Genomic DNA, 112,449 nt, shown 5'->3' with positions numbered 1-112,449 from the left:
GGATTTCCGTCATTATTGCCACCTCAGCCGGCCGCAGCCCGGCGATGTCTGGGCGTGGAGCGGGGTCGGGGCGGATGGCGGGCCGGTGCGCATCGTCAGCCTGCTGACCCAGGAACCGGCCGAGCATGCCAGCGGCCATCCCGGGCGGGCGACCCTCGAATATGTCAACCGGGCGCTGCGCGCGCTCGCCCACCATATCCGCGACGAGAAGATCGAGAGCATCGCCCTGCCCCGGCTCGCCACCGGCGTCGGTGGGCTGGACTGGGCGGACGTGAAGCCGCTGATCGCGCGCCACCTCGGCGATCTCGGCATCCCCGTCTATGTCTATGTCGTCTATCACCAGGGTCAGGCCGCCCGGGAGCCGGCCTGAGCGGGTATCGCCCGGGCCTGCCCCTCAACAGGCCCGGGCGTCCCCTTCCCCCACGGAAAAGCCGGTCAATGTCCGAAGGCGGGGCCGCGCTGGGCTCCCTTGGGATCGGCGCCGAAGCGGTTGGCGCCACGATCGCCGCGCGCGGTCAGCCAGCCGAGCAGCCACAGCCAGCCGATCACGGGCACCAGCGCCACCGTCAGCGCCACCGCCGGCCTTCCGACGTCGTGCAGCCGCCGCACCGTCACCGCCGCCAGCGGCAGGCTGAGCGAGAGGGCCACGATCACCGTCAGCGGCCCGGCGAGCCCGGCAATGGCGTGTCCCCGCCCGAGATGGGCGTCCCACGCCACCGACACCGACACCGCTGCCGCCGCGATCCACGCCAGCGACCACATCTCCCGGCGACGCGAGCGGCCTTCGAAATCGAAGAGCCTGACCAGCGGCAACAGCGGATGGGTCATGATGCGCACCTCCAACCTTGTCTGGACGACGATGCGCGCGAGCCGGGGTGGGATCATCTGCACCGCGACAAAATCGACATGCCCCGCGACGGAGCGGCGAGGCCGCGTGATCGAGCGCCGCGGCGAGCCTCACCCGCCTTCCCGCAGCAGAAGGCCTGGGCGGCGGCATGGATGCCGGAACGGGCCCAGCATGACGAGCTCTGTGGGCGGGGCGACCGGGCGCCAAACCCACCCGTCATCCTGAACTCGATTCAGGGTCCACGCCTCCCCACACCCGCGCGCTAGTGGTCAAGTGGATGCTGAACCAAGTTCAGCATGACGAGGATTGTGGGGGAGGCGAGCGGCCGCCCAAACCCCACCCGTCACCCTGAACTCGATTCAGGGTCCACGCCTCCCCTCACCCCGCGCTAGCCGCCAGCTGGATGCTGAACCGAGTTCAGCAGGACGAGGTTCGTGGCGGGAGCGACCGGGCGGCCTAACCCGTCCGTCGCCCTGAACCCGGTACGGGGTCCGCGCCTCCCCACACCCGCGCGCCAGCGGCCAGGTGGATGCTGAACCGAATTCAGCATGACGAGGATTGTAGGGGAGGCGAGCGACCGCCCAAACCCCTACCCGTCACCCTGAACTCGATTCAGGGTCCATGCTTCCCTGCGTCCAGGCGCCGGTGCCGGGTGGCGACCGCAACGTGCCCAGCCTGGGGGCGCGGGTGTGTCGGGTCGTTCAGTTCACCGGGGCACGGCGCCGGTAGCTCAGCGCCTCCGCGACATGCGTCCGGCCGACACTTTCCACTGCGGCGAGGTCGGCAATGGTGCGCGCCACCCTGAGCACCCGATGATAGCCGCGCGCCGACAGCCGCATCTTCGCGGCCGCTTCGGCCAGCAGGGCGCGCCCCGCGACATCCGGCGTCGCCACCCGGTCGAGCAGCAGCCCGTCCGCCTCGGCATTGGTACGCGCGCCCTCGCCTTCGTAACGCGCGGTCTGGATCGCTCGCGCGGCCGCGACGCGCGCGGCCACCGCGGCGGAACCCTCGGCCGCCGGCGGCAAGGCGAGGTCGGCGGCGGAGACGGCGGCGACCTCGACATGCAGATCGATGCGATCAAGCAGGGGGCCGGAGACGCGCGCCTGATAATCGGCCGCGCAGCGCGGCGCCCTTGCGCACGCCAGCGCCGGATCGCCGAGATGGCCGCACCGGCATGGGTTCATCGCCGCGACCAGCTGCACGCGCGCCGGAAAGGTGACATGGGCATTGGCGCGGGCCACCGTCACCCGCCCCGTCTCAAGCGGCTGGCGTAGCGAATCGAGCACGGCGCGCTGAAACTCCGGCAGCTCATCGAGGAACAGCACGCCGAGATGGGCGAGGCTCACCTCCCCCGGCCGCGCCTTGAGGCCGCCGCCGGTCAGCGCCGCCATCGACGCCGAATGATGCGGCGCGCGGAACGGCCGGCGGCGCACCAGCCGCCCACCCGCAAGCTGGCCCGCCACCGAGGCGACCATCGACACCTCGAGCGCCTCGGCCGGGGTCAGCGGCGGCAGGATGCCCGGCATGCACGCCGCCATCAGCGACTTGCCGGCCCCCGGTGGGCCGGTCATCAACAGGTTATGCCCGCCCGCCGCCGCGATCTCGAGCGCGCGCTTGGCGGTCTCCTGCCCCTTTACCTGGGCGAGGTCCGGCCCCGCCTCGCCTTCGGCCGCCCCGCCGGGACGCGGCGCGGCGAGCGGCGCGGTGCCCTTGAAATGGTTGAGCAGGGCGAGCAGGTCGGGCGCCGCGATCACTTCCACCCGCCCCGCCCAGGCGGCCTCCGGCCCTTGTGCAGCGGGACAGACCAGGCCGAGGTCGCGCTCCGAGGCGTGGAGTGCCGCCAGCAGCACCCCCGGCGCGGGCAGCACCCGCCCGTCCAGCCCAAGCTCGCCCACTGCGACATATTGGCCTAGTGTCTCGGCATCGATCACACCCATCGCGCCGAGCACGCCGAGCGCGATCGGCAGATCGAAGTGCGATCCTTCCTTCGGGAGATCGGCCGGCGACAGGTTCACCGTGATGCGCTTGGGCGGCAGCGCCAGCCCGATCGCGGCAAGCGCGGCGCGTACCCGCTCGCGGCTTTCCGCCACCGCCTTGTCGGCGAGGCCGACCACCACGAACGCCGGCAGGCCGGCGGCGAGCTGCACCTGCACCTCGACGCCGCGCGCCTCCAGCCCGAGAAAGGCGACGGTGGAAACATGCGCAACCATGGGAATGCGGGCCCCTATCAAACGCTGGCCCGCAGGCGAGTTACTAGGATCTCGACCCGAAAACGGCAATGGCCGGGATGGCCATGATAAGGCCGATGCCCGGCGTCGCACTTGCGGGCCTGTCCGGCCGCCCCAACATCAGGCGGCGATGCCAGGGCCACCCAAGATCATGCACCTGCACCTGCCGGGCTGGACGCGCCCGTGGCTGTTCGGGCTCGGCATCGTGCTCCTCGTGCTGACGCCGGTGGTCGGCATTCTGCCCGGGCCGGGCGGCGTGTTCCTGTTCGCCGGCGGCATGGCGCTGGTCCTCAAGAATTCCAGTATGGCCAAACGGCTCTATGTGCGCTTCAAGGCGCGCTGGCCGCGTCTCGGCGGCTGGGGAGATTGGGCGCTGAGGCGGGAGAGCCACCGCCGCCGCGTCGCCAGGCGCCGTGCGCGCGGCGAAGATTGACTCTCATGCCCGTTCGACCTATGCGCCCCTTCGACAGCGGCCGGCCCATGCCGGCCCTTTTCGTTAGACGACACGCCCGAGGAATGAACGATGAAGCGCACCTTCCAGCCCAGCCGCCTCGTGCGCAAGCGTCGCCACGGCTTCCGCTCGCGCTCTGCGACGCCGGGTGGCCGCAAGGTGCTGGCGGCTCGCCGCGCCCGCGGCCGCAAGACGCTTTCCGCCTGAAGCCCTCTCCTTACGAGACCCTGCGCCGCCGCCCGGATTTCCTGGCGGCGAACAGCGCCTTGCGCGCGCCGATGCCGGGGTTCGTGCTGCTCGCCCGCCCGCGCGGCGATGGCGATCCGGTCCGCCGGCTGGGCATCACCGTCACCAAGAAGATCGGCAACGCCGTGGTCCGCAATCGCGTCAAGCGCCGCTTCCGCGCGCTCGGCCGCGAGCTGATGCCGGCGTTCGGGATCGCCGGCGCGGATCATGTGCTGATCGCGCGGGCCGGCGGTGTGGAGAGCGATTTCGCGAAGCTCCGCGCCGATCTCGAAAAGGCGTTGCGCAAGCTGGCGCAACGGGCGGGTGAGGCATGAGCGCGCACCGGCATTCGGCGACCTGCCGTTCGCCAGGCGCGAGGGGCGATGATCGCTCCGTCCCCAGAAATCTGCTCGTCCTGCCGCTGATCCTGCTTGCCCGGTTGTGGCAGCTCGGGCCGTCGCGCATCCTGCCGCCGTCCTGCCGTTTCTCGCCCTCCTGCTCTGCCTACGCGATCGAGGCGTGGCGCCGCCACGGCCTGTTCCGGGGCAGCTATCTTGCCGCGCACCGGCTGCTGCGTTGCCAGCCTTGGGGTGGCTGCGGCCACGATCCCGTGCCATGACGCGCCGCTCACCGAAGGAATCAAGGCCCCGTGTCTGAACAGCGCAACCTGATCATCGCGCTCATCCTCTCCGCGCTCGTGCTGTTCGGATGGAGCCTCGTCTCCGACCGGGTGCTGCCGACGGCGACCAAGCCGACGACCCAGGTCGTCAAGGGCAAGTCGGTGCCGCTGCCCGATCCCAACGCCAGCCCGACCGGCAGCGCGCCGGCGGTGGTGCGCGCCCGCGCCGTCGTGCTCGCCGAGAGCCCGCGCGTGGCGATCGCCACGCCGCGCCTCGCCGGCACGCTGAACCTGAAGGGCGCGCGCATCGATGATCTGGTGATGTCCGACTATAAGGAGACGCTCGCCAAGAATTCGCTGCCCGTGCGCCTGTTCTCGCCGTCGGGCGCGGGTGAAGCCTATTTCGCCCAGTTCGGCTGGACCGGGCAGAATGTCCGCGTGCCGGACGCCAATACGCTGTGGACCGCCTCTGCGCCGAAGCTGACCCCGGAAACCCCGGTGACGCTGAGCTGGGACAATGGCCAGGGCCAGCGCTTCGAGCTGATGTTCGCAGTCGACAGGGATTTCCTGTTCACCGTCACCCAGCGCGTCGTTAACGCCGGCGCCGGCGCGGTGGCGGTGACGCCCTTCTCGCTGGTCAACCGCACCGGCATCTCCAAGGACCCGTCCGGCTGGACGATCCACACCGGGCCGATCGGCACATTTGACGGCGTCACCAACTACAAGGTCGATTTCAAGGATCTGACCGCCGGCGAGGCGCCGCGTTTCACCTCGACGGGCGGCTGGATCGGCTTCACCGACAAATATTGGCTGGCCGCCCTCTCCCCGCCGGCCGCGGCGAAGTGGGACGGCGGCTTCCGCGGCTCGGCCGGCGACCGCTTTCAGGCCGATGCCGCCTATCCGACGCAGGTCGTGCAGCCGCGCACCGCCACCACCACCCAGGTCCGTCTGTTCGCTGGCGCCAAGGAAGTGAAGCTGCTGCGCCGCTATCAGAACGAGGCCGGTGTCACCCGCTTCGACGGCGCCATCGACTGGGGCTGGTTCGAGATCCTCGAAAAGCCGATCTTCTTCCTGCTCGACTGGCTGTTCCGCATGGTCGGCAATTTCGGCGTGGCGATCATGCTGCTGACCATCGTCGTGCGCGGCGTGATGTTCCCGATCGCGCAGAAGCAGTTCCGCTCGATGGCCGGCATGCGCATCATCCAGCCGAAGATGAAGGCGCTGCAGGAGCGCTACAAGGACGACAAGCCGAAGCTGCAGCAGGAGATGCTGAAGCTTTATCAGGAGGCCAAGGTCAATCCGATCGCCGGTTGCCTTCCCACCCTGTTGCAGATCCCGATCTTCTACGCGCTCTACAAGGTGCTGCTGGTGACGATCGAAATGCGCCACCAGCCCTTTGTCGGCTGGATCCACGATCTGTCCGCGCCCGATCCGGCGACGATCCTCAACGGCTTCGGCTATCTCAACTTCGCGGTGCCGCATTTCTTCGCGATCGGCGTGCTGCCGGTGTTCCTCGGCATCTCGATGTGGCTGCAATTCAAGCTCAACCCGACGCCGATGGACGATACCCAGAAGCAGATCTTCGCGATCATGCCGTGGATGATGATGTTCATCATGGGCACCTATGCGGCCGGGCTGGTCCTCTACTGGACGATGTCCAACGTCCTCACCATCCTGCAGCAGAAGTGGCTCTATTCGCGCATGCCGCAGCTCAGCACCGCCGAGGCGACGACGCCGTGACGCCCGAGGAGGAGGATGCGCGCACCGCCGCGATCGAGGCCGCGCGCAAGCTCTTTGCCGGCCCCGTCGGCTTCCTGAAATCGGCGCCGTCGCTGAATTTCCTGCCGGACCCGGTGGTCCGCGAGGTGGCCTTTGCCGGCCGCTCCAACGTCGGCAAGTCCTCGCTGCTCAACGCGCTGACCGGCCGGAGCGGGCTCGCCCGCACATCCAACACCCCTGGTCGCACGCAGGAGCTGAACTTCTTCGACGTCGGCGATCCGCTGCGTTTTCGGCTCGTCGACATGCCGGGCTACGGCTTTGCCCGCGCGCCGAAGGATATGGTGCGCCGCTGGAAATTCCTGGTGAACGACTATCTGCGCGGCCGCGCCGTGCTGCGCCGCGTGCTGGTGCTGGTCGACAGCCGTCACGGCCTCAAGGAGGTCGATCACGAGCTGATGGAAATGCTGGACAAGGCCGCCGTCTCCTATCGCCTCGTTCTCACCAAGGCGGACAAGATCAAGCCGAGCGCGCTCGCCGCGATGCGCGCCGCCACCGAGGGCGAGGCGCGCAAACATGTCGCCGCTCATCCGGAGATCATGGCCACCTCTGCCGAAACCGGCGAAGGAATTCCGGAATTGAGAGCCGCCGTGCTGGAGGCGATCGACTAGGCAGGCTCGTCTGTATACAGTCCCCAGGCTCCGCCCTGTCAGGAAGACTGTCGATGGACCAGCCCCTCCTCGCCCGCCGCGCAATCCTCGCGGGGGTCACGACCGCCCTCGCCTCGCCGCTTTTCGCGCAGGCGATCGCCTCGCCCGCCTATGGCCGGGTCGAGCGGCTCGACCCGGCGCTCGATGCGCTGATCGATCCGGCTGCGCAGGCCGAAATCATCATGGACGGGTTCAACTGGAGCGAGGGTCCGCTATGGGTCGGTGACGCCCGCGGCGCGCTCTACGTGTCCGATCCGCGCGCCAACGGCATCAGCCGCTGGACGGCGCGCGAGGGCAAGTCCGCGTGGCTCGCCCCCTCCGGCTATCAGGCGGACGCCGCTACCGCTGGTCTTGCCGAGCCGGGGACCAACGGTCTCGCCCTCGCCCCGGGGGCGATCATCGCTGCGGACAGCGGCAACCGCGCCATCGTCCGCATTGATCTCGTCACCCGGCGCCGCACGGTGCTGGCGGATCGTTTCGAGGGCAAGCGCTTCAACAGCCCCAACGACGTCGTCATCTCGCCCGCGGACGGCGCGATGTTCTTCACCGATCCGCCGGCTGGCCTGGCCGGCGGCGCCAATTCGCCGCTGCGCGAACTGGACTTTACCGGTGTCTTCCGGCTCGGCCGCGACGGCAAGGTCAGCCTGGTCACCCGCGACGCGCGACCCAACGGCATCGCCCTGTCGCCCGACGGCGGCACCCTCTATCATACCGACGGGCAGATCGGCTGGGTGGCGCACAAGCTCGACGCGCAGGGCCGCTCCGTCTCGCAGCGGCCGTTCATCGATCTTGCCGCGCAGGGCATGCGCCCCGGCGCGGACGGCATGAAGATCGACGCCGCCGGCAATCTCTGGACGTCGAGCCGCGACGGGCTCAGCATCATCAATCCGCAGGGCCGCCGCCTCGGTATCGTGCGTCTCGACGGGTCGATCTCCAATTGCGAGTTCGGCGCCGATGGCTATCTCTACATCACTTCGGTGGCGAAGGTCGCTCGCATCCCGGTCAAGGCGCGCAAGATCCCGATGTGATCCCGACCCAGAATCTGATACTGCCGGGAGATGCGGTTGCCGGCTCAAGCCTGCCCGGCTATCCCGCGCCCATGTTGAAGCTCATCATCGGCAACAAGGCCTATTCCTCCTGGTCGATGCGGGGCTGGCTCGCCGTCCGGCAATCCGGCGTCGAATTCGAGGAGATCGTCGTCCCCCTCTATGACGAGGATTGGGACAAGCGCCGCCAGGGCGACGAGTTCGCGCCGTCCTCGGGCAAGGTGCCGATCCTGTGGGATGGCGACATCGTCGTGTGGGACAGCATGGCGATCATCGAATATCTCGCCGAGCAATCCAGCGACGATCGCTTCTGGCCCGCCGACGCCGCCGCCCGCGCTGCGGCGCGCTCGATGGCGGCGGAGATGCATTCCGGCTTCGCGACGCTGCGCCGTGAGCATGGCATGAACGTGCGCCGCCGCTATCCGCCGGCCGAATTGTCGGAAGGCACCCAGCGCGACGTCACCCGCATCGTCGAGCTGTGGGCCGAGGCGCGGTCGCGCTGGGGGGGATCGGGTGATTTCCTGTTCGGGGATTTCGGCGCGGTGGACATCATGTTCGCGCCGGTGGTGACCCGCCTGCTCACCTATGCCATCCCGGTGCCGCGCTTTGCCGCCGCCTATGGCGCGGCGGTGATCGACCATCCGTTCGTCCGCGAATGGATCGCCGCCGCCCAGGAAGAGCCGTGGGTGATCGAGAAGTTCGAGGTGCCGGCAAAATAGCGCAGGGCGCTCCACGCAGATCACGCGGAATCGGCACCATTACGGATATGTTTACGAACGCCGTTTAACCCTTTTTCTGGGGAGGGCGACGGAGCGGGACATGGTGCGCGAGGACATGGGGGAAGCGGTCTGGCAGGCGGTCTGCCGCTCCCAGCCGGTCATTGAATTCGCCCTCGACGGCAAGGTGCTGTGGGCAAACGACGCCTTCCTCGACATGATGGGCTACAGGCTCGACGAGATTGAGGGCGCCCCGCACGCGATGTTCTGCCCGGCCGGCCATGCCGCCTCGTCGGCCCATGCCGCCTTCTGGGACAAGCTCGCCCGGGGCGAGTTCGACAGCGGCATCTACAAGCGCCTGACCAGCGACGGCCGGGAAGTATGGCTGCGCGCCACCTATAACCCGATCCTCGATGCCGGGGGCCAGCCCTGCAAGATCCTGAAGCTCGCCCTCGACGTCACCGATTCCCGCGAGAGAAACGCCGAGTTCGAAGGCCGCATCAACGCCATCTCGCGGTCCCAGGCGGTCGCCGAATTCTCGCTGGACGGCATGATCCTCGACGTGAACGACAATTTCGTCCGCGCCTTCGGCTATCGCTGGGACGAGCTGATCGGGCGCCACCATTCGGTGCTCTGCTCGCCGGCCTTTGCCGAGTCGATGGAATATCATGATTTCTGGGAAGGGCTGGGGCGCGGCCAGTTCGCCTCGGGCCGCTATCTGCGCCGCGGCCGCGACGGGGGCGATGTGTGGATCCAGGCGACTTACAACCCCCTCCTCGACACGGACGGCCACCCGCGCGCGGTGATGAAGATCGCCAGCGACGTCACCCAGCAGGTCCGCCTGGAGCAGGAGGTGCAGACCCGGCTTGAGGAAGGACGCAACCTCCAGCGCCAGCTCGAAGCCCGCACCTCCGATCTGGAAGAGACGATGGAACAGCTCGCTGCGATCGTCACCACCATCGGCGGCATCGCCACCCAGACCCGCCTGCTGGCCATCAACGCGACCATCGAGGCGGCGCGCGGCGGCGATGCCAGCCGCGGCTTCGCGGTCGTCGCCAGCGAGGTCAAGAAGCTGGCCGGGGACACGCGCAGCGCCACCGAAAAAGCGGCGCGGATGATGGAAGCGAGGCGCGGCATGCTCGGCCTCTCTGCCGGATTTCATTGACAATGACAGTCGTATTAATTCATTCGTGTCCCTGTTAGATTCATTTCTACCGTTAATCCGATGCAAGGATTTCGGGGCTAGCGTTCGATGTCGTCATCGAACGGGATGAATGCCATGGCTAGCCATCTTGTGAAGGGAATTGCCGACGGGATCGGCGCGCATGGATTGTGGAAGATGCGCCTGCGCAGCGCGATCAGCTCGGGGATCAGCGACGCCAACGTCGCCGAAGTGCGCTGCGACGACAAATGCGCCTTCGGCAAATGGCTGCATCACAGTCCGGAAATCGACGCCGGCACCAAGGGGGGCCTCCCCTACAAGGTGGTGAAGCGGCTCCACGCCGAGTTTCACGTCACCGCCGCCGATGTCCTCGCCCATGCCCTCCACGGTCGCAAGACCCAGGCGAGTGCGCTGTTCGAAACCGAATTCAGTGAAAAATCCGAGAAGCTGGTGCGCGCGCTGATGAAATGGAAAGGCGAGCTTCAATAAGGCGTGCCGTCCTTGTGGAGGTAGCGGCCGGTCGGCCCGTCGAACACCAGGTCGATGTCGGGATAATGGGCGACGCCCTCCGGCACCCGGCCGATCGCCACGAAGGTGCACGGGCGGCCGCTCTCGTTGACGAGGTGATGGCCGTTGCCGTCATTCTTCGGGAATGCGGCGACGTCGCCCGGGCGCATCACGGTGCGGCCCCGATCGTCGATCAGCACCGCCTCGCCAGCCAGCATCACCACCAGCTCGTCCTCGGCCTCGTGCCAGTGGCGCTGACTGGAAGCGGCGCCGGGCTCGAGCGTGACGTGGCTCGCCCCGAATTCGCTCAGCCCCGATGCCGGCCCCAGCCGGCGCACGAAACGCCCCGCCACCGCCTCGGCGAAGGGCGCGGGATAGCCGGTGCGGTTGGTCAGCGGCACGGCCTCGACATCGATCTTCGGCATTGTCCCTCCATTCGCTGCATCGGCCCGGAATCTGCTGTATTGATTGAGCCGCTCGCCCTCAGTAGCTGCTGAGCCTGTCGGAGCAGCGTACTTCGGCTTCGCTCGGTTCCTACCCAGGACGAACGGACATTTTCAATCCCGCCAAGGGGACGGGCCAGGATGAATGCCGCAATCGATCCGGTCGACCTCGCCGGCCGCCTTATCGCCTGCCCCAGCGTCACGCCCGCAGACGGCGGTGCGATGGCGGTGCTCGCCGAGGCCCTCGCCGCCATCGGCTTTGCCGTGCACCGCTTCGCCGCAGGCGAGGCGCCGGACGGGCCGATCGAGAATCTCTTCGCGGTACGCGGCGCCGGCGCGCCGCATTTAGCCTTCGCCGGCCACACCGACGTCGTGCCGCCGGGCGAAGGCTGGGCGAGTGACCCGTTCACAGCGACAGTGGCGGACGGCGTGCTCTACGGGCGCGGCGCGGTGGACATGAAGGGCGCCATTGCCGCCTTCGTTGCCGCCGCCGCGGAAGTGCGCGACCATCCCGGCACGGTCAGCCTGATCATCACCGGCGACGAGGAAGGCCCGGCCACCTACGGTACCCGGTCGCTGATCGCGTGGATGGCCGCTAACGGCCAGCACCCGGACCTGTGCCTGGTCGGCGAGCCGACCTCGCAGTCGCGGCTCGGCGACATGATGAAGATCGGCCGGCGCGGCTCCGTCAATATGTGGATCGATGTGCCGGGCACGCAGGGCCATGTCGCCTATCCACATCTCGCCGACAATCCCGCGCCGCGGCTGGTGCGCGCGCTGGCCCGCCTCAGCGCGCTCGAGCTCGATCGCGGCAATGAATGGTTCCAGCCTTCGAATCTCGAGATCACCGACATCGCCATCGGCAATCCCGCCGCCAACGTCATCCCCGCCCGCGCCACTGCGCGCATCAACATCCGCTTCAACGACATGCATAGCGGCGAGGCGCTGGTCGACCAGGTGCGCGCCATCCTGCTGGAGGAGGCGCCGCGCGCCACGCTCACCGCGCGCATCTCCGGCGAGTCATTCCTCACCGCGCCGGGCGCGCTGTCCGGCATGCTGGGCGAGGCGATCACCGAGGTCACCGGCCTCGTGGCCGAGCTGTCCACGACCGGCGGCACCTCCGACGCGCGCTTCCTGTCGCGCATCTGCCCGGTGGTCGAATTCGGCTTGCCCAACGCGACGATGCACAAGCTGGACGAGGCCGTCGCCGTCGACGATCTGCGCCAGCTCGCGCGGATTTACGCGGCCTTGCTCCGTCGCGTTCTGCCCGGCTGATCGACGATCCCGTCGAACAGGCAGGCCCGCCCCCGGCCGGCGGCCTTGGCCTGATACATCGCGCGGTCGGCCGCGCCCATCAGCCCCGGCAGCGTCCGGCCATGGTCCGGCCACAGCGCCACCCCCACCGACGCGCCGATCGCGACGGCCTGCCCCTCGATCGTCGCCGGCGCCTTCGCCGCCTCCACCACCGCCTCGGCCAGCGCCAGCGCCGCGTTGCCATCGGTGAGCAGAATGATGAACTCGTCTCCCGCCAGCCGCGCCGGCAACGCTCCGTCCCTGTCGATCAGCACCTCGCGCAGCCGCGCCGCCATCTCCGCCAGCATGCGATCGCCGGCGGCATGACCGAACCGGTCATTGACCAGCTTGAAGCCGTCGAGGTCGACGAACAGCAACGCCGGCCGCTCGCCGCCGGCCACTGCCTCCTCGATGGCGCAGGCGGCGGTCTCGCGGAAATGGGCTCGGTTCGGCAGCCCCGTTACCGGGTCATAGAAGGCCAGCCGGTTCACCCGGTCGAGATTGCGGCGCATGCGCGCGAACATCATGTCCAGCGCTTCCGCCACCCCGGGCCAGGCGACGCCCACGGCCGGCGGGCTTGGCGAGACGATGTCGCCCGCCGCAGCCTGTTCGAGCCGCTCGGAAATGGCGTCGATCGCCTCGGCATGGACGGCGATCGCGCGTTCGGCAGCGGCCCAGCTCAGCACGCCGCACATCACCGATACGGAGAGCGCCGCAGCGACCTCATCGACCTCCGCCGACAGGCCGGGCCACGCGAGCATGCCGAGCACGCACAGCAAAAAGGCGAGCGCGCCCGCGCCCAGGGCGAATGCCAGCGCCCGACCCTTGTGTGATTGATCCGCCGCCATCATCCCCGTCGCCGCTTAGCGAACGTCCGGATAGCCGGCAGGTCTTAAGGAATCCTCCCCCCCATTGCGGGGAGTGAGGCGGCCTTTCCATGGTGTTGCGCCGCTAACGCGGCCGCCGCATGACGATGTAGAGCGCCCCCGCCCCGCCATGACGCGGATGGGCGCCACGCACGGCGGCGATGCGGTCGGCGAAGCGGGAGCTGCCCAGCCAGTCGCCAATCGCCGCGCGGATCGCGCCTCTCCGCGGCACGTCCGGGTGCCACTCGCCGCGCGGTGGCCGGCCGGTGACGAGCAGCACCAGCCGCGCCTGCTGCGCCACCGCCCGCGCAAGCCCCGCGTCGAGCGCGGCATGAGCCGCGGCGAGCGTGTAGCCGTGCAGGTCGAGCGTCATGTCCGGGGCAGCAAGCCCCCGGCCGAGACGGCGATCCCAGGTCGCGTCCAGCGTGTTCGCCGGCGGCTTCGCCGGGCGTGGCGGGGCCTTGCGCTCCCGGGCCGGCTGCGGTTCGTGAGCGAGCACGGCCGGCAGGTCTGGCGCCACGGCGTGCCTCGGCACCGGCGGCACCACCCGCCCGGGCAGCGGCTTCACCGTACCGGCCACCTTCGCCCATAGCGCCTGTTCCTCAGGGTCGAGGCGGCGCCGCACCATTGCCTGACCCCAGCCTCGCCAGCGTTCCGATCGGCAGCAGCAGCCACGCCTGCCCGCGCGCCGACATGCCGCCCGCGATGGTGCGCGCATCCGCGCCCGCGCCCCAGAAAGTGTCGACCCGGTTGGCGCCCTTGATCGCGCCCCCGGTGTCCTGCGCGATCCACAGGCCGCTCGCTTCCGGCCGGTCGGCGTCGAGCAGGATCGGCGCGCCAAGGGGTACGAAGCCCGGGTCCGCCGCCACCGAGCTGCCGCCGGTCACCGCCACGCCCATCGCCCCGATCGGCCCGGCGCCGGTCAGCTCGCGGAAGAACACGTAGCTCTTGTTCTCGCGCATGATCGCGCGGCCTTCATCGGGGTGGGCGCGCAGCCACGCCATGATGCCTTGCATGTTCGTCTCGCCCGGCCCGAGCAGGCCGCGGTCGCGCATCAGCCTGCCGATGCCGACATAGTCGCGGCCGTTCTGCCCATCGAAGCCGAGCCGCATCACCGAACCGTCCGGCAGGCGCAGCCGTCCAGAGCCCTGGATCTCCAGGAAGAACAGCTCCACCGGGTCGGCCGCCCAAGCCAGCTCAAGCCCGCGCCCGGCGAGCACGCCGTCCTCGATCTGCCCGCGTTCGTAATAGGGGACCAGCCGGTTGCGCTCGATTCGCCCGCGTACCCGCCGGCCCTTCAGCTCCTGCGACCACAGGCCGAGATCGACTTCGATGATGTCGCCGGGATTGCGGTAGATCGGCACCGCAAAACCCGGCGCCGCCACCCGCGATCCGGCGATCTCGGGCTCGTAATAGCCGGTTGCGAACAGCCGCCCGTCGCCCACCTGCGCCGTCTCGAAATAGCGCGCGAAGAAGGCCTGCGCGTCAGTGTCGGGCCAACTCACCGAAGCATCGCAGGCCGGCTGCCAGTCGGCCGGGCGGGTCAGCCCGGACGGATCGCTGCGGCGCACCAGCGCCGGACAGGACAGGCGGAACGCGGTCAGCGCCGCCGACAGCGGCCGCTGCCCCGTCGGCAGGGAGGCAAAGGCAGGTCCGGGTTTCAGCCCCGCGGCGACGGCGTTGGCCGGGGTGGGCGCGGGCGGGACCGGCACCGCGATCTGCGGGCGGGCGGGGGGCGGGGTCGGCGCGGGGCGCGGCGTCGGCCCCTGCCGAGTCGGCCCGACACAGGCGGCGAGCGCGAGCAGCGCCCCCAGCCCGAGACCGCGCGAAACCCGGAGCGGCGCGATCACGCCGCGTCGTCGGTTTCGACCAGCACCCAGTTGGGATCGTCAGCCTTCACCTGCCGGCTGAACGTCCAGAGATCGTGCGTCGGCACCGCGTCGGTCAGCGATCCGGCGACGACATTGCCGTCGGCGTCGCGCGTCACGGCGGCGATGTCGGCATCGAAGCGCACCGTCACCAGCGCCGTCGAGCCATAGAGGCGGGCATCCTGGATCGCGGCGTTCTCGATCGTCACCAGACGATTGTCGAGGACATGGCCGTCGGCGCGGCGCTGCTCGATCGATTCGACGAAGGCGGCGCGCACCTCCTCGTCGCACAGCCGCGCCAGCGCCGCCTCGTCCCCCGCCCAGAACGCTTCGAGCGTCATGCGATAGGCGGACTTAGCGCCCTCCAGGAAACGGCCGGCGTCGAACGACGGATCGGCGGAGACGATCGCACGCAACCCTTCGCGCGCCTGCGCCTCGATCATCTGCTCGGGCGCGGGTGCCGCGACCGCCTCGGCGATCTGGCGCGGCGGCGAGACGCTGGCGCGATCCTCGACCGGCTTGAGCGGCAAGGGCTGCTGCTCATGGCCGGTGCGGCGGCCTAGCACGGTATAGAGACGCAACGCGACGAACGCGGCGACCATTGCGAGGATGACTATCGTGACCACCATGGCTCCTGACGGACGGATGCACCGACCCACATAGGCGACTAGGCCGCTGGTTTCAAATAACCTCGACGTCGCTTGTTCCAGAAACCCTTGTCGCGATGTGCGGAATGGCTCATGCCATTGCCCCGGGCCGGGGCGCCTGCTAGGCGCGCGGCCGACTTTTCACATGATCGAGGGTTAATGAAAATGGCCGATGAAGGCACGGGCGACGCGCAGGGCAACGGGCAGGATTTCGCGCCCCAGGTCGGCATCATCACCCAATATGTGAAGGATCTCTCGTTCGAGAATCCGAACGCGCCGGCCGTCTACCAGTGGCAGGGGCAGCCGCAGATCGACGTCCAGTTCAACTTCGGCTCGACCAAGGTCGCCGAGGATGTCTACGAGGTCGTGCTGAAGGCCGAGATCAAGGCGGTGTCCGCCTCCCAGACCGCGTTCCAGGTCGAGCTGACCTACGGCACGCTGTTCGCGCTGCGTAACGTTCCGGAAGAGCAGCTCCAGCCCTTCCTGTTCGCCGAGGCCCCGCGCCTGATCTTCCCGTTCGTGCGCCGCATCGTCGCCGACGCGGTGCGCGACGGCGGCTTCCCGCCGCTGATGCTGGAGCCGATCGACTTCACCGCGCTCTACCTCGCCCAGCTGCAGCAGCAGGAGCAGGGCGGCACGTTCGAGGTCCAGGGCGAGGCGTAAGCGCGCCTTTGCCGGATGCGGATGGGAACTGGGCATCCTGGTCCCGTTCGCCCTGAGCAGAGGCTGAGCGTGTCGAAGCCTCGTATCGAAAGGACGGTGCCGGCTGGCGCCGTCGTTCTATGCGGGGCGTCGACGGTGCCGATGCCTGCCCGGGACGAACGGTGGGGACATCCTCCAGCGATCGGTGACAGCCGCGTGTTTCATCATTCCCGCCTCCGCCGATGAGCCTCGTCCGCAACACCATGACGATCGGCGGACTGACTCTGGTCAGCCGCATTCTCGGCTTCGCGCGCGACACGCTGATGGCGCGATTCGTCGGCGCCGGCTTCGCCTCCGACGCCTTCCTCATCGCCTGGCGGCTGCCCAACCTGTTTCGTGCGCTGTTTGCCGAGGGCGCCTTCTCCGCCGCCTTCGTGCCGATGTTCAGCCGCATCATGGGGCAGGAGCAAAGGCAGGGGCGTGACGGCCTGCCCGCCGCCCTCCGCTTCGCCGATCAGGTGCTTTCGGTGCTGCTGCCGTTCCTGATCATCTTCACCGCGCTGATGATGCTCGCCGCCGGCCCGATCGTGTGGGCGATGACCGGCGGCTTCCCCGAAGGCGGCACCGGCGACGGGGGCGGCAAGCTCGCGCTCGCCGTCGAATATACGCGGATCACCTTCCCCTATCTGATGCTCATCTCGCTGGTGTCGCTGTTGGGCGGCATCCTCAATTCGGTCGACCGCTTCTGGGTAAACGCCGCCGCGCCGATCCTGCTCAACATCTGCATGATCGCCGGCCTGCTCTTCTTCCGCGGCCATAGCGACGTCGATACCGCGCGCACCCAGGCGATCGCCGTCACCGTGTCGGGCGCGATGCAGCTCGGCTGGCTGATCTGGGCCTGCCGCCGCGCCGGCGTCTCCCTGCGCCTGCGGGCGCCGCGCCTGTCGCCGGACGTGAAGCAATTGCTCAAGCTGATCTGGCCGGCAGCGCTCGGCGCCGGGGCGGTGCAGTTCAACCTGCTGATCTCGACGACGCTCGCCGCGCGCTTCCTGCCCCAGGGCTCGGTCAGCTATCTCTATTATGCCGATCGGCTGAACCAGCTGCCGCTGGGCATGATCGGCATCGGCGTCGGCACGGCGATCCTGCCGGTCCTCTCCCGCCACATCGGCAGTGGCGACGCGGCGGCCGCCAACGATACGCAGAACCGAGCCATCGAGCTGGTGCTGCTGCTCACCCTCCCCGCCTTCGCCGGGCTGATGTTCTCGTCGCTGCCGCTGATCCAAGGCACGCTGCAATATGGCGTGTTCACCTATTCCGACGCAGTGGCGAGCGCCGCCGCGCTCACCGCCTTCGCCTCCGGTCTGCCGGCCTATATCCTCATCAAGGTGCTGGTGCCCGGCTTCTATGCTCGCGCCGACACCAGGACGCCGGTGCGCATCGCCCTCGCCGCCATGGCCGTGAACCTTGTCCTCAACCTGGTTCTGGTGTGGCCGCTGGCCCATGTCGGGCTGGCGCTGTCGACCTCGGTCGCGGCGTGGGTGAATGTCGGCCTGCTGTGGTGGACGCTGCGGCGGCGCGGCGATCTCGTGCTCGACGCGCGCCTGCGGGGCCGGGCGCTGCGGCTGATCGCGGCGACGGCGGTGATGGCCGCCTCGCTGTTCCTGCTCAATCCCGCGGTGGCGCCGCTGATGCGCGGCCATGTGCTGCATCGCGTCCTCGGCCTCGTCGCGCTGATCGGGCCGGCGGCGGCGATCTATTTCGGCGCCGCCTTCCTGCTCGGCGCCTTCCGCGTCGGCGAACTCAAGGCGCTGGTGCGGCGCCGCCGCGCTTGACGCCGCCGCCCGCGCCCCGCAAGGCGCGGGGATTATGAGCAAGCGCATCGTCTCGGGCATCCAGCCCACCGGCAACCTTCACCTCGGCAATTATCTCGGCGCGATCCGCAACTGGGTGCGCATGCAGGACGAGGTCGCAGCGGAGGGCGGCGACTGCTTCTTCTTCCTCGCCGACCTGCACGCGATCACCGTGCACAATGATCCGGCCGAGCTTGCCGCCAATGTCCGGTCGATGGCAGCCGCGCTGCTCGCGGCCGGCATTGATCCGGCCAAGGCGGTGATGTTCAACCAGGCGCGCGTGCCCGCCCATGCCGAGCTGACCTGGCTGCTCAGCGGCACCGCCCGCATCGGGTGGCTCAACCGCATGACCCAGTTCAAGGACAAGGCGGGCAAGAATCGCGAAGGCGCCTCGGTCGGTCTCTACACCTATCCGGTGCTGATGGCCGCCGACGTGCTGCTCTACCGCGCCACGCATGTGCCGGTCGGCGACGACCAGAAGCAGCATCTCGAGCTGGCCCGCGATGTCGCCGCCAAGTTCAACACCGACTTCGACGTCGAGCTATTCCCCCTGCCCGACCCGATCATCCCCCCGACGGCGGCGCGGATCATGTCGCTGCGTGACGGCACCGCCAAGATGTCCAAGTCCGATCCCTCGGACATGAGCCGCATCAACCTCACCGACGACAGCGACACCGTCGCCGCCAAGGTCCGCAAGGCCAAGACCGATCCCGATCCGTTGCCGGCCGACCCCGCCGGCCTCGCCGAGCGGCCCGAGGCGCGCAACCTCGTCGGCATCTATGCCGCGCTGGCCGATCGGACCGTCGAACAGGTGCTCGGCGACTTCGCCGGCCAGGGCTTCGGCGCGTTCAAGCCGGCGCTGGCCGAGCTGCTCGTCGAGACGCTGCGGCCGATCAAGGCGCGGCTCGATCAGTTCGCCGGCGACCCCGCCGAGCTGGATCGCCTGCTCGACGTCGGCGCCACTCGCGCGCGTGCCGAAGCCGCCCCGACGCTCGACAGCGCCTATCGCGCCGTCGGACTATCGCGATGAGGGAAACCCGCGCATTATCAGAAACGTTCAAGCAGCATTCATTGCCGCACGGCTAAAGGTTTCCAAAAGAAACCAGAACCGGGCCGCTCCGCCCAGAAGGTCGCATCCCATGTCGATCCGCAAATCCATTCTCGCCGTAGCCGCTCCGCTCTCCATGCTGGCGCTGGGCGCCTGCGCCACGTCGTTCAAGGCCGATGTCGCGCGCTTCCAGCAGCTGCCGCCCGCCCAGGGCCAGACCTTCTTCATCGAGGCGGGCAGTGCGGAGATGCAGGGCGGGCTGGAATTCCAGACCTACGCCAGCCTCGTGTCCCAGCGGCTCACCCAATATGGCTATCGTCCGGCGGAAAGCCGGGACGGCGCGCAGCTCGTCGTCGCGCTCGATTATGGCGTCGACAATGGCCGCCAGCAGATCGTCAGCCGGCCTGCGCCCTTCTACGGCCCCTATGGTGGCGGCTGGGGCGGCGGCTGGGGTCGCTGGGGCCGTTTCGGCGGCTGGGGCGGCTATCGTCCCTTCTATCCGGGCGGCTGGGGCGCCTGGGGCTCCGGCTGGGGTGGCTGGGGCGGCACCGAAATCGACAGCTATACCTATTACACCAGCTTCCTGGACATGCGGATCAGCCGTGCCGCCGATGGCGCGCGCCTGTTCGAGGGCCACGCCAAGGCCCGTTCCGCCAATGACCGGTTGACCGAGCTGGTGCCAAACCTTGTCGACGCGATGTTCGCCGGCTTCCCCGGCCGCTCGGGCGAGGAGGTCCGCATCACCATCCCGCCCAAGCCCAAGGGCTGACGGCGGGCTCTTCCGGCCGAGCAAAGGGCGGCTCCGCAAGGGCCGCCCTTTTCGTTTGCGCGCGACCGGCGCCACGCTCCGACCCGCCGGGCGAGCGAATCGCCGGGTACCGCCTAGCCGGCAGGGTCCACGCTCCCACAATCTTCGGAGCCCGTGGCCCGGTGGATGCTGAACCAAGTTCAGCATGGCGGGGCGGGCAAACCATCCGGCCACCCCGGGGTCCCCGGTCACCCCGAGCTTCGTTCAGGGTCCACGCCCCCCACTATCTCAGGGGCCTGCGATCAGGTGGAAGCAGAACCAGCCCGTCGACGGGTTCAGCGCGACGAGGGAAAGTGACAGCCGCTCGCCCTGAGCGACCCCGTCGCGCCGAGGGCCGTCAACCGTGAGCGCAGGCCGCCGGAGCGACATCAATCGAAACGTCCGCGCGACCCTCGTGATCGAAACACCCCGTGCCGCGCCGGGCGCCCCGCTCAGCCCTCGAGCTGGCGCATCAGCAGGCGCACATCGGCGTCGATCTCGGCGTCCGCCTTGCGGAGCTTCTCGATCTGGCGGACGGCGTGGATGACCGTGGTGTGATCGCGCCCACCGAAGCGGCGGCCGATCTCCGGCAGCGAGCGCGGCGTCAGCTGCTTGGCGAGATACATGGCGATCTGGCGCGGGCGGGCCACTTCGCGGGCGCGGCGGGCGGACGTCATCTCCGCCTGACGGATGCAGAAATGATCCGAGACCTTGCGCTGGATCTCGTCGATGGTGATCCGTCGCGTGCTGGCGCGCAGCTGATCGGCGAGCGTCTCCGACACGAAATCGACGTCGATCGGCCGCCCGGTCAGCATCGCATAAGCGATGACGCGGTTGAGCGCGCCTTCCAGCTCGCGGACATTGGCCTGGATGCGGCGCGCCAGGAACATCGCCACATCCTGCGGCACGCTGACCTGCGGCATGCCTTCCAGCTTCTTGGTGATGATGCCGAGGCGCAGCTCGAAATCGGCGGGGTTGACGTCGGCCACCAGCCCCCAGCTGAGGCGCGACAGGATGCGGCCCTCGATACCCTCGAGGTCCTGCGGCGAGCGATCGGCCGAGATCACCAGCCTTTTGCCGGCCGAGATGATCTCGTTCATCGTATGGAAGAATTCCTCCTGCGTGGAATCCTTGCCGGCGATGAACTGGACATCGTCGATCATCAGCAGGTCGGCGGAGCGCAGCCGCGACTTGAACGCCAGCGTATCCTTGCTGCGCATCGCCGAGACGAACTCGAACATGAATTTCTCGGCCGACATGTAGATCACCGCGGCGCCCGGATGGCGGCGGCGATATTCATGGCCGATGGCGTGCATCAGATGGGTTTTGCCGAGGCCGGTGCCGCCATGGAAGAACAACGGATTGAAGGCGAGCTGGCCGCCCTCCGCGACGGTGCGCGCGGCGTTGTAGGCGACGTCATTGGCCTTGCCGACGACGAAATTGTCGAAGGTGTAGCGCGCGTCCAGCGCCGCGCCGCCATTGGCCTGCGGCTCCGGCTCGGGCGCGACGGCGGTCTCTGTCGCGGGGATGTCGAGCGGCGCCGTCTGCGCTGCGGCGTCGCCGGCCACGTCGCCGGCGCGGATATGGACGTGGCGGATCGCCGGCAGCATCGACCGCCACGCCAGGGCCAGACGCTCGGCATAGTTCGACTCGACCCAGCTCGCCATGAATTGCGACGGCAGCACCAGCTCGATCACGCCGGCATCGAGGTCATGGCCGGCCAACCGGATCGGCTTCAGCCAGCCGTCGAAGGTACGCGCGCCACAGTCGCGGCGCAGACCGGCGCGAATCTCGGCCCAGGCGAGGCTCACCGGATCGGACTCGGACATCGCCCCCTGTATCATCGCCGATGCCGTCGCCTGCCCCACGCTCCGTCCGCTCCCTAACCGTCCGCGCACCGATCGACGCGAGCCCATTTTTATCGAGGACGCGCTTTCCCCACGGCCAGAACGCTAAGCGCCATGGCCGGGACGAAGCCTGTCTCGGTGCTGTTCACGGCGTCGATTCGTCGCCGTGGTTCGATCCTTTTAGGGATGGCGACGGCCGCCGATCAAGGCCAATGGACGTCACACAATCGAAATAAAGCGGCTTGACACGCAATCCCGCCGCCTCCCCCTCAGGGGGTAGATATGCCTTTGATTTTGATCAAGGAATTCGCACATCAGCGGGGGCATCGCAACACGAATCGTGTCACTTCAATGGGTTCTTGCGAAGAGCTCGCACCGGCCAAAATGTCATAAAAGCCCGCGTGCCGTGGGGCACGCGGGCTCGAAGCCGCTTGTCGCGTTACGCTTCCGTGTCAGGCGAGAGCTGCGACTCGCTTGGACAGGCGCTGGAACTTCCGGCTGGCCGTATTCTTGTGGATCACGCCCTTGGCAACGCCACGGAACAGCTCCGGCTGGGCGGCGGCGAGGGCGGCGGCAGCGGCCGTCTTGTCGCCCGTCGTCAGCGCCGTCTCCACCTTCTTGATGAAGGTACGGATGCGGCTCACCCGGTTGCCGTTGATCTCCGCGCGACGGTCGTTGCGGCGGATGCGCTTTTTGGCCTGCGGCGTGTTCGCCATTCACTCGTCCTCGGTTCGAATTCGAAAATGAAAACGGCGCGGGAAGCATCCCGCACCGGACAAGGGCGGCCCATTACATATCGGCGCGCCCGCCGTCAACGATTCAGCGTTGGCAGGCCGGGCAATAATAGGTGGAACGCCCGGCATCCACCCGCCGCCGCACGATGCCCTTTCCGCATGGGCAGGGCTTGCCCTCCCGGTCGTAGACGCGGAACTGCTTGGAGAAATAGCCGAGCTCCCCGTCGGGCCGGGCATAATCGCGCAGCGTCGATCCGCCCGCCGCGATCGCCGAGACGAGCACCGCGCGTACCGCCTCGGCGAGCCGTTCCAGCCGCGGCAGGGTGATCGTGCCGGCGGCCCGCGTCGGGCTGATCCGGGCGAGGTTCAGCGCCTCGCAGACATAGATGTTGCCCAGCCCCGCCACGATCCGCTGGTCCAGCAGCAGCACCTTGACCGGGGCCGTGCGCTTTTCGAAGGCGCGGCGCAGATGGGCGCCGGTGAAGTCCGGCCCCAGCGGCTCCGGCCCGAGAGCGCGGAACGCCGGCCAGTCCGCCAGCGCCGCCGTCTCGACGAGGTCGACCGATCCGAAGCGCCGCGGGTCGTTGAGCGACAGCCGCCGCCCCGCCTCCGTCTCCAGCAGGAGATGGTCGTGCGCGCCCAGCTCGCCGGGGTCGACCCGCCACCGCCCCGACATGCCGAGATGGAAGATCATCGTGTCGCCGCGATCGGTGTCGATCAGCCCATATTTGGCCCGGCGGGCGAGTCCGGTCACCCGCGCGCCCGTCAGCCGCTGGCGCAGGTCCGGCGGGAAGGCTCGCCTGAGGTCCTCCCGCCGCGCCTCGACATGGGTGAGCACATGGCCCTCCAGCACAGGCTCCAGCCCGCGCACCGTCGTCTCGACCTCGGGTAATTCCGGCATGAACCGCCGCTAGCCCGCCCCCCGGGCTTGCGCAACCGCCCGCCGCCCCCGATAGGGCGTTCCATGACCAGCGAAACCGTATCCTTCGGCTATGCCGAGGTAACGCCTGAGGAAAAGACCGAGAGGGTCGGCGCCGTGTTCCGCAGCGTCGCCTCTCGTTATGACCTGATGAACGACGCCATGTCCGGCGGCATGCATCGGCTGTGGAAGGATCGCTTTGTCCGCCGCGTCAACCCGCGCGCCGGCGAGCATATCCTCGACATGGCCGGCGGCACCGGCGACATCGCCTTCCGCATGGCCGCGCGCGGCGCCGCCGTCACCGTGTCGGACATCAACGGCGCGATGCTGGAGGTGGGCATGGAGCGCGCCCGCCGCCGCAATATCGAGGGGCTGGTCTGGTCCGAGCAGAATGCCGAGACGCTGACCTTCGAGGATCGCCGCTTCGACGGCTATACGATCGCGTTCGGCATCCGCAACGTCACCCATATCGACAAGGCGCTGGCCGAGGCGCACCGCGTGCTGAAACGCGGCGGCCGCTTTTTCTGCCTCGAATTCTCGACGACGCTGTGGCCCGGCTTCCGCGAGCTTTACGACAGCTATTCGCATCATCTCGTGCCCAGGCTCGGCAAGCTGCTGGCGCATGACGAGGAGAGCTATCGTTATCTGATCGAATCGATCCGCCGCTTCCCCGACATGGAGCGGTTCAAAGCCATGATCGCCGACGCCGGCTTCGTGCGCCCCTCGGTGGAGCCGATGCTGGGCGGCCTCGTCGCCATCCATTCCGGCTGGAAGATCTGATCGCCGGACAATGACATCCGCCGTCGTCCATCTGGTTCGCCTCGGCCGCTGGGGGCGCACGCTCGCCCGCCACGGCGCGCTGCGCGGCATTGAGACCGATCCGCTCACGCCCAATCGCGTGCGCCAGCTCATCCGGTTCATTCGCATCGGCGCGCGCGTGCCCAGGACGCCGCGTTACGCCGACGCCTTCGAGGCGATCGGCCCGGCCGCGATCAAGCTCGGCCAGGCGCTCGCCACCCGCCCCGATCTGGTCGGGCCCGAGGCGGCGCACGACCTGCTGCGCTTGCAGGATCAGGCCCCGCCGGTGCCCTTCGCCACGATCCGCGCCGCGATCGAGACGGCGCTGGAAAAGCCGCTCGACCAGATTTTCACCTCCATCGACGAGGAGCCGATCGGCGCCGCCTCGATCGCGCAGGTCCACCGTGCCGTGACGCTGGACGGCGCCCATGTCGCGGTGAAGGTGCTGCGCCCAGGCATCGAGGATGTCATGGCGCAGGCGGTCGAGACCTATGAATGGGCCGCTGCCCATGCCGAGCGCTTCGGCGGCGAACTGGAGCGACTGCGCCCGCGCCAGGTGATCGCCACCTTCCGCCAGTGGACCGCGCGCGAGCTGGACCTCCGGCGCGAGGCCGCGTCTGCGTCCGAGCTTGCCGAGGGCGCCGCGGCCGAGCCCGGTTTCATGGTTCCCGCCATCGACTGGCAACGCACCGCGCGGCGCGTGCTTACGCTCGAATGGATCGACGGCATCAAGCTGTCGGACCGTGCCGCCCTCCTTGCCGCCGGCCATGATCTCTCGGCGTTGGCGCGGACGCTGGTGCGCAGCTTCCTGAGGCAGGCGATCGCCGAGGGCTTCTTCCACGCCGACATGCATCAGGGCAATCTCTTCGCGCTGCCCGACGGCCGGCTCGCGGCGATCGACTTCGGCATCATGGGCCGCATCGACCGGCGCGCGCGCCTGTGGCTCGCCGAGATCCTGCACGGCCTTATCACCGGCAATTATGCGCGCGTCGCCGAAATCCATTTCGAGGCGCAATACGTGCCCTCGCATCACAATATTGCCGAGTTCACCACCGCGCTGCGCTCGGTGGGCGAGCCGATCCGCGGCCTGCCGGTGAAGGATATCTCGGTCGGCCAGATGCTCGACGGCCTGTTCGCCATCACCCGCGATTTCGACATGCCGGTGCAGCCGCATCTGTTGCTGCTGCAAAAGACGATGGTGATGGTGGAAGGCGTCGCCACCGCGCTCGATCCCGACATCAACATGTGGGAGACGGCCGAGCCCTTCGTCCGCGAATGGCTGCGCTCGGAACTGGGTCCGGAGGCGTTCGTCGCGGACCGGCTGCGCGAGGATGTGAAGCTGCTGCTGCGCCTGCCCGATCTGCTGCGCCGGATCGAGGCGCGCTTCCCGCCGGCCGGCGGCGCCCCGCCGCCGCCGCCGCTCGCCGAGATACGCTTGGTCGAGCACAGCCGCTGGGCACGCTATGCCGGCATCGCCATCCTCGCCGCCGCCGCCGGCGCCGGGGTGATGGCGCTGCTCGGCTGACTCTCCCCCCCGCCCGGTTGGCGGGGAAGATCAACCCAGCCCGTCCACCACCTTCAGCACGAGCGGCAAGTCCGCCGCCCAGGTCGAGTGATGGCGCCCATCAGACCCGGCATCGATCATCGGGCTGACGACGGAATGATAGCGCAGGCCCTTCGCCTGACAGATTTTCAGGAAGGCGAGATGGAGGTAATTCTCCTGATGCAGCTCGACGACCGTCGGTCCTGCCTCGCCGGATGAAGCGAACACGATATTGGTCAGCCCCGCGCCATGCGGGGTGACGATCGTACGCGCATCGCGGAACAGCGCCATCTGCTCGGCCAGCGACATGCCGCTGGTCAGCACGATCGCATAGCCGCGGCTCTCCAGCGCCACGCATAGCGCCGCCTCGTTGATCATCCGCCGGTTCGACGAGTCAGTGCGCGCGACATAGACTTTGCGGCCGGCAAAAGCCGATGGCGGCACCGAACGCCCCATCCGCTCCAACGCGGCGATCAGCGCCGGATGCGGCGCAAAGGCGAACTCGCCGGTGACAAGGTGCGAATGCACGCCCCGCTCGATCATCGCCAGCCCGTCGGGCGGCAGTTCCACGATCCGCTGCGCGCCGATCCCGCACAGCGCCAGACTGTCGCGCCTCACCGCATCGAGTGGCGGCACCAGCACCGCGAAGTCGTCCTCCATGCCGGCCTCCCCGGCGACCAGCGCGGGAGCCAGGCACTGGAACAGCCAGTGATAATGATTGGCCCACGGGCGATTGCCGCAGACCAGCGTCGTCCGCCCCGCCAGCCGCAGCACCGACGGCACGGCGGGGAGCATGTCGCACCAGCCATATTCGGCGTTGAGATAAAGGGAGTCGGCGACCAGCCCGCCCCGCTCCGCCACCGTCACGAAGAACGGAGCCGCGACCATCAGCCGTTGCGGCACGCCGAGCATGATCGCCGGCGCCTCGATCCGGGCCGGGGCGCGATAGCCGAATTTGTCGGTCTCGGGGTTCGGCCGCACCCGCTCGGAAAAATGCAGATTCGGCGCCCAGCGGAGAATGGTCGCCGCCGCGATCTGAAAGCCAGCCATCCTCGCCCCTTAACGCCCGATCGGCGCCTTGAACATCGGCGCAGAACCGTCATCGCAGAATAATTCACAGATTTGTGAATTAATGAAAATACGTTATGATGGCGCATGGCCAACGGTTCCGATCGCCCCTCCATCAGCATCGCCGCGATGAACGAGCGGGTGCCGCTGGCCGCCGCCTTCCTCAAGGGCCTGGCCAGCCCGCAACGGCTCAAGATCCTCTGCGTCCTCGTCGAGGGGGAAGCTCATGTCGGTGCGCTGATCGCAGCCACCGGCATCAGCCCGTCCTCGATGTCGCAGCATCTCGGCAAGTTGAAAGAGGAAGGCATTGTCGAGGTCCGGCGTGATCACCGGACTCTTCATTATCGCATCGGCCACCCCGCGACGCTGGCGGTGATGCAACTCCTCTCCGATCATTTCTGCAAGGACCGGTCATGACCAGCGATGCCACCATCACCCCCGTCAACGCGCTCGCCCTGCTGCGCAACGGCGATGCCGTCCTCGTCGACGTGCGCGAGCCGGACGAGTATCGCGCCGCCCATATCCCGTGGGCGCTGTCGATGCCGCTCGGCCAGCTCGATGCGCTGCTTGGGGAGACGGGGATACCGGAAGGCCGCACCCTGATCTTTCAGTGCCTCAAGGGCGGCCGTGGTGGCCAGGCCTGCCTCGTCGCCGATCGCGCCGGCCATGGCGCCGGCCGCGACATCCGCAACCTGCTCGGCGGCATCGAGGGGTGGACCGCCTCCGGCCTCCCCGTGGTCCGCGCAGAGGGCGCCACCGGCCCGGCGATCCCGATCATGCGACAGGTGCAGATCGTCGTCGGCCTGCTCGTGCTCGCCGCGACACTGGCCGGCCTGTCCGGGATCGGCTGGGGCTTCTACCTTGCCGCCCTGTTCGGCTTCATGCTCGCCTTTGCCGGCTTTACCGGCTGGTGCGGCATGGCGATGCTGCTGGCGCGGGCGCCGTGGAACCGATGACGGCGCGGGCGGTCCCGCTTTCCTTTGACGGCGGGATCGATCGGACATTGTCGACTTCGTAGACTTCGCCCCACTCGACTCGGGCCGCGGGCCGGGCCATGGAGGCGGGGATGAACGGCAAGCGCATCCTCCTCATCGTCGGCGGCGGGATCGCGGCCTACAAGGCGTGCGAGCTGATCCGCCTGCTCCGCAAGCAGGGCGCCGTGGTGCGATGCGTGCTCACCGAGGGGGCCACGCACTTCGTCCAGCCGATGACCTTCGCGGCGCTGTCCGAGCAGCCGGTCCACACCTCGCTGTGGGATTTGAAGGACGAGGCCGAGATGGGGCATATCCGCCTCAGCCGCGAGGCGGACCTGATCGTCATCTGCCCGGCGACGGCGGATCTACTCGCGCGCATGGCCGCCGGCATCGCCGACGATCTCGCCACCACGCTGCTGCTCGCCACCGACACCGCGGTGCTTGCCGCCCCCGCGATGAATGTGCGCATGTGGCAGCACCCCGCTACCCGCCGCAACGTGGCGCAACTCCGCGCCGACGGCGTCACCGTCATCGAGCCGGACGAAGGCCCGATGGCGTGCGGCGAATATGGCCCCGGGCGTCTGCCGGACCCGGAGGCGATCGTCGCCGCGATCGCCGCGGCGTTGGGCTCCACCCGTGGGCCGCTTGCCGGCCGCCACCTCCTCATCACCGCCGGCCCCACCCACGAGCCGATCGACCCGGTGCGCTACATCGCCAATCGCTCGTCCGGAAGGCAGGGCTATGCCATCGCCGCCGCGGCGGCGCGGGCGGGCGCGCGCGTCACGCTCGTCTCCGGGCCGGTGACGCTGCCGACGCCGCCCGGCGTGACCCGCGTCGATGTCGAGACCGCGCTGGAGATGGCAGCCGCCGTGGAGGCCGCGCTCCCCGCCGACGCCGCGGTGATGGTCGCCGCCGTCGCCGACTGGCATGCCGAGGCCGCTGCCGCCAAGATCAAGAAACCGGCGGATGGCACGCCCCCCGCTTTGTCACTGGTCGAGAATCCGGACATCCTCGCCGGCCTCGCCCGCCACGCCACGCGGCGGCCCCGCCTCGTCATCGGCTTCGCGGCCGAGACCGACGATCTCCTTGCCAACGCCCAGGCGAAGCTGACCCGCAAGGGCGCCGACTGGATCGTCGCCAACGACGTGTCGGGTGACGTGATGGGCGGCGCCGATACCCATCTCCATCTCGTCACCGCCGCCGGGATCGAGGATTGGCAGCCGATGCGCAAGGATGACGCCGCCACCCGCCTCGTCGCCCGCATAACCGAAAGCCTTTCATGACCATCCGCATCGCCGTGAAGCGCCTTCCCCATGGGCAGGGCCTGCCCCTGCCGGCCTATGCCACCCCCGGCGCCGCCGGCATGGACGTGGTCGCCGCCGAGGATGTCGATCTCGCCCCCGGCGCCCGCCACGCCGTCGCCACCGGTTTTGCCGTGGCGATCCCGGAGGGCCATGAGGTGCAGGTCCGCCCGCGCTCCGGGCTGGCGCTGAAACATGGCATCACCTGCCTCAACACGCCGGGCACCATCGACAGCGACTATCGCGGCGAGGTGAAGGTGATCCTCGCCAATCTCGGCGCCGAGCCATTTGCGGTCCGCCGCGGCGAGCGCATCGCCCAGCTCGTCCCCGCCCCGGTGCTGCGCGCCGACCTCGCCGAGGTGGAGACGCTCGACGAGACCCAGCGCGGCGCCGGCGGCTTCGGCTCCACCGGTCGATGATGTAGGATCGGGCATGGCCAGCGACGTTCCCTGCACCCACCTCGATTCGGTCCGCGATGTCCGGCCGCTGACGCCGCAGGGCTGCGCCGAATGCCTGAAGACCGGCGGCTGGTGGGTGCATTTGCGGCTCTGTCTGGAATGCGGCCATGTCGGCTGCTGTGACGATTCGCCCAATCGCCACGCGACCGCCCATTTCCACGAGACCGAACACCCGATCATCCGCAGCCTGGAACAGGGCGAGGATTGGGGCTGGTGCTTTGTCGACGAGGCCTTTTTCCAGCCGGCGCCCAGGCCTGCCGCACATCAAGGTTGAGCCCCTGACCACCGACCAGCCGCTGCGCGACGACCAGCTCGATCGCTATGCCCGCCATATCGTCCTCAAGGAAGTTGGCGGTGCCGGCCAGCAGGCGCTGCTCGCCGGTACCGTCGCCGTGATCGGCGCGGGTGGCATCGGCTCGCCGGTCATCCAGTATCTGGCAGCGGCGGGGATCGGGCGACTGCGGGTGATCGACGACGATGTCGTCGCTCTTTCCAACCTGCAGCGACAGACACTGTTCACCACCCGCGACGTCGGCGCGACCAAGGTCGCCATGGCCGCCAACGCCGTGCAGCGCCTCAACCCCGATGTCCGTTTCGAGCCGGTGCCAGAGCGGGCCGACGTGGTCAACGCGCCGCGCCTGCTGGAGGGCGTCGACGTGGTGATCGACGGATCGGACAATTTCGCCACCCGACTCACCGTTGCCGATGCGGCGTTGCGTGCCCGGGTGCCGCTGGTCTCGGCGGCGGTCGGCCAGTTCGAGGGCATGCTCGGCGTGTTTCGCGGCTGGGAGGCGGACAAGCCCTGCTATCGCTGCCTCGTCGGTCATGATCCGGATCGGCCGGAAGTGAGCTGCGCGGATCAGGGGGTGATCGGCGCGCTTACCGGCGTGCTCGGCAGCCTCGCCGCGCTGGAGGCGATCCGCGCGATCGTGCCCTTCGGTGACGATCCGGCCGGCACCCTGCTGATGATCGACGCGCTCGCCTTCCGTTTCCGCACGCTGGAGCTGCCCAAGGATCCCGGCTGCCGATGCGCGGACTGACGATCATCCTTGTCGAGCCGGAGCGGCTGGAGGCCGCGCTGACGCTGGCCATGGCCCAGGCGGCGCTTGGCGGCCGCGCGCGGCTATTCGCGCAAGGGGCGGCGGTGACCGCGCTGGGCACCGGCCACGCCCTCGTTCCCGAGGCGCTCGGCCTCGGGGTGGAAATGCTCGCCTGCCAGACCGGGCTGGCCGAGGCGGGCCTGTCCCTTGCCGCCCTCGACCCGCGCATCGCCGCCGCCGGCCCGGTCAGCGTGTTGCAGTCGCTGGGCGAGGACCGGCTGCTGCTGGCCTGAGCGGCGCCGGCCGCGCTTTCTTCCAACACTGATGCTGCACCTGGTCCAGCACCCGCCGCGCCACAAGCTCCAAAGGGGGTGGCGCAGTGGCCCCTGAAGCAAGTTCAGGGTGACAGCGGCAGTGAGGGGGCCCCGCCCCCCCTCAGCCGGCTTTCTTCGCGGTCGCCTTCTTCGCCGCCGGCTTCTTGGCCGGCGCCTTCCTGGCCGGGGCCTTCTTCTTGCCCTTGGCCGGGCCCTTGGCCGCCTTCTCCGCGATCATCGCCACCGCCTGCTCCAGCGTCAGCGATTGCGGATCGGTGGTCTTGGCAATGGTGGCATGGGTCGTGCCATCGGTGACATAGGGGCCGAAGCGGCCTTCCATCACCTTCAGCTCCACCCCCGTCTCTGGGTGCGCGCCGAGCACTTTCAGCGGCTCGCGCGAGCCGGAGCGCCGGCCGCCGCCATTGGCCGCATCGGCGAGCTTGGCCACCGCCGCGTTCATGCCCGTCTCGAACACTTCGGCGGTGGACGCCAGCCGGGCATATTTGCCGTCATGCGCCAGATAGGGGCCGAAGCGGCCGATCGAGGCGGTGATCGGCTTGCCCGTCTCGGGGTGATCGCCGATGGTGCGCGGCAGCGACAGCAGGCGCAGCGCCATGTCGAGGTCGATCGACTCCTTCGGCATATCCTTTGGCACGGAGGCGCGCTTGGCCTCCTTGCCGTCGCCGAGCTGGAAATAGGCGCCGAACCGGCCCGAGCGCTGGCTCACCTCCTGCCCCGTCTCCGGATCGGTGCCGAGCACCACCGGGCCGGTGTCGTCATTGGCGGCCTCCCCGGCCTGCGCGAAGCGGCGGGTGAACTTGCACTCCGGATAGTTGGAGCAGGCGATGAACGCGCCGAACCGCCCGCCGCGAAGCGACAGCCGCCCCACGCCGCAGCTCGGGCACAGGCGCGGATCGCTGCCGTCGCCCTTGTCCGGAAACAGGAACGGGGCGAGGAACTCGTCCAGCGCCGCCGTCACCTCGGACGGCTTCTGCTCCATCACCTCGGCGGTCTTCGGCTTGAAATCCCGCCAGAACGCCTCGAGCACCTTCTGCCACTCGGCGCGGCCGCCGGAGATATCGTCCAGCTCGTCCTCCAGTTCGGCGGTGAAATCATAGCTGACATATTTCGGGAAGAAGCGCTCGAGGAACGCCGTCACCAGCCGGCCGCTCTCCTCCGGATGGAAGCGGTTCTTGTCGATCCGCACATATTCGCGATCCTTCAGCGTCTGCAGGATCGAGGCATAGGTCGAGGGACGGCCGATGCCGAGTTCCTCCATCTTCTTGACCAGCGAAGCCTCGGAATAGCGCGGCGGCGGCTGGGTGAAATGCTGCTCGGCATCGACGCCTTTCCTGGCCGGCGCATCGCCTTCGCCGAGACGCGGCAGGCGGCGGCTGTCCTCGTCGCCCTCGTCGTCGCGACCCTCTTCATAGAGCGCGAGATAACCCGGGAAGAGCACCACCTGCCCGGTGGCGCGCAGCCCGTGCTGGCCGGTGCCGTCGGTCATGTCGACGGTGGTGCGCTCCAGCCGGGCGGAGGCCATCTGGCTGGCCAGCGCACGCTTCCACACCAGCTCGTAGAGCCGGGCGTGATCGCCCGATCCGGCGCGATCGCGGGAGAAGTCGGTGGGGCGGATCGCCTCGTGCGCCTCCTGCGCGTTCTTGGCCTTGGTCGTGTAGACCCGCGGCGCATCGGGCACATAGCTCGCATCATAGCGATCGGCGACCGCCTTGCGCGCCGCTGAGATGGCCGAATGATCCATCTGCACGCCGTCGGTCCGCATGTAGGTGATGAACCCGTCCTCGTAGAGCGATTGGGCGACGCGCATCGTGTGGCTGGCCGAAAAGCCCAGCTTGCGCGCGGCTTCCTGTTGCAGGGTCGAGGTGGTGAACGGCGGCGGCGGATTACGGGTGAGCGGCCTGGTCTCGACGCTGGCCACCGAGAAGCGGCCGGCCTCGACATCGGCCTTCGCCTGCTCCGCGGCGCCGGCATTGCCGATCGACAGGCGATCCAGCTTCTCGCCCTTCCAGCGGACGAGGCGCGCGATGAAGCCGACGCCGTCCTGCTCCATGCGGGCGGCGACCGACCAATATTCCTGGGCGCGGAACAGCTCGATCTCGCGCTCGCGCTCGACGACGAGTCGCAGCGCCACCGACTGCACGCGGCCGGCCGATTTGGCCCCCGGCAGCTTGCGCCACAGCACCGGCGAGAGGGTGAAGCCGACCAGATAATCGAGCGCGCGGCGCGCCCGATAGGCGTCGATCAAATCCTCATCCAACGCGCGCGGATTGGCCATCGCCTCGGTGACGGCCTGCCTGGTGATGGCGTTAAAGGTGACGCGCTCGACATGGCCCGGCAGCGCGCGGCGCTTCCTCAGCACCTCCTGCACATGCCAGCTGATCGCCTCGCCCTCGCGATCGGGGTCGGTGGCGAGGATCAGGCTGTCGGCGGTCTTGGCCTCGTCGGAGATCGCCTTCAGCCGGCTCGCCTTGTCGGCATAGGTTTCCCATTCCATGGCGAAGCCCTCGTCCGGGTTCACCGAACCGTCCTTGGCGGGCAGATCGCGGACATGGCCATAGGAGGCAAGCACCCGGTAGCCCGGGCCGAGATACTTCTCGATGGTCTTGGCCTTGGCGGGGGATTCGACGACGACGAGCTTCATGGGTGATGACATTCCCTTCACGTACGTGCGCGATGGTGGGGAGGCCTCCGTGCCGCCGTCAAGGGCCGGCCCTATCGCCCCCGATCGTTACGACAGCGCGACACGGCCGCCGGCATGGCGATCGAGCCGGCCGGCAAGCTCCAGCTCGAGCAGCACGGTCTGTACCACCGCCGGCGCCACCCCCGATTGGCGGACCAGTTCGTCGACCGGCACCGGCACGGGGCCGAGCAGGCCGATGACGCACCGCCGCTCGGCATCGCCGGCGCCGGCGGGCGGTGGCGGCGCGTAGCCACGCCCCGGATCGGCGGGCCCGTGGGGATCGACCGGCCGGAGCATCTCGATCACGTCGTCGGCGCTCTGCACCAGTGTCGCGCCCTCGCGGATCAACAGATTGCAGCCCTGCGCCCGCGGATCGAGCGGCGAGCCCGGCACGGCCAGAACCTCGCGCCCATATTCGGCGGCGTGGCGCGCCGTGATCAACGACCCGGACTTCGGCGCCGCCTCCACGACCAGCGTTGCCTGCGCCACGCCGGCGATGATGCGGTTGCGATAGGGGAAGTGGCGGGCGCGCGGCTCGGTGCCCGGCGGCTGTTCGGCGAGCAGCAGGCCGCGGCTCGCGATGTCCTCCTGCAGCCCGGCATTTTCGGGCGGATAGGCAATGTCGATACCGCCCGCGACGACGCCCACCGTGCCACCATCGAGCGCGCCCTGATGTGCCGCCGTGTCGATGCCGCGCGCCACCCCGGACACCACTGGCACGCCGCGCGCGGCAAGGTCGTGCGCCATCTGCCGGGCGAAGCGGCAGGCGGCGGCCGACGCGTTGCGCGCGCCGACGATCGCCACCGCCGGCCGGGCGAGCAGGCCGGAGCGGCCGCGTGCCACCAGCACCGGCGGCGCATCGCCGATCTCGCCGAGCAGCGGCGGATAGCCGGGCTCGCCGAGGAACAGGTAGCGCGCGCCCGCCCGCTCGACGGCAGCGACCTCGCGCTCGATCGCCGCGATGCTGGCGACGGCCGGCGGAGCGCCTCCGCCGGCGCGGGCGAGGGCGGGCAGCGCCTCGATCGCGCGGGCCGCATTGCCGTAGCGCAGGACGAGCTGACGCCACGTCACCGGCCCGATGCGGGGGGTGCGCAGCAAGCGGAGGCGCGCGATGCGATCGGCGCGCACAGCTGGATCGATGCCCTCGCCTTCAGCCACCGGAGCCGACGCGGGGCTCCGTGCCCGCCAACAGCCTCTCGAGATTGGAGCGATGCTTCCACAGCAGGAGCAACGTGAAAACGAGGAACAGGATGGCCAGCGAAAACAGGCCGTACAGCGCCGCCGTGACCGGCGCCATCACCGCCGCCGACATCCCGCCGACCGAGGAGAAACGCGTGATCAGCAGCGCCGAAATCCACACCGCCGCGAACACCACGCCGCACGGCCAATGCATCGCCAGCGCGAGCCCGAGATAGGTGGCGACGCCCTTCCCGCCCTGAAAACGCAGCCAGACCGGGTAGAGATGGCCGAGGAAGGCACCGCCGGCCGCAGCGATCATCTCGTCGCTGACCAGCTCGCTGTGCGGCCACAGACGAGAGACGAGCAGCACCGCCACCGCACCCTTGGCCGCGTCAAGGACCAGGGTCGCGACGGCGAGGCCCTTGCGGCCGGTGCGCAACACGTTGGTGGCACCGATATTGCCCGATCCGATCGCGCGCAGGTCGCCGGCGCCGGCCAGCCTTACCAGAAGCACGCCAAAGGGAATCGAGCCCGCCAGATAGCCGATCAGCAGTGCGATCGCCGGCGCGATCCAGTTCGCTCCGTCCACATCATCTCCCCGAGAGCCCATGCTTGATAGGACGCACCCGCCACGCTGGCAATGACGGGGGACAAGGAAGGCGGCCCGGCTTGGCCGGGAGGCAGGCCGTTGCCGCTGCCCTGCCGTTGCCGTTGCCGTTGCCGTTGCCGTTGCCGTTGCCCGCCCCAGGCCCTAGATCGCCGCCCATGGCCGACCAGCGCCCGCTTCTGTTCTTCGATTCCGGCGTCGGCGGGCTTTCCGTGCTGGCGCCGGCGCGCGCCCTGCTGCCGAACGCGCCGCTCGTCTATGCCGCCGACAATGCCGGATTTCCCTACGGGCGGAAAACCGAGGCCGAGATCGCGGCGCGGGTCCCGGCGCTGCTCGGCCGGCTGGTCGAGCGCTATCGCCCGCGACTCGTCGTCATCGCGTGCAACACCGCGTCCACGATCGCGCTGCCGACGGTGCGCGCGGCGCTGGACCTGCCGGTGGTCGGCACGGTGCCGGCGATCAAGCCGGCGGCCGAACTCAGCCGCAATCGCGCCATCGGCGTGCTCGGCACCGAGGCCACCGTCCGCCAGCCCTATGTCGACCGCCTCTCCGCTGAGTTCGCGAGCGACTGCCTGGTGCTGCGCCACGGCTCGGCGCGGCTGGTCGAGCTGGCCGAGGCGAAGCTTCGCGGGGAAGACACCGATCCCGCCGATTATCGCGCGGTGCTGGCCGGCCTGCTCGATCAGCCCGGCGGCGAGCGCATCGACGCGATGGTGCTGGCCTGCACCCATTTCCCGCTTGTCGCGGACGAGCTGGCGGCCGCCGCCCCCCGGCCCCTCGCCTTCGTCGACGGCGGGCCCGGCATCGCGCGGCGCATCGCCCATCTCACCCATGGGCAGGGTTGGCCGGACGCCCCCGGCGAGGGCATCGCGGTGTTCACCCGCGCCGATCCGTCGCTGGATAGGTTGCGTTCGTCTCTCGCCGGTTATGAACTGGGGCGTACGGAGATATTGTAGCGATCAATCTCATCAAGACATTTGCGAGCCGTTCTTACTGGAAACCGGGGCAATTTATCCGTAAGAGCGCGCGATCTAGGGGAGGCCCTGACTTGGACTATCAGCGCGTTTTCACGCAGGCGATCGATCGGCTCCATGCCGAGGGCCGCTACCGGGTGTTCATCGATATCCTGCGCAACAAGGGCATGTTCCCCAATGCGCGCTGCTTCGCCGGGCATAACGGCCCGAAGCCGATCACGGTCTGGTGCTCCAACGATTATCTGTCCATGGGCCAGCATCCCAAGGTGATCGCCGCCATGGAAGAGGCGCTGCACGATGTCGGCGCCGGCTCCGGCGGCACCCGCAATATCGGCGGAAACACCCATTATCATATCGATCTCGAGAATGAGCTCGCCGATCTTCACGGCAAGGAAGGGGCGCTGCTGTTCACCTCCGGCTATGTCTCGAACGAGGCGACGCTGGCGACGCTCGGCAAGGTGCTGCCGGGGTGCGTGATCTTCTCGGACGAGCTGAACCACGCCTCGATGATCGCCGGCATCCGTAATTCCGGCTGCGAGAAGCGGGTGTTCCGGCACAATGATCTCGCCCATCTCGAAGAGCTGCTCGCCGCCGAGGATCCCGAGACGCCCAAGCTGATCGCGTTCGAGAGCGTCTATTCCATGGATGGCGACGTCGCGCCGATCGCGGCGATCTGCGACCTCGCCGACAAATATCAGGCGCTCACCTATCTCGATGAAGTCCATGCGGTCGGCATGTATGGCCCGCGCGGCGGGGGCATTTCGGATCGCGACGAGGTGGCGAGCCGGCTGACGATCATCGAGGGCACGCTGGCCAAGGCGATCGGCGTGATGGGTGGCTATATCGCCGCCGATCGCATGATCATCGACGTGATCCGCAGCTACGCCCCCGGCTTCATCTTCACGACCAGCCTGTCGCCGGTGCTGGTGGCGGGCGCGCTCGCCTCGGTGCGCCACCTCAAATCCTCGTCCGAGGAGCGCGATGGTCAACAGGCGGCCGCTGCCCGGCTGAAGGCGATGATGCGCGAAGCCGGCCTGCCGGTCATGGATTCGACGACCCATATCGTGCCGCTGATGGTCGGCGATCCGGTGAAGGCGAAGAAGGTCAGCGACATCCTGCTGGCGGAATATGGCGTCTATGTGCAGCCGATCAATTATCCGACGGTGCCGCGCGGCACCGAGCGACTGCGCTTCACCCCCGGTCCGAGCCACAATGAAGAGATGATGCGCGAGCTCGTCGCCGCACTCGTCGAGGTGTGGGATCGCATGGAGATGCGCCTGGCCGCGTGACCGTATCGACATTCGGGCTGGATCGCATCGCGTTTCCGGCTTGATCCCATCGAAGATGGGCGTACCGCGGCGCCATGAAGCGCCTTGTTTTGTCGTCCGTCCTTGTCGCCCTGCTGATCGCGGCCCCGGCGCCTGCCTGTGCCGACGATTTCGACCCGCATTCGGCGGACCTGCTCGATGCGATCGACTGCCGGCTGACGGCGGCGCAATTCATGAGCTTCGGCTTCGCGCTGGAGGGCGAGGACGGCATCGTCGCCCGCCGCGGCTGGGCGAAGGTCGAGACGAAGAACGCCTTTCTGGCGGTGTTCGAGCTGCCCTCCCCGATCACGGTGGCGGGCAGCTACATGACGCGGCGCATCGCCTTCGCGTCCGGCGCGGTGCTGGCGGTGCTCGACCTCGCCGATCCGAGCGAGATCGCGCGTGTGGAGAATGTCAGGAACCTCATGGACCCGGACGCGCTGATCGAGGCCGTGGTCGCCTCGGGCCGGGCCACGCGCGAACAGATGGAACAGGAAATCACCTTCCGCAAATTCATGGGCGAGCGCGTGATCTCCGACGTCACCGACCCGCCCGATGGCGACCGGTGGCGCTCCCGCCAGACCGTCGCGCGGTCCATCTCCAACGTCTCCACCGATCCCGGCAAGACGCTCTATGGCTGCGCCTACAGGCTGGAGCTGCTCGACAAGGATGGCAGGCCGCTCTGAGCCGCCCGATTCGCGGCGGCGAAGCGCGATGCTGGCCTAAATCGCCCGCCGGTCCTAGAGAGGCGCCACACCGAATCGCCGGAGTCCGCGTCTTGGCCGAACGCATCGTCATCGCTTCAGATCATGCCGCCGTCGCCCTCAAGGCGGCGCTCACCAACTGGCTGCGCGACGGCGGCTATGACGTCGAGGACCTCGGCCCCCACGACATGAACTCGGTCGACTATCCCGATTACGGCTATCGTCTGGCGCGCGTCATCGCCAATGGCGCGGCGGATCGCGGCATCGCCATCTGCGGCTCCGGCATCGGCATTTCCATCGCCGTGAACCGGGAGCCGGCCTGCCGTTGCGCGCTCGTCTCGGAGCCGCTTTCCGCCCGGCTGGCGCGGGAGCACAACAATGCCAACGTCATCGCGCTCGGTGCGCGGCTGACCGGGGAGGAGATGGCCAAGGCCTGCATCTCCGCATTCCTCGGTGCCGATTTCCTGGGCGGGCGCCACGCCGCCCGTGTCGACCAGCTCTCCAACCCCCAGCTCGCAAAGGACCCATCATGAGCAGCAACCCGACCACGCTCGACCAGGTCCAGCCTGACGGCTTCTTCACCCGCGGCCTCGCCGATGCCGACCCGGCGGTGTTCGCCGGCGTCCGTCACGAGCTGGAGCGCGAGCAATATCAGATCGAGCTGATCGCTTCGGAGAACATCGTCTCGCGTGCGGTGCTCGAGGCGCAGGGCTCGGTGTTCACCAACAAATATGCCGAGGGCTATCCCGGCAAACGCTATTATCAGGGTTGCCATCCGTCCGATGAGGTCGAGCAGCTGGCGATCGATCGCGCCAAGCAGCTGTTCGGCTGCGGCTTCGCCAACGTCCAGCCGCATTCCGGCGCGCAGGCGAACGGCGCGGTGATGCTCGCGCTGACCAAGCCCGGCGACACCATCATGGGCCTCAGCCTCGATGCCGGCGGCCATCTGACGCACGGCGCCAAGGCGGCGCTGTCCGGCAAATGGTATAATGCAGTGCAATATGGCGTGCGGCCGGAGGATCACCTGATCGACTTCGATCAGGTCGAGCGGCTCGCCCGGGAGCATCGCCCGACCCTGATCATCGCCGGCGGCTCGGCCTATCCGCGCCATATCGATTTCGCCCGCTTCCGCGCCATCGCCGAGGAGGTCGGCGCGAAGTTCATGGTCGACATGGCCCATTTCGCCGGCCTCGTCGCGGCCGGCGTGCACCCGACGCCCTTCGGCCACGCCCATGTCGTCACCACCACCACCCACAAGACGCTGCGCGGGCCCCGCGGCGGCGCGATCTTCACCGATGACGAGGCGATCGCCAAGAAGATCAACTCGGCGGTGTTCCCCGGCCTGCAGGGCGGGCCGCTGATGCATGTCATCGCCGCCAAGGCGGTGGCGTTCGGCGAGGCGCTGCAGCCGGAATTCAAGACCTATGCGCAAGCGGTGATCGACAATGCCAAGGCGCTGGCCTCCCGCCTCAAGGAGCGTGGCGCCGATCTCGTCGCCGGCGGCACCGACACCCATCTCGCGCTGGTCGACCTCCGCCCGCTCGGCGTCACCGGCAAGGATGCCGACGAGGCGCTGGAGCGCTCGGCGATCACCTGCAACAAGAATGGCGTGCCGTTCGACCCATTGCCGCCGGTGAAGACCAGCGGTATCCGCGTCGGATCGCCGGCGGGCACCACCCGCGGCTTCGGCGTCAAGGAGTTCCGCGACATCGCCGACATGGTGGCCGATGTGCTGGACGGCCTGCGCGACAAGGGCGAAGCTGGCGACCCGGCGGTGGAAGCCGAGGTGCGCACCCGCGTCCGCGCGCTGTGCGAGCGCTTCCCCATCTACCAGGGGTTCTGACGATTGCGCTGTCCGTTCTGCAGCCATGAGGACAGCCAGGTGAAGGATAGCCGCCCCTCGGAAGATGGGGCGGCGATCCGCCGTCGGCGCCAGTGCGAGGCGTGCGGGGCGCGCTTCACCACGTTCGAACGGGTGCAGCTGCGCGAGGTGACGATCGTCAAGTCGGACGGCCGGCGCGAGCCGTTCGAGCGCGGGAAGCTGGAACGCTCGATCGCCATTGCCTGCCGCAAGCGCGGCCTGCCGCCGGAGAAGCTCGATCGCCTCGCCACCGGCATCCAGCGCCAGATCGAGACGCTTGGCGAGAACGAGATCACCTCGACGCGCATCGGCGCGCTGGTGATGGAAGGGCTGCGCGGGCTGGACAGCGTGGCCTATATAAGATTTGCCAGTGTCTACAAGGACTTCGCCGAGGCAAAGGACTTCGAGGACTTCGCCGGGCAGGTGAGCGAGGCCGGGCGGGGGTGAGCGCATTGCTCGCCGCTGATAAATCCCGTTTGCCCTGAGTTGGCATTGAGCTTGTCGAAGTGCCGCCCCTACTCGGAGCGAACGGCTTATTTGGAATGCTTGCAATGCGCACGACGAAGGACGCGTTGGCCCGCGGCGACGGGGTGGCGATCAGCGAGGCGGCTCGCAAGCCGGTCGTTGAGGGTGGAAGCGAACGGAGAGAGATGGAAAGCACCGCGAAGCCCGTCATCGTCCTCGTCCAGCCGCAGCTCGGCGAGAATATCGGCAAGGCGGCGCGCGCGATGCTGAATTTCGGGCTGACCGAGCTGCGCCTCGTCGCCCCGCGCGACGGCTGGCCGAATCCTGCGGCCGGGCCGGCGGCGTCGGGCGCGGACATCGTACTCGAAGGCGCAAGCGTCCACGACACGCTGGCCGAGGCCATTGCCGATTGCGCCCATGTCTATGCCACCACCGTCCGCCGACGCGGGCTCGTCAAGCCGGTGCTCACCCCGGAAGAGGCAGCGCGCGAGATGCGAGGGCAGGACGGGCGCACCGCGATCCTGTTCGGGCCGGAACGCTCCGGGCTGGAGACCGACGATGTCGCCGTGGCGCGCGCGATCATCACCGCGCCCATCAACCCGCAATTCGGCTCGCTCAACCTCGCCCAGGCGGTGATCCTTGTCGCCTATGAATGGTCCAAGGGCGAGGCGCTCGCCCAGCCGACGCTCATCCAGGCCGATCCGCCCGCGCCGCAGGCGGAGCTGGACGGGCTAGTCGAGCATCTCGATCAGATGCTTGAAGGCGCCGGTTATTTCTACCCGCCGGACCGCGTGCCGGCGACACGGCGCACCCTGCGCTCCGTGCTCACCAAGCCGGGCTGGAGCACGCAGGAAGTGCGCACGCTGCGCGGCGTGCTCAGCGCTCTGGAGCGCCCGCGGGCGCGCTGATTGGATCTGCAACCCCGAAAGGATAGACGATGCGCCTGCCCGCCCTCGCCGCCCTCCTCCTGGCCAGCATGGCCGCTGCTGCTTCGGCGCAGGTGCCGGAGGGACAACCGTCCACCGCTCCCGAAAAGAAGCTCTGTCGCTCGCAGGAGGCGAAGACGGGGTCGTTCATGCGGCCGAAGCGGGAATGCCACACGGCGGCGGAGTGGGCCGAAATCGCCAAGGCGAACCGGGCCAATGCCCCCGCCGTCCCCCCGCCGCAGCTGCAGCTGAACGGCCCGAACGGTCAGCCCTGACGGGCGTCGAACCGCTCGAACTCATAGGCGATCGAGCCCTCGACGAGCACCTCATACACCGCGGCGGCCAGCGCCTCGGGAAAGTCATGGGCGGCGGCGGTGGCGCATGCCTTGGCGATGACGTCGGCCTTGCGCCATTCGTCGCGCACATGATCGCGCTGCGGCTTGATGCGGGCGGCGGCCTCGATGAAGCGCAGCCGCTCGGCCAGCAGGGCGACGATGCGGCGGTCCAGCGCGTCGATCCCGGCGCGCACCTCGGCCATAGTCGTGCACTGGTCTGCGGGGACGGTGTTTTCCTGGGTCATGCGGCCCTGTAGGAGCCGGACCGCCCACGCCGCAAGCTTGACTCCGCCCGGCCGTGACGCCATAGGCGCCGCTTCGCAATTGGCCCCGCACCCCGGTGAAGCGGCGGCCCTGCCTTTTCCGATGGAAAATCAGCAGCGCGGTTCCGGGATTATCGGGCCTCGGCCCGGCCAACGCAATTGAAGGACGTTACATGTCGAAGCGCCATAGCGCCAAGCACAAGCTCGATCGCCGCATGGGCGAGAACATCTGGGGCCGCCCCAAGTCCCCGGTGAACAAGCGTGAATATGGTCCCGGCCAGCACGGCCAGCGCCGCAAGGGCAAGGTCTCCGACTTCGGTCTCCAGCTGCGCGCCAAGCAGAAGCTGAAGGGTTATTACGGCGACGTCACCGAGAAGCAGTTCAAGAAGGCCTATGTCGAGGCGTCCCGCATGAAGGGCGACACTTCGCAGAACCTGATCGGCCTGCTCGAGCGCCGGCTGGACGCGATCGTCTATCGCGCCAAGTTCGCGCCGACCATCTGGTCCGCCCGCCAGCTCGTCAGCCACGGCCATGTCCGCGTCAACGGCGTGAAGTGCAACATCGCGTCCCGCCTGGTGAAGATCGGCGACGTGATCGAGCTTGGCCCGAAGGCGTCCGAAATGGCGCTGGTGCTGGAAGCGCAGAGCCTGTCCGAGCGCGACGTGCCCGACTATGTCGCGCAGGAGAGCGCGTCGAAGGTCAGCTTCGTGCGCGTGCCGACGCTGGACGAGGTCCCCTATCCGGTGAAGATGGAGCCGAATCTGGTCGTCGAGTTCTACTCGCGCTGATCCGTTCCCCCGAGGAATTCAGGAAGGGGCGGCTCCTCGCGGGGCCGCCCCTTTTCATTTGTCACATGCCGCCGATATAGGCGGCCCCCCGTGCCGGAGATTGCCCCGACATGATTTTCCGCCAGCCGCCCGAATGGGCGTCCCATGACAGCGTATGGATCGGCTTCCCAAGCCATGGCGAGCTGTGGGTGGACGATCTCGCCCCCGCCCAGGCGGAGGTCGTTGCGTTCGCACGCGCGGTGTCGGCCGGCGGCAAAGGCGAGCAGGTCGTGCTCGTCGCCGCCCATGAGGAGGCGGCGATCGCGGCGCGGACGCTGCTCGGCGACGGTTCGCCTGAGCAGGTGATCGTGGCGCCGTTTGGCGATATCTGGCTGCGCGACACCGGGCCGATCATCGTCTCGGACGGGGCGGCACGGGCGGCACGCGATTTCGGCTTCAACGGCTGGGGCGGCAAATATGACCTGCCCGGCGACGACACGATCGGCGCGCGGCTCGCCGGCGGCCTCGGCCTGAGCGCTGCGAGCTGCGACTGGATCCTCGAAGGCGGCGCTATCGATGTCGACGGCACCGGTCTCGCCGTCACCACGGAGCAATGCCTGCTCAACCCCAATCGCAACCCCGGCCTGTCCCGCGGGGAAATCGAGGCGCGGCTCGCCCGCGATCTCGGCATCGACCGCGTGCTGTGGCTGGGCGAGGGCCTGGCCAATGATCACACTGACGGCCATGTCGATAATCTCGCCCGCTTCGTCGGGCCGAACCGCCTGCTGATCCCGGTCGCCGCCGGGCCGGACGATCCCAACGCCGACGTCTATGCGGATGCCCGGGCGCGGGCCGAGGCGTTCGGCGTCGAGGTGGTGGCGATGCCGTCGCCCGGCCTCGTCGAGGAGGATGGCAAGGCGATCCCGGCGTCCTACATGAACTTCTACATCGGCAATGCCGCCATCGTCCTGCCGCTCTATGGCGCGCCGAACGATGGTGCGGCGGTCGAGACGCTGCAGGCGCTGTTTCCGGACCGTGTGGTGACCGGCCATGAGGCCGGCCATGTGCTGACCGGCGGCGGCAGCTTCCATTGCATCAGCCAGCAGGTGCCCAGCCAATGACCGAAGTGACCGTCGCCGCCCTTCAGCTCGCCTTCACCGACGATCTCGGCGCGAACATCGCCGCCGTGTCCGAGCTGGTGCGCGAGGCCGCCGCCAAGGGCGCGCAGGTGATCCTGCCGCCGGAACTGTTCGAAGGCCCCTATTTCTGCCGCGTCGAGGACGAGGGCCTGTTCGCCAACGCCCGGCCGGTCGCGGCGCATCCGGCGGTGCTCGCCATGCAGAAACTGGCGGACGAGCTGGGCGTCCATATCCCGACCAGCTTCTTCGAGGCGGACGGGCCGCATTATTACAACTCGCTGGCGATGATCGGGCCTGACGGCAAGGTCGCCGGCGTCTACCGCAAGAGCCACATCCCGGACGGCCCCGGCTATGAGGAGAAATTCTATTTCCGTCCGGGAAATACCGGCTTCAAGGTGTGGAACGCGGCCGAGACGGTGATCGGCGTCGGCGTGTGCTGGGACCAATGGTATCCAGAGACGGCGCGCTCGATGATGCTGATGGGCGCGGAGATTCTGCTCTACCCGACTGCGATCGGCACCGAGCCGCACGATCCCGGCCTCGATACCTCCCGCCTGTGGCGGCGGGCGATGATCGGCCATGCGGTGTCGAACGTCGTGCCGGTCGTCGCCTCCAACCGCATCGGAACCGAGGTCAACCAGACCTTCTACGGCCATAGCTTCATCTGCGACGAGCGTGGCGACCTGCTCGCCGAGTTCGGCGCCACCGAGACGGGGGTGCTGACCGCGACGCTGGATATCGCCCGCGCCAAGCGCCACCGTGCCGCCTTCGGCTTCTTCCGCGATCGGCGGCCGGAATTGTACGCCCGCCTTGCCCAGGATGTGTGAAGCCCGTCTTGGCGGCGGCGAGGAAAGGCTTGATTGATCCGCGCGGCGCGCAGGCGCTTCTACATGGGCAGTGAAACGGATACGGGATACACCCGATGAAGCAGACTGCCCTCGCTTTCGCCCTCGCCGCCTCGCTGGCGACGCCGCTCGCCGCGGCGCCGGCGCCGCGCGTGTCGATCCAGACGATCAATCAGCTCGCCCAGCCTCTGCCGCTGCCCTATCACGAAGGCGCTAACGCTGACCGCGACGTCGCCGCCGCCCGGGCGCGGGCCAAGGCGACGCACAAGAAGCTGCTGATCGACCTCGGCGGCAATTGGTGCCCGGACTGCCGGGTGCTCGCCGGCATCATGGAATTGCCCGAAGTCAGGCGCTTCGTTGCGCAGCATTATGAGGTGGTGACGGTGGACGTCGGCCGGTTCGACAGGAACGGTCAGATTCCCGCCCATTACGGCATTACCGGCCGGCTCAAGGGCGTGCCCTCGCTGCTGATCGTCGATCCGCGCAACGACAAGCTCATCAACGAGGGCCGCACGGCCGCCCTCGCCGACGCGCGTTCGATGACCCCGCAGGCGTTGGCGGACTGGCTGGCGCAATGGGCGTGAATGCATGACGCAGAGGACCGCCTGGCTGAATGGCGAGTATCTGCCGCTGGCCGAGGCCAAAGTGCCGGTGCTCGATCGCGGCTTCCTGTTCGCGGACGGGGTCTATGAGGTGACGGCGGTGCTCGACGGCCGGCTGGTCGATTCTGCCGCCCATCTCGCGCGGCTGGAGCGTTCGGCCGGGGCGATCGGCATTCCCCTGCCGGTGGACGCCGCCGGCATCGCGGCCGTGGAGCGGGAGCTGATTGCGCGGGATAGCATCACGCGGGGCCTGATCTACCTGCAACTTACCCGCGGCGGCACTGACGACCGCGATTTCCTGCCCAGAGCCGGCATGCGGCCGACCCTGCTAATGTTCACCCAGGCGCGCGATTTCCTCGCCAATCCCGCGGTCGAGGCCGGCATGTCGGTGATCAGCTGGCCGGAGCTCCGCTGGACGCGGCGCGACATCAAAAGCGTCGCGCTGCTCGGGCAGGTAATGGCCAAGCAGGCCGCCGCTGCCGCCGGCGCGCAGGAGGCGTGGCTGGTGGAGGACGGCTTCGTCACCGAAGGGGCCTCCTCCAACGCGATGATCGTGGACGAGGCCGGAACGCTGGTGACGCGCAGCCTGTCCAACGCGCTGCTGCACGGCTGCACCCGCGCCGCGGTGCTGGCGCTGGCCGCGCAGTACGGCGTCCCGGTGGCGGAGCGGGCCTTTACCATTGCCGAGGCGCTGGCCGCGCGCGAGGCGATGATAACGAGCGCGTCGAGCTTCGTGTTGCCGGTGACGCGGATCGACGGGCAAGTGATCGCGGACGGCCGCCCCGGGCCGATCACGCGCCGGCTGCGCGAACTTTATATCGCTGCCGCGCGCGCCTGAACGGCGGCATGCGGCACCTCTACGCCATCGGTCTGGGCGGCAATCGGCGCCACGGCCGGCACGGGGCGCCGCGCGCCGTACTGGCGGCGGCGCTGGACGCGCTGGCGGCCGACGTCGACATCGTCGCCTGCTCGGCGATCATCGACACCGCCCCGCTCGGCCCCGGCACGCGCCGCTTCGCCAATGCCGCCGCGATCATTGCCAGCGATCTGGAGCCCCCGGGGTTGCTGTTGCGCGTCAAACGGCTGGAGCGCGCCTTCGGGCGGCGGCGCGGCCGGCGCTGGGGCGACCGGGTTCTCGACATCGATCTGCTGCTGTGGAGCGGCGGACGGTGGCGCTCCCCTGCCCTTTCCATCCCCCACGCGGAACTGGCGCGGCGCGCCTTCGTACTGGTGCCGATGCTGGCGATCGCGGCGCATTGGCCGGTGGCGGCGGATGCGCGCGCGGTGCGTCATCTTCACAGCCGGTTGACCCGCGCCCGGCCGGCCCATAATGCGGCGCATCGCGTGTGAGAGCCTGTAGCTCAGTCGGTAGAGCAACGGACTTTTAATCTGTAGGTCCCGGGTTCGAATCCCGGCAGGCTCACCAAACGCCAATCCCGGCAAAGCGGCGCTTGTCCAGACCGGAAGCCCCGTCTTTCGTCCCCGCCTGCGAGAGCATTCCGACAGGCCATTACGACGGCCCAGCTGTCGCGCCGATGTTCGCCGCGGCGACAGCATCGCACGCGACACCGCAGTAACAATAACGATGATTCGGCGGCGACAATCGTTGTCAGTGAATAGCCTCGGAAGATCGACCTTGATCACCTTGTCGCGTTGTGCGAAATCTAGGCTTGCAATGATCTTACTGGTCCGCAAGATATTGCGGTTTAACAACTTTCTCGCAGCCGGAGCATCGGGATAAGGTCGCGAATGACGCCAAGAGGGAAGCGGCATTTCAAAGCGGATTTGAAAGTGATCGACTCCCGTTCCCCCGCCGGACGAAATACGGGACAGGTCATTCCAGTCAGAAGCTCCCGAAAGCCGATAACGGCTCACCCACGATCAGCTAGCGAGGAAAAATGCCGAAGCTCACTCTGGATAAACGGCCAGCGGCAGCGATCCGGCACGTGGAAGACGAGACAAGGGAACATCGCAAGCTCGCGCGATCGGTGACCATCAAGGAGGTCGCGGCACAACTGGGCGTATCCCCATCCACGATCTCCCGCGCGCTGGCGCATCCCGAAATGCTGCGCGCCGAGACGCGGGTGCGCGTGCTGGAGACGGTCGAGCGGCTCGGCTACCAGCCCAATCTCATCGCGCGCGATCTGCGGCGCCAGGAGACGCGGCTGCTCTATGTGGTCGTGCCGACGCTGAGCCCGTTCTTCCTCGACGTGTTCCGCGGCGTCGAGCGCGGCGCGCGCGAGACCGGTTACGCGGTCGTGATGGGCCACACCGAGCGCGACGTGGCGCGCGAGCAATTGTTCGTCGACCAGGTCGCCAGCCGCCGCGGCGATGGCGTCATCCTGGTGACGAGCTCCGATCCGACTGCGCTCAAGGTGCGCACGAAGCGGATGCCGCCGGTGGTAGCGGCGCTGGAAGAGATCAAGGGCCTGCATGCGCCCGCCGTGCGCGTCGATCACCACAAGGGCGCGATGGATGCAACCAACCATCTGCTGGCGCTGGGCCACCGCCTCGTCGCCCATATCGGCGGCCCCGAAAAGCAGGTCATCGCGCAACATCGCCGCGAGGGCTTCAACGAGACGATGCTGCAGGCCGGGCTGGACCCGACCGCCTTCCCCTATCTGTCCGGCGACTATGCCGTGGCGTGGGGCGAGCGGGCGATGGAGACGCTGCTCACCTGCAATCCGCTGCCGACCGGCGTGTTCGCCGGCAATGACGAGATCGCGATCGGCGCCATCCGCGCGATGAGCCGCGTCGGGTTGCAGGTAGGGAGAGACATCTCGGTGATCGGCTTCGACGATCAGCGCATCGCCAGCCTGTACGAGCCGGCGCTCACCACCATCAAGGTGCCGACCGAGGAACTGGGCTATCGCGCCATCCTGCTGCTCGTCGACAAACTGCGCGGCAACACCGCGGAGGTCGATATCGTGCTGCCGACCTCGCTGATCATCCGGGCGACGACCGGCATGCCGCGCGGCTGACCGACGAAAAAAATGGCCGCCCTCCGGGGAGAGCGGCCCATTCCTTCGTCCGGGTTGCCGTGATCAATTGCCGTAGAGCGGCTTCTCGCCCGGCACCGCCACCTTCAGCCGATACACATTGTTCGACGCGGTGATGTAAACGCTCTTCCCGTCCGGCCCGCCAAAGGCGAGGTTGGCCTGGGCCTTGTCCGGCGTCTTGATCTGGCCGAGCACCTTGCCCGCAGCGGAGATGATGCGGATGCCGCCCGGGCCCGTCGTCCAGACATTGCCCTGGGAATCGACGCGCAGCCCATCGGGCACGTCATCCGGCAGCGGACCCGGATAGCTGATGAAGCGCTTGGGCTTGGACAGGGTGCCGTCGGCGCCGACGTCATAGACATTGACGAACATCTCCGGCGCGGAATTGGAGATGTAGAGCTTCTTGCCGTCGGGCGAAAAGGCGATCCCGTTGGGACGGCTGAGGTCCTTGATCATCGCCACCGCCTTGCCGTCCTTGAAGCGATAGACGGCGTTGTACTTGGCTTCCTTGGCCGGATCCTGATCCTGCTTGAGCAGGCCCATCGGCGGATCGGTAAACCACAAGGCCCCGTCGGGTGCGAAGACCATGTCGTTGGGGCTGTTGATATGATCGCCGTCGGCGTTGCGATCGACGACGGTGGTGAGCTTCATGTCCGGCCCGATCCGGGCAATGCGGCGCAGGCCATGCTGGCCCATCAGCACCTGCCCGTCCTTGTCGACAGCCATGCCGTTCGAGCCCTGGTAGGCACCGGCCGGAAACGTATCGAGGCCGCCGGACTTGTCGAGCACGGTCCGCAGCTTGCCCTCATCATTCACGGCATAGAGCTTGTTGCCGGTGAGGTCGGCAAACCACAGCTCATTATTGTGCCACAGCGGCCCCTCGACGAACTCGAAACCGCCGGCGAGCTTCTCGATCACCGCGCCGGGCGAAATGATCGCGTCGAGCGCGGGATCGAGACGCTGGATGGACGCGCCCTCGGCAGGGGCGACGGCGCCCCCGGTGGCAGCCACCGCCGACTGGTTGGCGGCGGAGTTTTCAGCGGCGGCATTGTCTGCTGCCGATTTGTCCGAGCAGGCGGCGAGCGCCAGCATCGCGACCGACGCCGCGAGCAGCGCGCGCGACACGGATCCAAGAGAACGAGTCACACCAGCACTCCCGTTAGCGGCGGTTATAGACTTCCTTGAGCGTTTCCTGCTTGGCCGGGGAGGCGCGGACCGTCGAGACGGTCAGCACCTTGCCGTCCGGCGACAGGCGCCAGGTCTCGGTGGTGGTCGTCGAGACATTGCCGGGCATGCCGCCATAAGGCCCGACAGTGGCAATGGTCAGCGCATCGGCGCCGAGGCTGGCGGTGACGTTGGCCTTCTGCACGCCGGTGTCGGTCGACACGCTGTGCGGCTTGCCGTCGAGCGTGTAGGTCCGCTGCGGACGCTGCGGATTGGTGACCTGCAGCGTGCCGCCGGTCTGCTGGATCTGAACGACCAGCTCCTGATTGCCGCCCGCCGTCTGCGTGCTGCGTGCCAGCCAGTAGAGCGGATAGAAAGACGGGTCGGAGGCGGTCCGATCGCGTACCCAGCTGCCGTTGAAGTCCGGCGCGGCCATCGCCAGAGACGGCGACAGCATCAGGCCGGCGGCCAGCATCATCGTCCGTATCTTCATGCCGCCGCTCCCTGGGTACCGTGGATCTTCACGCCGACCTTCTTGCCGATGGCGCGGATATTGCGCTGGGCCATGACATAGTCGGCATCGTTGGTGAGGAACTCCACGAGCATGTAGACTTCCTTCTGCTTCAGCCGGCTGACACGAGCGAGGAACTGCTCGTAATCCATATTGCCGGTGCCTTGCAGCGCCCAGTCGAGACCGGCGAGCATGCCATTCCAGACGAAGTCCTTGGCATGCACGTAGCGAATCTGATCTTCGAGCAGGTCGAAGGTCAGGTTGGTCATCTCGGTCATGCGGAAGGCGATATTCGGCGCGACCATGTTGGTGATGTCGAGGCCCGACATGATGCGCGGATCGCCGACTTCCTCGCGCAGTCGCTTTTGCGCCCAGGGATTGTTGATGGACTCGGTGTTGACCGGCTCGATGGCGATCTCGACCTTGCTGCCGGCGGTGTCCTTGCAGATCCGCTTCAGCGCATTGACGGAGCGCTGCCAGGCCTCGCGACTCCAGTTCTGCGGATGGGCGTTGTCGCGGTTGGGATACATGCTGCCGACATGGGTCAGGATCATCGGCACGCCGAATTGCTCGGCGGAGTGGATGGTGTCGATGATGTGGCGCTGCCAGCGGTCCGCGTCGGGATCCGGCGCGATGATATTGCCGCCGCAATGGATATTGTAGAAGACGACGTCATTCGCCTTCAGCGCGGCCTTGATCTCCTGCACTTCGGAATCGGCGAACTTGCGGCTGACCCAGCCGACGGAGCCGGTCTCGACCGCCGTCCAGCCATTGTCCCGCTGCGCCTTGAACAGCGCATTCCAATCGGTGCCCGGCGTGCTCGCCAGGCGCGGCGACATCTGGCTGCTGAGGCGGATCAGCGCGTTGCCCGGGGTGAGATCGCGCGCGACGTTCTCCGGTGGGCTCCACTGGTAGAGGAAGTCGGAGCCCCACACGTCCGGGAGCCCGGGAACGGACTTGGTGCTGATCGGGGCGGCGGGGACAGCGGCCTCGGCCGCGCCGGCCAGACCGAGCGCGCCGGCGGCACCGGCGGCCGCACTGCTAGCGAAGAAACCGCGCCGGGAAATGTCGGCCATAGGTACCTCTTTGCACTGGAGTAAAGGTGTGACGGCGTCACCGCCGGGTGTAGACTTCCTTGATCGTCTCCTGCTTCGCCGGCGAGGCGCGCACGGTCGAGACGGTCAGCACCTTGCCGTCCGGCGACAATTGCCAGGTCTCGGTGATCGTCGCGCTGACATTGCCGGGCATGCCGCCATAGGGCTGCACGGTGGCGATGGTCAGCGCGTTCGCGCCGAGGCTGGCAGTGACGTCGGCCTTCTGCACGCCGGTATCGGTGCGCACGCTATGCGGCCGGCCGTCGAGCATGTAGCGGCGCTGCGGCTCCGTAGGGTTGGTCACGGTCAGCGTGCCGTTGGCCTGCTGGATCTGGACGACCAGCTCCTGGTTGGGGCGGAAGGCGGGCGCCGGCGTGGTGCGGGCAAGCCAGTAAAGCGGATAGGATTCCTGGCTGGTCTGCGCGTTGTCGCGCACCCAGGTACCGCTGAAATCAGGCGCTGCCATCGCCAGTGACGGGGTCAGAGCCAGCCCGGCGGCTAACATCATCAAATGCGTCTTCATGCTGCCCCTCCCTGGGTGCCGTGAATCTTCACGCCGACTTTCTTGCCGATGGCGCGCACGTTGCGCTGCGCCATTACATAATCCTCATTGCTGGTAAGAAACTCGACCAGCATGAACACTTCCTTGTGCTTGAGCCGGCTGACGCGGGCCATGAACAATTCATAGTCCATATTGCCGGTGCCCTGCAGCGCCCAGTCGAGACCGGCGAGCATGCCGTTCCAGACGAAGTCCTTGGCATGCACGTAGCGAATCTGGTCTTCGAGCAGGTCGAAGGTCAGGTCGATCATCTCGGTCATGCGGAAGGCGACATTGGGTGCGACCATGTTGGTGATGTCGAGGCCCGACATGATGCGCGGATCGCCGACATCCTCGCGCAGCCGCTTCTGCGCCCAGGGATTGTTGATGGATTCGGTGTTGACCGGCTCGATGGCGATCTCGACCTTGCTGCCGGCGGTGTCCTTGCAGATCCGCTTCAGCGCATTGACGGAGCGCTGCCAGGCCTCGCGGCTCCAGTTCTGCGGATGGGCGATGTTGCGGTTGGGGTACATGCTGCCGACATGGGTCAGGATCATCGGCACGCCGAACTCCTCGGCGGCATGGATGGTGTCGATGATGTGGCGCTGCCAGCGGTCCGCGTCGGGATCCGGGGCGATGATGTTGCCGGCGCAGTGGATGTTGTAGAAGATGACGTCATTGGCCTGCTGGGCGGCCTTGATCTCACGCACCTCGGAGTCCGGGAACTTGCGATTGACCCAGGTGTCCGACGCCGCCTCGATGGCAGTGTAGCCGGCGTCGCGATGCGTCTTGAACAGCGTGTTCCAGTCCTGGCCGGGCGCGCTCGTCAGTCGCGGATTGATCTGGCCGCTCAGCCGGATCAGCGCGCCGCCGGGGGTCAGGTCGCGCTTGAGATTTTCCGGCGGGCTCCACTGGTAGAGGAAATCCGGGCCCCACACGTCCGGCAGGCCGGGAACGTTCTTCGTGGCGATCGGCGCGGCCGGGCCGGCGGCCTCAGCCATGCCGCCCAGACCCAGGGCACCGGCGGCGCCGGCAGCCGCGCTGCTGGCGAAAAATCCGCGCCGGGAGATATCGACCATGATGACCTCTCTGAACTAAATTGTTTTTTACTTACCGCATCAGGCAAAGCGAAGATCAGGCCGAGGCGGGCAGCGCTTCGGCCGGAGTATCGGGGATCGGCTCCTTCACCAGCAGCAGATAGGCCAGCGCGCCGGCCAGCGAGACGCCGGCGCTGATCAGCAGCGCATTCACGAACGAACCCGTCTGATCGACCACGATGCCGGTGATCAGCGGCGCTGCCGAACCGCCGAAATAGCCGCCGAAATTCTGGATGCTGCCCAGCGAAGCGACCAGCCGCCGCGGCGCCGCCACGCTGACCAGCGCCCAGCCGCCGCCGCTCGCCAGGTTCACGAAGTACATCGCCAGCGTCAGGTACAGGATCGCGAGCGTCAGATTGGGCGTGTAGGCCGCCGGCACCGTGAACACCGCCGCGAAGACGAGGCCGATGCAGATCGGCCATTTGCGGCTGTTGATCGGCGACAGGCCGCGCGCCAGCAGGCCATCGGCGACGAAGCCGCTGGAGAGCTGCCCCAGCGTTCCGCCGATGAACGGGATCATCAGGATCCAGCCGGACTCGGTGAGGCTGAGGCCACGCTCCTTCTGGAGATAGGCCGGCAGCCAGGTGACGTAGAGGAACACCATGTAGATGACCCCCATCCACCCGATGATCATCCCCCAGGTGATGCCCTTGGTGAACAGGCCACGCCATTCGGCCGACGTCATCCGCCGCTCGTCATCGGCGGAGCGCTTGCCGCTCGAGAGATAATCAAGCTCCTCCTCGCTCAGCGCCACGTCGCGGCGGTCCCGGTACAAGGCATACCAGGCGATCGAAGCGAGAATGCCAAGCGCGCCCATGACGATGAACATGCCGCGCCAGCCGAAGCCCAGCATCATCGCCGTGAGCAGCGGCGGCGCCAGCCCGGGCGCGATCGTGGTCGAGGCGACGAAGATGCCCGTCGGCCGACCGCGCTCATGCAGCGCGAACCATTCGCCGAACACCTTGGCGCCGGCGGGGAACTGCGGCCCCTCGCCCACGCCGAGCAGCAGCCGCGTGACGATGAACTGGTTCAGCGAATGCACGAACCCCGCCGCCGCCTGGGCCACCGACCAGATCAGCATCCCCGCGCCCAGCATCACCCGCGCGCCAAGCCGATCGAGCATCACGCCGATCGGCAACTGGGCGAAAGCATAGGGCAGCGAGAAAGCCGACAGCAAAAGTCCCATCTGCGAGGCCGTCAGATGCATCTCGTCACTGATCGGCTTGTTCGCGATCGAGAGCGCACTGCGGTCCAGATAATTGATGAGACCCGCAATCACCAATAGCGTGACGGCTACGGTTTGAATGCGCCTGATCTTCGGAGACTTCACGCCGATTTCCTTAGATACGGCCGAACTCGGCGAGAAGGTCCTCGACGGTCTTGCCCTTGGCAACCCACTCGCGGGTCTTCTGCTCGCGCTCGGCCTGCTCGGCGGCAAGGGTCAGGAACTCGTCGGCGCGCTCCAGCGGCACGACGACCACGGCCATTGTGTCGGCGACGATGAAGTCGCCCGGGCGCACGATGATGCCGCCGCAGGCGATCGGCACGTTGATCGACAGCTCTTCCTTGCGGCCGGAGAACATCGTGTGGGTGCCGCGCGCGGTGATCGCGCGCGTCCAGATCGGGAAGTTGATGTCCTCCAGCTCGTCAATGTCGCGCCCGGCGCCGTCGATGACCATGCCGCGGATGCCGCGATTCTTGGCGAGCCCGCCCATCAGGCCGCCGCACACCGAGGTCTCGACCTCGCCGCAGGCGTCGACGACGATGACGTCGCCCGGCTGCCCCATCTCCAGGGCCTTCAGCGGATCGACGAGGTCGCCGCCGGACAGCTGCACGGTGATCGCCTGACCGCAGACCTTCGCCTTGAACGGCGGCTTGATCGCCGAGGTCATGACGTTCTGACGGTACATCACGTCCGCGAAGATGCAGGAAACCGAATAGCTCGGCAGGAGCGAATCAAACCGGGCCAGCAGATCGGGGCGGCGTTCGAACTCGTTAAACGTCTTGAGCAAGGGAAACTCCAGATGATGACAGCCTAGCAGAAAATAAGCGGCACCGCGGCGCAAGGCGGAATCGCCGGCATGAGCGAGTGCATCCGGAAATGCCCGTCCATTCGCTCCTCCCTTCGATCCGCGCCCGCCGTTGCGACAGGCCCCCAGGCCCACCCACACGGCTTCTGCACCGACTCAGCCTTGACGGCATTATTTGCAAACGATTGTTGTAGGGCCGGCACCGCATTGTCAAGGCGCGCCCCCGCCCGAGGGAAAAATGCCGCATCCCTCTAGCCATTTCGACAAGTGACTATTAGGCTTTGCCCTATACAAACGATTTCATACCCAATTGAACGGATAGACTAGATGGCTTCCCCCTTCCTTGTCCTCGACTGGGGCACGACGAACCTGCGCGCATGGGTCGTCGGCGAGGACGGCCGCGTCGGCGGACGCGAAGAATTTCCCATGGGCATCGGGCGCCTGGCCGCCGGCGAGGCGGCGCGGCTGTTCGAGGAGAAGGTGCGCCCGCGGATGGGGGCGGAGGCGCTGCCGGCGCTGGCCTGCGGCATGATCGGATCGAACCTCGGCTGGGGCACGCCCGTTCCCTATCTCGATTGCCCGGCGGGCATGACACAGTTGCATGACAGCCTGTGCACCGTCAGCGATGGCGGCGCGCCGGTGCGCATCGTCCCCGGGCTTCATTGCGAGCGTCCGGACGGCGGCCCCGACGTGATGCGCGGAGAGGAAACCCATATCTTCGGATGGGCGGCAGGCGACCCTGCACGCCTGCAGGGCGAGCATCTCATCTGCCTGCCCGGCACCCATGCAAAATGGGTGCGGCTTGTCGATGGCCGCGTCGAGCAGTTCGTGACCTACATGACCGGCGAATTGTTCGACGTGCTGCGCAGGCACAGCGTGCTGCGCGGCACCGACACCCCCGACAATGACGACGCCTTCGACGAGGGCTGTGAAGCCGCCGGAGACGGCGGCGCGCTCGCCTCCCGCCTGTTCACGGCGCGGTCGCGGGTGGCGGCCGGGCAGATGCCGGCCGATCGCGCCAGCTCCTATCTCTCCGGACTGCTGATCGGCGCCGAGATCGCCAGCGCGCCGACCCTGCTCGGCGTCGCGCCGGAAACCCCGGTGGCGATCGTCGGCGACCCGCGGCTCGGGCAGCGCTATGTTCGATCGATGACGCGGCGTGGCTGGACGGCGACGGCGCATGACGGCGACGAAGCGGTTCTGGCCGGGCTCGTCGCGCTGGCAAATGGAGGTCTCGCCTGATGAACGCCGTGGAATCCGCCTTCGCTGAAATGCCGCTGGTGGCGATCCTGCGCGGGGTCCGCCCCGATGAGGTCGTCGCCATCGCCGAGGCGCTGTACGTGGCCGGCATCCGGCTCGTCGAGGTACCGCTCAACTCTCCCGATCCGCTGCGCAGCATCGCCGCGCTCGAGGCGGTGCGCGGCCGCATGGTGTGGGGCGCCGGCACGGTGCTGCGCCCGGCCGATGTCGACGCCGTCGCCGATGCCGGCGGCGAGATCCTGGTGACGCCGAATACCAACGCCGAGGTGATCCGCCGCGGGGTCGAGCGCGGCATGACGCCGATGCCCGGCTTTGCCACCGCGAGCGAGGCGTTCGTCGCCCTGGAGGCGGGCGCCCGTCACCTCAAGCTGTTCCCGGCCGCCACTTATGGGCCGGATCACCTCAAGGCGCTGAAATCGGTGCTGCCGGCGGACGCCGTGCTGATCCCGGTCGGCGGCGTCGGGCCGGCCAGCATGGCGAGCTGGTGGGCCGCGGGCGCGCGCGGCTTCGGCCTGGGCTCAGACCTGTACAAGCCGGGGATGACCGCCGCCGATGTCGGCCGTCGCGCCGTCGAGGCGGTGCAGGCGGTCCACGCGCTTCGGGAGGGATAAACGATGTCGCGTCGCCCGATCGCGCGCATGCTGCTCCTCGCCACGGCGACGGGCTGGGGCGCCTCGGCCCTCGCCGCGAGCGTGACGGTGGCGCCCTATGGCACGACCAGGGACGGCCACGCCGTCCGCGCCTTCACGCTGACCAACGACAAGGGCGCCAGCGCCACCATCCTCGATTATGGCGGCGCCATCGCCGCGATCCGCGTGCCCGACCGCAACGGCCAGCTCGGCAATGTCGTGATGAGCTACGCCGACATCGCGGGCTGGGAAGCGATGGGTCATGTCAATTCGATCATCGGCCGCTACGCCAACCGCATCCGCAAGGGCTTCACGCTCGACGGCATCTATTATCCCCTGCAGCAGCAGGGCGCGGCCGGCATCACCCTCCACGGCGGTCCGCCGGCCTATTCGACGCGTGTCTGGACGGCCGAGCCGATCCGCAAGCAGGACGGCGCGGCGGTGACGCTGACGCTGGACAGCCCGGACGGCGATCAGGGCTTTCCGGGACGGGTGAAGATCCGCGCCACCTATCGCTTCACCAACGACAACGCGCTGCGGCTCGACTTCACGGCAACCACGGACAAGCCGACGCTGCTCAACCTCACCAACCACGTCTATTTCAACCTGAGCGGCAACAGCAACGTGCCGGTCTACGCCCACCGGCTGATGCTGAATGCCGACCGGGTGGCGGTGAAGGACGCGCAAGGCATGCCGAGCGGCGTGCTGCAACCGGTGGCAGGCACCGGGCTCGACCTGAGCAGCCCGCGGCCGCTCAGCGCGCTGCCCGAGGCGGCCAATGACCCGATCTTCACCACGCCGCGTCCGGACGCGCCGCAGCCGGCGCCCGGGCAGATGCGCAATCTCGATCACTCGTTCGTGTTCAAGCCCGGCTCCAACCAGCTGGACCTCATCGCCGCGCGCCTGGAGGATGACGCCAGCGGCCGCGTGATGGAGCTGCGTACGACCGAAACGTCAATCCAGGCCTATATCCCGGCGAGCAGCCGGCCGGGGCTGCTGAGCGACGTCGGCAAGCCGTTCACGCCGGGCCCGGCGATCGCGCTGGAGACCCAGCATCTTCCCGACAGTCCCAACCAGCCGTCCTTCCCCTCGACGGTGCTGCGCCCGGAACAGACCTATCACTCCACGACAATCTACAAGTTCGGCCTGCTTCCGAAATAGGCCGGCGCGCTCGCGTCACCTCTCCCCTCCCCATGCCAGGCATTGGCGAAGGGTTCGGGGTGAGCGAGGCCGCCCGCAACTGGTCAGCTTCAAACGAAAAGGGCGGACGACCGCTTGATCGCCCGCCCCTTCCGCCTTGCGACCGGCGTCAGGCCATGTTGTCGGTGATCGTCCTGGCGTAGGACATCACCGCGCGGTCCGTGTCGGCGGGCGCCGGGTTGTTGTAGAGCTCGATCGAATAGACGCCCTTGAAGCCGGTCGATTCCGCATCCTTGACCAGCCGGGCGACGTCGAACGACGTATGCTCATAGGTCTGCGGATCGAACACCAGCCCCTTGGCGGAGACGATGTGCGTCACCGCCATCGCCGACTTCATCGCGGCATAGCGGTCGCCCGGCGGGGACCATGCGCCCCAGTCCGGCTCGGCCTTGAGGAAGGGGTGGTTCACCGCCTTCACCAGCGCGATCAGGTTGGGGATCGTGGAGGTGGCGCCGCCATGGTTCTCGAGCAGCACGATGATGCCGAGCTCGCGGCCATGATCGGCCATCTTGCGCAGCACTTCGACGGCGGCATCCTGATTGACCTCGCCGCGGCCGCGATTGACGTTGAAGCGCATCGAGCTGCACCCAAGCACCCTGGCCTTGTCCAGCCAGACCTTGCCTTCGGCCACCGCCTGCGCGCGGTCATCGGGATCGGCGGCATCGATGCGGGCCATGTCCTCGACCTCGACGCTGACCACCTGCACGCCGGCCGCATCGGCCGCGGCACGGATGGCGCGGCATTCCTCGAAGGTATGGCCGGCGGGGCCAAATTGCTGGTCCCACAGCTCGACCTTGGTGATGCCGAACTTCTCCTTCACATAGGCCGGGAAGGTGCGGTGCGACAGCTTCGGCGTCGCGGTGGGGACGTTGAAGCGGCCTTCGTAATTGGCGCGATAGGTGGAGCTGCTCACGGACAAACGGGCCAGCTTGCGGGCCGGGATGGTGGCCTGCGCCATTGCCGGCACGGCCTTGAGCGAGGCAAGCGCCACCGCGCCGCTCGCCGCCAGAAAACTACGCCTGTCCATCGCCATCTCCCTCGATCACATCGCCATTAACAAAAATTGCTCCGGAGCGAACGAGTTCGCTCCGGAGCCGGCAACCGCAATTCAGTCAAGTCCGATCGATGATCAGAACTTATAGCGGAAGCCCATCGTGAAGTAGCGACCGATGATATCGTCGCCATTGGTGGTGGCCAGGAACAGGCCAGGCACCGAGCTCGAACCGCCAGTGGCGCCGTGGACGGCCGGGGCGGTGTTGAACAGGTTCTGGATGTTCAGATAAAGCTGGCTGGTGCCACCGAGCATCTTGATGTCATAGGCGATCGTCATGTCGGTGTAGCCACGCGAGGCGACGCGGCCCTCCGCCCAGACGTCGTTCGGGTTGGAGCTGCGACGCGTGCTGTTGTGCCAACGCTCCAGCAGGTCGAAGCGGAACGGCCCCTGCACATACTGCGCCTGCAGCACCGCGCGGATGCTCGGCAGACCGGCAGCGCCCGCCGCGTCGAGGACCACCGTGCCCGGCAGGGTCTGCGACCGCTGCTTGGCGGTGTAGGTCATCAGGCCGCGGAGGTTGACCCGACCGGAGCCGACATCGAAGCCATAGTTGACCTCGGTATCCACGCCTTCGCTCAGGAACTTGGCGATGTTGAGCGGATTGGCGAGGATCAGCGTCGGATAGTTGGCCGGGCTGCGATCCGAGAAAGGCAGCGGACGGACATAGAGGGAGCAAAGCGGCGACGTGCCGTTGCTGTCCTCACAGATCCGCATCACCGTCGAGTCGTTGCCCGAAACGTTGGCGATCGCGTTGCCGATCTTGATCCGGTAGTAATCGACCGAGATCGAGAAGCTGGGCAGCCAGCTCGGACGATAGACGACACCGCCGGTCAGCGTGTTGGCAACTTCCGGCACCAGGTTCGGGTTCGAGTTGGTCTGCACCGGCGCAACGGCGTTGATGCCGGTGTGCAGATCGGTGATGCCCGACGGGTTGACCGAGGCGGCGCCGAACAGCTGCGTCACGCTCGGCGCGAGGATGTCGCGCGACCGGGTGGCGCGCAGGCGCAGGTCGTCATTGACGTGCCAGTCGGCACCGATCTTCCACGTCCACACCGTGCCGGACGTCTCGTAATCGGTGTAGCGCGCCGCCGCGTTGATGTTGAACGACTGGACGAACGGCACGTCCTTCAGCAGCGGAATGTCGGTTTCGACCGCGACTTCCTTCACCGACACGCTCGCCTTGGGCAGGCGGGCGACGACGTTGGACACCCAGCGCGCCTGGGTCGATTTGCCGTCGGAGCCGATGCTGCAGTTCATCGGCGTCTTGGCGTTGGCGGCCGGCGACAGCGGCAGGGTGGAGCAGTCGACGCGATCGGTCGGCTGGAAGTTGGAGTTGGTCTTGACCGTCGCTTCACGCATTTCGCCGCTGAGCGCGAACTTCACCGGGCCGGCCCAGGTGCTGAACGGCGAGCCGGAGATGCTGGCGTTGACTTCCTTCAGCGTGGTGATCGTGGTGAAGTCGGTCTTCAGCAGGATATAGTCGATCGCCTGCTGGCTCTCCGAAGTCGGGCCGAAGATGTTGATCGGCACGCAGCCCGGATAGGCGCTCGGATTGGTAAGCGTGACGTGGCAAACGATATTGCCCGTCGCCGGATCGACCACCGCGTCGAGGGCCGCCGCCGCCTTGGCGCCATCCATGTTGGCGTTGTTGAAGGTGTGCTGCTTCTGGCGGCTGGTCATGCCCTGGACGTCCCAGGACCAGTCGCTGCCGAACATGCTGACCTTGCCGTCGAAACCGCCGCTGATGATGTACGTCTTCAGGAAGGTTTCCGGCTGGAGCGGCGGAGCCTGCTCCATCATCTTGCCGATCGTGAAGGTCTTCACGCCGGCCGCTGCCATCGCCGCCTGATATTCCGGACGCAGGAACGCGTTGGTCGCGCTCACCGTGTAGTTGCGGAATTCGTTGGTCTGGTGGTTGTTCTTGTTGTTGGTATCGACGTAGGAGCCCTGCGCCCAGACATTGATGTCGTCGGTCAGCTCATAGTCGGCGCGGCCGAAATACTGGGTGTTCTTCAGCTTCGTCTTCAGCGAGGCCGTGTTGAAGAACGCACCGTCGCCGCCGCTCTGGATCGTGCTCGCGCCGGTCGCCGTGCCGTTGATGAACGGGGTCAGCACGCCATTGGTGGAAAAATTCTGGTTGGCGAGCGGACCGCTCACGATCTTGCCGCCGAACGAGGTGTTGCTGATGCGAGTGTTCTTGACCTCGCGATAGGGGTTGGCGGTCGTGCCGGCACCCTGCGTCGACCAGACATCGCGGCCCCACGGGCGGGACAGCTTGGAGAAGATGCCCGGATCGTCATAATGCTCGACCGAGCCTTCGATGTGCAGGCGGCCGATGGTGGTGCCGCCGGCGATGCCCAGGCGGTAGGTGACATCGTCACCATAGGTGGACACGCCGATCGAGCCATTGGCCTTCAGGCCATCGAAATGCTTGTCGATGATGAAGTTGACGACGCCGGCGACGGCGTCCGAACCGTACACGGCAGACGCACCGCCGGTGACGATGTCGACGCGCTGCATCAGCATCTGGGGCAGCTGGTCGACATTGTTGTCGGGCACGCGCTGGCCGTTGAACAGCACCAGCGTACGCGCCGCGCCGATCGAGCGCAGGTTGAGGTTGTTGGCGCCGGAATTGCCGCTCGAGTTGCCCGGGTTGCGGGTCTGGGCCGGCAGGCCGGCGAACACCGGCAGCTTGTACAGCGCGTCGGCGACGGTGGTCGGCGTGTTCTGCAGTAGGTTGGCCGTGGAAACGGTGGTCAGCGGCGTCGGCGAGGTATTGCCGGTGACGACGCGCGAGCCGGTGACGATCACTTCGTCAGATGGCGCACCGCCGGGCATCGCGCTCGACACGGCGGGCGGCTCGCCAGCGGCCGTGCCGGGCGTCGTCGCTTCCTGCGCAAAGGCCGCACTGGCCATCGAGATTGAGCTGGCGCCAAGGAGCATGGCGACGAAAGTCGTAGTTCTACGCATATCCCTCCCCTATTTCTTTTCAAGGACCACTCTTGTGGTGGCTCAGAACCACCGCCAGGTGGCGAAATCCAATAAATGTGAAGACTAAGAATACAGGCGCGCCCACAGAATACTCCGGAGCAGGCATGTCATGCCAACCCGGTAGATTATATGAGCGTCTTCGCAGTCATGCCCGGAAGAACATTACTGCTTACACGAGTCCAATACCACAGCGCATGCAAACGTTGTCAATATGGAATTCGAGGCGGTCAGGGCCCTCTCCGTAAAAATCCCGCAATGCGGAATGGCCTCAAGCGTTCCTGCGTCTTGGGACGTTAGCCTCGTCCTCTCAAACTCAGGCAGATATCTACCGCGCCAAATGCAAACGATGTCAATAGCGAACCGGGCGGGGACTGGCTCCTCCCCCCTAAAAAGCCACTATGAAATGCGTAGCTGTGGATTTCTTACATCACCCGTGGGCCGCCGCGGGCCGCGGGAAGGCGCTCGTTCCGGCGTTCGGGGTGGGCCTTCACACCCGCCCTGAATCGCCATCCGTCATCGATGCAAGCGCTGTGCGCTGCAAAAAGCCGCCGCCCCGGCCCGGCTGCTAGCCGAGCCGGCGGTCGCGCCGCGCGAGGATGCGGCCGACCACGCCGGAGACGACATAGCCGATCGCCATCCAGATCATCGCGAAGGTGATGACGACGATCGCCTTCAACACCGGCGGCCGGCGCTGCTGCCAGCTGATCCCCTCGTCCACGGTCACCGCCATGACGCGATGCCACATCTCGGACAGGCGATTGCGGGTGACGGTGAGCGCGCGCTTCATCATGCCCGCGCTCATAAACCCGTCCGCCGGAATCCCCAAGCCGCTTCCTATTCGGCGGCGGCCTGGGACTGGACCGGCTCCTTCCATACCAGCACCGGCTTGCGTGCCGCGGCCGTCTCGTCCAGCCGGCGGCGCGGCGCGTGGACGGGGGCGGTCTTCAGGCTGGCATCGCCGGCCTTGGCCCGCTCCGCGACCGATCGCAGCGCGCCGATGAACTGGTCCAGCGCGCCCTTGCTTTCCGTCTCGGTCGGCTCGATCAGCATGGCGCCGTGGACGACCAGCGGGAAATACATGGTCATCGGGTGGAAGCCCTCGTCGATCAGGCCCTTGGCGATGTCGATCGTGGAGAGCCCGCCCGCCAGCCCTTCGTCCGAGAACAGCGCCTCGTGCATGCAAGGGCCCGAGGCCCCGAACGGCGCCACCAGCACATCGTCGAGCGAGCGCAGGATGTAATTGGCCGCCAGCACAGCATCGCCCGACACCTGACGGAGCCCGTCAGCGCCGTGGCTCAGCATATAGGCGGCGGCGCGCGTGAACATGCCCATCTGGCCGTGGAAGGCGACCATGCGGCCAAAGGCGCCGCCATGATGCTCCGCTGCCGTTTCCTCCTCGACCAGCACGAAATGCTCGCCCTGCTTCTCGACGAACGGCAGCGGCGCATAGGGCGCCAGCGCTTCCGAGAACACCACCGGCCCCGCGCCCGGCCCGCCGCCGCCATGCGGCGTGGAGAAGGTCTTGTGCAGGTTGATGTGCATCGCATCGACGCCGAGGTCGCCCGGGCGGACTCGCCCGACAATGGCGTTGAAGTTGGCGCCGTCGCAATAGAGGAAGGCGCCGGCGGCATGCACCGCCTCGGCGATTGCGATCATGTCGCGCTCGAACAGGCCGCAGGTATTGGGGTTGGTGATCATCACCGCCGCCACATCCGTGCCGAGCCGGGCCTGGAGGGCGGCGAGATCGACGCGCCCTTCATCGGTGGCGGGGATATTCTCCACCGCATAGCCGCAGAATGCCGCGGTGGCGGGATTGGTGCCGTGCGCGCTCTCGGGCACCAGCACCACCTGCCGCGCATCGCCCCGCGCCTCCAGCGCGGCGCGAATGGCGAGGAGGCCGCACAGCTCGCCATGCGCGCCGGCCTTGGGGCTCATCGCGATGCCGGGCATGCCGGTCAGCGTCTTCAGCCACTCGCCGACGAGATGGATCAGGGCCAGCGCGCCCTGCACGGTGTCGATCGGCGCCAGCGGATGGATGTCGGCAAAGCCCGGCAGCCGGGCGATCCGCTCGTTGAGACGCGGATTATGCTTCATCGTGCAGGAGCCGAGCGGGAACAGCCCCAGGTCGATCGCATAATTCTGCCGGCTGAGGCGGGTATAATGGCGCACCGCCTCCGGCTCGGTGAGGCCGGGAAGGCCGATCGAGCGGTTGCGCTCCAGCCCGCCGAGTCGGCTCTCGCCGCGGGGCCGCTCGCCGAGATCGACGCCGGTACGGCCGATATCGCCGATCTCGAAGAGCAGCGGCTCTTCGAGCATCAGCGCCTTGTTGCCGGTATAGGTCGGCACGTCGGCCGGATCATTGCCCTGCGCCGGAGATTCGGGGCGCCAGCCGCTCTGGTTGATGGTCATTTCAGCGCCTCCTCGAGCGCGACGGCAAGGGTGCTGATGTCCTCCTCCGTCACCATTTCCGTCACTGCCACGACCAGCCCGTTGGCCAGCGCGTCTGCCCCCGGATAGAGCCGGCCGAGCGACACGCCGCCCAGCACGCCGTCCGCCGCCATCGTGCGCACCACCGGCCGCGCTTCCCTGGGCAGACGCAGCGTGAACTCGTTGAAGAAGCTGTCATTGACCAGCTCGACCCCCGGCACCTTGGCCAGCCGCTCCGCCGCCGCGACGGCGCGTGCGTGGTTGAGCAGCGCAAGGTCGCGCAGGCCCTTTTCGCCGAGCAAGGTCATGTGGATGGTGAAAGCCAGCGCACACAGGCCGGAATTGGTGCAGATGTTGCTCGTCGCCTTCTCGCGGCGGATATGCTGCTCGCGGGTAGACAGCGTGAGTACGAAGCCGCGCTTGCCGGCGGCGTCGGTCGTCTCGCCAGCCAGACGGCCCGGCATCTGGCGGACATATTTCTCGCGAGTCGCGAAAAGCCCGACATACGGCCCGCCGAAATTGAGGCCGACACCGAGCGACTGCCCCTCGCCGACCACGATATCCGCGCCCATCTCGCCGGGGCTCCTGAGCGCCCCCAGCGCCACCGGCTCGGTGACGACGGCGATGAGCAGCGCGCCCTGTGCATGGGCACGCTCGGCCAGCTCCGACATGTCGGCGATGCGGCCGAGGATGTCGGGATATTGGACGACGACGCAGGAGGTCTCTCCGTCGATCGCGGCCAGCAGCGCCGCGCCGTCCCCCTCGGGCGACAGCTCAGGCCTGCCGGTCACCAGCATATCGCCGGTGAAGCGCGCCATCGTCTCCGCGACGCTCACATAATGGGGATGGAGACCGTTCGAGAGCAACGCCTTGGTCCGCCGCGTGATGCGCCGGGCCATGCCGATCGCCTCCCAGCAGGCGGTCGAGCCATCGTACATCGAGGCATTGGCAACATCGCAGCCATAGAGCCGAGCGACCTGGGTCTGGAACTCGAACAGCGCCTGCAGCGTGCCCTGCGCGATCTCCGGCTGATAGGGCGTGTAGCTGGTCAGGAACTCGCCGCGCTGGATCAGGTGATCCACCGACGCCGGCACATGATGCTTGTACGCGCCGCAGCCGAGGAAGAAGGGCGCCTCCCCCGCCGCCAGATTGGTGCGGGCGAGGGCGGACAGCTGCCGCTCCACCGCCATCTCGGAGGCGTGATCGGGCAGGCCGTCGATCGGACCCGCAAGGCGCGCCGCATCCGGCACGTCGACGAACAGCGAATCGACCGACGGAGCCCCGATCGTGCGCAGCATCTCGGCGCGATCGGCATCGGACAGGGGAAGGTAACGCATCAGCGGGTACACTCTCTAGAGAGGAAGCGCATGGAGAAGGGAGCGATCAGGCGCCCGGAGCCCCCTTCGTCGCCCTGAGCTTGTGTCAGCACGACGACGAAGGTGGCTCATCGCGCCTAGAGCCCTGCCACATATGTCTTGTAGGCCTCGCCATCCATCAGCCCGTGGAGCTCGGCGATGTTGGTGAGGCGAAGGCGGAAGAACCAGCCGTCCGTCTCGGGAGCGGTGTTGACAAGCGCCGGCTCGCCCTCGAGCGCGCGGTTCGCCTCGACGACCTCGCCGGACACCGGGGCATAGACGTCCGACGCGGCCTTCACCGATTCGACGACCGCGGCTTCCTTGCCCTTCTCGACGATCGTGCCGACCGGCGGCACCTCGACGAACACGATGTCGCCGAGCTGGGCCTGGGCGTAGTCGGTGATGCCGACCGTGGCGACCGCATCCTCGATGGTGGCGTTGACGCTGATCCACTCATGATCGCGGGTGAAATAATAGGTCACTTGGCGGCTCCCTGACGATGATAGCGGTGGGTGACGAAGGGCATCGCGGCGACGGTGGCGACGATGCGCTTGCCGCGCTGCTCGAGCAGCACTTCCTGGCCGACGATGGCGGCGGCGGTGGGGATATAGGCCATCGCGATCGGCGCCTGCAGGCTGGGCGAAAAGCCCCCGGAGGTGACGTGGCCGACCGGCTCGCCCTCGACATTGACGACCAGCCCGCCCTCGCGGACCGGCTGCCGCCCCTCGACGAACAGGCCGACGCGCTTCAAGGCCGGGCCCGCGGCGCGTTCGGCGATGATGCGGGCATGGCCGGGAAAGCCCCCCTCCTCACGCCGGCGCTTGGACAGCGCGAAGCCGAGATCGGCCGAAACCGGCGTCGTTTCCGGCGACAGATCATGACCGTAGAGCGGCAGGCCCGCCTCGAGCCGCAGCGAATCGCGTGCGCCGAGGCCGATCGGCTTCACTTCGGGCTGCTCGCACAGCAGCGTGGCGATCCGCTCCGCCGCCTCTGCCGGCAGCGAGATCTCGACGCCATCCTCGCCGGTATAGCCGGAGCGGCTGATCCACACCGGAACGCCGTCGATGGCGAAAGCGCCCGCCTGCATGAAGAACAGCGCCTCGACGCCGGGCGCGAGGCGGGCGACCGCGGCGACCGCCTCCGGCCCCTGCACCGCAAGGAGCGCCTGGTCCTCCATGTGATTGATGGTGATCTCGTCGGCGAGATGCTCGCGCAGATGGCCGATATCGTCATGCTTCACCGCGCCGTTGACGACGACATAAAGCCCGTCGGCGCGCCGCGTGACCATCAGGTCGTCGAGGATGCCGCCCTCCTCGTTGAGCAGCAGCGAATAGCGCTGGCGGCCCTCGCCCAGCCCCTTGATGTCGGCCGGCAGCAGCGCCTCCAGCCCCTCGTCGACGCCGTCGCCGGAAATCAGCAGCTGGCCCATATGGCTGACGTCGAACAGGCCGGCATGGGTGCGCGTCCACAAATGCTCGGCGATGATGCCCTCATACTGGATCGGCATGTGATAGCCCGCGAACGGCACCATCCGGGCGCCCCGCGCGCGATGCCAGCCGTCCAGCGGCAGCGCCTCAAGGGGCAGGTCTTCGACAGGCTCGCTCATGCCCGGTTCTCCGATGGCCAGTGTGACGACAGGACGCGCGGCGGCTAACCCGCTGCATCCGTCGCCCCCTCTGTCACGGAACCTGAGAGCTTTCGCCCGGATCGGCCGGGCTTACCCCTTCGGTGGAACGGCCCCAGGCGGAGCCGCTCGCTTTCCAGAGTATCGCATCAGGATCGCGCGGTCCGGTGGCCTGAGAGATTCCGGGGCGGTTGCTCCTTCGGCGGCGCCGCCACCCCGAAAGGCATCGGCGCACTCTCCCGCGCGATCCCCGGGGGTTGCCCCCCGACGACAGGACTGAAGTGGCCCGGCGGGGCCGCGGAGTCAATCGCCTGCGCGATCAGCGCGTGGCGTTATAGGCGAGCTGGGCGTCGTCGAGCTGGAAGCCGAGCAGCAGCTCGAAGCTGGCGCTGTTGACGGCGTTGCGCACCTTCGGATCGGCCAGCGGATCGACGGAAGCGTCGGCGTCGGTGGGCCGGCGCTTGCGGGTGATCTGGTTGCGAACCGCCTCCGGCAGGGTCGCGACGCTGCGCTGGATCGAGGCGTGCGCGCTCGCCGTCGCCGAGGCGCGGGCCTGGCCGTCGGCGAAATGCAGCGTCACCTGCCCGACCTGCTTGGAGACGATGTTGGTGCCTCCGCGCACGATCGTCGCGAAATAGGGGAAGGTGACGTCGCGCGCGCCCTGCACATTCTCGCGCCGGGCATCGACACGGAAGGTGACGTTGCTGTCCAGCGTCGGCGCCTCGCTGTCGCCATTGCAGTCGGCGCGTATATCGGTGAGCGCGCCGACCACGTCGATCGCCGCCGCGGCATGGCTGGAGGGCGGATTGAACAGCGTCACGTCGCCCAGATAGGTGGGCACCGCCACCGCCGGACAGATCGAGCGCGTGATGCGCTGGCCGACGCCGCCGGCATCGATCGCCAGCTCGTTCTTGTCGGCGCAGGCGGAAAGGGCGAGCACGGCCACCAGGGACGCGAAGGCGAGGGATTTGGGAAAACGGGACACGGGCTCTGAAAATCCTGTCGGTCAATCGGCGCGGCGGACCATAGGTACCGGCTTCCGCCCCGGCAAGCGTTCGCGTATGGCCCCCGATCATGGCGACATTTCGACCTCCCCTCCATCTCCTGGTGGCAGCGCCGCGCGGCTTCTGCGCGGGCGTGGACCGGGCGATCCGCATCGTCGAGCTGGCGATCGAGAAATATGGCGCGCCGGTCTATGTCCGCCACGAGATCGTGCATAACCGCTTCGTCGTCGAGGAATTGAAGGCGAGAGGCGCGGTCTTCGTCGAGGAGCTGGACGAGGTGCCGGACGGCGTGCCGGTGGTATTCTCGGCCCATGGCGTGCCCAAGTCCGTACCCGACAAGGCCGAGGCGCGTGGCCTCAACTATCTGGACGCCACCTGCCCGCTCGTCTCCAAGGTGCACCGGCAGGCGGAGCGGCTGGTCGACGACGGGCGGCACATCCTGTTCGTTGGCCATCGTGGCCACCCGGAGGTCATCGGCACGCTCGGGCAGGTGCCGGACGGCGCGATGACGCTGATCGAGAGCGAGGCCGATGCCGAAACGGTGATGCCCGCCCGTGCCGACCGGCTCGCCTTCCTCACCCAGACGACGCTCTCGGTGGACGACACCGCCAACATCGTCGCCATCCTTCAGCGCCGCTTCCCGACCATTCAGAGCCCGCGCGGCGAGGATATCTGCTACGCCACCTCCAACCGACAGGCCGCGGTGAAGGACGTCGCGCGGCAAGTGGAGGCGGTGCTGGTCATCGGCGCGCCCAATTCATCCAACTCGGTGCGCCTTGTCGAGGTGGCGGAGCGCGAGGGGGTGCCGGCGCGGCTGATCCAGTGCGCCGACGAGATCGACTTCTCCTGGCTCGGCCAGCCCACGCGACTCGGCATCACCGCCGGTGCGTCTGCCCCTGAGCGGCTGGTGCGACAGGTGGTGGAGCGGCTGGCGACGCGCTTCGACGTCACCGAGGAGCAGGTCGAGACGACCACCGAGGCGATGGTGTTCAAGCTGCCGCGCGGGCTGGCCGCCGCATGATGCCAAACCGCCGGAGCTGAATCGCCATGGCCGTCTACACCCATGTCTCCGCCGAGGAGATGGGCGCGCTGCTCGCCCGCTTCGATGTCGGAACCCTGCTTTCCGCCAAGGGCATCGCCGAGGGTGTCGAGAATTCCAACTATCTGGTCGAGGCGACCGGGGGCCGCTTCATCCTCACCCTCTACGAAAAGCGGGTGGACGAGGCGGACCTGCCCTTCTTCCTCGCCTTGCTCGATCATCTTGCCGAGGCCGGGCTGCCGGTGCCCCGCGCCCTGCCGGCCCGGGACGGCACGCAGGTGCAGCGTGTCGCCGGGCGGCCCGCCTGCCTGATCGAATTCCTGTCGGGGGTGTCCGTCAGCCACCCGACCCCCGCCCAGGCCCACGCCGCCGGGGCGGCGCTCGGCGCGATGCATACGGCGCTGCGCCATTTCCAGCTGGAGCGGCCCAACGCGCTCGGTCCGGTCGACTGGCGGGCGCTCGCCGCGCGTTGCGGGGCCGACCTCGACATCATCCAGCCGGGCCTTGCCGCGCGCGTGGCAGCGGAGCTGGATTGGCTTGCGGTGCACTGGCCGGTCGGGCTGCCGCGTGCCGTGATCCATGCCGATCTCTTTCCCGACAATGTGCTGATGCTGGATGATCGGGTGACCGGCGTCATCGACTTCTATTTCGCCTGCACGGAGGTGCGCGCCTGGGATCTCGCCGTGACCCACAGCGCATGGGCCTTCTCGGCCGACGGCGCGGATTATGATCCGGCGATCGGCGAGGCGCTGGTCGCCGGCTATGAATCGCGTTTCCCGCTGAGCGCGGCGGAGAAGGCCGCGTTCCCGGCGCTGTGCCGGGGGGCCGCACTGCGCTTCCTGCTGACCCGTGCGTGGGACTGGCTGAACACGCCCGCCGACGCGCTCGTCACCCGCAAGGATCCGCTGGCCTTCCTGCGCCGGCTTGAGTTCTACGCGCGTTGACCGAGGTCGAAATCTTCACGGACGGCGCCTGCAAGGGCAATCCCGGCCCGGGCGGCTGGGGCGCCGTGATCCGCTCCGGCGCGCACGAGAAGGAGCTGTCGGGCGGTGAGCCGCTCACCACCAACAACCGCATGGAGATGATGGCGGTGATCCGCGCGCTGGAGGCGCTGACCCGCCCCTGTCAGGTGACGTTATCCACCGACAGCCGCTATGTGGTGGATGGACTCACCAAATGGGTGAAGGGCTGGCAGCGCAACGGCTGGAAGACGGCGGATCGCAAGCCCGTGAAAAACGCCGATCTGTGGCAGCAGCTGATCGCCGCCACCGCGCCCCACCGCATTGATTGGCAGTGGGTCAAGGGCCACGCCGGCCATCCCGAGAATGAGCGCGCCGATCGGCTGGCCAGCGACGCCGCAGTCGCCGCCGGTGCGCGCGGTATTTCTCGCCCTCAGCATTGAGGAACCGATTTAGGGCCGCAAGCCGCGGATCGCGGCAGCTCCGAGGGCTTGTCGCAGCCTCAGTTCACGCAAGCGGAGGATTCCGGGCACGGCTTTCGGATAGCGGGGCATCTAGAGCCGTGAATGACCTTCACGACTGGACCGGTTTATTGTCGACGGTCGTGCGGCCCCGAATATGGCAGCGGCGGTCAATTGCGGTCGTAGGTCACGCGCCAGATGCGCCCCTGTACGGAATCGGCAATGTAGAGCGCCCCGTCCGGGGCCTCGGCAAGACCGACAGGCCGGTAGGCGGCGCGCGCGGTGCTCCTGCTCGCCGCCGTCGGTCCGGCAAAGCCGTCGGCGAAAATTGTCCATCCCTTTGCCTGGCCAGCGCGGCCGAACGGGACGAATGCCACGCTATAGCCGTTCCGTCCCTCGGGCGTATCCGGACCAACGCCGCCATGCAGCGCGACGAACGCGCCGTTGCGATAGCGAGCCGGGAACTGCCGCCCATGATAGAAAAGAAGATCGAGCGGCGCCGCGTGCGCGGGAAAGCTGACCACCGGGTCCGAATATTGCCCGCGCGGGGCGGCGACCGGCCCGCCGCCATATTCCGGGGCCTGGAGCCTGACCCTGCGCGCCTTGTCATAATAGGTATAGGGCCAGCCCAGGTTCGCCCCCTTCACGAACCGGTACATGTCGTCGCCGATGGCATCCTCGTCGGCCGCGCTGACGAGGGCGGGCCATGTCGCGCTGGTGCCGTTGCGGTTCTGCATGGCACCGTAAAGGCCGTCGCCCGGCCGCCAGTCCAGCGCATCCATGTCCCGAAGGCCAGTGACATAGCGCTCGCCATCTGTCGGGAAATGCTGCCCCATGCGGTCCGCCGGGAAGCGCCAGACGCCCGCTCGCGTCCCGATATCGGGACATGGGCGACGGCCGACGGGCAACCCGTCCGCACCCTGATCGGCGCAGATATTGCCGGAGCCGCCGACGCCGACGAACAATCCGCCGCGATCATCGAAAGCGATCACCCGGTTGAGGAAGCCGTTCGCCGGAAAACCGTCGACGACCAGTTCCGGCTCGCCGTCCGGCTGGAGCTTGTCGGCAGCCACCCGAAACCGGTAAACCGCGGTAGGCGTCGCGGCATAGAGCCAGCCGTCATGCAGGCGTATCCCGGTGCCGCCCGTGACAGTCCCGAAGGACTGGCTGGACACCATTTTATGGTTCTGATCGAGGTGGATCGCGATGATGCCGGTCGCCCCGCCGCCCCGGGTCGAGGCATAGAGATCGCCATCGGGGCGGACGGCCAGATGGCGCAGGCCCTTGATCCCGGTCGCGACCACGCTGGCGTGGAAATGCGGAGGGAGCACGAGACCATCCGGTTCGGCCGCAAGCGCGCTGGTGCCTGCGGCCATCCCGAGCAGGACCAAGCCCATCGGCAATTTCATCAACCCTCTCCCCGCGCCATTGCTCTGGCGTCGAAGCGACGCTTGCACGGCTGCCCTGCTGCATTCAAGGCCCAAGAAGGTGCCGTCCATCAGGAGCCGTGCCCCATCACGCAGCAGGTGGTCACGGGGGCGGTAGCGGCGCCATCCGATGCCCGGACAGCCGCCGGGAGCCGAGGGCGGACATCAGGTCGCGCCCGATAACACCCTCGGCTTGACCGGGGCATGTCGGCGGCGGGCCGAACGCCCGCCCCTTTCCGGCCCGTCGGTTCGCTACTGCTTGACGATCTGGCCATCGGGCAGGCGCACTTCACCCCAGCCGGCGTTCAGCGGATGCGGCTTGAACGGGTAGCGGGCGGCGGCCTTTTCGTCGATCTCGATGCCCCAGCCGGGCCTGTCATTGGCCCAGATGTAGCCGTCCTTGATCGTCGGGCAGCCGTGGAAGATTTCCTGACTGGCGGCGTTGAACGGCGTCCATTCCTGGATGCCGAAATTGCTGATCGACAGATCGAGGTGCAGCATCGCGGCATGGCCGATCGGGGAAACGTCACCGGGTCCGTGCCAGGCGGTGCGCACGCCGAAGATCTCGCCCATAGCGGCTACTTTCCGCGCCGGTGTCAGCCCACCCATCTGCGAGATATGCATGCGCATGAAGTCGATCAGCCGGTCCTTGATCAGCGGCGTCCACTCATGCGGGCTGTTGAACAGCTCGCCCATTGCCAGCGGCGCGGTGGTCTGGGCGCGAATATTACGGAACCACTCAATATCTTCCGGGGAGACCGGGTCTTCAACAAAGAAGAAGCGGAATTTCTCGGCGTCTTTACAGAATTGCACAGCTTCGGCCGGATTGTAACGCTCGTGCATGTCGTGGATGAGTTCGACCTCGTCGCCCAGTTCCTTGCGCGCCGCCTCGAACAGGGCGAAGGCGCGGCGCTTGGCCGCCTCGCGTTCGAACACTGGCTTGTCGTGGAGCGCCGGGATGCGCACCACCCGGCCGCCACGCTGGGAGCCGTAGCCGGCCATGCCGGGCAGGCCGACCTGGATGCGGATATGGCGGAAGCCCTCGGCCATGAAGCGCTTGGAGTTCTCGATCGTGTTCTCGATCTCGGCGCCCTCGGCATGGACATAGGCGTCGGCCGCCTCTCGCGCCTTGCCGCCGAGCAGTTCGTAGACGGGCATGCTGGCCATGCGGCCCTTGATATCCCACAGCGCCTGATCGACGCCGCTGATCGCATTGTTCTCGACCGGCCCGTTGCGCCAGTAGGAGGAGGCATAGGCTGCCTGCCACGTATCCTCGATGCGGTCGACCGGATGGCCGACAAGCAGCGGCTTGAGATATTTGACGACCGCCGGCTCGATCAGGTCGGCCCGCTGGGTGAAGGTGGCGCAGCCATAGCCGTACAGGCCGGGCTGATCGGTGGTGATCTTGACCACGCAGAGGCGCACCCCTTCCGGCGCCGTGTTGATCACGCTGATGTCCTTGATCACCGGCGTTGCCATGCCGCGCGTGGCATTGCCCATGATGTTCTGCGCCCGGGCAGTCCTGGTTGCCAGCAAGGCGGCGCCCGATGCGACCATCGAGCGGATCAGTTCGCGCCTGTTCATGGAAATTCTCCGTTCAATCTTTGATGCCGCAAGTGTCAGAAGCGGACACGCACGCCAGCGGTGAAGTAACGTCCGATATAATCGTCGCCGTTCACCACGGGATATGAGTAGTTCGGGCTGCTGGTCTGGCTGGTCCACACCGGCGCCGTCTTGTCGAACAGGTTCTGCACCGACAGGAAGATATCGAAGCGATCCTGCGGCCCGACCTTGGCGGTGAGCGTCAGGTCGGTGAAGGCAACCGACGGCACGTCCGGGATGGTGTAGACGAGGCCGGGCGTGCCGTTCCACGCCAGATGCGACCGCCAACGCTCCTGCACGGACAGGCTCCACTTGTCGGTGGAATAATCGACGAGAAGGGTCGCGCGGATTTTCGCCGCCCCGCTCGCCACGCCCGCCGAGGTGATCGTCGGCGCACCTTCGAACTGCACCGTCTCCAGCACCGGCTGATAGGTGACGAGGCCGCGAATATTGAGCCTGCCGCCGGTCAGCAGCGGGGAATCGCCGAAGCTGAGCGGAGTGGTGTAATTGGCCTCGAAGTCGACGCCCTTAGTCCGGGTATTGGCGACGTTGAGCGACTGGGTGCGGATCAGCGTCGGGAAATTGGCCTCGCTATGATCGCTGAACGGCAGCGGACGCTCGAACAGCGCGCACAGCGGCGAGGCGCCGTTGCTCTGCTCGCACTGTGCCAGCGCGTTGGTGCCGCCGACCGAGGTGATCGCGTTGCCGATCTTGATCTGGTAATAATCGACCGAGAGGCTGAAGCGCGGCAGGAAGCTCGGCTTCAACACCACGCCGGCCGTGAAGGTGTCGGCGACTTCCGGCTTCAGATCCGAATTGCCCTGGCTGGAGGTGGCCACCTGCCGCGAGATGTTGGTGTGCAGATCGGTGAAGCCGGTGATCGACAGGCTCTGCGGGGCGAAAAGCTCGAACAAGGTAGGCGCGCGGATGTCACGGGACCGCGTGGCGCGGAACGAGATGGCGTCGTTGATGTACCAGTCGCCGCCGATCTTCCACGTCTTGGCGCCGCCCGAGACGCTGTAGTCGGTGTAGCGGAAGGCGCCGTTGAGATCGAGCGAGCGGGCGAAAGGCACGTCGCGTAGGATCGGCACATTCACCTCGATCGCGCCTTCGCCGACATTCTGCGAGGCGCGCACCGGCGCGGTCGTCGCCGCCAGCCACATCAGACTCGATGCCGAGCAGCTATAGGCGATGCCGGTGCAGTCCGGGTGGATGCGCGGATCCGCATTGCTGGTGTTGGTCAGCGTCAGGTGCCGCCATTCGCCGGTGACCGCGACCCGCACCGGACCGGCCCACGTGCTGAACGGCGACCCGGAAACGGTGCCGCCGACATCCTCGACCTTGTTGGTGAGATGCCCGACAGTGGTGCCGAAGATATAGTCCTGCGCGGCCTGGCTCATCGCGGTCGGGCCGAAGGGGTTGAGGGGCGCGCAACCCGGATAGCCGCCCGGGTTGGTCAGCGTCACGCGGCAGACGATGTTGCCGCTCGCCGGATCGCGCACCGAATCCAGCGCTGCCATCGCACGGCCGTTGTTGAGGTTATGCAGGGCGCGGACATGCTGGCTGGATTCGCCATGGGTGTAGAAAATGTCCCAGTCGAGATCGCCGAGCTTGCCGTTCAGGCCGGCGGTAACGTTCAGCACCTTGGCGTCGGCCTCGGTCTGGTAGACGGGCACCTGGTTATAGGTGTGGCTGAACAGGAAGGTCGGCTCGTTGGCGGCGGCGAGGCGCGCGGCCAGTTCCTGGGGCAGATATGGGTTGTTCGCCGAGATGGTGTAGTTGAGCATGTTCAGCGCACCTGAATTGGTCAGGTTATAGGTGCGCGCCCAGCTGCCCTGTGCGTAGAAATGAACATCATCGGTCAGGTCGTAATCGAAACGGCCGAATACCTGGTCGGTTTGCAGGGTCGCCATGATCGAGCTGTTGTAGACATAGGTGCCGTCGCCACCGATCTCGATGCCGGCGCTGCCGCTCGGCAGCCCGTGATTATAGGGACGATACAGACCGTCGGCGTAGAAATTGGTGTCCTTGAGCGTGCCGCTCATGATCGCGCCGCCGAACGAGCTGCTGGCGACATGGGCATTGCTGACCAGGTGGAAGGGATTGGCCTGGGTGCCGCTGCCTTCTACCGCGTAGAGATCGCGGCCGTTCTGGCGCTCGAACTTGTTGCCGATGCCGTTCTGGCGGAAGCGCTCATAGCTCGCCTCGATATGGCCGCGGCCGCCGAACAGATCGGTGCCGGCGGCGAGGCCGGCGCGATAGGAGAAGGCATCGCCGCGCTGGGAGATGCCGCTTTGGACATTGGCTTTCACGCCGTCGAACTTCTTGTCGAGCACGAAATTGACGACGCCGGTGACGGCATCCGACCCGTAGACAGCGGACGCGCCGCCGGTGACGACATCGACGCGCTGGAGCAGCATCTGCGGCAAGGTGTTGGTATCGACCGTGCCGTCGGCATTGGTGGACGGCACGCGTCGGCCGTCAAGCAGGATCAGCGTGCGGATAACGCCGAACGAGCGGAGATTGAGGAAATTGCCCACCGAGTTGGAGCTTGAATTTCCGAGCGTCGAGGCGTTGCGCGAGCCGGCGAAGGACGGCAGCTTGCGAAGTCCATCCGGCACGTTCGTCGGCGTCGTCAAATTCAGCGTCTCGGTCGAGATTACGGTCACCGGGGTCGGCGAGTTGTTGCCATTGGTGATGACGCGCGAACCCGTGATCACGATTTCATCGGACTTGGCATTTTCGGCCGGTGCCGACTGGGCAAAGGCACCCGTGGCCATCACCAGCGTGCCGACGCCGGCGAGCAACAGGTTGCGCGGAGACGGCACCAAGGTCCGGAACATGGCGAGGCGATCCTGCCGGGGACCGGCAGCCGACAGGCCCTTTTGTATGAAATCCATAGTCCCTCTCCTGTTTCCTCGAAGTATCGGCGGCCATCGCACCGCCGACTCCTGAATAAAAATCGCGCGGACGCGCGCCTTCCTTCCCGAAATCCTTATAGATTTCGGATCATCATTACCTGGTTAGGCAAGCAGGCTATCGTCTGGCCGCATCGTAACTTGGCCAGAATGATCAGATCATCGCTGATTACGCGCTGATGCCATCACTCATGCCGACTCCATCCCAGCACCAAAGCTGCCGTCGTCGATGGATCGCCGGACCGGGCCTGTCAATCTGAAATTTCAGTTTCGATGCCGCCGCTGTTCTCGCTCGGGAATCGGCGCGATCGGCCCCATGACCAGGGTGAACGAGACGAGGCCGACCGCCAGCACCGCGCCGGCGAGCAGGAAGGCACCGCTGAACGACCGGCTCTGGGCAACAATGAGCCCGGTCAGCGCCGGGGCGACAGCGCCGGCTAAGCTGCCGACAAAGTTCATCATCCCGCCGATCGTGCCGGCGCCGCCGACCGGCGCGATCAGCGAGGGCAGCGACCAGCTTGCCGGCGCCGCTGCGGCAAGCCCGCTGAGCGAGACGGTGATCCACAATAACGCCCAGCGGGCATCATCGGTGAACGCTGCCCCGATCACGAACAGCGCGGTGACCATGCCGAGCACGATGATCGACTTGCGCACGATCGTCTCGTCACGTCCGCGCCGGACGAGATGATCGATCAGCCAGCCGCCGACGAGCAGATCGGCAAGCGTGGCGAACATCCACGGAATGATCGCGAAGCCGGCCGAACTCAGCGGGTCCATCTTCATTTCGCGGGCGAGGTAGGTGGGCAGCCAGGTGATGAAGAAGGAGAAAGCGTAATTATAGCAGCCGAAGCCGAGCGCCAGGCCCCACATCTTGCGGCGGAGGAGCAGGTAGCCGAGCAGCGCCAGCCCGCGGGACCGGGCAAGCCCCTCGGCGGCGCCACCACCCTCGGCGATATAGGCGCGCTCGGACGGCCCAAGCCGCGGATCCAGTCCGGGATCGCGATAGATACGGGCGAACAGCAGCAGATAGCAGAGCGACAGAATAGCGGTGGCGACGAAGGCCTTGCGCCACCCGACCTCGAGAGCGAGGAAGGCAATCGCCGGGATGGCGATGACGTTGGAGAATTTCGCCGCGCCGTCGAACAAGGCGGTGGCGAGGCTGCGCTCGGTCCGCGGAAACCAATAGCCGATCGCCTTCGCATTGGCGGGGAAGGTCGGCGCCTCGGCGACGCCGAGCATCATCCGCGCCGCGAACATCGTCGCGAAGCCGATCGCTTCGCTGGCGAGGAACGAGGCCGCCGCCCAGAGCAGGATGCTGCCGATCATCACACGACGCACGCCGATGCGATCGAGCAGCACGCCGACCGGCACTTGCAGTGCGCCATAGGTCCAGCCGAACGCGCCGAGCAGGAACCCCATGGCGAAATCGTCGATCCGGAAATCACGCTGGATCGCCGGCGCCGCCGCCGCCAGAATGATGCGATCGAAATAGCTGACGACCACCCCGCCGCCGAGAAGCGCCGCGATCGCCCAGCGGCGACGACCGGGCGGCTCATGCATCATGATTGAGACCCCCTGGCCGCTTGCTTCTATCTGAAATTTCAGATAAAATAGGCTCGTCAGGGCGACCTGTAAAGGCGGGCGCGGGGTTTCGAAAGGGGGAATTGAGTTGCAGAGCAAGAGCCTGTCCCAGCAGGCTTATGATTGTCTGGAATCGCTGATCGTCACCACCGATCTTCGTCCCGGCGCCCGCACCACGTTGAACGAGCTGGAGCGCGTCTCCGGCTTCGGGCGCACGCCCGTCCATGACGCCGTCAAGCGCCTGTCGGCAGCGAGCCTGATCCTGGTGCAGCCGCGATCCGGCCTGCGCATCGCCCCGCTCGATCTCGAGCAGGAACGGCTGCTGTTACCGGTGCGGATCGAGATGGAGGCCATCGCGTGCAGGCTGGCGGCGCAGCGCGCCACACCGCAGCACGTCGAACGCCTGGCGGCGGCAGCCGAGACGTTGCGTGCCGGCCACGGCACCATGTCGCTTGCAGAGTTCAATGTCGTGGACAGCGAGCTGAACGCCGCCATCCTTGCCGCGTCCGGGGAGTTGATGCTGGGCAACACGCTGATGCCGCTGCAGACGCTCTATCGCCGCTCGGGCTGGTTGTTCCAGACCTTGATCGCTGGCCCGAACGTCCTTGCGGACGTCATCGCCGGCCATCTCGAAATGCTCGACCTCATCCTCGTGCGCGACGCCGTCGCCGCGGAGCATATGGTGCGAGCAATGCTGTCGCGCAATTATTCGGCGCTCCAGAAGCTGCAGAAGCTCGGTCTCGGCCCGAGCGGAAGCTAGCCGCGGATGCGCCGGCGGCCAGACATACGAATGGCAGCTTGCATACTTGCCCGCGTATTCACAGCGTCCGGCATTTTCGTCGGTTCAAAACCGCCCCCATTCTGGGAATGAGCCCGCCTGGCCTCTGCGCTATTACAAGGCGCTCGGTCATCGACGGAAACTTTCGGCGCGTGCGACGGGGCTGACGCTTTTTCGATGCGCGCGCGTTTCCCCGCGCATGTTGGCATTTCTCGACTTCGAAGCGTCCTCGCTCGGCAAGCACAGCTACCCGATCGAGGTGGCATGGATCTTCGAGGACGGCCGTTCCGAGGCGCACCTGATCCGCCCGGCGCCCGGCTGGACGGATTGGGATGCCGGCGCCGAAGCGATCCACCGCATCGCGCGCGATCGTCTCCTTGCCGAGGGCGCTCCCCATGAGTTCGTCGCGCGGAGGATGATCGAGAGCCTGTCCGGCCATGATCTGCGTGCCAGCGCGCCGTCATGGGACGGCAAATGGCTGAGCACCTTGCTGCGCGCCGCCGGTCTGCCGCGCCACAGCCTGCGCCTGCGAGACAGCGACGAGGCCCACCGCGAATGCGCCGTCGCCATCCTCAGGCCGGTGGTGCCTGCGGATCGGCTCGCTACCGCCGTCGACGATCTGCTGGCGCGCACGGAGTTGCGCGCACCGGGCGTCGCGCCGGCGCATCGCGCGCTGGCCGATGCCGAGGAGGAACGCGCCCGCTGGCTGGCAGTCGCCGCCGCGGCCCGGGCGCTGGCCGAGGGCCGGCCCTAGGCGAGCGCCGGGCGGGCCGGATCAAAACGCGCCGGATCAATCCCGGCGACCATCGCATCCGGCGCCCCGCCAAGCAGCAGCGCGGCCGCCAGCCTGGCGGCGGCCGGGGCGGTCTGGATGCCGAAGCCGCCCTGCCCCGCGCACCAGAAGAAGCCCGGCACTATCGGATCGAAGCCATAAACCGGCGCGCGATCGGGCGCGAAGCTGCGCAGCCCTGCCCAGCTCCGCTCGACGCGCGTCACCTGCCAGTCAAACGCCTCCTCCATCACCGCGATGGCGCGTGCGACGTCGATCTCCTCGGGTGCGATATCGCCGGGCGGCACCGGCGTCTCGTCATGCGGGGAGAGCCATAGCCGCCCGCCCACCACCGGCTTCACATAGAAGCGCGAGCGCGCATCGAAGACGAGCGGCAGGTCCGCCGGTGCCGGTTCGGCGAGGCGAAGCTGGGCGACGGTGCGCCGCAACGGGCGGATGGCGAGTGGCCGGGCGCCCGCCAGGGCCGCCACCGGGTCTGCCCAGGCGCCGGCGGCATTGACGAGGAGATCGCCGGTCACCGGCTCGTCGCCGAGGTGCAGGCGCCAGCGGCCGTCGCGGCGCTCGGCAGCGCGGAGCGGCGCGGCACAGCGCAGCACCGCCCCCTGCCGCCGCGCGCTTGCCAGATAGTGGGCGTGCAGCGCGGCGACGTCGATATCGCGCGTGCTGGCCTCTTCCAGCCCGACGTCCCAGCCGGCGCGCAGGCCCGGCAGGCGCGCATCGAGCGCGGCACGATCGAGCGTGCGTACCGCTACCCCCATCGCCGTCACCGCCGCGAGATGATCGGCCAGCGCTGCTCTGCCGCCGGCATCGGCGATGTGCAGCGACCCGCGAGCGCTGAGGAAGCCGCCCGCTTCCAGCGCCGGCCCGGACGCCGTGGTCAAGGGCTGCACCACCGCCCCGCCATAGCTTTCCTCCCAGAAGGCGGCGGAACGGCCGGTGGCGTGATAGCCGGGCTGGTCCTCCGCCTCGGCGATCAGCACCGAGGCGGAACCGGCGATCTCCGCCGCGAGGCTGGCGCCGGCGATGCCCGCGCCGATCACGACGACGTCATGATGGCTCATGCCGCCGGCGCCGTCTCGTCGAGGAAATCGTCGATCGCCGTCAGCGCGGCGAGGCGGATCGGGTCTGCCTCCCGCAATATCTCGTGCGCGCCGGCGCTGGGCACCAGCCGCGCACCCGGAATGCGTTTCGCCGCGCGCGCCATCGCCGCGTTCGATACCAGCCGGTCGGTCGCCGAGCTGATCATCAACACCGGCGTGGTGATGCCCTCCAGCAGGCCGGGGCGGCGCAGCCGCGCGATCGAGTCATAGGCGGCATGCACCCAGCCCCAGGTCGGCACGCCGGAGCCCAGTTCGGGCTGGCTCTGCTTCCACCACTCGGCATCGGCGAAACGCTCGATCGAGCTGGTCAGGCGGGGCTGTTTCTGGCCCGGCTCGAGATCGCTGGCGATCGGACGCATCGTCATGCCGAACAGGCCGGCGAGGAAGGCGATCAGCCGCCCGATCCGCGGCGCGGCAAGGCCGATCATCGGCGCCGTCAGCACCACGGCGTCGGCATGGATGCGCCGCTCGGCCAGCGCCCGCAGCACGAGATGCCCGCCCATCGAATGGCCGATGACGACGTGCGGGCCCGGCGTGTCGCGCCGCCATTGCTCCGCGAAGCCGGCAAGATCTTCGACCAGCGGCTCGAAGCTCGCCAGATGGCTGCCGGCGAGACCGGGCACGATCCGGCCGGACCCGCCCTGCCCGCGCCAGTCGAAGCCGGAGATCGACCAGCCGCGGCGGTGCCAATGTTCCAGCGCCTCGAGATATTTCTCGACGAAGTCCGCGCGGCCGGACGCGTAGAGCAGGCTGCCGCGTGGGCGAGCCTCCGCATCGGCCGGCCAGTCGAAGCGGCGATGCGGCCAGCCGTCCGCTGCGGCCCAGTTGCCGAGCCGGAACCCGGCGGGAATGGCGCGCCGATCGAAGGGTGGAGGGGGCGGGGCGTTCATCGCGGGCATGGTTACTTTTCCCTAAGCCATCGCGTCTAGAGCGGTTGTGCCATGTCCGCCATGCTCATCATCCTGCTCTCCGCGCTGCTGTTCCTGGTGGCCTGGGGAGATGTGCGCCGCCGCATCATTCCCAATCGGCTGAATATCATCATCGCGCTCGCCGCCCCGGTCTTCTGGTGGGCGGAAGGCCTCGCCCTCTGGCCGGGTGTGGCGGCCCAGCTCGCTCTGGCGCTGGCGGTGTTCGCCGCCTTCGCCGGGCTGTTCTCGCTGGGCCTGATGGGTGGCGGCGACGTCAAGCTGATCGGGGCGCTGGCGCTGTGGGTGCCGCCCGCCGCTATCCTTAACATGCTGGTGCTCACGGCGTTCGGCGGCGGACTGGCGACGCTTGCCACGCTCGTCGTCCATTGGCTGCGCCATGCCGAAGGACAGGCCGAAGTTCCCTATGGCGTGGCGATCGCGGCCGCCGCGATCCTCTGCCTCGGCCAACCTTATATTTACCATTTTGCTTGAGAAGTCGGATGGTTAAAGGTTGAGGAGCGGGCGATCGTGAATCTCAGGAAGTTGATGCTGTTGATCGGCGCGCTGGTCGTCGCCGTGACAACAGCCCTGATGGCGCGGTCGATGCTCGGCGCCGATCCGGCGGCTTCGCCGGTTCCGAGGATGCCGGTGGCGGCTCCCGCCCAGCCGGTCGGTCCGGAAGTGCTGGTGGCGACCCGGCCGCTCGCGGTCGGCACGATCCTCAGCGCCGACAGCATCCGCTACCAGCCGTGGCCGCAGGAGCTGATCGGCAACGCCTATTTCCTGCGCGGCAAGGGCGTCGACACCGCGAAGCTGATCGGTGCCGTGGTGCGCACCGAGATCACCGCCGGCCAGCCGCTCACCCAGGGCGCGCTCGTCCAGCCCGGCGACCGCGGCTTTCTCGCTGCCGCCCTTGGTCCGGGCATGCGCGCCGTCTCGGTGCCGGTATCGACCAATACCGGCGTGGCCGGCTTTGTCTTTCCGGGTGACCGCATCGATCTCGTCCTGACGCAGGACGTCAGCGGCGAAGGCCCGCCGCTCAAGGTCTCCGAGACGATCATCCGCAACCTGCGCGTGCTCGCCACCGACCAGCGCACCGACAAGCCCGCCAAGGACGAGGAAGGCCGCACCGCCGCGCGCACCTTCTCGACGATCACCGTCGAGGCCACGCCGAAGATCGCCGAGAAGATCGCCGTCGCGCAGACCATGGGCACGCTGTCGCTATCGCTGCGCAGCCTCGCCGACAACTCGTCCGAACTGGAACGCGCCATCGCCGCCGGCGAGGTGGAATTGCCGGACGGTGCCGACGCAAAGGCGGAGAAGCAGATGATGCTCGCCGTGGCGGCGCTGCCTCAGGACAGGGACACCACTTTCACGGTTGGCGCCGACGTCTCGCGTTTCCAGCGCGGCAGCGTGCCGACTCGCCCCGGGAGCGCTCCGCCCGGGCCGATGGGTGGCTATCGCCCGCCCGTCGAAGCCGCCGCCTCCAGCGGCGTGCGCGTGGCGCGCGGCTCGGTGGTCAGCGAAGCCGTTGCGGCCTCCCCCTCGCGTGGCGTGCCGCCGTCGATCCCGCTCTCCAGGAGCAACTGAGCCCATGCCCGTTCTTTTCCGCTCCAGCCTCGGCGCCCTCGCCATGGCGCTGGCCGCCGCAGCCCAGCCTGCCAACGCTGCCGTGGTGCGCGGCGGGACACCCGCCAGGACCGACGCGCCGACAGCGACGACCGACCTCGTCAAGGGCAACGGCATGCTCGTCACGCTGCCGGCCGAGATGTCCGACCTGTTCGTCGCCGACGACAAGGTCGCCGACGTGCAGGTCCGCTCCCCCACCCAGCTCTGGCTGTTCGGCCGTGGCGTCGGCGAAACCACCCTCTATGCGACGAACAAGAGCGGCGCGGTGCTGTGGTCCACCCGCGCCCGCGTCGCCGACAATCTGCCGCTGGTCGGCGACACGCTCCGCGCGGTGCTCCGGACCGCGATGCCCGACGCCGCCATCACGGTGACGCCGCTGACCAACGGCGTGATGCTGACCGGCATGGTCGCCACGCCGAGTGACGTCGCCGAGGCACAGCGCATCGTCGAGGCCGCTTCGTCCAACGACAAGCTGCTCGTCATCAACCGCCTGAAGACGGCGACGCCGATGCAAGTCAGCCTGCATGTCCGCATCGTCGAGGTCAGCCGCACATTGTCGAAGGCGATCGGCGTCAATCTGCTGAGCCGTGACAATTCCGGGGGTCTGCTGTTCGGCGTTGGTCGCGGCAATGCCGGCACGATCGAGACGATTACCGCCGCCGACGATCCGACGGGCATCGGCAAGGGCGGCACCGCCTACAAGATAAACAACAAGACGGGCGCGACGACGCTCGGCCTCGCCGGCAGGTTTCTCGGCATGGACCTTCTCGCCTCGCTCGATCTTGCCGAGACGGACGGGCTGGCCGTGACGCTGGCCGAGCCGAACCTGACCGCGCTGTCCGGCGAAACGGCGAGCTTTCTGGCGGGCGGCGAAATTCCGATTCCGCTGGCTGGCGGTCTGGGCACCACCGGCGTGCAGTTCAAATCCTATGGCGTGAGCCTGGCGTTCACGCCGGCCGTGCTGTCCGATGGACGCATTTCCCTGCGTGTGCGCCCGGAAGTCTCGCAGCTCACCAACGCCGGCGCGCTGTCCGTCGGCGGCTATACCGTACCCGCGCTCACCACACGGCGCACCGAGACGACGGTCGAGCTCGGCTCCGGCCAGAGCTTCGTGATCGGTGGCCTCCTGCAGAACAACCATAACAACTCGACCGACAAGGCTCCCTTCCTTGGTGACCTGCCGATCCTCGGCGCGCTGTTCCGCTCCAACTCGTTCAAGAAGGACGAGACGGAGCTGGTGATCGTCGTCACCCCCTATCTGGTGCGCCCGGTCGACGCCGCGAAGATCGCGCTGCCCACCGACGGCTACAAGGCGGCGACCGATGCCGCGCGCGTGCTGAACGGGGAGCCGGTCGCCCCGCCGTCCGGCTCGCCGTCCTCCGGGGACGCCGGCAGCGCCGCGCTGGCGGAGCCCGCCGCGCCGGATCCGTCCGCCCCGTCCGAGGATGCCATCACCGCCGCCTTGCCGGCTCCGGTGGAGCTGGTGATACCGCAATCGTTCACGCTGCCGCCGCCGGACGAGATCGCGCCGCCCGATCGGCCCGTGTCGACGCCTCCGCTCGGAGCCACAGACAGCGCCGCGCCGGAAGTGCCGAACCAGCCAGCGCGGGCCGGCATGTCGGCCTTGCCGCCCCCGCTCGGCGAGCCGATCGGCGCGACGCCGCCGCTGATCTACGAAACGCTCGATCCGCCCGAACCCCAAGAAGCCCGAGCGCCTGCCGTCACCACGCTGGCGGCCGGACGGATGTGATGGAGATCGCCGCCATGCGCCCCCTTCCCCTTCTCGCTCTCGCGCTGCTCGCCGGCTGCGGCCACGACCAGAATATGACGATCGCCCCTGCCCCGGCGCATCGGCCTGTCGTCACCAGCGTTGATCACCCGATCGATCTCGCGATCACCACCGCCGGGCTGGCGCCGGGCGAAGCCCCGCGGCTGGCGGGCTTCCTCGCCGGCCTCGGTGTCGGCCGTGGCGACCGGGTGGTGACCAATGCCGAAGGCCCCGCCCGCGATGCGATCGCCCGCGTCGTCGCCGCGCAGGGGCTGTTGCTCGGCGGCGACTCCGGCCCGCCTGCCCAATATGGTGCCGCGGTGCGCGTGGTGGTGAGCCGCGCCACCGCGTCGGTAAGCGGCTGCCCGGATTGGCAGGGCGGGCAACGCGCTTCAGCTGCCGCCACCAGTGGTAATTTCGGCTGCGCGACCAACGCTAATCTGGCCGCGATGATCGCCGATCCGGCGGATCTGGTGCGTGGCCGCGACAATGGCGGCGCCTCCGAGGCGGACGTCGCCGTCAAGGCGATCAAGAGCTGGCGGGATGCCAAGCCCACCGGCGAAGGCGGCCTGAAGTCGGACAGCACGGCCGGCGCCAGCGGCAGCGGACAGGGCGGAGGAAGCGGACAGTGAGCAAGCCATTCAATCCGCGCACGTCGACCGTGCGCGATCCGTTCGTCGCTTACACCTGTGACGACGCGACCACGACGCTGGTCCGCAATGTCGCCGCGAGCTTCGGCTGGACGCCGGAAAAGGTGCAGACCGGCGGCCTGCGCAGCGCGGTGCAGCAGCTTTCTGTCACCGCCAGCCCGACCATCCTGTTCGTCGACCTGAGCGACAGCAATGATCCACTGAACGACATCAACGCGCTCGCCGAGGTGTGCGAGCCGGGCACGATCGTGATCTCGGCGGGCACCGTCAACGATGTCCGCCTCTATCGCGGGCTGACCGCGTCGGGCCTGCAGGATTACCTGCTAAAGCCGTTCTCCGAGGATCAGCTCCGCGACGCCGTGACCCATGCGCAGATGACGCTGGCCCTGCCGCAGGGCGAGACGACGCCCGATCGCCCGCACCTCATGACCGCGGTGATCGGCGTGCGCGGCGGGGTTGGCGCGACCAGCATCGCGGCCTCCTGCGCCTGGGCGCTGAGCGAGACCCGCCGCCGCGCCACCGCGCTGCTCGATCTCGACGTGCATTTCGGCACCGGCGCGCTGGCGCTTGATCTGGAGCCGGGCCGCGGCCTCACCGACGCGATCGAGAATCCCGGCCGCATCGACGGCCTGTTCATCGAGCGCGCCATGGTCCGCGCGTCGGACACCCTCGCCGTGCTGTCGGCCGAGGCGCCGATCAATCAGCCGATCAGCAATGACGGCGCCGCCTTCTACCAGTTGCAGGACGAGTTGCGTCAGGCGTTCGACTGCACGGTGATCGATTTGCCGCGCGGCGTCCTCGTCCAGCATCCGCAGCTGCTGTTCGAAGTGCAGGCGATCGTGGTGGTGACCGAATTCACCCTCGCTGCCGCGCGGGACACCATCCGCGTGCTGAGCTGGATGAAGACCAACGTCCCTCACGCCGAAGTGATTCTCGTCGCCAACAAGGCGGTCGGGGGCCAGCCGGAGATCACCCGCAAGGATTTCGAAGGCTCCATCGAGCGCCGCGTCGACATCGTCGTGCCCTATGACCAGAAGCTCGCCGCCCAGTCCGCCCGGCTGGGCAAGCCGATGGCCGAGGCCGGCAAGGCCACCAAGGCGGGCCAGGCGCTGGCCGAGCTTTCCGGCCGTCTCGGCGCGATGCTCGCCGGTGATACGCGTCCGGCCGTCAAGGGCGGATCGCTGCTCGGCCGGCTCGGCGATTTCCGCTCGCTGCTCGCCAGACCGAAGGCGTGACGATGCTGCCGTTGATCCTGGTGGCGGCAGCGGCGACGCTCTGTTTCTGCCTGGTCTTCCTGGCGCTTTCCGGCCCGGCGGGCGGGCGCGCCCAGGGCCGGCGGCTGCAGGCGGTACGCGCCCGCCACGCCACCTCCGCCGACGCGCAGCAATTGCGTCGCGCGGTGGCGGCACGCAGCGACACCGCGCTAGACAGCTGGGTGGCGCGCCTGCTGCCGCGTCCGGATGCGCTGCGCCAAAGGCTCGGACGGACGGGCCGGAGCTGGACGCTCGGCCAATATGGCATCGCCTCGGGGGTGCTGGCGGTCGCGGCGATGCTGCTGCTCCGCCTCGAGGGCGTGCCGATGCTCATCGCGTTGTTGCTGGGGCTGGCGATCGGGCTCGGCGTTCCGCACCAGCTCGTCTCCTTCCTGATCGCCCGCCGGGTGACGCGGTTCACGGCGAAATTCCCGGACGCGATCGAGCTGCTCGTACGCGGCCTGCGCTCGGGCCTGCCCATCTCGGAGACGCTGGGCGTGGTCGGCACTGAAGTACCCGACCCGGTTGGCGAGGAATTTCGCGCCGTCGCCGATCGCATCAAGATCGGCCGCACGATGGATGCCGCCCTTCAGGAAACCGCCGAGCGGCTGGGCACGCCCGAGTTCCAGTTCTTCTGCATCACCCTCGCCATTCAGCGCGAGACCGGCGGCAACATGGCCGAGACGCTGTCCAATCTCGCCGACGTGCTCCGCAAACGCGCGCAGATGAAGCTCAAGATCCGCGCCCTTTCGTCGGAATCGAAGGCCTCGGCCTATATCGTCGGGGCGCTGCCGTTCATCGTCTTCGCCCTGATCTGGATGGTGAGCAGCGATTACCTCGCCGGATTCTTCAAGGAGACGCGGCTGATGATCGCCGGCTCGGTCGGCATCATATGGATGTCGATCGGCGGCTTCATCATGGCGCGCATGGTCCGGTTCGAGATCTGAGGACGCCATGGACTATCAGCTGATCGGTTCGATGCTTGCCGGCGTGACGGCGCTGGCGGCGTTCGTGGCCCTTTATGCCGTCATGACGGTGCGCGACCCGATGGCCCGCCGGGTCAAGGCGCTCAACGAGCGGCGTGAACAGCTCAAGGCCGGCATCGCCGGCTCCACCAAGCGCGCCCGCGCCAATGTCGCCCGCAAGCGGCAGGGCAAGCGCCACATGCACGCGCTGCTCTCCAGCCTGAAGATGCTGCAGGACAGCCAGCTCCGGTCGATCCAGACCCGGCTGATGCAGGCCGGCATCCGCAGCAAGGACGCCGCGATCAGCGTCGTGTTCTGGCGGATGGCGGGCCCGGTGATCCTCGGCCTCGTCATGGTCACCGGGGTCTATGGCCTCGACTGGTTCGCAGACTGGGGGCCGATGCAGCGCTATCTGCTCGTCGCCGGCACGCTGGTCGGCAGTTACAAGGCGCCCGACCTGTGGCTGCGCAATGCCGTCACCAAACGCCTCGACGCGGTTCGCAAGGGCCTGCCGGACGCGCTCGATCTGCTCGTCATCTGCGCGGAAGCCGGCCTAACCATTGACGTCGCCTTCGACCGCGTGGCGCGCGAGGTGGGCCGCGCCTATCCCGAACTCGGCGACGAGTTCGGGTTGACCTCGATCGAACTGGGCCTGCTCACCGACCGCCGCTCGGCCTTCCAGAATCTCGCCGAACGCGTGCCGCTCGATGCCGTGAAGGGCGTCGTCACGACCCTCGTCCAGACCGAAAAATACGGCACCCCGCTCGCCTCGGCGCTGCGCGTGCTGTCGGCCGAATTTCGCAACGAGCGGATGATGCGCGCCGAGGAAAAGGCCGCCCGCCTGCCGGCGATCATGACGGTGCCGCTGATCCTGTTCATCCTCCCCACCCTGTTCATCGTCATCCTCGGCCCGGCAGCGTGCAGCATTTCCGACGCCTTCTCCAAGGGCGGAGTCTGATGCAGATTTGCCGGACAGTCGGTTGAATGATTGACGGCATTGCACGGCTTTCCTAGAGTCATTGCATTCAGTTCGATCAGGAGAGACGGGATGGCCGACAAGGCTCGGCTTGAAGCGCAGCTTAGCGAACTCCAGGCGCGGCTGGAGCGGATCGATATCGATCTGGCGGAGCCGCTCAATGCCGACAGTTCCGAACAGGCCGTGGAAATGGAGGACGACGCCTCGCTGGAAGCGCAGGCGGCGCTGATCCGCAATCAGATCGCCTCCGTCCGCCGCGCCCTGGCGCGCATCGCCGACGGGACCTATGGCGAATGTGCCCGCTGCGGCGCCCGGATCGCGCCCGGCCGGCTCGAAGCCCGCCCCGAGGCCTCGCTGTGCATCGATTGCGCGCGCAAGGTGGCGTAGACGACAGGAACGCGAAACCCCGCAGCATCGTTGTGAAGGCGTCAACCGGCAGGAGCCGAACCGATGCTCACCTTCACTACAAACCAGCTCGTCATACTGGGCCTGACGCTGATCCTTGGCTGGCTGCTCGGCCTCGCCTCGCGGTCGGGCGGGGCGAAATGGCGGCGCGAAGCGGAACGCGATCGCGAGCGGGCCGAGCAGGCCGAGGCCCGCGTCGCCGCCGCCAATGCGCGCATCGCCGAGCTTGAGCGCAGCGCCCATCCGATCGGTCCGGGCACCGCCGCCGCCGTGGGCGCGGCTGCGCGCGGCGGACGGGACGATCTCGCCCTGATTCACGGCGTCGGCATCGAGCGCGAAACGCGGCTGAACGAAGCCGGCTATCTGCGCTATCGCCAGATCGCCGAACTGTCTGATCGCGAGGTCGTACAACTGGAGGGCCGGATGGGCCTCGACCCGGGCACGATCGACCGCGAGCAATGGCGTGCCCAGGCCGCCGCGCTTGCCCGCGGCGGCACCGACAAGCCCGCCTTCAGCTGGACCGGCAATCCGACGGTATAACGCTTCCCCGCTCTCGCGAGGAGGGAGACGGCCCGGAGCGCCAGAGAGGGGCGGATGCGAAGCAGACCGCCCCTCCCCGGCAAGTCGGGGAGAGAGACAAGGCTTACCGCGCCTTCAGCGCCGCCTGCGCCGCCGCAAGCCGGGCAATCGGCACGCGATAGGGTGAGGCCGATACATAATCGAGGCCGGCCGCCTCGCAGAAGGCGATCGAGGCGGGATCGCCGCCATGCTCGCCGCAAATGCCGAGCTTGATGTCAGGCCGCGTCGCCCGGCCGCGCTCGGCGGCGAGGCGGATCAGCTCGCCTACGCCCTCGATATCCAGGCTGACGAACGGATCGCGCGCATAGATGCCCTGGTCGACATAGGCAGTGAGGAAGCGCGCGGCATCGTCGCGGCTCACACCCAAGGTGGTCTGGGTGAGATCGTTGGTGCCGAACGAGAAGAACGCGCCAACTTCCGCGATCTCGCCGGCCTTGAGCGCGGCGCGCGGCAGCTCGATCATCGTGCCGACCAGATAATCGAGGGTGCGCCCCTTCTCGGCGAACACGGCGGCGGCAGCCCTGTCGATCACCGCCTTCATCAGCTCCAGCTCGCGCCTGGTGGCGACGAGCGGGACCATCACCTCGGGGATCGGCGCCGCGCCGGATTTCTCGGCCACGTCCACCGCCGCCTCGAAGATGGCGCGGGCCTGCATCTCGTAGATTTCGGGATAGGTCACGCCGAGACGGCAACCGCGATGGCCGAGCATCGGGTTGAACTCATGCAACTCCGCCGCCCGACGGCGCAGCGCCTCGACGCCGAGGCCGGTGGCCTTGGCGACTTCCGCGAACTCCGCCTCCTCATGCGGCAGGAATTCGTGGAGCGGCGGATCGAGCAGGCGGATCGTCACCGGCAGGCCGGCCATGATCTCGAAAATCTCGGTGAAGTCGGCGCGCTGCTCCGGCAGCAGCTTGGCCAGCGCCGTGCGGCGGCCCGCCTCGTCTTCGGCGAGAATCATCTGGCGCACCGCGGTGATGCGCTCGGCGTCGAAGAACATGTGTTCGGTGCGGCACAGGCCGACGCCCTCGGCCCCGAAATCCCGCGCGGTGCGGCAATCGAGCGGGGTCTCGGCATTAGCGCGCACCTTGAGCCGGCGCACCGTGTCCGCCCAGCCCATCAGCACGCCGAAATCGCCGGCCAGCTCCGGCTGCACGGTCGGCACGCGTCCGGCCATCACTTCGCCGGTGGCGCCGTCGATGGTCAGGATATCACCCGCGCGGAATTCGCGGCCGTCGACGCGGAGCACGCCCGCCTTGGCGTCGATCGCCAGCGTGCCGGCGCCAGACACGCACGGCCGGCCCATGCCGCGCGCCACCACGGCGGCGTGGCTGGTCATGCCGCCGCGCGCCGTCAGGATGCCCTTTGCGGCGTGCATGCCATGAATATCCTCGGGCGAGGTCTCGACGCGGACGAGGATCACGTCCTCGCCCCGCTCGGCCTGCTGCTGCGCGGTCTCGGCATCGAACACGATCGCTCCGGAAGCGGCACCGGGCGAAGCGGGCAGGCCCCGGGCGACGACGTCGCGCGGCGCCTTGGGGTCGAGCGTCGGGTGGAGCAGCTGGTCGAGCGCGGCCGGATCGACACGGGCCACCGCCTCGTCATGGCTGATCAGGCCCTCGTTCGCCATGTCCACCGCGATCTTCAGCGCGGCCTTGGCGGTGCGCTTGCCCGAGCGCGTCTGGAGCATCCAGAGCTTGCCCTGCTGCACCGTGAACTCGATGTCCTGCATGTCGCGATAATGGTTTTCGAGCAGGTCGAAGACGTGCGCCAGCTCGACATAGGTCTCCGGCATCGCCTCTTCCATGGAGAGCGGCTTGGCGCCCGCGGCCTCGCGGGCGGCCTTGGTAAGATATTGGGGCGTGCGGATGCCGGCGACGACATCCTCACCCTGCGCGTTTATCAGGAACTCGCCATAGTAAGCGCGGTCGCCCTTGGCCGGATCGCGGGTGAAGGCGACGCCGGTCGCCGAGGTGTCGCCCATATTGCCGAACACCATCGCCTGCACGTTGACGGCCGTGCCCCAGTCGCCCGGGATATCGTTCAGGCGGCGATAGACCTTGGCGCGCTCGGACTGCCAGGAGCCGAACACCGCACCGACCGCACCCCATAGCTGGTCATGCACGTCCTGCGGGAAAGGCTTGTTCCACTGTTCCTCGACGATGGCCTTGTAGCGAACGACCAGCGCCTGCCAGTCGGCGGCGCCCAGCTCGGTGTCGAGGGTGACGCCGAGATCCTCCTTGGCGATCTCAAGCGCCTCCTCGAAGGCGCCGTGATCGAGCTCCAGCACGACGTCGGAATACATCTGGATGAAGCGGCGATAGCTGTCCCAGGCGAAGCGCTCGTCTCCCGAGGCGGCGGCAAGGCCCTTCACCGTCTCGTCGTTGAGGCCGAGGTTCAGCACCGTGTCCATCATCCCCGGCATCGAGACCCGCGCGCCCGAGCGCACGGAAACGAGCAGCGGGTCGGCGGCGTCGCCAAATCGCTTGCCGGTCACGCCCTCGATATGGGCGATGCCGTCCGCCACTTCGTCGCGCAGGCTGTCGGGAAACCGCTCGCCCTCCTGGTAATAGCGGGCGCACATCGCTGTGGAGATGGTGAAACCGGGCGGCACCGGCAGGCCGATCGACGCCATTTCGGCAAGGTTCGCGCCCTTGCCACCAAGCAGGTTCTTGTCGCCCTTGCCGCCATCGGACACGCCGCCACCGAATCGGTAGACATAACGCTCAGAGTCGTTCGCTGCTGCAGCACTCGCCATGTTACTACCCCCGCTCCTTTTATATCTAAGCGCCCTTTGCACGCGTCATCGACTCATTCAAGTCAGACGCGCCGGCCGGCATTTCGTTGCGGTGAAGCGCGACCTTGGTCGTACATGTCGGCTGTCCCGGCTCGCCCTCAGCCCTCAATTCGTGAGAAATCTGCCACGCGCTGCACTGCATCGCGAATGCGCACGAGCAGGCCGAGCCGGGTGCGGCGCTTGTCCTGATCGGCGTCGTTGACGGTCACCTTGTCGAAGAACCCGTCGATCGGCGCGCGCAGGCCGGCCAGTGCCCGCATCGCCTCTTCGAACTCCTCGGCGGCGACAGCCGCGGCGGCTGCGGATTCGGCGATGTCGAGGGCCGCGAGCAGCGCCTGCTCCTCGGGCAACGGATCATAGCCGATGGCGGTGGCCGGCGGGAATGCCGCCCCGTCCTTCTTCTCCTCGATGCGCAGGATATTGGCGGCGCGCTTGAAGCCGGCGAGCAGGTTGGCCCCGTCCTCGCTCGCGACGAATGACTGGAGCGCCGCCACCCGCGCGAGCAGGCGGACGAGATCGTCCTCCCCGCCGAGCGCGAACACCGCGTCGATCAGGTCATGCCGCACGCCCGCCTCGCGCTGCTGCACCTTGAGGCGATCGGCGAAGAAATCGAGCAGGTCGCCGCTGGCCACTGCCATGCGCAGGCCGTTGGCGGTGACGATCTGGATGACGCCGAGGGCCGCACGGCGCAGCGCGAACGGATCGCGCGAACCGGTCGGCTTCTCGTCGATGCCGAAAAAGGCGCGCAAAGTATCGAGCTTGTCGGCGAGCGCGACCGCCACCGACACCGGCGCGGTCGGCACATCGTCGCCCTGCCCGGCCGGCTTGTAATGATCGCGGATCGCCGCGGCGACCTGAGGGTCGAGCCCCTGGCGTGCGGCATAATAGCCGCCCATCACGCCCTGCAACTCCGGGAACTCGCCGACCATGCCGGTGACGAGATCGGCCTTGGCGAGGCGGGCGGCCTGTTCGGCGAGCGCCGGGTCCGCCCCCTTGACGATGCCCTGCTCCACCAGCCAGCGGGCGAGCTTCGCCACCCGCTCCACCTTGTCGGCGATGGTGCCGAGCTTCTCGTGGAAGACGATGCCGGAAAGCTTCTTCGCCAGTTCCTCCAGGGGGATTTTGAGGTCCTGTTCCCAGAAGAATTTCGCGTCCGACAACCGCGCGGACAGCACCTTGGCGTTGCCCGCAGCAATCGCCTGCCCGCCGTCCGCCGCGGCGATGTTCGCGGTGCAGATGAAGTTCGGCGCCAGCGCGCCCTTCCCGTCCACAGCCGCGAAATATTTCTGGTTGGTGCGCATGGTGAGCTGGATCACCTCGCGCGGCACGTCGAGAAAGGACCGGTCGAAATGGCCGAGCAGCGGGACCGGCCATTCGGTGAGCCCGGCATTCTCCGCCACCAGCCCCTCGTCGGGGATCACCGACAGGCCCGCCCCGGCGGCCAGCGCAGCCGCGGAATCGCGGATGATCGCCTGACGCTCGCGCGGATCGACGATGACATGGGCGGCGCGCAGCCGATCGGCGTAATTGGCGATGGCGTCGATCGTCACCGCGTCCGGATGATGGAAGCGATGGCCGACCGTCTCGCGGCCGGCGGCCACCCCCTCGATCACGACCGGCACCACCTCGTCGCCCAGCAGCGCGACGATGCCGGACAGCGGCCGCACCCAGCGCAGCGCGCCGTCCCCCCAGCGCATCGACTTGGGCCAGGGGAAGGCGCGCACGATCGCCGGAATCGCCTCTGCGATCACCTCGGCGGTGGCGCGGCCGGGCTTCTCGATCACCGCGAACAGCACCGCGTTGCCCTTGGCATCCGTCCGCTCGACGAGTTGGTCGCGGGTCAGCCCGGTCTTGCCGAGAAAGCCGGCGAGCGCCTGTTCCGGCGCGTCGGCGCGCGGGCCCTTCACCTCCTCCGACACCGCTTCTGTCGCAAGCGGCAGATCACGCGCGATCAATGTGAGGCGGCGCGGCGTGGCATAGGTCTCGATCGCGGCGGGCTTGAGGCCGGCCTTGCCGATCTCGTCCGTGAACAGGCGGGCAAGATCGGCCGCAGCCTTCTCCTGCATGCGGGCGGGGATTTCCTCGGAGAGGAGCTCGAGCAGAAAATCGGCCATGATCAGGCGTCCCACCCGTTCTTTTCCATCCACGCCTGGCACGAGCCCTTCGCGAGATCGCGCACGCGCCCGATATAGGCCTGACGCTCGGCGACGGAGATCACGCCGCGCGCCTGCAGCAGGTTGAAGATATGGCTGGCCTTGATCGCCTGATCATAGGCCGGCAGCGGCAGTCCGCGCGCGATGCACGCCTGGCATTCGGCGGCCGCGTCCTTGAACCACTGGAACAGGGTCTCGGTATTGGCGACCTCGAAATTATAGGCCGAGAATTCTTTCTCGTTCTCGAGGAACACGTCGCCATAAGTGACGCCTGCGTCGTTGAAGGCGAGATCGTACACCCGGTCGACATTCTGGATGTACATCGCCAGTCGTTCCAGCCCATAGGTCAGCTCGCCGGTGACGGGGCGGCAATCATAGCCGCCGACCTGCTGGAAATAGGTGAACTGGGTCACCTCCATGCCGTCACACCACACTTCCCAGCCCAGGCCCCAGGCACCGAGCGTCGGGCTCTCCCAGTCATCCTCGACGAACCGGATATCGTGCCGGGCGAAGTCGATGCCGATCGCGGCGAGGCTGCCGAGATAAAGCTGCTGCATATCCGCCGGCGAGGGCTTCAACACCACCTGATACTGGTAATAATGCTGAAGCCGATTGGGGTTCTCGCCATAACGCCCATCGGTCGGGCGGCGCGACGGCTGCACATAGGCCGCCTTCCATGGCTTCGGCCCGAGCGCGCGCAACGTCGTTGCGGGGTGGAAGGTGCCCGCCCCCATCTCGACGTCATAAGGCTGGAGGATGACACAGCCCTGCCGGCTCCAATAATCATGAAGCGTCAGGATCAGCCCCTGAAAGCTGAGCGGTTTTGTCGGTTCGGCCATGGCTGGGGCATTGGCGGGGCGGGCGCGCCCGGTCAAGCCAGCCTGTCGGTCCGCGAGGGCGCCTGCCCCGGTGGGGCGGGATAATGGCTCAGCGCCCTGGTGCGATCGCTGGAGAAGCGCGAGACGCCGTCGTTGAACGGATAGTCCAGCCAGGGCGGATCGGGATAGCTCTCCAGCCAGTTGAAATTCATGCTGGAGAAGTCGAGCCCGCCCTTGCCGGCCGCGTGATCCAGCCCGGCAATGATCGGCCGGTTGTCCAGCCAGCCGGACCGCGCGCTGTCCTCGCGAAGCGTGGCACGGTTGGCGTCAATCAGCGCTGCCGACCATTTGAGCGCGGCGCGCGTGTCGTCCGACATCTGGGCATGGAGCGCGTTGATCGCCATTGCCCGCGCGCGCGGATCCCCCTCGTGGGGCGCGAGCGACCGGGCGAGCCGGGCATCCAGAGCCCCGCTCGCCTCCGCCGACTGATCGTCCGAGAAAAAGCCGTCGCGGTTGAGCGTGACGCGGGCCAGCTCGTCGTCGCTGAACAGCGCCCCGTCCGCGCTGCCAGCCTCATCGCGGGCGTTCATCCGTTCGCGCAAGGCGTCGCCGACGGCCAGCGCCGCCCGGGCTTCGTCCGAGAGACTGACGACATCCCCCGCCGCTGCCGCAGCGGGCGGAAGGGCCAGGTTGAGGGCCGGCGGGCTGCCCCCGGCCGGGATGCGCGGCTCTGGCTGTGCTGCAACAGATGATATCGACTCCAAGGCCATAAGCGCCCCATCAAGACCGTCTCACCCGCCCTGATCATAGACCCGGATCGTTACGCATGCGTCATCGAAATCCGTAAACGCCGCTCATACCGAGCGTGTGAACACTCCCACCAGTTCGACATGGGTCGACCAGCGGAACTGGCCGACCGGCGTGATGCGATCGAGACGATAGCCGCCGTCCACCAGGGTTCTGGCGTCACGCGCGAAGGTGGCCGGATTGCAGGAGACATGGACGATGCGCGGCACCGTCGAGGCGGCGAGCGCGACGGCCTGCTCGCGCGCGCCGGCGCGCGGCGGATCGAGGACCACGGCCGCGAAGCGGGACAGCTCGTCCGGTGTCAGCGGCCGCCGGAACAGGTCGCGATGCTCGACGGAAACCGGCCGCTGCGCACGCCCGGCGGCGATCTTCAGCGACAGCGCGGCATCGCGCGCGCCCTCGACGGCCAGCAGCCTCGCCGTCTCGGAAAGCGGCAGCGCGAAGGTGCCGAGGCCGGAAAAGAGATCGGCGACCGTCGGCGCATCACCTACGCCTTCGCGGACGGCCGCGGCGAGCGCCGCCTCGCCGTCGGCCGTCGCCTGCAGAAAGCCGCCCTGCGGCAGCGACACCGGCACGCCGCCGAGGGTAATTGTGACAGCCGCCGGCTCCCACCGCGCCTCCGGACCGTAGCCGCTGTCGAGCGACAGGCGGGCGAGGCGGTGGCGCTCGGCGAAGGCGGTGATCGCCTCGGCGGCGGCGAGCCCGTCCGCCTCGACCTTCTCCAGCAGCAGATCGACGCCCTGATCGGTCAGGGTCATTTGCACGCCGGCCGCGCGACGGTCAGCAAGCAGCGCCGGCAGCATCATCCGCAGCGGCTTCAACAGCGCGAAAAGCTCCGGGTGGAGGATATGGCATTCGGCGAGATCGACGATGCGGTGACTGGCCGCCTCGTTGAACCCGATCAGGATCTGACGCCCCCGCCGTTCGGCGCGGAGCGAGGCGCGGCGACGGGTGCGTGGCGGCGAAATATGGGCCGGCGCCAGTTCGGGCACCGCCAGGCCCTGGGTGGACAGCGCAATGGCGACGCGCTCCCGCAGGAAATCGGCATAGGCGGCGTCATCGACGTGCTGGAGCTGGCAGCCGCCGCATATCGGGAAGTGCCGGCAAGGCGGCACGGCATGGTGCGGGCCGGGAATGACCACGTCACCCTCGACCCTGTCCCCCGGCGCGGCGAAGGGCATGGCGCGGCCGGAGTCGGTAATGCCTTCGCCACGGGCGGCGATGCGCCGGATCGTCTCGCTCACAGGCATTCGCCGAGCGCGGCGGGGAGGTGCACCGGCAGATCGTCGGCGATCAGCGCCGGGCCGGCGAGCGCAGCGGCCCGCCCGTGCAGCCATAGCGCGGCCTGCACGGCGGCGAAGGGATCGGCGATTTGTGCCAGCATCGTGCCGATGATGCCGGCCAGCACGTCGCCGGTGCCGGCACTGGCCAGCCATGGCGAGGCGATCGGCGCCACTGCGGCGCGGCCGTCCGGCAGGGCGACGATCGTCGTCGCGCCCTTGAGCAGCACGATCGCGCCGGCCCGCGCCGCCGCATCGCGCACCGCGACGAGGGGATCGTCGCCGACCGGCCCGAACAACCGCTCGAACTCACCCCGATGGGGCGTCAACACGCGCGTGCCGCCGCCGCCAAGCCGCGACAGGCCGAGCCGGCGCAGCAGGCCGAGCGCCCCGGCGTCCAGCACCAGCGGCCGGGCCAGGTCCAGCGCCGCCTCCAGCCGCTCGCGTCCCGCCGCGTCGTCGGCGAGGCCGGGACCGATGACGACCGCCGAGATGCGCTCGTCGGCCAGCACCGTCTCGCTCCACGGCCGGCGGACGATGGCATAGGGCGGCGCGGTTTCCGCCCCGTCGATGACCAGCTCGACATAGCCGGCACCGGCACGCTGCGCGCCGAGCGCGGCGAGATGCGCGGCGCCGGCCATGCCGCCGCCGATCACGACGACCTTGCCGCGCGTATATTTGCTGCTCTGGGCATCCGGCCCGGCCAGGGTCGGCCGCCCGATGCGGCTCAGCGCCGGCTCGGCGGACGGCGCCAGCCCGATCGGCGCCAGCACCGTCTCGCCACACGCCAGTGCCGCCGGGGCGAGGACATGCGCGGGCTTGAGCACGCCGAGCGCCACCGTCAGATCAGCGCGGACATGGCCGCCCGGCACGGCGCCGCTATCGGTGACGACGCCGCTCGGCAGATCGACCGCCACGATGGTCTCGGCGTCCAGCGCCTCCAACCATCCGGCGACCGCCTCGTCGAGTGGCCTCAACGAGCCCGATCCGAACAACGCGTCGATCAGCAGGTCCGCCCGGGCAGGACTGCCCGACATCGCCTCGACCGGCCCGCCCCACCTCTCCCGCATCGCCTGCGCAGACGGCGTGCGCGGCTCGGCGAGCGCAGCGACACGGACCGCAAAGCCCTGCTCCGCCAGCGCGCGCGCGATCACATAGCCGTCGCCGCCATTATTGCCCGGCCCGCACGCGACCAGCACGGCGCGGCCCGGGAAACGCGCGGCGACGATCTCCGCCACCGCCCTGCCCGCCTGCTCCATGAGCGCCTCGGGCAAGACGCCGGCGTCGAACAGGCGCTGCTCGGCCGCGCGCGTCTCGGCAGCGGTGAGGATGATGGTGTCGGGCGAGGCGGGCATGCCCTGCCCTCTCACCCGAAGCGCGCGGGATCAAGCCCCACCCTCCCCACATCCACCGCCGTCGTGCTGGAACGGGCTCAAGGTGGCGGGATCGTCAGATATCGGCGTAGACGTGCGTCTCCGCCCGGGCTCCCGGGTGCGTCACCGCGCCCTGCCACGCCGGTCCGACATTCCGGGCGTAGCGCCACAAGGCGCCGGCCTGATAGTCATTCTGGCGCGGCCGCCACCTTGCGCGGCGCTCGGCCAGCACGTCCTCGGCGACGTCGAGGTCGATGGTGCCCGCCTCGGCGTCGATCCTGATCAGGTCGCCATCCTCGACGAGCGCGATCGGCCCGCCATCGGCCGCCTCCGGCCCGACATGGCCGATGCAGAAGCCGCGCGTGCCGCCCGAGAAGCGCCCGTCGGTGATCAGCGCCACCTTCTCGCCCAGCCCCAGCCCGTACAGCGCCGCGGTGGTCGACAGCATCTCACGCATGCCCGGGCCGCCCTTCGGCCCCTCGTAGCGGATGATGATCACCGAACCCTCGGCGATGTCGCGGCTCTCGACGGCGGCGAAGGCATCCTCCTCGCAATCGAACACCCGCGCCGGCCCTTCGAACTGCAGGCGATGCATGCCGGCGACCTTCACGATCGCGCCGTCCGGCGCCAGACTACCCCTGAGGCCGACGACGCCGCCGGTTGGGGTGATCGGCGTCTTCGCGTCGTAGATCACCTTCTGATCGGGGTTCCACGTCACCTCGTCGATATTCTCGGCGAGCGTCTTGCCGGTCACCGTCAGGCAATCGCCGTGCAGATAGCCCTCGGCAAGCAGGGTCTTCATCAGCATGTAGACGCCGCCCGCCTCATGCATGTCCTTGGCGACATAGCGGCCACCGGGCTTCAGGTCGGCGATATAGGGCGTCGTCTTGAAGATCTCGGCGACGTCGAACAGCGAGAAGTCGATCCCCGCCTCGTTGGCCATTGCCGGCAGGTGCAGCGCGCCGTTGGTCGATCCGCCGGTCGCCGCGACGATACGCGCGGCGTTTTCGAACGCCTCGCGAGTGCAGATGTCGCGCGGGCGGATATTCTTTTCGAGGATCGCCATCACCTGCCGCCCCGCCGCGCGCGCGATCTCGTCGCGGCCGCGATAGGGCGCGGGCATCATGTTGCTGTTGGGCAGCGACAGGCCGATCGCCTCGCCGACACAGGCCATGGTGTTGGCGGTGAACTGGCCGCCGCAGGCACCATGGCCGGGGCAGGCCACCTTCTCCAGCGCGTGCACCTGGCTGAGCGGGCAAGCGCCCGCCGCATATTTGCCGACGACCTCGAACACGTCGACGACGGTGACGTCCTTGTCCTCGAACCGGCCCGGCAGGATCGAGCCGCCATAGACGAAGATCGCCGGCACGTTCAGCCGGAGCATCGCCATCATCATGCCGGGCAGCGACTTGTCGCAGCCGGCGAAGGCGACCAGCGCGTCATAGCAATGGCCGCGCACCGAAAGCTCGACCGAATCCGCGATCACCTCGCGACTGACCAGCGAGGATTTCATGCCCTGATGGCCCATGGCGATGCCGTCGGTGACGGTGATGGTGTTGAAGCGGCGCGGCATGCCGCCGCCCGCAATGACGCCCTCGCGGCAAATATCCGCCTGCTCGTCGAGCGTGGTGTTGCACGGCGCCGAATCATTGCCGGCGGACGCCACGGCCACGAACGGCCGGGCGATCTCCTCCTCGGTCAGGCCCATCGCGTAATAGTAGCTGCGGTGCGGCGCGCGCTCGGGACCGACCGAAACGTGGCGGCTGGGCAGGCGGGATTTGTCGAACTGGGGCATTGCGACTCTCGGGGCTAGTGATCGGCGAACGGCAGGCCGCCTAGCCTTTAACCCGCCCCTCGCGCAAGTTCTGAATTACAGATGCCGCAATTGGCGCAATAATATTGCACCATCGGGCGACCCCGCCGGGGTCGGCGATGAGATCCTGCCGCACTTCGAGGCCGAGGTAGGGGATTCCGTTCGCCTCGGCGTGGCGGTCCATCGTGTAGTTGAGGACGCGGCCCGAATAGGGTTCGTTGTCGCCCGTGACGACGCCCGCCGCGATCAGCGCCGGGATCGCCAGCCGGGCGGCGCGCTCGTCCTGATTGTAGAGCACGCCGACCTGCCAAGGCCGCTCTATCCGCGGATCGGCGGCGAGACGCGGCGTGAAGCTGTGCAGCGACAGGATCAGCGCCGGCGGCGCCGCGGCGATGGTCTCGGCGATGGCTGCGTGCCACGGCCGCCAGAAACGCGCCACCCTTGCCGCGCGGCCGGCCGCGTCGAGCGCGGCGTTGCCGGGGATGGCGTAGCCGTCGCTGATCGCCGGCACGAGACCGGGCGCGTCTTCGATCCGGTTGAGATCGACGACGAGCCGCGAGACGCTGGCGAGCAATGCGGGGCAACCGAGCGCCGCGCACAACGCCCGCGCGAGGGGCGCGACCCCGATATCGATGGCGACATGCTCGTCCAGAAGCGACGGCGCAACGCCGAGGTCGATATCCGGCGGGACGTGATTGGAGGCGTGATCGGCGATGAGCAACAGGCCGGTCGCGATGTCGCCCGGGATGCGATGCGGAAGGCCATCATCATGGCGGGGAATGATCACGGAGCCCCTTCGAAACCTTGTCGTCATGCTGAACGCGCCCGGGCATCTGCGGGCCACCCGTTGCGGACCCTGGACCAGGTTCAGGGCGACAGGGTGCGAAGCCGCGTCGCCAGCCGCCACCAGCGCCGGTCGATCGCGACCGCCGCCGCATCGCGGGCGGCCTCGTCGGCGAACAACGCGAAGCAGGTGGCGCCCGAACCCGACATGCGCGCCAGCGTCACCCCCGGCTGCGCGGCCAACGCCGCCAGCACATCCGCGATCATTGGCACCAGCGTCACCGCCGGCGCCTGGAGATCGTTGCGCCCCGTCCGCCAGTCGGGGCCGAGCGGGCCGCGGTCCTGCCGGTCCCACGCGGCGAACACCGGACCCGTCGCCAGCGGCACGCGCGGATTGACGAGGAGAACGGGCAGGCCGGCCAGTTCAGCATCGCCAGCCGGCGCGAGCACATCGCCCCGCCCCAGGCCGAGCACCGGCCGCGACACGAGGCAGGCCGGCACATCGGCGCCGAGCGTGGCGGCAAGCGTCATCAGGCGCGCATCGCCGGGGTCGATGCCATTGATCCGCGCGATCAGCCGCAGCGCGGCCGCCGCATCCGCCGACCCGCCGCCGATGCCGGCCGCCACCGGCAGGCGCTTGACGAGGGTCAGCGGCGGCGCGGTCAGCCCGAACAGGGCGGCAATGCCATCCGCGGCGCGGCGGACAAGATTGTCCGGGCCGGCTGAAAGGCCATCGGCAAACTCACCCGTAATGGCCAGCGGCACGGCGCCCTCGCCGGCCAGCGCCACCGTGTCGCCATCTTCGCAAAAGGCGAACAGCGTCTCCAGCCGGTGATAACCGTCAGGTTCCCGCCCCCGGACATGGAGCGCGAGATTGAGCTTCGCGAACGCCGTTTCCGATCCGATCACGGGCGGGCGGGCGGCCCGTTCTCGATCTTCGCGAGCAGCCGGCCCTTCTTGTCGTCGCTGGCGTAGACCGAGGCTGCGCGCCATGCATAGCGCGCCTCGAAACGGCGCCCGGCGGCCCAATAGGCGTCGCCGAGATGATCGTTGATGTCGGCGTCGCCCGGCTCGCCGGCCACCGCCTTTTCCAGCGTGGAGATCGCCTGCGGCAGGCGACCGAGGCGATAATAGGCCCAGCCGAGCGAATCGGTGATCGCCGGATCGTCGGGCGCGAGGCGATTGGCCTTTTCGATCAGCTGCGCGGCGCCGGCGATGTCCTCGCCCCGTTCCAGCCGGGCATAGCCGAGATAGTTGAGCGCCGCGGCGGAGTCGGGTGCCATCGCCACGGCCTTTTCCAGCGCCGGCCGGGCGGCCGCCCAGTCGCCTGCCCGCTCCAGCGCACCGCCGCGCAACAGCCACAGCACGGCAAGGCCGGAACCGGCCGGATCGGGATTCGCCTCGGAAAGCGCGATCGCCTTGCCATAGGCGTCGGCGGCGTCCGCCGGCTTGTCGAGTTGGTTGAGGATATCGCCGACACGGGTCCATTCGGCCGCGCCGGCACCCTTGGCGGTGGCCGCGGCGCGGGCGAGACCGAGTGCCTCCTCGGCGCGATCCTCCCGCACCAGCAGGCGCAGGCGCAGGTCGCGGGCGGCGGTGGCGAAGGGATCGTCGGCGGCGACCCTGCCCAGCGCGTCGAGCGCAAGATCGTTGAGCCCGACGCCGGCAAGCAGGGTGGTCGTCACCAGCCAGCTCTCGGCATTGTCAGGATCGAGGAAGGTGGCGATCCGCGCCAGCGACAGCGCCACCGGCGTCACCCGGTCGCGATTGAGATCGGCGGCGACGCGGGTGAGCAGCTCGCCCATGCCGGCCGCCGGCGTCCGGATTGCACCGGGTAGCCGCCGTCCCGCCGAGACGATCGCGCGCGCCTCGACGAACAGCGCGTCATCGCCCTGCAGCACGGCGAGCGCGCGGGTGCGCTCGTCGGGCTTGGACGGGTCGAGCGCCGCCGCGGCCGCCAGCCGCAGGCGAACCTCGCGGCCGCCGCGGGTCGCGGACATGGTCGCAAGCTGGGAGATGCCTTCGGCCATCCTGCCCCCGGCGATGAGCAGCAGCGCGCGATGCTCGGCGATATAGGGAAGCGCGATAGCCCCGCCCTTGCCGGGCACCAGCAGCGGCATCGGATCCTTGCCCTCGCCGAAACTGATCCACGCCTGGATGATCGGCGTCAGGAAACCGAACACGTCGCCATCGGGCATGGCGGCCAGCGCGGCGCGGGCGCGCGCCCAGTCCCGGCGCTGCACGGCCTCCGCGATCAGCAGCAGCCGCCCGTCGGACGGCAGCGCGTCGGCGGCCTGGAGGTTGCGCGCAGCGGCGAGCGCGGCGCGGAAATCGCCGGCCGACACCGCCTGCCGATAGACCCGGCTACCCAGCCGCGCGTCCGGGGTCAGCGCATAGGCGGCGGCATAGCCGGCGGCGGCGCGGTTGAGGTCGCCATTCGCATCGGCGGCGCGGGCGAGGACGTAATCGGTGGCCGCCGTGCGATCGGGCGCGCGGTCCACCGCGGCGGCCGGGGCGGCGATGAGGGCCAGGGCGAGCGGCGCGGCAGCGAGCGGGCGGAAACGGATCATGGCCACCTTGTAGCCCGCTTCCGCCGCCGGGCGAAGACCCGCCATGCCATCACATATTGGGATAGTTCGGCCCCCCGCCGCCCTCGGGCACCACCCAGTTGATGTTCTGGGTCGGGTCCTTGATGTCGCAGGTCTTGCAGTGAACGCAGTTCTGCGCGTTGATCTGAAGCCGGGGGGCGCCCGTCTCCTGGCCGACGATTTCATAGACTCCGGCCGGGCAATAGCGCTGCTCCGGCGCGTCATACAGGCGCAGGTTGACGTCGATCGGCACCGACGCATCCTTGAGCGTCAGGTGGATCGGCTGATCCTCCTCGTGATTGGTGTTCGACAGGAACACCGAGGACAGCCGATCGAAGCTGATCACCCCATCGGGCTTCGGATAGGCGATCGGCCTGGCGAGGTCCTTGCGCAGCAGCCCCTCATTGTCGGGGTGATGGCGCAGCGTATACGGCAGGCCGATGCCGATGGTGCGCATCCACATGTCGATGCCGGACCACATCGTGCCCACCGCCGCGCCGAAGCGCGCCAGCGCCGGCTCGGCGTTGCGGACGGTCTTCAGCTCCCTCGCGATCCAGCTCGTCTCGAGCGTCGCCGGATAGGCGGACAGCTCATCCCCGGTGCGGTCGATGCCCAGCGCGGCGAAGGCGGCCTCGGCAGCGAGCATGCCGGATTTCATCGCCGTATGACTGCCCTTGATGCGCGGCACGTTGACGAACCCCGCCGAGCAGCCGATCAGCGCGCCGCCGGGGAACACCAGTTTCGGCACGGATTGCCACCCGCCCTCGTTGATCGCCCGCGCGCCGTAGGAGACGCGCCGCCCGCCCTCGATGATGCCGCGGATGGCCGGATGCTGCTTCCAGCGCTGGAACTCCTCGAACGGCGAGAGATGCGGGTTGCGATAGGAGAGGCCGACGACGAAGCCGAGCGCGACCTGATTATTCTCCTGATGATAGAGAAAGCCGCCGCCCACCTCGTCGTTGAGTGGCCAGCCCTGGGTATGGATGACGCGGCCGGGGACGTGCTTGTCGGCTGGAATCTCCCACAATTCCTTGAGACCGAGGCCATAGACCTGCGGCTGGCTGTCGGCGTCCAGCGCGAAGATGCGCTTCAATTCCTTGGTGAGATGGCCGCGCGCGCCCTCCGCGAAGAAGGTGTATTTCGCGTGCAGTTCCATGCCGGGCTGGTAGTCGGGCTTGTGTGTGCCGTCGCGCGCCACGCCCATGTCGCCGGTGGCGACGCCTTTCACCGCGCCGACATCGTCGAACAGGATCTCCGCCGCCGCGAAGCCGGGGAAAATCTCCACGCCCAACGCCTCGGCCTGCCCGGCCAGCCAGCGGCAGAGATTGCCGAGCGAGCCGGTATAGGTGCCCTTGTTGCTCATCAGCGGTGGCAGCAGCAGATGCGGCATCGGATACCGCTTCGTCTCGCTCAACAGCCAATGGTGGTTCTCGCTTACCGGCACCGTGAGGGGGCAATCACCCTCCCGCCAGTCGGGGAGCAACTCGTCGAGGGCAATCGGGTCGATCACCGCGCCGGACAGGATATGGGCGCCGACCTCCGAGCCCTTCTCCAGCACGCAAACCGAGACTTCGCGTCCTTCGGCCTGGCTCAATTGCTTGAGGCGGATCGCAGCGGCGAGGCCGGCCGGGCCGGCGCCGACGACCACCACATCATAATCCATTGATTCCCGGTCAGACATCGCAACTTCCTCTCGCGACGGGCGTGATCGTCCGTCCGTCGCACGCGGTAACCATTCCGCCACGCCTGGCCGTGCCCTGAGATTGACGACGGCGTCAACCTCTGTGTCTATGCGCGCAATGCGAGCAGGGGATGGAGAAAGGCTCCACGCCGAGGTCGCGAGCGTCCTCGACTGGTGGGTTTTGGCGGGGGTCGATATGGCCGTCGCCGAGGACGCGCGTGACTGGCTAAGGCCGATTGCGCCGCCGCCGGCGGCTGCCGAGGTGCCCGCCGTCGAGGCCGCCGCCCAGCCGGCGCTGCCCGACACGCTGGACGGCTTCGTGCAATGGCTGGCCGGGCATGACGACGACGCCCTGCTCGGGCCGCGCCTGCGCCGCGTTGCTCCCGAGGGCGACGCCACGGCGGCGCTCATGATCCTCGTCGACATGCCGGGACAGGAGGATGCCGAGGAAGGTCGGCTGCTGTCCGGTGCGGCCGGGCGACTGCTCGATCGCATGCTCGCCGCGATCGGCGCCGCGCGCGACGGCACCTGGCTGGCTCCGCTCAGCCCGGCGCGCCCGGCCGGCGGACGCATCGCTGCGCAGCATCTCGCGCCGCTCGCCGCGATGGCGCGGCATCAGCTCGCTCTGGTCAAGCCCGATCGGCTCATCCTGTTCGGCGCGCAAGCGGCGGAAGCGATGCTCGGCCTCGGCCATGCCGATGCGCGGGGGAGATTACACAATATCAACGGCATCCCGACTATTGCCACATTTAACCCGCAAGTGCTGCTCGGCGCACCGGCCATGAAGGCGGGCGCCTGGGCCGATTTGCGGCTGATGCTCAAAGGGGAGCAATGATGATCCGTCCTCTGCTGATCGGCGTGGCCCTGACCGCGCTCGCGGCGCCGGCCCTCGCCGAAGAGATGACGCCGACGTCCGGCCCGTTTGCATCGACCGGCCCGGCCGCGGCCACCCCGCAGCCCGTCGCCGGCACCTCCACGCCCTCCGCCCAGATCCTCACCGACGCACAGCGCGACGGCTATCGCGCCATCTTCTCGGCAATCCGATCGAGCCGCTGGGACGAGGCCACCGCCCAGCTCGACGCGATGGGGGACGGGCCGCTGCACGCCGTCGCGCGCGCCGAGCTGCTGCTCGCCAAGGGCAGCCCGCGTGCCAGCAGCGAAGCGCTCTCCGCCCTGCTCGCCCGCGCGCCCGATCTGCCCGAGGCGCCGCAGCTGGCCGCGCTGCTCCGCAAGCGCGGCGGCAGCGATGTCGTCATTCCCGATCTCCCCCAGCCGCGCCAGATGATGCCGGTGCGCGGCCAGCCGCGCCGGCTGTCGGCGCGCTCCAACTCCGCCGATCTCGCCGCCGCCCGGCTGGCGCAGGAGATCCGCCCGCTCGTCAAGGAAGACCGCGCCGGCGAGATGGAAGGCTATCTCCTCACCGAGCAGGAACAGCTGTCGCCCGAGGCGCGCACCGAATGGCAACAGCGCATCGCCTGGACCTATTACCTTGCCGGCGATGACGAGAATGCGCTGCGCCTCGCCCTCACTGCCGGCCAGGGCATCGGCGATTTCGCCAACCAGGCGGATTGGGTCGCCGGGCTCGCGGCGTGGCGGCAGGACAAGTGCGACGCCGCCGGCCAGGCCTTCCAGCAGGTCGCCGGCAATGCCCGCGACGACGAGATGCGCGCCGCCGGCCTGTTCTGGTCGGCCCGCGCCGACATGGTCTGCCGCCACCCGGAGCGGGTCGAGACCAAGCTTCGTCAGGCCGCCGCCATTCCGGAAACCTTCTACGGGCTGATCGCCTCGCGCTCGCTGGGCATCGCGCCGCCGCCGCCGGCAAAGCGCGCCGCCCTCGGCCCGGCCGAATGGTCGACGCTGCAGCCGCATTCCAACGCCCAGGCGGCGGTCGCGCTGGTCTCGATCGGCGAATTGTCGCTGGCCGACAAGATGATCCGCTGGCAGGCGCAGATCGGCCAACCCTCCGATCATGGCGCGCTGCTCCATCTCGCAAGCCAGCTCGATCTGCCGGCGACCCAGATCTGGCTCGCCCACAACTCGCCCAACGGCCTCCGCCCGGACGTCACCGCGCGCTATCCGGCGCCGGGCTGGACGCCGCAAAATGGCTGGCAGGTGGATCGCGCCCTCGTCTACGCTCACACGCTCCAGGAATCCGCGTTCCGCACCGACGCGGTCAGCGTCGCCGGCGCGCGCGGCCTGATGCAGGTGCTGCCGACGACGGCCGACCTGATGAACCGCCGCCAGGGCCTCGGCCCCGCCGATCGCGGCACGCTGAACGATCCGTCAGTCAATCTCGCCTATGGCCAGCAGAGTCTGCAATGGGTGCGCGACATGCCCGCGACCGAGGCATTGCTGCCCAAGGTGATCGCCGCCTTCAACGCCGGCCCCGGCGCGGTGCAGCGCTGGAATCCGTCGTCGCGCGACGGCGGCGATCCGCTGCTGTGGATCGAGAGCATCCCTTATACCGAGACGCGTGCCTATGTCGCGACGGTGCTGCGCAACTATTGGATGTACCAGCGTCAGGAGGGCAAGCCGCAACAGAGCCTGACCGCGCTGGCGCAAGGCATGTGGCCGCGCTTTCCGGGCATGACCGGGGCGGACGGGGTGCGCATCCAGCGGACGATGCCGGCGCCGGTGCGCATGGCCGTGGTGATGCCGCATGACCGCGCCAATCCGCTGGCCCCCGATCGTTCGCCGTTCGACAGCGGCGTGATGGTCGCCGATGCCAGCGCCCCGGCGGGAGGCAGCGATGCCGCCTCCGGCACGCCGACGCTGGCCAGTGTTCCGGCGACCGCCTCAGCCTCGACGGCGACACTGGCCAGCGCGCCGGCCCGGGCGCTGGCCAGCGCCGCCGCCGCCGGCTCGCAGAGCCTGACAGTGGTCAAGGAAGTCGCCAAATCGCTGGCAACGCCCGTGGTCCGCGCCCGCACGACCGCGCCCGGCAGTGGCCTCGACGCGATCCTGCTGCCGATCCTCAAGCAGGAGCTGCCCAAGGCCCGCGCCGGCGTGAAGGCGATCACCGGGGTCACTGCCAAGGCCTCGGTGCGCTAGCCTCAATGTGCCCCGGTTTCGGCGACGGCGAGTTCGTTGCCGGCCGGGTCGCAGAAGTGGAAGCGGCGTCCCCCCGGGAAAGCGAAGATCGGCCGGACGATGCGCCCGCCGGCCGCTTCCACGGCCGCCAGTGCCGCGTCCAGCCCCTCGACCTCGATGACCGCCAGCGGCAGCGCCGCCGCCTCCGCGAAATCGCCCTGGAGACCGATGTCCGTGTCGCCGCTGGTCGTCGCCGCATAGGTCGGGCCGAACTCGGCCAGCGACCAGCCAAAGGCCGACTCATAGAAGGCCCTGGCCTTGCCAACATCGCGCGCCGGCAATTCCACATAGTTTAATCGCGCCATGGTTCACCCCTCAATGTTCCCGCTATGTTCTAGACGGCCTCACGGCCGTCGTCAACGGAGGGGGCACGCACCTGCCGGACCGCAGCCGGGCGAAAAAATGGACATATCCGGCATGTCGAAACCATCGGAATTATAAATTGGTCCGATGAGGGTGACGGACCCATCATCGCCGTGGATAAGTGCCCGCGCAGGAGGCGATGTGACGGACGTGTTCGACTTCGATCTGGCGCGCATGCGGTCGCGGCGGCGTTTCTTGAGCGAATTGGGCGCGGGCGGCGGCGCTCTTCTCGCCGCGCCAGCCCTTGCGCAGTCGCTGGTCGATCTGCGGTTCCCGGGAGGACCGTCGACAAGGCCGATGACCAGCGCCTTCCCGCAGAAGGGCGCGATGATCCTCCAGCGCGCCCGGCCGCCGCTCCTCGAGACGCCGATGGAGGTGTTCGACGGGAGCGTGTTCACCCCCAATGACCGCTTCTTCGTGCGCTGGCACTGGGCCGACATCCCGACCTCCATCGACGTCGCGCGCTATCGCATTGCCGTGCGGGGGCATGTCGGCCGGCCTCTCTCGGTCAGCCTCGACGAGTTGCTGCGCATGCCGCGGGTTGAGCTGGCCGCGGTGAACCAGTGCTCGGGCAATTCGCGCGGGCTGTTCCAGCCGCGGGTTCCCGGCGCGCAGTGGCGGCATGGCGCGATGGGCAACGCCAAATGGCTGGGTGTCAGCCTTCGCCACCTGCTCGATCTCGCCGGTGTCCGGCCCGGTGCGACGACAGTGCGGTTCGGTGCGCTCGATCAGCCTCTGGTGCCGGAGGCGCCCGATTTCGCGAAGTCGCTGGCCCTCGATCATGCCCGCGACGGCGAGGTGATGATCGCCTTCCAGATGAACGGCGAGCAGCTTCCCCTGCTCAACGGCTTCCCGGTGCGTCTCGTCGTGCCGGGCTGGTATTCGACCTATTGGATGAAGATGCTGAACGACATCGAGGTGCTGGATCACCCCGATGACGGCTATTGGATGGCCAAGGCCTACAAGATCCCGGACACGCCCAACGCGAACGTGTCGCCCGAGACCAAGGACTTCCCGTCCGTGCCGATCAACCGGATGGTGCCGCGTTCGTGGATCACCAGCTGGTCCGATGAGGCGAGGCTGGCCTTTGCCCCCCGATTGGCGATGGGCGGGATCGCCATGGGCGGCGACAGCGGCGTGGCGCGTGTCGACCTGTCGGCGGATGGCGGGCGGACCTGGCAGCCCGCGAGGCTGGGGCCGGATGAGGGCAGATACGGCTTCCGGCGCTTCGATGCCGATGTCCGCATGCCCGGACCGGGCACGGTGACGCTGATGAGCCGCTGCACCAATGGCGCCGGCGTCACCCAACCGATGGCGCCGAACTGGAATCCGGGCGGCTTCATGCGCGGCTGCGTCGAGACCACCACCATTACCCTGAGCTGAGGCCCGGCGATGCGCGATATCACGACCAGACTCATCGGCGGCGGCGCGGCGCTGGCGGCAATGCTCGCACTCGCGGCGATGGGCACGCCGCGTCGCGTCGCGGCGGCGGCGCCGCTCCAGGCGGGAACGGGCATCGCCCCGGCCCGCGCAACGGGCGGCGGCGTCACCCTGCGCTCGGCCGCGATCGAGCTCGGCGCCGACGAACCGACCTTCCCGGACGGCCCGCATGCCGACGCGGTCAACGACAATTGCCTCGCCTGCCATTCGGCGAGCATGGCGCTCACCCAGCCGAGACTGAGCGCCGGCCAGTGGCAGGCAATCGTCGAGAAGATGCGCGACGCCTACAAGGCGCCGATCCCGGCGGCCGCGATACCGGACATCGTCGCCTATCTCACGGCCGTCAGCGCAAGGCTGCCGGCCGACGAGAAGCGCGAGACGACGGCTAAATGATCCGGTTCAGCCTCGGGCATCAGGCATGACGCTCGAACAGTTGCGCATCTTCGTCAGGGTGGCGGAACTGGAGCATGTCACCCGCGCCGCCGAGGCGCTTAATATCACCCAGTCGGCGGCGAGCGCGGCGATCGCCGCGCTGGAGGCGCGCCACGGCGTGGCTCTGTTCCACCGTGTCGGCCGCCGGATCGAGCTGACCGACGCCGGGCAGATCCTCCTCGTCGAGGCGCGCGCAGTGCTCGGCCGCGCCGCCAGCGCCGCGCAGGCGCTGGCCGATCTTGGCGCGCTCAAGCGCGGTACGTTGCGGCTGGTCGCCAGCCAGACGATCGCCAGCTACTGGCTGCCCCGCCATCTCGCCGCCTTCCGCCTCCGCTATCCGTCGGTCGACGTGCAGCTGGCCATCGCCAATACCGATCGTGCGGCCGAGGCGGTGCGAAACGGCACCGCGGAGCTGGGGTTCGTCGAGGGCGTGATCGATGATCCGGCACTCGCGCTCTGGCCGATCGCGGCCGACCGGCTGATGCTCGTCGCCGCCGAGGAGGGGCCTCTTTCGGTCGACGCCCCCTGGCTGCGGGCAGCGCGCTGGATCATGCGCGAGCCGGGGTCGGGCACCCGCTCCTCGTTCGAGGAGGCGTTGCGTGGCCTTGGCGTCGAGCCGGCCGCGCTGGATGTCGCGCTCGTTCTGCCCTCGAACGAGGCGGTGCGCAGCGCGGTCGAGGCCGGGGCCGGGGTGGCGGCGCTGTCCGCGCTGGTCGTGGCGCCGTCGGTGGCCACCGGCGCCCTCGCCGCCCTTCCGCTGACCCTACCGGGCCGCCCCTTTTTCGGGCTGCGGCACAAGGAGCGCTATCGCAGTCGCGCCGCCGATGCCCTGCTCGACCTCATCCGCGAGACGATCTGCGCCCAGGGGGCGGGCGGGCCTTGACGCTACGCCAGGGCCATCCCGCCGCCCGGCCGGCTCATATGTGG

At 68.3% G+C, this 112,449-nt stretch carries 110 protein-coding genes, 1 tRNA gene and 2 riboswitches (1 of these 113 only partly in view); of the genes, 63 read left to right on the top strand and 48 right to left on the bottom strand.

Annotation, left to right across the window (positions count from 1 at the left end):
• On the top strand, nucleotides 1-370 hold the 3' portion of the coding sequence (locus KOF26_RS14730; RefSeq protein ID WP_216326614.1) for a macro domain-containing protein. Its footprint begins 137 nt before the window's first position; 370 of the gene's 507 nt are visible here — the last part of the coding sequence; the start codon falls outside the window, past its left edge; its stop codon occupies nucleotides 368-370.
• Nucleotides 371-435: 65 nt separating this feature from the next.
• On the opposite strand, the gene KOF26_RS14725 is transcribed toward KOF26_RS14730, so the two are convergent.
• Entirely contained in the window at nucleotides 436-885 is a 450-nt protein-coding gene (locus KOF26_RS14725; RefSeq protein WP_216326610.1) for a DUF805 domain-containing protein, read from the bottom strand.
• Nucleotides 886-1,548: 663 nt separating this feature from the next.
• Nucleotides 1,549-3,057: a YifB family Mg chelatase-like AAA ATPase gene (locus KOF26_RS14720; protein WP_216326607.1), complete on the bottom strand. Its 1,509-nt coding sequence runs from the start codon at nucleotides 3,055-3,057 to the stop codon at nucleotides 1,549-1,551.
• A 148-nt stretch (nucleotides 3,058-3,205) separates the two neighbouring features.
• Between KOF26_RS14720 and KOF26_RS14715 the strand changes: the two genes are divergently transcribed.
• The 10 genes from KOF26_RS14715 (at nucleotide 3,206) to KOF26_RS14670 (ending at nucleotide 10,209) form a co-directional block, all read left to right on the top strand.
• A complete protein-coding gene (locus KOF26_RS14715) occupies nucleotides 3,206-3,508 on the top strand; it encodes a hypothetical protein (protein ID WP_253201478.1) in 303 nt (100 codons plus the stop codon).
• A gap of 90 nt (nucleotides 3,509-3,598) precedes the next feature.
• Nucleotides 3,599-3,733, top strand: a complete 135-nt coding sequence (rpmH, locus tag KOF26_RS14710; protein ID WP_015459770.1) for a 50S ribosomal protein L34 — start codon at nucleotides 3,599-3,601, stop codon at nucleotides 3,731-3,733.
• The gene (rnpA, locus tag KOF26_RS14705; RefSeq protein ID WP_363182269.1) at nucleotides 3,730-4,086 is read left to right on the top strand and encodes a ribonuclease P protein component; all 357 of its coding nucleotides are present in this window, start codon (nucleotides 3,730-3,732) and stop codon (nucleotides 4,084-4,086) included. The genes rpmH and rnpA overlap by 4 nt, the downstream gene beginning before the upstream one ends.
• A gap of 71 nt (nucleotides 4,087-4,157) precedes the next feature.
• On the top strand, nucleotides 4,158-4,370 hold the full coding sequence (gene yidD / locus KOF26_RS14700; protein ID WP_216326887.1) for a membrane protein insertion efficiency factor YidD: 213 nt from the start codon (nucleotides 4,158-4,160) through the stop codon (nucleotides 4,368-4,370).
• A 30-nt stretch (nucleotides 4,371-4,400) separates the two neighbouring features.
• Nucleotides 4,401-6,110 (top strand): membrane protein insertase YidC, encoded by a 1,710-nt coding sequence (gene yidC / locus KOF26_RS14695; RefSeq protein ID WP_216326605.1) that lies wholly within the window; start codon nucleotides 4,401-4,403, stop codon nucleotides 6,108-6,110.
• Complete coding sequence (gene yihA / locus KOF26_RS14690; protein WP_216326582.1) at nucleotides 6,107-6,757, top strand: ribosome biogenesis GTP-binding protein YihA/YsxC; 651 nt, start codon at nucleotides 6,107-6,109, stop codon at nucleotides 6,755-6,757. Before yidC ends, yihA begins: the two co-directional genes overlap by 4 nt.
• 53 nt (nucleotides 6,758-6,810) lie before the next feature.
• Complete coding sequence (locus KOF26_RS14685) at nucleotides 6,811-7,824, top strand: SMP-30/gluconolactonase/LRE family protein (RefSeq protein WP_216326580.1); 1,014 nt, start codon at nucleotides 6,811-6,813, stop codon at nucleotides 7,822-7,824.
• A gap of 71 nt (nucleotides 7,825-7,895) precedes the next feature.
• Nucleotides 7,896-8,561 carry a glutathione S-transferase family protein gene (locus tag KOF26_RS14680; protein ID WP_216326578.1) on the top strand — a complete coding sequence of 222 codons (666 nt, stop codon included), beginning with the start codon at nucleotides 7,896-7,898 and terminating at the stop codon, nucleotides 8,559-8,561.
• 100 nt (nucleotides 8,562-8,661) lie between these two features.
• Complete coding sequence (locus KOF26_RS17440) at nucleotides 8,662-9,723, top strand: methyl-accepting chemotaxis protein (protein ID WP_216326576.1); 1,062 nt, start codon at nucleotides 8,662-8,664, stop codon at nucleotides 9,721-9,723.
• Between the two features lie 114 nt (nucleotides 9,724-9,837).
• Entirely contained in the window at nucleotides 9,838-10,209 is a 372-nt protein-coding gene (locus KOF26_RS14670) for a CZB domain-containing protein (protein WP_216326575.1), read from the top strand.
• Here the strand turns inward: KOF26_RS14670 and KOF26_RS14665 are convergent.
• A complete protein-coding gene (locus KOF26_RS14665; protein WP_216326573.1) occupies nucleotides 10,203-10,652 on the bottom strand; it encodes a cupin domain-containing protein in 450 nt (149 codons plus the stop codon). The two genes, KOF26_RS14670 and KOF26_RS14665, sit on opposite strands and share 7 nt — an antisense overlap.
• Nucleotides 10,653-10,811: 159 nt before the next feature.
• On the opposite strand from KOF26_RS14665, the gene dapE reads away from it, so the two are divergent.
• The gene (dapE, locus tag KOF26_RS14660; protein WP_216326571.1) at nucleotides 10,812-11,945 is read left to right on the top strand and encodes a succinyl-diaminopimelate desuccinylase; all 1,134 of its coding nucleotides are present in this window, start codon (nucleotides 10,812-10,814) and stop codon (nucleotides 11,943-11,945) included.
• Here dapE and KOF26_RS14655 read toward each other — a convergent pair.
• From KOF26_RS14655 to KOF26_RS14640, 4 genes are all read right to left on the bottom strand, one after another.
• Nucleotides 11,909-12,811: a GGDEF domain-containing protein gene (locus KOF26_RS14655; RefSeq protein ID WP_216326568.1), complete on the bottom strand. Its 903-nt coding sequence runs from the start codon at nucleotides 12,809-12,811 to the stop codon at nucleotides 11,909-11,911. The genes dapE and KOF26_RS14655 overlap by 37 nt on opposite strands.
• 103 nt (nucleotides 12,812-12,914) lie before the next feature.
• Nucleotides 12,915-13,457, bottom strand: coding sequence for a Smr/MutS family protein (locus KOF26_RS14650; protein WP_216326566.1), 543 nt, complete (start codon nucleotides 13,455-13,457; stop codon nucleotides 12,915-12,917).
• Entirely contained in the window at nucleotides 13,432-14,679 is a 1,248-nt protein-coding gene (gene mltA / locus KOF26_RS14645) for a murein transglycosylase A (RefSeq protein WP_363182262.1), read from the bottom strand. The genes KOF26_RS14650 and mltA overlap by 26 nt, the downstream gene beginning before the upstream one ends.
• Nucleotides 14,676-15,323 carry a Tim44/TimA family putative adaptor protein gene (locus tag KOF26_RS14640; RefSeq protein ID WP_216326881.1) on the bottom strand — a complete coding sequence of 216 codons (648 nt, stop codon included), beginning with the start codon at nucleotides 15,321-15,323 and terminating at the stop codon, nucleotides 14,676-14,678. Before KOF26_RS14640 ends, mltA begins: the two co-directional genes overlap by 4 nt.
• Before the next feature lie 186 nt (nucleotides 15,324-15,509).
• Between KOF26_RS14640 and secB the strand changes: the two genes are divergently transcribed.
• The 4 genes from secB (at nucleotide 15,510) to KOF26_RS14620 (ending at nucleotide 19,653) form a co-directional block, all read left to right on the top strand.
• The gene (secB, locus tag KOF26_RS14635; protein ID WP_216326563.1) at nucleotides 15,510-16,007 is read left to right on the top strand and encodes a protein-export chaperone SecB; all 498 of its coding nucleotides are present in this window, start codon (nucleotides 15,510-15,512) and stop codon (nucleotides 16,005-16,007) included.
• Nucleotides 16,008-16,228: 221 nt separating this feature from the next.
• Nucleotides 16,229-17,818, top strand: coding sequence for a murein biosynthesis integral membrane protein MurJ (gene murJ / locus KOF26_RS14630; RefSeq protein ID WP_216326559.1), 1,590 nt, complete (start codon nucleotides 16,229-16,231; stop codon nucleotides 17,816-17,818).
• Nucleotides 17,819-17,852: 34 nt separating this feature from the next.
• Nucleotides 17,853-18,866 (top strand): tryptophan--tRNA ligase, encoded by a 1,014-nt coding sequence (gene trpS / locus KOF26_RS14625; RefSeq protein ID WP_216326557.1) that lies wholly within the window; start codon nucleotides 17,853-17,855, stop codon nucleotides 18,864-18,866.
• 109 nt (nucleotides 18,867-18,975) lie between these two features.
• The gene (locus KOF26_RS14620; RefSeq protein WP_216326553.1) at nucleotides 18,976-19,653 is read left to right on the top strand and encodes a DUF4136 domain-containing protein; all 678 of its coding nucleotides are present in this window, start codon (nucleotides 18,976-18,978) and stop codon (nucleotides 19,651-19,653) included.
• A gap of 470 nt (nucleotides 19,654-20,123) precedes the next feature.
• Here KOF26_RS14620 and dnaA read toward each other — a convergent pair whose 3' ends face one another.
• From dnaA to mutM, 3 genes are all read right to left on the bottom strand, one after another.
• On the bottom strand, nucleotides 20,124-21,500 hold the full coding sequence (gene dnaA / locus KOF26_RS14615) for a chromosomal replication initiator protein DnaA (RefSeq protein ID WP_253201475.1): 1,377 nt from the start codon (nucleotides 21,498-21,500) through the stop codon (nucleotides 20,124-20,126).
• A gap of 470 nt (nucleotides 21,501-21,970) precedes the next feature.
• The gene (gene rpsT, locus KOF26_RS14610) at nucleotides 21,971-22,234 is read right to left on the bottom strand and encodes a 30S ribosomal protein S20 (protein WP_216326547.1); all 264 of its coding nucleotides are present in this window, start codon (nucleotides 22,232-22,234) and stop codon (nucleotides 21,971-21,973) included.
• Between the two features lie 103 nt (nucleotides 22,235-22,337).
• Nucleotides 22,338-23,153: a bifunctional DNA-formamidopyrimidine glycosylase/DNA-(apurinic or apyrimidinic site) lyase gene (mutM, locus tag KOF26_RS14605; protein ID WP_216326544.1), complete on the bottom strand. Its 816-nt coding sequence runs from the start codon at nucleotides 23,151-23,153 to the stop codon at nucleotides 22,338-22,340.
• A 63-nt stretch (nucleotides 23,154-23,216) separates the two neighbouring features.
• Between mutM and KOF26_RS14600 the strand changes: the two genes are divergently transcribed.
• Nucleotides 23,217-23,951 carry a class I SAM-dependent methyltransferase gene (locus KOF26_RS14600; protein ID WP_216326541.1) on the top strand — a complete coding sequence of 245 codons (735 nt, stop codon included), beginning with the start codon at nucleotides 23,217-23,219 and terminating at the stop codon, nucleotides 23,949-23,951.
• Between the two features lie 10 nt (nucleotides 23,952-23,961).
• The gene (gene ubiB / locus KOF26_RS14595; RefSeq protein ID WP_216326538.1) at nucleotides 23,962-25,494 is read left to right on the top strand and encodes a 2-polyprenylphenol 6-hydroxylase; all 1,533 of its coding nucleotides are present in this window, start codon (nucleotides 23,962-23,964) and stop codon (nucleotides 25,492-25,494) included.
• Nucleotides 25,495-25,524: 30 nt separating this feature from the next.
• On the opposite strand, the gene KOF26_RS14590 is transcribed toward ubiB, so the two are convergent.
• On the bottom strand, nucleotides 25,525-26,562 hold the full coding sequence (locus KOF26_RS14590; RefSeq protein WP_216326535.1) for a glycosyltransferase family 61 protein: 1,038 nt from the start codon (nucleotides 26,560-26,562) through the stop codon (nucleotides 25,525-25,527).
• 105 nt (nucleotides 26,563-26,667) lie between these two features.
• On the opposite strand from KOF26_RS14590, the gene KOF26_RS14585 reads away from it, so the two are divergent.
• The 7 genes from KOF26_RS14585 to KOF26_RS14555 all read left to right on the top strand — a co-directional run bounded on the left by KOF26_RS14585 (nucleotide 26,668) and on the right by KOF26_RS14555 (nucleotide 30,646).
• Nucleotides 26,668-26,997 carry an ArsR/SmtB family transcription factor gene (locus KOF26_RS14585; RefSeq protein ID WP_253201474.1) on the top strand — a complete coding sequence of 110 codons (330 nt, stop codon included), beginning with the start codon at nucleotides 26,668-26,670 and terminating at the stop codon, nucleotides 26,995-26,997.
• Nucleotides 26,994-27,536 (top strand): rhodanese-like domain-containing protein, encoded by a 543-nt coding sequence (locus KOF26_RS14580; protein WP_216326532.1) that lies wholly within the window; start codon nucleotides 26,994-26,996, stop codon nucleotides 27,534-27,536. The genes KOF26_RS14585 and KOF26_RS14580 overlap by 4 nt, the downstream gene beginning before the upstream one ends.
• A gap of 110 nt (nucleotides 27,537-27,646) precedes the next feature.
• The gene (gene coaBC / locus KOF26_RS14575) at nucleotides 27,647-28,837 is read left to right on the top strand and encodes a bifunctional phosphopantothenoylcysteine decarboxylase/phosphopantothenate--cysteine ligase CoaBC (protein WP_216326529.1); all 1,191 of its coding nucleotides are present in this window, start codon (nucleotides 27,647-27,649) and stop codon (nucleotides 28,835-28,837) included.
• Nucleotides 28,834-29,274: a dUTP diphosphatase gene (gene dut, locus KOF26_RS14570; RefSeq protein WP_216326527.1), complete on the top strand. Its 441-nt coding sequence runs from the start codon at nucleotides 28,834-28,836 to the stop codon at nucleotides 29,272-29,274. Before coaBC ends, dut begins: the two co-directional genes overlap by 4 nt.
• Nucleotides 29,275-29,287: 13 nt before the next feature.
• Nucleotides 29,288-29,587, top strand: coding sequence for a UBP-type zinc finger domain-containing protein (locus KOF26_RS14565; protein WP_216326524.1), 300 nt, complete (start codon nucleotides 29,288-29,290; stop codon nucleotides 29,585-29,587).
• Nucleotides 29,588-29,591: 4 nt separating this feature from the next.
• Nucleotides 29,592-30,353, top strand: coding sequence for a HesA/MoeB/ThiF family protein (locus tag KOF26_RS14560; RefSeq protein WP_216326876.1), 762 nt, complete (start codon nucleotides 29,592-29,594; stop codon nucleotides 30,351-30,353).
• The gene (locus tag KOF26_RS14555; protein ID WP_216326520.1) at nucleotides 30,341-30,646 is read left to right on the top strand and encodes a peroxiredoxin; all 306 of its coding nucleotides are present in this window, start codon (nucleotides 30,341-30,343) and stop codon (nucleotides 30,644-30,646) included. Before KOF26_RS14560 ends, KOF26_RS14555 begins: the two co-directional genes overlap by 13 nt.
• Nucleotides 30,647-30,788: 142 nt before the next feature.
• On the opposite strand, the gene topA is transcribed toward KOF26_RS14555, so the two are convergent.
• From topA to plsY, 3 genes are all read right to left on the bottom strand, one after another.
• Entirely contained in the window at nucleotides 30,789-33,329 is a 2,541-nt protein-coding gene (gene topA, locus KOF26_RS14550) for a type I DNA topoisomerase (protein WP_216326517.1), read from the bottom strand.
• Nucleotides 33,330-33,416: 87 nt separating this feature from the next.
• Nucleotides 33,417-34,508, bottom strand: a complete 1,092-nt coding sequence (gene dprA, locus KOF26_RS14545; RefSeq protein WP_435876864.1) for a DNA-processing protein DprA — start codon at nucleotides 34,506-34,508, stop codon at nucleotides 33,417-33,419.
• 10 nt (nucleotides 34,509-34,518) lie between these two features.
• Nucleotides 34,519-35,136: a glycerol-3-phosphate 1-O-acyltransferase PlsY gene (gene plsY / locus KOF26_RS14540; protein ID WP_435876861.1), complete on the bottom strand. Its 618-nt coding sequence runs from the start codon at nucleotides 35,134-35,136 to the stop codon at nucleotides 34,519-34,521.
• Nucleotides 35,137-35,312: 176 nt separating this feature from the next.
• On the opposite strand from plsY, the gene murI reads away from it, so the two are divergent.
• The 8 genes from murI to KOF26_RS14505 all read left to right on the top strand — a co-directional run bounded on the left by murI (nucleotide 35,313) and on the right by KOF26_RS14505 (nucleotide 41,666).
• Nucleotides 35,313-36,110 (top strand): glutamate racemase, encoded by a 798-nt coding sequence (gene murI / locus KOF26_RS14535; protein ID WP_216326511.1) that lies wholly within the window; start codon nucleotides 35,313-35,315, stop codon nucleotides 36,108-36,110.
• Nucleotides 36,111-36,202: 92 nt separating this feature from the next.
• Nucleotides 36,203-37,417, top strand: coding sequence for a 5-aminolevulinate synthase (gene hemA, locus KOF26_RS14530; protein WP_216326508.1), 1,215 nt, complete (start codon nucleotides 36,203-36,205; stop codon nucleotides 37,415-37,417).
• Nucleotides 37,418-37,491: 74 nt separating this feature from the next.
• Nucleotides 37,492-38,121, top strand: coding sequence for a hypothetical protein (locus tag KOF26_RS17215; RefSeq protein WP_253201472.1), 630 nt, complete (start codon nucleotides 37,492-37,494; stop codon nucleotides 38,119-38,121).
• Nucleotides 38,122-38,213: 92 nt separating this feature from the next.
• Nucleotides 38,214-38,672, top strand: a complete 459-nt coding sequence (gene rpiB / locus KOF26_RS17210) for a ribose 5-phosphate isomerase B (RefSeq protein ID WP_253201471.1) — start codon at nucleotides 38,214-38,216, stop codon at nucleotides 38,670-38,672.
• On the top strand, nucleotides 38,669-39,982 hold the full coding sequence (glyA, locus tag KOF26_RS14520) for a serine hydroxymethyltransferase (protein ID WP_216326504.1): 1,314 nt from the start codon (nucleotides 38,669-38,671) through the stop codon (nucleotides 39,980-39,982). The genes rpiB and glyA overlap by 4 nt, the downstream gene beginning before the upstream one ends.
• Before the next feature lie 3 nt (nucleotides 39,983-39,985).
• Entirely contained in the window at nucleotides 39,986-40,447 is a 462-nt protein-coding gene (gene nrdR / locus KOF26_RS14515) for a transcriptional regulator NrdR (RefSeq protein ID WP_216326501.1), read from the top strand.
• A 104-nt stretch (nucleotides 40,448-40,551) separates the two neighbouring features.
• Nucleotides 40,552-41,373 carry an RNA methyltransferase gene (locus tag KOF26_RS14510; protein WP_253201470.1) on the top strand — a complete coding sequence of 274 codons (822 nt, stop codon included), beginning with the start codon at nucleotides 40,552-40,554 and terminating at the stop codon, nucleotides 41,371-41,373.
• A 29-nt stretch (nucleotides 41,374-41,402) separates the two neighbouring features.
• A complete protein-coding gene (locus tag KOF26_RS14505) occupies nucleotides 41,403-41,666 on the top strand; it encodes a hypothetical protein (RefSeq protein ID WP_216326495.1) in 264 nt (87 codons plus the stop codon).
• On the opposite strand, the gene KOF26_RS14500 is transcribed toward KOF26_RS14505, so the two are convergent.
• Nucleotides 41,657-41,971 (bottom strand): chorismate mutase, encoded by a 315-nt coding sequence (locus tag KOF26_RS14500; RefSeq protein ID WP_216326493.1) that lies wholly within the window; start codon nucleotides 41,969-41,971, stop codon nucleotides 41,657-41,659. The genes KOF26_RS14505 and KOF26_RS14500 overlap by 10 nt on opposite strands.
• 191 nt (nucleotides 41,972-42,162) lie before the next feature.
• Between KOF26_RS14500 and rpsD the strand changes: the two genes are divergently transcribed.
• The 8 genes from rpsD to KOF26_RS14460 all read left to right on the top strand — a co-directional run bounded on the left by rpsD (nucleotide 42,163) and on the right by KOF26_RS14460 (nucleotide 48,323).
• Nucleotides 42,163-42,777 (top strand): 30S ribosomal protein S4, encoded by a 615-nt coding sequence (gene rpsD / locus KOF26_RS14495; RefSeq protein ID WP_216326488.1) that lies wholly within the window; start codon nucleotides 42,163-42,165, stop codon nucleotides 42,775-42,777.
• A 110-nt stretch (nucleotides 42,778-42,887) separates the two neighbouring features.
• Entirely contained in the window at nucleotides 42,888-43,877 is a 990-nt protein-coding gene (locus KOF26_RS14490; RefSeq protein WP_216326483.1) for an agmatine deiminase family protein, read from the top strand.
• Nucleotides 43,874-44,722: an N-carbamoylputrescine amidase gene (gene aguB / locus KOF26_RS14485; protein ID WP_216326480.1), complete on the top strand. Its 849-nt coding sequence runs from the start codon at nucleotides 43,874-43,876 to the stop codon at nucleotides 44,720-44,722. Before KOF26_RS14490 ends, aguB begins: the two co-directional genes overlap by 4 nt.
• A gap of 95 nt (nucleotides 44,723-44,817) precedes the next feature.
• Nucleotides 44,818-45,324 (top strand): TlpA family protein disulfide reductase, encoded by a 507-nt coding sequence (locus KOF26_RS14480; RefSeq protein WP_216326477.1) that lies wholly within the window; start codon nucleotides 44,818-44,820, stop codon nucleotides 45,322-45,324.
• Between the two features lie 4 nt (nucleotides 45,325-45,328).
• Nucleotides 45,329-46,180, top strand: coding sequence for a D-amino-acid transaminase (locus KOF26_RS14475; protein ID WP_216326474.1), 852 nt, complete (start codon nucleotides 45,329-45,331; stop codon nucleotides 46,178-46,180).
• Between the two features lie 8 nt (nucleotides 46,181-46,188).
• Nucleotides 46,189-46,692 carry a 2-amino-4-hydroxy-6-hydroxymethyldihydropteridine diphosphokinase gene (gene folK / locus KOF26_RS14470; RefSeq protein ID WP_216326471.1) on the top strand — a complete coding sequence of 168 codons (504 nt, stop codon included), beginning with the start codon at nucleotides 46,189-46,191 and terminating at the stop codon, nucleotides 46,690-46,692.
• Nucleotides 46,693-46,768: transfer RNA gene (locus tag KOF26_RS14465), tRNA-Lys, on the top strand.
• Nucleotides 46,769-47,330: 562 nt separating this feature from the next.
• Nucleotides 47,331-48,323: a LacI family DNA-binding transcriptional regulator gene (locus KOF26_RS14460; RefSeq protein ID WP_216326468.1), complete on the top strand. Its 993-nt coding sequence runs from the start codon at nucleotides 47,331-47,333 to the stop codon at nucleotides 48,321-48,323.
• A 63-nt stretch (nucleotides 48,324-48,386) separates the two neighbouring features.
• Here KOF26_RS14460 and KOF26_RS14455 read toward each other — a convergent pair whose 3' ends face one another.
• The 7 genes from KOF26_RS14455 to KOF26_RS14425 form a co-directional block, all read right to left on the bottom strand.
• On the bottom strand, nucleotides 48,387-49,487 hold the full coding sequence (locus KOF26_RS14455; protein WP_216326465.1) for an SMP-30/gluconolactonase/LRE family protein: 1,101 nt from the start codon (nucleotides 49,485-49,487) through the stop codon (nucleotides 48,387-48,389).
• Nucleotides 49,488-49,500: 13 nt separating this feature from the next.
• Complete coding sequence (locus KOF26_RS14450; protein ID WP_216326461.1) at nucleotides 49,501-49,998, bottom strand: hypothetical protein; 498 nt, start codon at nucleotides 49,996-49,998, stop codon at nucleotides 49,501-49,503.
• A complete protein-coding gene (locus KOF26_RS14445; RefSeq protein WP_216326458.1) occupies nucleotides 49,995-51,092 on the bottom strand; it encodes a sugar phosphate isomerase/epimerase family protein in 1,098 nt (365 codons plus the stop codon). The genes KOF26_RS14450 and KOF26_RS14445 overlap by 4 nt, the downstream gene beginning before the upstream one ends.
• A 37-nt stretch (nucleotides 51,093-51,129) precedes the next feature.
• On the bottom strand, nucleotides 51,130-51,633 hold the full coding sequence (locus tag KOF26_RS14440) for a hypothetical protein (RefSeq protein WP_216326455.1): 504 nt from the start codon (nucleotides 51,631-51,633) through the stop codon (nucleotides 51,130-51,132).
• Entirely contained in the window at nucleotides 51,630-52,727 is a 1,098-nt protein-coding gene (locus KOF26_RS14435) for a sugar phosphate isomerase/epimerase family protein (protein WP_216326452.1), read from the bottom strand. Before KOF26_RS14435 ends, KOF26_RS14440 begins: the two co-directional genes overlap by 4 nt.
• Before the next feature lie 55 nt (nucleotides 52,728-52,782).
• Nucleotides 52,783-54,024, bottom strand: coding sequence for an MFS transporter (locus KOF26_RS14430; RefSeq protein ID WP_216326449.1), 1,242 nt, complete (start codon nucleotides 54,022-54,024; stop codon nucleotides 52,783-52,785).
• Between the two features lie 61 nt (nucleotides 54,025-54,085).
• On the bottom strand, nucleotides 54,086-54,757 hold the full coding sequence (locus KOF26_RS14425; protein ID WP_216326446.1) for an RraA family protein: 672 nt from the start codon (nucleotides 54,755-54,757) through the stop codon (nucleotides 54,086-54,088).
• A gap of 345 nt (nucleotides 54,758-55,102) precedes the next feature.
• On the opposite strand from KOF26_RS14425, the gene KOF26_RS14420 reads away from it, so the two are divergent.
• From KOF26_RS14420 to KOF26_RS14410, 3 genes are read left to right on the top strand one after another with little or no spacing between them, the layout of a single operon-like run.
• Entirely contained in the window at nucleotides 55,103-56,017 is a 915-nt protein-coding gene (locus KOF26_RS14420; protein ID WP_216326443.1) for a 2-dehydro-3-deoxygalactonokinase, read from the top strand.
• Nucleotides 56,017-56,646, top strand: a complete 630-nt coding sequence (locus tag KOF26_RS14415) for a 2-dehydro-3-deoxy-6-phosphogalactonate aldolase (protein ID WP_216326438.1) — start codon at nucleotides 56,017-56,019, stop codon at nucleotides 56,644-56,646. Before KOF26_RS14420 ends, KOF26_RS14415 begins: the two co-directional genes overlap by 1 nt.
• Before the next feature lie 3 nt (nucleotides 56,647-56,649).
• The gene (locus KOF26_RS14410; protein ID WP_216326435.1) at nucleotides 56,650-57,825 is read left to right on the top strand and encodes an aldose epimerase family protein; all 1,176 of its coding nucleotides are present in this window, start codon (nucleotides 56,650-56,652) and stop codon (nucleotides 57,823-57,825) included.
• 148 nt (nucleotides 57,826-57,973) lie between these two features.
• Here KOF26_RS14410 and KOF26_RS14405 read toward each other — a convergent pair whose 3' ends face one another.
• From KOF26_RS14405 to KOF26_RS14370, 8 genes are all read right to left on the bottom strand, one after another.
• On the bottom strand, nucleotides 57,974-58,891 hold the full coding sequence (locus KOF26_RS14405; protein WP_216326432.1) for a sugar phosphate isomerase/epimerase family protein: 918 nt from the start codon (nucleotides 58,889-58,891) through the stop codon (nucleotides 57,974-57,976).
• Between the two features lie 102 nt (nucleotides 58,892-58,993).
• Complete coding sequence (locus tag KOF26_RS14400; protein ID WP_216326430.1) at nucleotides 58,994-61,888, bottom strand: TonB-dependent receptor domain-containing protein; 2,895 nt, start codon at nucleotides 61,886-61,888, stop codon at nucleotides 58,994-58,996.
• Between the two features lie 586 nt (nucleotides 61,889-62,474).
• On the bottom strand, nucleotides 62,475-62,699 hold the full coding sequence (locus KOF26_RS14395; RefSeq protein WP_216326427.1) for a hypothetical protein: 225 nt from the start codon (nucleotides 62,697-62,699) through the stop codon (nucleotides 62,475-62,477).
• 44 nt (nucleotides 62,700-62,743) lie between these two features.
• Complete coding sequence (gene gcvPB, locus KOF26_RS14390; RefSeq protein WP_216326425.1) at nucleotides 62,744-64,318, bottom strand: aminomethyl-transferring glycine dehydrogenase subunit GcvPB; 1,575 nt, start codon at nucleotides 64,316-64,318, stop codon at nucleotides 62,744-62,746.
• A complete protein-coding gene (gcvPA, locus tag KOF26_RS14385) occupies nucleotides 64,315-65,673 on the bottom strand; it encodes an aminomethyl-transferring glycine dehydrogenase subunit GcvPA (RefSeq protein WP_216326423.1) in 1,359 nt (452 codons plus the stop codon). Before gcvPA ends, gcvPB begins: the two co-directional genes overlap by 4 nt.
• 116 nt (nucleotides 65,674-65,789) lie before the next feature.
• A complete protein-coding gene (gcvH, locus tag KOF26_RS14380; protein WP_216326421.1) occupies nucleotides 65,790-66,173 on the bottom strand; it encodes a glycine cleavage system protein GcvH in 384 nt (127 codons plus the stop codon).
• Nucleotides 66,170-67,297 carry a glycine cleavage system aminomethyltransferase GcvT gene (gene gcvT, locus KOF26_RS14375; RefSeq protein WP_216326418.1) on the bottom strand — a complete coding sequence of 376 codons (1,128 nt, stop codon included), beginning with the start codon at nucleotides 67,295-67,297 and terminating at the stop codon, nucleotides 66,170-66,172. The genes gcvH and gcvT overlap by 4 nt, the downstream gene beginning before the upstream one ends.
• A gap of 60 nt (nucleotides 67,298-67,357) precedes the next feature.
• Nucleotides 67,358-67,465, bottom strand: a riboswitch (glycine riboswitch).
• Nucleotides 67,466-67,567: riboswitch (glycine riboswitch) on the bottom strand. It lies immediately after the preceding riboswitch.
• 67 nt (nucleotides 67,568-67,634) lie between these two features.
• Nucleotides 67,635-68,300, bottom strand: a complete 666-nt coding sequence (locus tag KOF26_RS14370; protein ID WP_216326417.1) for a hypothetical protein — start codon at nucleotides 68,298-68,300, stop codon at nucleotides 67,635-67,637.
• 89 nt (nucleotides 68,301-68,389) lie between these two features.
• Here KOF26_RS14370 and ispH point away from each other — a divergent pair, with 89 nt between their 5' ends.
• The 3 genes from ispH to rnhA are packed head-to-tail and all read left to right on the top strand — an operon-like array spanning nucleotide 68,390 to nucleotide 70,760.
• On the top strand, nucleotides 68,390-69,340 hold the full coding sequence (gene ispH / locus KOF26_RS14365) for a 4-hydroxy-3-methylbut-2-enyl diphosphate reductase (protein ID WP_216326415.1): 951 nt from the start codon (nucleotides 68,390-68,392) through the stop codon (nucleotides 69,338-69,340).
• A gap of 26 nt (nucleotides 69,341-69,366) precedes the next feature.
• Nucleotides 69,367-70,302, top strand: a complete 936-nt coding sequence (gene thrB, locus KOF26_RS14360) for a homoserine kinase (protein ID WP_216326412.1) — start codon at nucleotides 69,367-69,369, stop codon at nucleotides 70,300-70,302.
• The gene (gene rnhA / locus KOF26_RS14355) at nucleotides 70,299-70,760 is read left to right on the top strand and encodes a ribonuclease HI (protein WP_216326409.1); all 462 of its coding nucleotides are present in this window, start codon (nucleotides 70,299-70,301) and stop codon (nucleotides 70,758-70,760) included. The genes thrB and rnhA overlap by 4 nt, the downstream gene beginning before the upstream one ends.
• A gap of 188 nt (nucleotides 70,761-70,948) precedes the next feature.
• Here rnhA and KOF26_RS14350 read toward each other — a convergent pair whose 3' ends face one another.
• The 4 genes from KOF26_RS14350 to KOF26_RS14335 form a co-directional block, all read right to left on the bottom strand.
• Nucleotides 70,949-72,187, bottom strand: a complete 1,239-nt coding sequence (locus KOF26_RS14350; RefSeq protein WP_216326405.1) for a PQQ-dependent sugar dehydrogenase — start codon at nucleotides 72,185-72,187, stop codon at nucleotides 70,949-70,951.
• A gap of 270 nt (nucleotides 72,188-72,457) precedes the next feature.
• Nucleotides 72,458-73,789, bottom strand: coding sequence for an enolase C-terminal domain-like protein (locus tag KOF26_RS14345; protein WP_216326402.1), 1,332 nt, complete (start codon nucleotides 73,787-73,789; stop codon nucleotides 72,458-72,460).
• Nucleotides 73,790-73,824: 35 nt separating this feature from the next.
• Nucleotides 73,825-76,707, bottom strand: a complete 2,883-nt coding sequence (locus tag KOF26_RS14340) for a TonB-dependent receptor domain-containing protein (RefSeq protein ID WP_216326399.1) — start codon at nucleotides 76,705-76,707, stop codon at nucleotides 73,825-73,827.
• 282 nt (nucleotides 76,708-76,989) lie between these two features.
• Entirely contained in the window at nucleotides 76,990-78,285 is a 1,296-nt protein-coding gene (locus tag KOF26_RS14335; RefSeq protein WP_216326397.1) for an MFS transporter, read from the bottom strand.
• A 109-nt stretch (nucleotides 78,286-78,394) separates the two neighbouring features.
• Between KOF26_RS14335 and KOF26_RS14330 the strand changes: the two genes are divergently transcribed.
• Nucleotides 78,395-79,066 (top strand): GntR family transcriptional regulator, encoded by a 672-nt coding sequence (locus tag KOF26_RS14330; protein ID WP_216326395.1) that lies wholly within the window; start codon nucleotides 78,395-78,397, stop codon nucleotides 79,064-79,066.
• Nucleotides 79,067-79,283: 217 nt separating this feature from the next.
• A complete protein-coding gene (locus tag KOF26_RS14325) occupies nucleotides 79,284-79,838 on the top strand; it encodes a 3'-5' exonuclease family protein (RefSeq protein ID WP_216326392.1) in 555 nt (184 codons plus the stop codon).
• On the opposite strand, the gene KOF26_RS14320 is transcribed toward KOF26_RS14325, so the two are convergent.
• Both KOF26_RS14320 and KOF26_RS14315 read right to left on the bottom strand, forming a co-directional pair.
• Nucleotides 79,835-80,935: an NAD(P)/FAD-dependent oxidoreductase gene (locus KOF26_RS14320; protein WP_216326390.1), complete on the bottom strand. Its 1,101-nt coding sequence runs from the start codon at nucleotides 80,933-80,935 to the stop codon at nucleotides 79,835-79,837. The genes KOF26_RS14325 and KOF26_RS14320 overlap by 4 nt on opposite strands.
• Entirely contained in the window at nucleotides 80,932-81,873 is a 942-nt protein-coding gene (locus tag KOF26_RS14315; RefSeq protein ID WP_253201468.1) for an alpha/beta fold hydrolase, read from the bottom strand. Before KOF26_RS14315 ends, KOF26_RS14320 begins: the two co-directional genes overlap by 4 nt.
• A 42-nt stretch (nucleotides 81,874-81,915) precedes the next feature.
• Here KOF26_RS14315 and KOF26_RS14310 point away from each other — a divergent pair, with 42 nt between their 5' ends.
• The 9 genes from KOF26_RS14310 (at nucleotide 81,916) to KOF26_RS14270 (ending at nucleotide 90,068) form a co-directional block, all read left to right on the top strand.
• Nucleotides 81,916-82,374 carry an A24 family peptidase gene (locus tag KOF26_RS14310; RefSeq protein WP_253201467.1) on the top strand — a complete coding sequence of 153 codons (459 nt, stop codon included), beginning with the start codon at nucleotides 81,916-81,918 and terminating at the stop codon, nucleotides 82,372-82,374.
• Between the two features lie 36 nt (nucleotides 82,375-82,410).
• Nucleotides 82,411-83,472 carry a Flp pilus assembly protein CpaB gene (gene cpaB / locus KOF26_RS14305; RefSeq protein ID WP_216326388.1) on the top strand — a complete coding sequence of 354 codons (1,062 nt, stop codon included), beginning with the start codon at nucleotides 82,411-82,413 and terminating at the stop codon, nucleotides 83,470-83,472.
• A 4-nt stretch (nucleotides 83,473-83,476) separates the two neighbouring features.
• Nucleotides 83,477-85,261 carry a type II and III secretion system protein family protein gene (locus KOF26_RS14300; protein WP_216326385.1) on the top strand — a complete coding sequence of 595 codons (1,785 nt, stop codon included), beginning with the start codon at nucleotides 83,477-83,479 and terminating at the stop codon, nucleotides 85,259-85,261.
• A 14-nt stretch (nucleotides 85,262-85,275) separates the two neighbouring features.
• On the top strand, nucleotides 85,276-85,911 hold the full coding sequence (locus KOF26_RS14295) for a CpaD family pilus assembly lipoprotein (protein WP_216326382.1): 636 nt from the start codon (nucleotides 85,276-85,278) through the stop codon (nucleotides 85,909-85,911).
• Nucleotides 85,908-87,164: a CpaE/TadZ family protein gene (locus KOF26_RS14290; protein WP_216326380.1), complete on the top strand. Its 1,257-nt coding sequence runs from the start codon at nucleotides 85,908-85,910 to the stop codon at nucleotides 87,162-87,164. Before KOF26_RS14295 ends, KOF26_RS14290 begins: the two co-directional genes overlap by 4 nt.
• A complete protein-coding gene (locus KOF26_RS14285; RefSeq protein WP_435876860.1) occupies nucleotides 87,161-88,129 on the top strand; it encodes a type II secretion system F family protein in 969 nt (322 codons plus the stop codon). Before KOF26_RS14290 ends, KOF26_RS14285 begins: the two co-directional genes overlap by 4 nt.
• Before the next feature lie 7 nt (nucleotides 88,130-88,136).
• Entirely contained in the window at nucleotides 88,137-89,105 is a 969-nt protein-coding gene (locus KOF26_RS14280) for a type II secretion system F family protein (protein ID WP_216326375.1), read from the top strand.
• Between the two features lie 90 nt (nucleotides 89,106-89,195).
• Complete coding sequence (locus KOF26_RS14275; RefSeq protein WP_216326373.1) at nucleotides 89,196-89,510, top strand: TraR/DksA family transcriptional regulator; 315 nt, start codon at nucleotides 89,196-89,198, stop codon at nucleotides 89,508-89,510.
• Nucleotides 89,511-89,573: 63 nt separating this feature from the next.
• Entirely contained in the window at nucleotides 89,574-90,068 is a 495-nt protein-coding gene (locus KOF26_RS14270) for a helix-hairpin-helix domain-containing protein (RefSeq protein WP_216326370.1), read from the top strand.
• Between the two features lie 103 nt (nucleotides 90,069-90,171).
• Here the strand turns inward: KOF26_RS14270 and ppdK are convergent, their stop codons facing one another.
• The 11 genes from ppdK to KOF26_RS14215 all read right to left on the bottom strand — a co-directional run bounded on the left by ppdK (nucleotide 90,172) and on the right by KOF26_RS14215 (nucleotide 106,197).
• On the bottom strand, nucleotides 90,172-92,862 hold the full coding sequence (gene ppdK, locus KOF26_RS14265) for a pyruvate, phosphate dikinase (RefSeq protein ID WP_216326367.1): 2,691 nt from the start codon (nucleotides 92,860-92,862) through the stop codon (nucleotides 90,172-90,174).
• A gap of 137 nt (nucleotides 92,863-92,999) precedes the next feature.
• Entirely contained in the window at nucleotides 93,000-95,015 is a 2,016-nt protein-coding gene (gene glyS / locus KOF26_RS14260; RefSeq protein WP_216326862.1) for a glycine--tRNA ligase subunit beta, read from the bottom strand.
• 2 nt (nucleotides 95,016-95,017) lie between these two features.
• A complete protein-coding gene (locus tag KOF26_RS14255) occupies nucleotides 95,018-95,893 on the bottom strand; it encodes a glycine--tRNA ligase subunit alpha (RefSeq protein ID WP_216326362.1) in 876 nt (291 codons plus the stop codon).
• 32 nt (nucleotides 95,894-95,925) lie between these two features.
• On the bottom strand, nucleotides 95,926-96,462 hold the full coding sequence (locus KOF26_RS14250) for a hypothetical protein (RefSeq protein WP_216326357.1): 537 nt from the start codon (nucleotides 96,460-96,462) through the stop codon (nucleotides 95,926-95,928).
• A 264-nt stretch (nucleotides 96,463-96,726) separates the two neighbouring features.
• On the bottom strand, nucleotides 96,727-97,929 hold the full coding sequence (locus tag KOF26_RS14245) for a class I SAM-dependent RNA methyltransferase (protein ID WP_216326355.1): 1,203 nt from the start codon (nucleotides 97,927-97,929) through the stop codon (nucleotides 96,727-96,729).
• Nucleotides 97,920-99,314, bottom strand: coding sequence for an NAD(P)H-hydrate dehydratase (locus KOF26_RS14240; RefSeq protein ID WP_216326353.1), 1,395 nt, complete (start codon nucleotides 99,312-99,314; stop codon nucleotides 97,920-97,922). The genes KOF26_RS14245 and KOF26_RS14240 overlap by 10 nt, the downstream gene beginning before the upstream one ends.
• Nucleotides 99,315-99,408: 94 nt before the next feature.
• A complete protein-coding gene (ilvD, locus tag KOF26_RS14235; RefSeq protein WP_216326350.1) occupies nucleotides 99,409-101,127 on the bottom strand; it encodes a dihydroxy-acid dehydratase in 1,719 nt (572 codons plus the stop codon).
• 40 nt (nucleotides 101,128-101,167) lie between these two features.
• On the bottom strand, nucleotides 101,168-101,929 hold the full coding sequence (locus KOF26_RS14230; RefSeq protein ID WP_435876863.1) for an N-formylglutamate amidohydrolase: 762 nt from the start codon (nucleotides 101,927-101,929) through the stop codon (nucleotides 101,168-101,170).
• An 83-nt stretch (nucleotides 101,930-102,012) separates the two neighbouring features.
• Complete coding sequence (locus KOF26_RS14225; protein WP_435876859.1) at nucleotides 102,013-102,837, bottom strand: 4-(cytidine 5'-diphospho)-2-C-methyl-D-erythritol kinase; 825 nt, start codon at nucleotides 102,835-102,837, stop codon at nucleotides 102,013-102,015.
• Complete coding sequence (locus KOF26_RS14220) at nucleotides 102,834-104,543, bottom strand: tetratricopeptide repeat protein (RefSeq protein WP_216326342.1); 1,710 nt, start codon at nucleotides 104,541-104,543, stop codon at nucleotides 102,834-102,836. Before KOF26_RS14220 ends, KOF26_RS14225 begins: the two co-directional genes overlap by 4 nt.
• Before the next feature lie 4 nt (nucleotides 104,544-104,547).
• Nucleotides 104,548-106,197 carry an electron transfer flavoprotein-ubiquinone oxidoreductase gene (locus tag KOF26_RS14215; RefSeq protein ID WP_216326338.1) on the bottom strand — a complete coding sequence of 550 codons (1,650 nt, stop codon included), beginning with the start codon at nucleotides 106,195-106,197 and terminating at the stop codon, nucleotides 104,548-104,550.
• Between the two features lie 118 nt (nucleotides 106,198-106,315).
• On the opposite strand from KOF26_RS14215, the gene KOF26_RS14210 reads away from it, so the two are divergent.
• A complete protein-coding gene (locus KOF26_RS14210; protein ID WP_216326335.1) occupies nucleotides 106,316-107,032 on the top strand; it encodes a uracil-DNA glycosylase in 717 nt (238 codons plus the stop codon).
• The gene (locus KOF26_RS14205; RefSeq protein ID WP_253201466.1) at nucleotides 107,032-109,248 is read left to right on the top strand and encodes a lytic transglycosylase domain-containing protein; all 2,217 of its coding nucleotides are present in this window, start codon (nucleotides 107,032-107,034) and stop codon (nucleotides 109,246-109,248) included. The genes KOF26_RS14210 and KOF26_RS14205 overlap by 1 nt, the downstream gene beginning before the upstream one ends.
• Nucleotides 109,249-109,250: 2 nt before the next feature.
• Here the strand turns inward: KOF26_RS14205 and KOF26_RS14200 are convergent, their stop codons facing one another.
• Complete coding sequence (locus KOF26_RS14200; protein WP_216326332.1) at nucleotides 109,251-109,592, bottom strand: VOC family protein; 342 nt, start codon at nucleotides 109,590-109,592, stop codon at nucleotides 109,251-109,253.
• Between the two features lie 232 nt (nucleotides 109,593-109,824).
• On the opposite strand from KOF26_RS14200, the gene KOF26_RS14195 reads away from it, so the two are divergent.
• Genes KOF26_RS14195 through KOF26_RS14185 form a run of 3 tightly spaced genes read left to right on the top strand, consistent with a single transcriptional unit; the run spans nucleotide 109,825 to nucleotide 112,405 of the window.
• Complete coding sequence (locus KOF26_RS14195; RefSeq protein WP_216326859.1) at nucleotides 109,825-111,033, top strand: molybdopterin-dependent oxidoreductase; 1,209 nt, start codon at nucleotides 109,825-109,827, stop codon at nucleotides 111,031-111,033.
• Nucleotides 111,034-111,042: 9 nt separating this feature from the next.
• Entirely contained in the window at nucleotides 111,043-111,483 is a 441-nt protein-coding gene (locus KOF26_RS14190) for a hypothetical protein (protein ID WP_216326329.1), read from the top strand.
• Nucleotides 111,484-111,508: 25 nt separating this feature from the next.
• The gene (locus KOF26_RS14185) at nucleotides 111,509-112,405 is read left to right on the top strand and encodes a LysR substrate-binding domain-containing protein (RefSeq protein WP_216326325.1); all 897 of its coding nucleotides are present in this window, start codon (nucleotides 111,509-111,511) and stop codon (nucleotides 112,403-112,405) included.
• Nucleotides 112,406-112,449: the final 44 nt, after the last annotated feature.

This window comes from Sphingomonas quercus, from assembly GCF_018863195.1.
Taxonomy (GTDB): domain Bacteria; phylum Pseudomonadota; class Alphaproteobacteria; order Sphingomonadales; family Sphingomonadaceae; genus Solisphingomonas; species Solisphingomonas quercus.
Note: the sequence above shows the minus strand (reverse complement) of the source record. Positions and strands in the feature narration are given on the sequence as shown.

Coding starts and splice junctions, on each gene's coding strand:
- KOF26_RS14725 (WP_216326610.1), bottom strand. CDS start 885: ATGATCCCACCCCGGCTCGCGCGCATCGTCGTCCAGACAAGGTTGGAG.
- KOF26_RS14720 (WP_216326607.1), bottom strand. CDS start 3,057: ATGGTTGCGCATGTTTCCACCGTCGCCTTTCTCGGGCTGGAGGCGCGC.
- KOF26_RS14715 (WP_253201478.1), top strand. CDS start 3,206: ATGCCAGGGCCACCCAAGATCATGCACCTGCACCTGCCGGGCTGGACG.
- rpmH (WP_015459770.1), top strand. CDS start 3,599: ATGAAGCGCACCTTCCAGCCCAGCCGCCTCGTGCGCAAGCGTCGCCAC.
- KOF26_RS14685 (WP_216326580.1), top strand. CDS start 6,811: ATGGACCAGCCCCTCCTCGCCCGCCGCGCAATCCTCGCGGGGGTCACG.
- KOF26_RS14680 (WP_216326578.1), top strand. CDS start 7,896: ATGTTGAAGCTCATCATCGGCAACAAGGCCTATTCCTCCTGGTCGATG.
- KOF26_RS17440 (WP_216326576.1), top strand. CDS start 8,662: ATGGTGCGCGAGGACATGGGGGAAGCGGTCTGGCAGGCGGTCTGCCGC.
- KOF26_RS14670 (WP_216326575.1), top strand. CDS start 9,838: ATGGCTAGCCATCTTGTGAAGGGAATTGCCGACGGGATCGGCGCGCAT.
- KOF26_RS14665 (WP_216326573.1), bottom strand. CDS start 10,652: ATGCCGAAGATCGATGTCGAGGCCGTGCCGCTGACCAACCGCACCGGC.
- dapE (WP_216326571.1), top strand. CDS start 10,812: ATGAATGCCGCAATCGATCCGGTCGACCTCGCCGGCCGCCTTATCGCC.
- KOF26_RS14655 (WP_216326568.1), bottom strand. CDS start 12,811: ATGGCGGCGGATCAATCACACAAGGGTCGGGCGCTGGCATTCGCCCTG.
- KOF26_RS14650 (WP_216326566.1), bottom strand. CDS start 13,457: ATGGTGCGGCGCCGCCTCGACCCTGAGGAACAGGCGCTATGGGCGAAG.
- secB (WP_216326563.1), top strand. CDS start 15,510: ATGGCCGATGAAGGCACGGGCGACGCGCAGGGCAACGGGCAGGATTTC.
- murJ (WP_216326559.1), top strand. CDS start 16,229: ATGAGCCTCGTCCGCAACACCATGACGATCGGCGGACTGACTCTGGTC.
- trpS (WP_216326557.1), top strand. CDS start 17,853: ATGAGCAAGCGCATCGTCTCGGGCATCCAGCCCACCGGCAACCTTCAC.
- KOF26_RS14620 (WP_216326553.1), top strand. CDS start 18,976: ATGTCGATCCGCAAATCCATTCTCGCCGTAGCCGCTCCGCTCTCCATG.
- dnaA (WP_253201475.1), bottom strand. CDS start 21,500: ATGTCCGAGTCCGATCCGGTGAGCCTCGCCTGGGCCGAGATTCGCGCC.
- rpsT (WP_216326547.1), bottom strand. CDS start 22,234: ATGGCGAACACGCCGCAGGCCAAAAAGCGCATCCGCCGCAACGACCGT.
- mutM (WP_216326544.1), bottom strand. CDS start 23,153: ATGCCGGAATTACCCGAGGTCGAGACGACGGTGCGCGGGCTGGAGCCT.
- KOF26_RS14600 (WP_216326541.1), top strand. CDS start 23,217: ATGACCAGCGAAACCGTATCCTTCGGCTATGCCGAGGTAACGCCTGAG.
- ubiB (WP_216326538.1), top strand. CDS start 23,962: ATGACATCCGCCGTCGTCCATCTGGTTCGCCTCGGCCGCTGGGGGCGC.
- KOF26_RS14590 (WP_216326535.1), bottom strand. CDS start 26,562: ATGGCTGGCTTTCAGATCGCGGCGGCGACCATTCTCCGCTGGGCGCCG.
- KOF26_RS14585 (WP_253201474.1), top strand. CDS start 26,668: ATGGCCAACGGTTCCGATCGCCCCTCCATCAGCATCGCCGCGATGAAC.
- KOF26_RS14580 (WP_216326532.1), top strand. CDS start 26,994: ATGACCAGCGATGCCACCATCACCCCCGTCAACGCGCTCGCCCTGCTG.
- coaBC (WP_216326529.1), top strand. CDS start 27,647: ATGAACGGCAAGCGCATCCTCCTCATCGTCGGCGGCGGGATCGCGGCC.
- dut (WP_216326527.1), top strand. CDS start 28,834: ATGACCATCCGCATCGCCGTGAAGCGCCTTCCCCATGGGCAGGGCCTG.
- KOF26_RS14565 (WP_216326524.1), top strand. CDS start 29,288: ATGGCCAGCGACGTTCCCTGCACCCACCTCGATTCGGTCCGCGATGTC.
- KOF26_RS14555 (WP_216326520.1), top strand. CDS start 30,341: ATGCGCGGACTGACGATCATCCTTGTCGAGCCGGAGCGGCTGGAGGCC.
- topA (WP_216326517.1), bottom strand. CDS start 33,329: ATGAAGCTCGTCGTCGTCGAATCCCCCGCCAAGGCCAAGACCATCGAG.
- murI (WP_216326511.1), top strand. CDS start 35,313: ATGGCCGACCAGCGCCCGCTTCTGTTCTTCGATTCCGGCGTCGGCGGG.
- KOF26_RS17215 (WP_253201472.1), top strand. CDS start 37,492: ATGAAGCGCCTTGTTTTGTCGTCCGTCCTTGTCGCCCTGCTGATCGCG.
- glyA (WP_216326504.1), top strand. CDS start 38,669: ATGAGCAGCAACCCGACCACGCTCGACCAGGTCCAGCCTGACGGCTTC.
- KOF26_RS14510 (WP_253201470.1), top strand. CDS start 40,552: ATGCGCACGACGAAGGACGCGTTGGCCCGCGGCGACGGGGTGGCGATC.
- KOF26_RS14505 (WP_216326495.1), top strand. CDS start 41,403: ATGCGCCTGCCCGCCCTCGCCGCCCTCCTCCTGGCCAGCATGGCCGCT.
- KOF26_RS14500 (WP_216326493.1), bottom strand. CDS start 41,971: ATGACCCAGGAAAACACCGTCCCCGCAGACCAGTGCACGACTATGGCC.
- rpsD (WP_216326488.1), top strand. CDS start 42,163: ATGTCGAAGCGCCATAGCGCCAAGCACAAGCTCGATCGCCGCATGGGC.
- KOF26_RS14490 (WP_216326483.1), top strand. CDS start 42,888: ATGATTTTCCGCCAGCCGCCCGAATGGGCGTCCCATGACAGCGTATGG.
- aguB (WP_216326480.1), top strand. CDS start 43,874: ATGACCGAAGTGACCGTCGCCGCCCTTCAGCTCGCCTTCACCGACGAT.
- KOF26_RS14480 (WP_216326477.1), top strand. CDS start 44,818: ATGAAGCAGACTGCCCTCGCTTTCGCCCTCGCCGCCTCGCTGGCGACG.
- KOF26_RS14475 (WP_216326474.1), top strand. CDS start 45,329: ATGACGCAGAGGACCGCCTGGCTGAATGGCGAGTATCTGCCGCTGGCC.
- folK (WP_216326471.1), top strand. CDS start 46,189: ATGCGGCACCTCTACGCCATCGGTCTGGGCGGCAATCGGCGCCACGGC.
- KOF26_RS14450 (WP_216326461.1), bottom strand. CDS start 49,998: ATGAAGATACGGACGATGATGCTGGCCGCCGGCCTGATGCTGTCGCCG.
- KOF26_RS14445 (WP_216326458.1), bottom strand. CDS start 51,092: ATGGCCGACATTTCCCGGCGCGGTTTCTTCGCTAGCAGTGCGGCCGCC.
- KOF26_RS14440 (WP_216326455.1), bottom strand. CDS start 51,633: ATGAAGACGCATTTGATGATGTTAGCCGCCGGGCTGGCTCTGACCCCG.
- KOF26_RS14435 (WP_216326452.1), bottom strand. CDS start 52,727: ATGGTCGATATCTCCCGGCGCGGATTTTTCGCCAGCAGCGCGGCTGCC.
- KOF26_RS14420 (WP_216326443.1), top strand. CDS start 55,103: ATGGCTTCCCCCTTCCTTGTCCTCGACTGGGGCACGACGAACCTGCGC.
- KOF26_RS14415 (WP_216326438.1), top strand. CDS start 56,017: ATGAACGCCGTGGAATCCGCCTTCGCTGAAATGCCGCTGGTGGCGATC.
- KOF26_RS14410 (WP_216326435.1), top strand. CDS start 56,650: ATGTCGCGTCGCCCGATCGCGCGCATGCTGCTCCTCGCCACGGCGACG.
- KOF26_RS14405 (WP_216326432.1), bottom strand. CDS start 58,891: ATGGACAGGCGTAGTTTTCTGGCGGCGAGCGGCGCGGTGGCGCTTGCC.
- KOF26_RS14400 (WP_216326430.1), bottom strand. CDS start 61,888: ATGCGTAGAACTACGACTTTCGTCGCCATGCTCCTTGGCGCCAGCTCA.
- KOF26_RS14395 (WP_216326427.1), bottom strand. CDS start 62,699: ATGATGAAGCGCGCGCTCACCGTCACCCGCAATCGCCTGTCCGAGATG.
- gcvPB (WP_216326425.1), bottom strand. CDS start 64,318: ATGACCATCAACCAGAGCGGCTGGCGCCCCGAATCTCCGGCGCAGGGC.
- gcvPA (WP_216326423.1), bottom strand. CDS start 65,673: ATGCGTTACCTTCCCCTGTCCGATGCCGATCGCGCCGAGATGCTGCGC.
- gcvT (WP_216326418.1), bottom strand. CDS start 67,297: ATGAGCGAGCCTGTCGAAGACCTGCCCCTTGAGGCGCTGCCGCTGGAC.
- ispH (WP_216326415.1), top strand. CDS start 68,390: ATGGCGACATTTCGACCTCCCCTCCATCTCCTGGTGGCAGCGCCGCGC.
- thrB (WP_216326412.1), top strand. CDS start 69,367: ATGGCCGTCTACACCCATGTCTCCGCCGAGGAGATGGGCGCGCTGCTC.
- KOF26_RS14350 (WP_216326405.1), bottom strand. CDS start 72,187: ATGAAATTGCCGATGGGCTTGGTCCTGCTCGGGATGGCCGCAGGCACC.
- KOF26_RS14345 (WP_216326402.1), bottom strand. CDS start 73,789: ATGAACAGGCGCGAACTGATCCGCTCGATGGTCGCATCGGGCGCCGCC.
- KOF26_RS14340 (WP_216326399.1), bottom strand. CDS start 76,707: ATGGATTTCATACAAAAGGGCCTGTCGGCTGCCGGTCCCCGGCAGGAT.
- KOF26_RS14335 (WP_216326397.1), bottom strand. CDS start 78,285: ATGCATGAGCCGCCCGGTCGTCGCCGCTGGGCGATCGCGGCGCTTCTC.
- KOF26_RS14325 (WP_216326392.1), top strand. CDS start 79,284: ATGTTGGCATTTCTCGACTTCGAAGCGTCCTCGCTCGGCAAGCACAGC.
- KOF26_RS14320 (WP_216326390.1), bottom strand. CDS start 80,935: ATGAGCCATCATGACGTCGTCGTGATCGGCGCGGGCATCGCCGGCGCC.
- KOF26_RS14315 (WP_253201468.1), bottom strand. CDS start 81,873: ATGCCCGCGATGAACGCCCCGCCCCCTCCACCCTTCGATCGGCGCGCC.
- KOF26_RS14310 (WP_253201467.1), top strand. CDS start 81,916: ATGTCCGCCATGCTCATCATCCTGCTCTCCGCGCTGCTGTTCCTGGTG.
- KOF26_RS14300 (WP_216326385.1), top strand. CDS start 83,477: ATGCCCGTTCTTTTCCGCTCCAGCCTCGGCGCCCTCGCCATGGCGCTG.
- KOF26_RS14295 (WP_216326382.1), top strand. CDS start 85,276: ATGCGCCCCCTTCCCCTTCTCGCTCTCGCGCTGCTCGCCGGCTGCGGC.
- KOF26_RS14280 (WP_216326375.1), top strand. CDS start 88,137: ATGGACTATCAGCTGATCGGTTCGATGCTTGCCGGCGTGACGGCGCTG.
- KOF26_RS14275 (WP_216326373.1), top strand. CDS start 89,196: ATGGCCGACAAGGCTCGGCTTGAAGCGCAGCTTAGCGAACTCCAGGCG.
- KOF26_RS14270 (WP_216326370.1), top strand. CDS start 89,574: ATGCTCACCTTCACTACAAACCAGCTCGTCATACTGGGCCTGACGCTG.
- ppdK (WP_216326367.1), bottom strand. CDS start 92,862: ATGGCGAGTGCTGCAGCAGCGAACGACTCTGAGCGTTATGTCTACCGA.
- glyS (WP_216326862.1), bottom strand. CDS start 95,015: ATGGCCGATTTTCTGCTCGAGCTCCTCTCCGAGGAAATCCCCGCCCGC.
- KOF26_RS14255 (WP_216326362.1), bottom strand. CDS start 95,893: ATGGCCGAACCGACAAAACCGCTCAGCTTTCAGGGGCTGATCCTGACG.
- KOF26_RS14250 (WP_216326357.1), bottom strand. CDS start 96,462: ATGAACGCCCGCGATGAGGCTGGCAGCGCGGACGGGGCGCTGTTCAGC.
- KOF26_RS14245 (WP_216326355.1), bottom strand. CDS start 97,929: ATGCCTGTGAGCGAGACGATCCGGCGCATCGCCGCCCGTGGCGAAGGC.
- KOF26_RS14240 (WP_216326353.1), bottom strand. CDS start 99,314: ATGCCCGCCTCGCCCGACACCATCATCCTCACCGCTGCCGAGACGCGC.
- ilvD (WP_216326350.1), bottom strand. CDS start 101,127: ATGCCCCAGTTCGACAAATCCCGCCTGCCCAGCCGCCACGTTTCGGTC.
- KOF26_RS14220 (WP_216326342.1), bottom strand. CDS start 104,543: ATGGCGGGTCTTCGCCCGGCGGCGGAAGCGGGCTACAAGGTGGCCATG.
- KOF26_RS14215 (WP_216326338.1), bottom strand. CDS start 106,197: ATGTCTGACCGGGAATCAATGGATTATGATGTGGTGGTCGTCGGCGCC.
- KOF26_RS14210 (WP_216326335.1), top strand. CDS start 106,316: ATGCGAGCAGGGGATGGAGAAAGGCTCCACGCCGAGGTCGCGAGCGTC.
- KOF26_RS14205 (WP_253201466.1), top strand. CDS start 107,032: ATGATCCGTCCTCTGCTGATCGGCGTGGCCCTGACCGCGCTCGCGGCG.
- KOF26_RS14200 (WP_216326332.1), bottom strand. CDS start 109,592: ATGGCGCGATTAAACTATGTGGAATTGCCGGCGCGCGATGTTGGCAAG.
- KOF26_RS14195 (WP_216326859.1), top strand. CDS start 109,825: ATGCGGTCGCGGCGGCGTTTCTTGAGCGAATTGGGCGCGGGCGGCGGC.
- KOF26_RS14190 (WP_216326329.1), top strand. CDS start 111,043: ATGCGCGATATCACGACCAGACTCATCGGCGGCGGCGCGGCGCTGGCG.
- KOF26_RS14185 (WP_216326325.1), top strand. CDS start 111,509: ATGACGCTCGAACAGTTGCGCATCTTCGTCAGGGTGGCGGAACTGGAG.